Source organism: Pseudomonas frederiksbergensis, from assembly GCF_001874645.1.
Lineage (GTDB): Bacteria > Pseudomonadota > Gammaproteobacteria > Pseudomonadales > Pseudomonadaceae > Aquipseudomonas > Aquipseudomonas frederiksbergensis_B.
Genome location: NZ_CP017886.1, coordinates 4,617,077 through 4,732,419, shown reverse-complemented (window position 1 = coordinate 4,732,419; position 115,343 = coordinate 4,617,077). Strand labels below are relative to the sequence as shown.

Genomic DNA, 115,343 nt, shown 5'->3' with positions numbered 1-115,343 from the left:
GGAGGTACGCACCGGTTCTTCGAGCGCACTTACTTCCTTCATCAGCAAGGCAAGGTGAAGGAGCTGCCGATCGTTGAACAACTCTATCCAACGGCGATAGCCATAGGCGACCAAACGGTTATCTGACCAACCGTCGGCCTCAATCGGATCCTGCGGTAAGGCTAAAGTGCCGTCGGCTAACCCCTTGGCCAGCGCTACGGACGCGGCCTTGAACTGCTGGCGGTCTTCATCGGTAGCGCGACGAAACACCCGATGGCAAATGGGAACCACCCGCCGATCATCGGTCTTCGCGATGGTCTCAACAGCGAACAACCGCCACTCAGGCACGCCCTCGCGGCGTCCCCGCTCGATCAGCGACTCGCTGTGTCCGCAAGATGGACAAGCCGACCGCCCCCCTTTGCCCAAGCCGGCCCCACAGATGGTATGCCCACCACAACAGCTGCAGTCAAATTCGAGGGTTCCCGCAGGCAGGGCTACAACCTCATCACAATGGGCGCAAAACGCATAGCGCACCTTACCATCGTCGGCCAGTACGTAATTGGGGTGAGCATCGAAATTTGTTGCGCAGTGACTGCAATTGACATGCTGAACCCAAAAATGATGCAGAACGAACTCATCACCTGAACGATGGTATTCACCTATCTGAAGCCCCACCCGCTCCTTGAGCGCCTCGAATACCGGCTGCAGATCCGGCATTTCGGAAGCATCTAGCTCAAGCTGGCTGACCGCACACGCTACTGGATCAACATCGCAACCATGCACGCTTGCGCCGAGGCGTGAGGCTTCGAACACCGAGGTTCCTCCCCCAACAAAAGGGTCGAGCACGGTGAGACCTCGTAGGTCAGCATCACCGTAGTACAGTGACTCGAAATCTGCACCGGGTGCGCTCGTCACACCAATAAGCAAACTGCGGAAGACGGACGGCAGACGACGGGCAAACCATTTGTGGGCCGTGTAAATCGGTCTTGGCCGGCGGCCGTCACGCAGCGCGAAGCGCACTAGCGTCTCGACCGGAATCTCGTCCGCTTCAGCAAGCGTTAAAGAGGGTATGGAAAGGCGTTTTGGGGCGGGCTGGGGCGAAGCAAATGCTGCGTCTTGAGTGCTTACATCACGCACTAATAATTCTCGCTTTAAAAATGAGGCAACCAAGACTAGCCAATACAACTGCTGGATAGGGCGTCACCTGTCCCGCATGCCGCTCGCTGTCCAACAATAACCGTCGATTTTATCCTGAAGGTCGCGAAGGGTCACGGTTAGCTTCAGAATATCTTCCCCTCTCTCCCCGCACTATTGGCCAGCCACAGAAACTCAGGCCTTGACCTGCGTACGCTCTGCCCCGATCCGACAGCCGCCATCGCTGAGTAAGTTGACTATCTGTCTATAGCTGATCCGTGGCCGGTCGCGGGGCATCGGCTCCTAACATCAGTCTTGCCTGCGCCTTGCCCAGCTCGGCAACCTCGCCGCGCTCCGGCTTCAATTTTGGATTCCCCTGCGCAACATCCCGACGCATCGCCGGGCGAGATAATCGCTTCAATCTTCCTTTTCCAAGCTAACAAACTTATCCAGCCACTCACTGGTCCACAAGATCGAGAACGTCGCAGCCAACATGGAAAAAATCGCATAGATAAAGATTAGAAAACCGATGAACCAAGCTACCGGGGTAGCCCACGCCATTACCCAATAAAACCAATCAGGCATACCCGGCAACTCGAAGTACAAGGACTTGCACACTATGGCGTAGATCAAAGACAACACTTGAAGCACGACGAAATGGACGAACGTGGAGATCATCCGGACAAATGGCGACGGCCCACCATTGCTCCCTGGGCCGGAAATAAATTTGCTGAATTTAGAGTCCATGCCAAGCAACACGGCAAGGCCTGCCAAAGTGAAACCGAGCATGGTGGGCACCGATGCGATAACCGTATCCCACCACGCCGGCGCCCGCCACACATTAAAGCAGGCCAGCGCCACCAGCACAGATAGGCCAAAATAGAGTGAATTCACAACCGCCTTGATGCCACCGTAATATTTCCAGTAGCGCCCCCACAGGGTAAAAGTGTTGGCATAAGACTGCTTTATTTCTTCAAACATATCCTCACCTTGGCATTAGCTCCCGTGCGGCCTGAACCAGAGCATCCCGCTCAGCTTGAAGGTCAGGATTGAAGGTCACCGGCACTGCCATCGGCATGCTTTCTGTCGATAGTTTTATGACGGAGCCTTCTACATCTCGGCCCTTGGCGTAAACCTTGCCGTTAGACGCGGCAACATCCGCCAAGGCTTTGAGCTCATCATCAGGTTGCAAGCCTTCAGTATTAGCCTCGACCAGGATGACAATTTCCTTTTTTGCATTCAGCCTGCGCAAACGCTCTTGCATTTCCACGTCCAAGCCGGCCAAGTCATCAGGATTTGGCTTATTAATTTCCATCTCCAACCGAGAAATGCGAGGAATCGAGAAAATTTGCTCGGTAGAGTCTATCCGTGGCTCGACGGTCACGGTTAACGAACCAAATTCGGCAAGCGCCGCTGACTCTGCGGCGCCCTCGAAGAATTTTTTGAGCAATCCGGGAGACAACGCATCCGAGCCGCTGCGCGACACATAAAAGAGCCTGTGCTTGCTGGGAAAGAACGCATATTGAAACCTTTTGAAATGCGGCTTCAAATTCTCTGGAATGACAATCCCACTGACGTCATTCCGAGAAGCCACTTCCATGCTCAGGGTGTTGAACCAGTCCTCCGCCGCATTGAGTTTCAGAAACTTGAAGATCTCCCCGACATAGACATCGCCTTCCTCGCCCTTGAACACTGACCCCAACATGACCGCATCATCTCCACGAACTTTAATGTCTATCTTGTTCGCGTGAATTGTCTTCAACAGGGCGATGTAAAGCTCCTGCGAATGAGGGTGGAGCACCAAATTCAGGCAACTCACCTCCAGTTTGCGATCACGAGAGTAATTTTCACCAGCCGACTCACGAGTTTTGCTCATAACAGCCAACACCGTCCATGATTACGAGAAATTGCCAATGCGGCTCCACAGCATCCCAGAAATGATAGCAAAATGCATCCACCCAGCTGTGCAAGCTATTGGTCCCCACATACCTTGAAGCCGAGCAAAACCGGCACGCTACCGCCGCTCGACCCACTCAAAGGCTCACCCGGCGCGCCTGCAGCGGCCTGCCTCAGAGCTGCGGTGGCTGACGTCAGCGACACACGAGATGACTCCTGCGCGTTTCGCTGGTCGCCTCAGGGCAACCAAAACAAAAAAGGAAGCAGACAGAAATGAAGCTCCATCCATTTACCCGCCCTACCATTGTCGCAGCGATCGAATTCCTCGGGGAAATGTTGACGCAGGCAAAGTTCGATCAACTCGCGGTGCGGCTGGGGCTTGACGACGAAATTCCCCAAGGACCGACAAAGAGCGTTGCCGCCAAGTGTGCGCTGCTGGCGCGGGCCGTCAATCAACGCGCAACGCAGATCGTCAGCACCTTGGACGGGGCTGTGACTTTGGCCGAAGCGGCGGTACGCGAGGCGGTTGGAGTGATACTGCCGCAGTATGCGAATCCCGGGCAGGAACGATTGCTGCGAGGGTTAGCGCTTGACGGCTACGTTGTTTCCTGGAGCGATGACACCCGAAAGCCATTACTGCGTGCTGCGTTGCCTGGAGAAGTAGATCTTCCTGCGGCCGACGACGAGGTTCACCAACTGCTGAAGCAGTTCGGATTTCTCGTGCCGTTGGGACATCTAGACCAAGCAATCGACGCGCACGCACGCGGCGACTGGGCCGCCGCGAACAGTCAAATTCGTACCTTCTTAGAGGGCTTGCTCAGCGACATTGCTTCGCATATTGATCCACAAAAAACCGCCGAGCTGCCTACCAGCGAAAACCGTCGAGCCTGGCTCACGGAGCGTGGATTCCTGTCGATCAGCAGGAACGAATGGACTGGTGATGGAAAGAACTATTTGAACGGTTTGTTCAAGATGCTGCATACGGATGGATCGCATCCCGGTCTCTCGGATGAAGATCACAGTACATTTCGACTGCATCTTGGAATCATCACCGCGCGCACCTTTCTTCGTCGCCTTAGAAACGGCCGTTGAAGCGGCAAAACTAGAATACGTTCCCCGCGAGTTCGACGACGGCACGCCGGAACCTAATATGTAGAAGAATTACAGGGCTACTTGATGAATCACAACGATTATTCTCAGAAACTGCATCAGCTCGAAACCTGCAACTCCACCAACTTGATTAGTTTAAAGGATTGGGTTCGAAACGATGCCCTTCCATGGCTTTGGAATGAACTCGGCGGTGCAATTCTGACCCGAAAACACCATCCCAATGCACCGGTTGCGCCTCCACGACCAAAACTTACTCCTATGACTGATGCCGATGCAGTGCGTCAAGGGTTGATGGTTTCAGTCGCAGACAGAGTAAATAAATTAATTGAACCCTCTTACTACAGAGCGCAGCTCACCATGCTCGACAAGGAGGCGACCCGCTATTGCGACAGCATTGATGCCTTCTCACAGGCACCGTCAGTATTTGCGACAGATGCCGTAGTACACACCTTACACCGCGCACTGCATGAAATGATGGGATATGCGTTGATTCTATTGGAGGATGCCGCGCACAACGTAACGGAGGTTGAAGGGTACTTTTCAGCTTGGCGGCGCAAGCGCGAAACTCCTTTCGAGGTTTACAAGGGTACGGAGCAGATTATCTATGGAACATATTCTGGAATGACCCACGCTGATCGTGCGCCGTATACACCTGTAGCTGTACTACGCACTGCCATTGAGCTTCGTTTACGCGGTGCATTCTGCGTGTCTAGCTACGTTAACCCCGAAAAGCCTGATGAGCTCATTCCGATCGACCTAAGCAAGCTATTTGAGGCCGTACAGACCCATCAAAAGAATATTGAATTTAACGTTAACTTGCACGATGTGTGGAAAATTTATCGTTGGAGCAACTTCTACCTTCACGGCGGAGCGCGCGATTTCCCTTGGGTTCCAGGATTTTTGCTGCAATACCTGCGACCACTCTTTGCCGACCCGCGCACCAACCCCAACGGCTCCTGGAGCATCAACGGTGGAATTCGTATGAAACGAGAGACATGGCGCGCTGTTCGGGAAGCACTACTTACCCCTATAGAACGCCCCGGTCTCCTTCAGAGACTTTCCAACGCTTGGAGGGCGTTGAGAGCACGCAAGACGTCACCGCTAGGGCTCCCAACCGTTGAAGAACGAGCAGCGGAGTGTACGTTCTTGAACTAGCGGTAGCATGCTCAGGATGAAAACCTTTGAATCCCGCCAAAGCCCGTCGCAGCCTGAATTTCTGTACAGCTCTGGCGTTTATCAGCGCAGTACCCTGCTATGGCCAACGACTACGAAACGTGTTGGTCATATTCCAAACAATCGACGGTCATCTCGAATGCAAATGCTGGTCACGTCGCCCGCAAACAGGTAGTCAAGTGGATTGCAACTATGTATTCCCATAAGCAAGACAGAAAGAACGCCGGCTCAATCGACAGCTGTCTTAGTGATAAACGCACCGACACTTGAACAAACGAAAGCATCTTACGAAAAACGGCCGTACTGCGTCGTGATGAATTGACCCATATGGGATATCAGCGCCGGGACCTCTGGTAGGTATTACAGCCAGAATTGACTTGAAAAGATCGATTCAGCGGGTACGCGCTCATGATGATCTTATTTCAGTTGACTAAAGTCGGCCTGCTCGAAAGCGGTGTACAGCTCTAGCTTTGTAAAGACATCCAGGTAATAAATTTTAAGAGCGGAATAAATATTCATATCTGGCTCAAAGACGCGCCAATTGAGACTTATATTCAAGTCATAGCTAATAGTTAGTCCATCATCAGCTAATTCGTGATTTTTCTCCACTACACAGCCATGACCTTTACGTTCAATTACATTCAACACCCCTTCTAACAACTCCTGCTCACTTTCATCAAGGTGCAAATAAAACTCAATTTTATCAATTTCCAATGGCTTAAGAATGCCATTGGGGGTTGGAGAGTACAATACGATTTTCGCTATAACAGATCTGACTGGGCCAGGGAGATTACAAAGGCTCTCCAAAAAACCTTTAAGCTGCTCATGTACGGCGGACGGCACTTCTTCTTTGGACTCTAAATGCTCCCAAAGACCATGATAGTTAATGAAATCGTGATGAGGAGCAGGCGACAGTTTGTAGCTTGGAATTAGAACATCATCTTTTTTACCCAAAAACCAAGGCCCGAGCTTTTCTTTTATCTTTTTAACGGCCTTGAAAAAAAGTTCGTCTGGCAATGAGCAAACCTGCCGCAGAAGGTCATTCATCGTTATTACCTGCATACTATACCCCGCATACTCCCCAGAGTTACCATATCTATCTGTTGTTAGCGTTAAAAACCAAATAGCTTTGGAAGTTTTTATTTTGTTACGTATCACCGCATTAACGCTCTCCTTTCTCTTAGATGCGGTATCTGTAACACTCACCTGCAACCCAGTGCCATAGCGAGGCTCTCGCCAATCAATTCCTGGGTGATTTTTTTTGACCGCGTTTAAATTTTCAAAATTGCAACAATAGGCGATATTTACAATTTCAATCAACGCATCTTCAGCCGCCTTTGCGCTATCGGTGTAAGTCTCTTTTGCCAACAGTTGAACCTGAGCGGTATAACTTGCAAAGGCAAAAGATATTTCATTTGTACATCGATGTCGATCAGTCAGCATATCATTGACCACTAGCTTATTAGGTGTCGGCTGCCTCAATCCTACCATCGGTTCTAGTGTAAAGCTCGAGTAAAAAACCCAGTTATTGCGAAGGTTCTGGTTGCGACGAGAGCACACTTGATTGAAAGTCAACAGCGCACGTGCTCAGCCCTCCTATCCGTCATCATTCTCGTACTCAGTTTCTGCCTTGGGGTCAGCTTGTGCGGTGTTTTCTAGAAATTATGTCCGGATTCCTCTGTAGTCCCGTGCCGTCGTTTACAAAGGGCTTCATTTAAGGACGCTAAGTTATCGAGTAAAATTGCCCTGAGCCGCTGCCTTCAGGCAAAACCCGAGCCCTCCTTAAAAGTAACGACTGGGTCACGGCCAACGAGATCACGCAACTCGCTCAGGTCAACTCGAGCAATCCCAGCTCGCAGCCCAACAAATGGAAACACGCTGGGAGGATTTTTGCTTTACGCCATGGAAGCATGGATTTTTTCCCAATTTACGGACTCGACCCGACACAAGGTTTTCGACCGTTTTCCACATTGAGAAATGTTATTTCGACGTTGACCAGGATTAAGAACGGGTTGGCAATGGCATTCTAGTTTGCGTCTTCAAATACTTTCCTCGGCTGAACGCAGCCCAGGAAATGCTCTCGACCAATCCAATTTGCATGCGCTCAGCAGCACAAGCCATCCGAAAGACCAGGGAGTTCGCGTTCATCTTATCGGGTGCAATGCCGACAGCTGTCCATAGTCGACTCAATGCTGAATCTCCGCGCGCAACGTGTCCTCTTGACTCTGAGCCCTTGCAGTTGCGCCGAGCAAGCCTCATCGATCATCGTTAGCAGGCTGCCGCCGCCATGCACACCGGTTAACTCACTGATTTGCTGCTGACTGTAAAACTGAATCGGCAACTGTCGCAGATACACCGAAAAGTCGTGGGCTTCTCCTTTGAGCAAGCATGTCCCAAGGCGATGATGTGCACATGACGGAACAAACGCTCACACTCAGACGCTAACCCCGAGCCAACTGAGTGGCAGGATAGTAAGCGAAATGATCTGGTGGTTGGGCGCACCCAGGTTGCAGCGTGTCTCGACACTCGCGTCGGAGAAGCCCGCCGTGATGAACTCGTGGATGTCCTGCTCAGAAGCGTCACGGGGGGATACGAAGCCTCGTTTCCAGCTGGAAGCCGCTTCGTGCAGCACTTCAACCAGCCGAGCGCGCCCTCAACAGATGCTGAGCCTCGGCCTTGAACTGCTCAGCGAGTTGCCACCTGGTCGTTTTGACTTTCTTACCTTTCATCACGGTGCTCAAGGTGGGTTACGAATGTTGCCCCCTGAATGGTGCTGAACCGGCCTCATTGGTCTTAAAGAATGAGGCAATCACCAATCACTGTTTTTGCCTGCGCTCGAGAGAGCCCCCTTGGACTTACCCTCCCCACTTCGGCTACCTGATGCGCGCCGACGCTTCTTGCCTTCCATACGTATGATTTGTATCGGACTGGGCCTGACGTCTTCCATCAGCGAACTCAGGCGCTCCAACTCGCCGAGTGCGCGCAAAACCGCAATCAGGTTAATCAAGGTGCCTTTGCCCTGATTGAGCAAGAGGTGCAACGTCTGACGGCTGATCGCCGCATTCTCGGCCACCGATTCAAGGCTGATGTTCTTCTTCAACCGCAGCGTTTGCAGGCGTTCCCCGACGGTGCTGGCAAGAACTTGATCCGTTTGAATACGAAATCGCATAGCGTCTATTTTCCTAGACATAAATTAGCCAAAATGCACTTTACGTCAATAATACTAGACAGCATAGAAAGAATGAACGTCTGCTTTCTGCCCTGCCACGCAGCGCGCGGATCATTGGCTACGCTTCAATCGCTAGCGTTAAAAGACTGCAAATCGCCCCGCTTTTCCTTTGGCGTACCGCACATCACGCATTTCAGTCCGCAAACGTGGATCAGGTTTGAGAATCTTGTCTTCTCAAACCTGTTGAATCGCCAACCAAACCGATCAATGGTCATGCTGTACAGCTGTAATGGCATAGTGCGTATCTCAGTACGAAATCGATTGCCGCGCAGTCATTTTGACTCAGTTGAGGCACTACGCCGCCAGTCGCCAAACGGTGCGTCGGCGTCCACGTAACGCATGGCGGTGTGCACGTCGCGCCAGCCGACATAGTCCATCAAGGCTTTCGGGCTCCATTGGTTGCGGCTGGCCCAGGTGGCAAAGCCGCGGCGTAACGAATGGCCGCTATAGCGCTCGCCCACCACTCCAGCGCGAGTTAGCGCCCGTTGCAACACCCGCGACACGCTGTACGGGTGCATGGCGGTTGGGGCGAGGTGGCCCCAGCGGTCGATGCCACAAAACACCGGCCCCTGCTGCAACTGACTAAGGGTCAACCACTCCTCGTAGGCTTGCACCGGACACAGGCGCTGCAAGGCCGGCACGCTGACGGTGCCTCCCTGATGATCACGGTCGGATTTGCTGCTGGACAGAAACAAACTCAAGCCTTCGCCCGGCACCAGCTGATTGGTTTCAATCCGCAGGCGGCACAAATCGTCACTGCGAAAAGCCCGCCAGAAGCCCAGCAACAGCAAGGCCCGATCACGGCCGGCGCGGAGGCGCACGTTCATCTGCGATGACGCGGCCTCAAGCTGCAGAGCCGTCACGCACTGCTCCAATTCCCGTAACTGCAACGGCTCGGCCTGCCGGACTTGCCGGGGGTGCAAGGCTTGGATGCCGCGCAACACATCACGCACCTGCGGCGCCTTGGTTGGGTCGACAAAGCCGTGACTTTGATGCCAGCGCGCCAGGGCGGCCAGGTGGCCGCGCAAGGTGCTGATGGACAGGGACTCCGCGTGCTCGGCCAGGTAACGCACGATGCTTTCACTGGACGCCGGGAGAAAACCGCCCCAGCCGGCCTCGTAATGTGCCAAGGCTTGCCGGTAGCGTCGTATCGTGCTTTCCCGGCGCGCGGCTTGCAAATAACGCTCTGCCGCCGTGGTCATACGCTTGCTCTCCTGCACCGTGGGCCTGCACCTGACCAACCCTGGACGCCATCTCGATGACGGCTGGAGATCAGGCAAGTCAACCGGTATGCGCCATACTGCATATCAACCGGGAATCCTACAGGAGCTCCTGACATGGCCCGTGGCGGTATCAATAAAGCCCTGGTGCACGCTGCGCGTGACGCCCTGTTGGCCCGCGGTCTTCATCCCAGCATCGACCTGGTGCGGGTGGAGCTGGGCAACACGGGTTCGAAGAGCACAATTCAACGGTACCTGAAAGAACTCAATGGCACCGATGCTGCCAACCACGCGCCGCCTCCGACCGTCAATAAGGAACTGCTCACACTGGTAAACAGTCTAGCCGAGCGCCTGACTCAGCAGGCGCAGGAAGCCGTGGCCAAAGAGCAGGAACAAATCGACCGGCAGCAGGCCAGCTATACGCAAGAGCGCGCACAGCTACGCGAACGCCTTGAACAATCACTGGCAACGATCGCCCACCTGACGAACCAACTGGAGGAACAGCGTCAGTGCGAACGGCAACTGCGAGAGCAGTTACAAGACAGTGAGGGTGAACGCCAGCGACTGCGACAGTTAGTGGCAGGCCAGCAACAAATACTTGAAGAACGCGCCAATCAGGTGCAATCACTGGAGGACAAACATCAACATGCTCGGGAGGGACTCGAGCACTATCGACAGGAACAACTGACACAGCGCGGGCAGGAGCTACGTCGGCACGACGAGCAAACCGATCAGTTACGCAAGGAACTGCGGTCCCTGCAGAACGCGCAACTGGCCAAACAGGAAGAATTAGTCCATGTGTACCGCGAGCACGAACGGTTGCTCAACGAACACCGAACACAGCACATGGACTTGCGTGAACAAGCCAAGACCCTACACGACAGTCAGCACGCCCACGACAGGTTGAACGCGCAGCTGCAACAATTGATGACCGAGCATGTCGTCTTACGTGAGCGGGTCAAACCGTACCTGCTGCAGCACCGTGAGGATCGGCGGCAGTTGAGGGAACAGGCGCGTCAAATTGAGACGCTGCAAACGCTCCTGCGCCAGTTGACCCCCTCCGCCTAGGTGAGATGCTCAGCTGAGAACGGCTCACTCACGGTGTCGTTAGTGGAAAAATATGACTGCATGTCGATATCAAGATCACGAAAGCCAATCAGCGGCAGTGACTGGATACGTCGACAGGTTTCGTACAATGAAATGAAATCTCCCTGAGCCATTATCTCCAACGGGGTCCGACCATTGAAGAAATCGTTGTGGTTGTTAAGTGAAGGGAACTGATGAACGTTGAGAGGGTTGTTGAAGGTCATCTTCAGCGCGGCATGTATGTTCAGCACCATGCTCACGCGATACAACTGGTCTACGTTGAGTCGCACCGAGTCACCGTTACCGCTAAGCACTCGCCGATAGGTGTGGGAAGAGATGCGCACAATCCGACAAGCTTGGCTGGGAGTGGCTCGCCATTTCTGAATGATATGGAGGCAGGCTTTCAAGCCAACGAACGCTTTGCGCCTTGAGAGCATTGCTTGGGTGGATGTCATATTTTATCCAGAAGATCACTGCGCGAGTTTATAGCTTACCGGCTCGTGCTTTTGCGGTACCTGGTCGCCAACAGCCCGTTCGATGCCGAAAGATAGCAGAGACGTAGAGGCTTTCATCCTCGGCAATTCTTTGAGTGAGCCGGGCTGTCCATAGTGGATGGAGGACTCGGATCTTATAAAGGCTCGATAACATCTGGATGCAGACAGACCAAAGGCGACAGTCAGCAGTACAGATACTAGTGACTGCATCCGACTGTGGATTCAACCGGTCAGCACACAGCTTTGCGTAAGGCAGCTTGAAGATTAGATGACGCGTGCTGGCGAGGGTTCAGGATGTGGGAAATGCACTGCCCTTTGGCTTCAGGACTATCGCGCCATCAATCACCTCGATGGTCAGCTCGTCACCAAGGCCTAAGCCCAAACTTCACAAGTAGTTCTGGTGGCAAGTCGACTATGACGTCACCAGTTTCATCCGCGGTGTCTTGGCACGTGACTGTCCAGCTTTGGGTTTCGCTCATGATCCGACTCACGCTGCATCGTTGGAAACGCTTCATTATGCTCGTGATTTGTTATGCGTGGATGGATGATATTCACTGACGGCTTCTGGCCGAAAACCGTAGATTGCACAATCTGATTTCGGCTATAGGACGAGCTGTTCAGGGTCGCGGCTTACGTGCCCCCTGGTAGCGAATTTTTCCCTTACGAGCCAGCGATAGGATGTGAAAAGAAATGTGAAGGTTATGATTCGGCGTGAGGGTGGATGCTGGCTTGGATGCCGCATAAACACTGAGAAAGAGTCGAACAGATATGTGAAATTAAATGTGTAGTTTCAAGTCCCGGAGGACCGTATTTGGCCGAAAGCGACGGAGGCTTAGCCAGCCGGTCGCTGCCCCCCATTTAAACCTCAGTTTGTTCAGCCATCACAAGCGCGTCATCCACTTCGATGCCAAGGTATCTGACGATACTCTCGAGTTTGGTGTGGCCGAGCAGTATCTGGACCGCTCTGAGATTTTTCGTTCTTCGATAACTCAGGTGCCGGGTTACCGGTAGCCGATGGGTTGCTCGCGGTAGGCCATAAGGTCCCCGTGGATTGTGTTACCAGTAACAACATTCACCCGCGACACCATTAAAATGCCAACCCTTCTGCTACTTGAATCAGCATCTCTTCAACCAGACGAGTGCCCGGGCTGGTGGAAAGCAGCGCAATGGGGTTTTCACCCGAAAAGCGCGCCTTGGATTTACTGAGCCATCGCCTAGCTTTTTTGCCGTCCCCAAAGAGCACCTCGGCCATGGCCGTGATGTGTGCATGACGAAACAGGCGATCACTCTCGCTCACGCTCAGGTGCTGACCGCGAGCCAACCGGGTATTTAGGGTGTTGAGCGAAATGATGTGGCTGCACGCTACAGGGCTGAGTGCACCCAGGTCGCAGAGCGTCTTGACACTCGTGGCCGAGAAACCCGCCTCGATTAGCTCGTGGATGTCCTGATCTGAAGCGTCGACGGGGATATGCAGCAACGTTTCCAGCCGGACCCGGTAGGCGCGGTAAGCCTTATCGCACATCACTTCAGCAAACATGGGTCGCCTTTTGGCTTCGGCATTGTGTAGGAAGCATCCGACCATTTCCGTCCTGTGTGAAGGTAGGTTGGTCGGAAAACCCCGTCAGCCACGCCGCCAATGTGCACAACCACGCACGTCGCGCCTCTAAGCCGATCCCCGAGGCTCCGCGTCGGTTACGGGTCACCGGCGCTATTGAGATTGATCCGATGTCACGGGCCGGTTCCCCGCCAGTGATCCGACCGGCTCCAGGTCTCTACCCGCAGCCAGGGCGACGTCTAAGAATCGATTCGCGCGTGCCGAGCGCGCCCTTAACAGCCGATGAGCCTCGGCCTTGAAATGCTCAGCAATCTGCCACTTAGTCGTTTTGACTTTGCGCTTACCTTTCATCACGGTGCTCGAGGTGAGTCACGAACGTCTACTCCCTGACAGGTTGAGGAATGAGCGGACCGCGCGAGGCTCTTCCCGAACCCGCCCAGCCGGCCGGCGGTTCATCCCAAAAGTACCACGCACTTCGTTAAGCAGGGTGGGCGCCCAGCAACTGAAAGTCGCGCGACGAACCCGAGGGCAATTAGGCCCCTCTCCCCTGCAGCCAGCGCTTCGGTGTCTGATCGTCACCTGCCAAACGCTCCCAGTCCACTACGTTAGCGAAGCCAAAAGCGAACTACGCTGAACAGGAGGTGGCCGCGGTGGGCTGGCGCGCGTCCGTCAAAGTCGGGGGTGGCAAGTGTGGTGTCAGGCAAAAAACGGCGAATACGGGGAAAAATCCTACTGACACGGGGTAAGCCCGCCTTGCCCCGTGTCAAAAATTGCCGTTGCAAGCGCGACCAAGGAGGGTTTCATAACCTGTAATTACATGACGCATGTCACAGTATGAAATCGTCGGAGGTCCGCCATGGCCCGAGGTGGCATTAACCGGGTGTTGGTGCAAAACGCCTACACAGCGCTGCTTCAGCAGGGGCGCAAGCCCAGCATCGACGCCGTGCGCATCGAGCTCGGTAACACCGGCTCGAAAACCACCATTGCCCGCTACCTCAAGGAGCTGCAGTTGGCCCCGTCAGCGGCCACACTGACCCCGCAGGAGCGCTTGAGCGCGCCACTGCTCGCCTTGGTCAACAGCCTGGTCGAATTGCTGGCAGAAGAGGCCGAGGTCACGGTGACGCGCGTGCGTGAGCAATTTGATGAAGAACGCTCCGCGCTACGCGCGACCCTGTCCCGCATTGCGAGCGAGCGGGAACAGGCGCAGGCGCAGGTCACCGCGTTAACCCTCGAACTGAAGCAAGCCCAGGCGCAGGTGCACACCGCTCGCACACAATTAGAGGATGAACAGCGCCGCGCGGCGACGCTGCAGGCCAACGTGCAGGAACTGGTCACGCAGTTGGCGGAAAAGCACACCCAGCTGCAGACCTTGGCCGAGGCCAGCGCGCATGCCCGCGAATCCTTGATGTATTTTCGCGAAGCGGCCAAAGAGCAACGCGACGCCTTGCTGAACCAACATGAACAACGAGTCCAGCAAGTCCAGCAACAGCTCAGGGACCTAGCCCGGACACTTGACGCCAAGCAGGAAGCGGTGATTGGCCTCAATCGGGATAACGAACGCCTCACCGGTGAATTGGCCACTACCCGTAAGCAGGCCCAGACCTGGGAACGGCAAGGGGCCGCGGTCGCCCGGCAGCTCAGCGACTTGACAACCGAGCAAGATCAGTTGAAGGCCCAAGTGATCAGCCTGAGCCTGCAACTCGACCACGCGGCTGCGCAAACCGAACGATTGCAACAGGTTCACACCGCGACCCTGCAAGTCAATGCTCGCCTGCAGCAGCGCTTGTCCGACCTCACGCCGATGCAACCCTGAGGTTGCACTTGCGCATCGCTCGCCGTATGGCGACGTCGACACGGTGCAATTCACGGCAACTCGAGGGGCGCTCGTTCGCGCGCATTGCCGCCAGAATCTGCTTCCTTTCTTGCGGATGATAGTTTTGCAGGAGTCGGCAAAATACCGCCCGCTCGGGGCAGTACACCTCAGGAATCAAATGACTTTGGACGGCCAGAACGGACAAGTCATGCCAGGTCCTCATCAACTCATCGTTGGCCTCCGAGGTGCGAGGCCATGCTGCAAGCTCGGCGCTTAGAGACACGGCAAACTTGCTGGGCGGCTCAGCTGTAACTCCACTATCTAACTTCCAGCTATCAACTATCTGCCTGATCACCGACCACAGTTCATGGCGTACGAAGCACAGTGGTCTGTTGCAACATGCCAGTGCCATCAGCCTTGGCAGCATACGAATACACCGATGCTTAACCACAAAGTTTTCGCCCGCCGCGCGCGCCGCACCAATCGCCAAGGCAAGATCTATATCGTCCGATATGAGGGGGAGTGCATCAAGGATCGCACCAGGGTCACTGTAGGTCACATCGAACGACCGACACAGCGTCTCTATCCGATGGCCCCATATTTCAGCATTGGCCTTGTCAACGGCGGCCTTTTTAACGATGGCCTCCTTAGTGGTGATCTGGCCAGCGGTGGCTTGGTCACCGATGACCTCCTGATCAGCGGCCAACACGGTGTTTAGCGGATGGCTCACCCAATGCCCCAGCGCCGGAAAGGCTTGCAGCGGCACCCTTAAACGCTTTGCGCCCGGCACGCGTCCGCGCAGGTGCTCCCGCCATGTCTGCGCCTCTTTAGGGAAAACCGTGGTGAGCGGCGGCAGGACGGAATCGCGCCAGCGTGCCAAGCTTGCGCCGGTATGATCAACGTTAGCCACGTCCGCCAGGGCATGCGCAATCAGCATACCTTTGAACTGTCGGCTGCGTTTTGCCCACCCGCTTGCCATAGAGAAACCCTATCAGTTATCGCTGACGTCATCCCCCATGAGCACAAAACATAGCACCGTGATCATTACATGCCATGCGAAATACACAGATGCGAAAACTTTTCGGCCGGACTAAGCCTTGAACTACAGCCCCTTGTCGGCCATTGACCGATGACTCGATTGGGAGCCGCCAAGATGCCCGCGTGGCGAGACAATAAAAGCCGCGCCATAACGAAGGTATCTAAACGAAAAAAGTAGCCATGAGGTGGCACCTGAACGCAGTGGGAAACAGGACAGATAATGACCTCCTCGCTATGCGGCACCAATATCAACATCAACACGCCTAGGGTAAGTTGGGACGCCAATTGCACCGCGACTGAGTCAGGCAAAGCGCGACATTTCGAGTGGATTCGACGCTTTATTCTGAAGTACGCGTGGCACGGTCACTTCAGGCGAAACAACCCGCGACGATCCTGTATCCGGTGAGTCGCCTCGAGAGGGCCCCGTCATGTGGGACGAACGAGAATGGTTGAACGGTGAGCGGGCTCCGGCACGCTCCGTCCGTCGAAGCCACCCCGGCTATCACCGGATCTATTTTCCTTCGCAGAAAAATCATCACAACGTGCTCTGCGAGGGTGCGTTGGAGGCCGCCTATTGTGTGTGGCTGGAATGGGACGCCGACGTCAGGGCGTATTACGCCCAACCTCACACTTTTCGCTGGAGAGCCGAGGGTCGGGCAATGCGCTACACCCCTGACTTTTTTGTCCAGCATCGGGATTCGGCAAACCATTTCACCGAGGTGAAGTACGACTTCACGAGACTTACCGACCGACATCGGGAAAAACTCGCCAGTTTCTCTCAGCTATGCAGAACGATGGAGACGACTTTAAAGCTGGCGGATCGGCAACAGTTGGTGGAGCAGAGCAAGTTCAAAAATTTAAGGTACCTGTACTTTCGCAGCCTCGGTGTCACTCAGCGCGAGCAAGACTACCTGACCGATTATTTAAATCATTGTGAGGCTCGCACAACCATCAGAGCGATACTAAGCAATTCCTATCCGCCGACCGCCCGATCAATTTGCCATCGTTTATTCAGCGGCGAATCATTGGCGAATCTGGACGATCCCTTGACCTTGGACACTCAGATATCTCAGCGAGATCCGCTATGAACACTGAACCTCCACGACCGGTCTTGATAGGGGCGCGCTACCTCATGGATGGGCGATTTTATGAGGTCATCAATATCACCAAAGAGCTGCTCTCTTTCAAAGATACCGAAGGCAGACGCGCTGTATACATCTGCCCTGACGACTTCAATCAACTGCTTCATCACAAGGAAGTCATCCTGGCTGAATGCGCGCCTCTAGCCGTTTCCACATCAGTGCGCATGCTCAACTCGGAAGACCCACAGGTCAATGCCGCGAAACGAAAACATTTTTACGTCATGGGCATCAGAGAAAGCTTTCAGGGCATCCTGCCCAAAAAAGCGTGCTTGAGAGAATTGGAAGTGTTACGCAAACAGTTCGGAGATCCGCGCCCCCCCTCTTACGGCTCCCTGTGGAAATGGACGCAGGCTTGCAAACGCGCTAACTGGTCGCCTTGGTCACTGATCAAACCAACAAGCGTATTGCCTCGGGGTAAATTTACGCCCGACGAGACCTCTAAAATCATTGACCGCTATATCAATGAGGTCTACCTCAACGACCAACGACATAGCGTTGCTTATGTCTATTCGCTGATCAAAGGCGAGATCTACAACAACAATCGTCTACGCCGGGAAACAAACTCTCGAATCATCCATATGCCATCGGAAAGCACCGTACGCAGAAGAATTATCAAACTCTGTGGTTTACTGAGGGACACTCGACGACTCGGGGTACGCGCAGGGCAGAAAGCCAATAAATCCAGCTCACAATGGGTCGAACCGACTTATTTATTAGAAATGTGTGGGATTGATTGTAAAACCCCGATGGACATCATTCTGGTGGACACCGATGGCCAGCCGCTTGGGAAAATTGCCCATCTGCAAGCCATGATCGATATCAAAAGCCGCAAAATTATTGCGTATGACCTCTCCAAGACGCCTCCTTGCGCGGGAAAGACACTCCGGGTCCTGCGAATGGCGCTGCAGGCAGTCCCCGGTGAAGAATTACAACGCGGCAAAATGGTCCTCATCATCGGTGACAATGGATCTGAAAATTTCAACGATACGGTAATCGTGATACTGAACGCATTGGGCATCCAATACGTATTTATCCCAAAAAAACAATCCGATGCCAACGCGCACATTGAAAGCTTTTTTAAGACAGTCAACTCCTTTGTTCACAGTTTACCCGGTACCACCTTCTCCAATCCGGAACAACGCGGCGACTATGACTCGGTCGCAAAAGCCTGCCTGACCATTGAGGAACTGCAGGAAAAATTCTCCGATTGGCTGGAAAATGTCTACCATCAAACCAAGCACAGTGAATTAAACATGACGCCCAACGCCAAGTGGGACCGAGCGATGGCCAAACAACTGCCGCCGGAAAAAATATCGAAAGCAGATCTGGATGGTATTTTGCGCGCGGTTGAACATCGTTCAATCAACGGCGGTAGGGTAAACCTTTTGAACCTGCAGTGGAGCGGGCCGGGATTAGCTGAGTTAAAGCATAAGCTAAAACCCAAGCAAAAGGCCGTGATCTATTACGATATAAGTGATCTCGGAGAAGTCTGGGTTGCACATCCTGAACACCCGACTGAGTTAGTCCGCGCCGTTGCTGTCAATCCTGCCTATCAAAAAGGTTTAACGCTCTACGAGCACGAGTTGGTGTGTGAACAGCTCGCGTTAGAGGGCAAAGAGTATTCTGACGAAATCGCCTGCTGCTCGTTACTGCGCATCCATCAAGAAATAGCTGAAAAGAAAAAGCAACATAAAGCCAAGCAAAAGAAACCCACAACTTCCGCTGCAACTGAACACCAGGCGGTAACAGCGCCAACTGCCCACCCTTTTACCTCTGGCACTGATGACGATACCACCCCAGGACCGAGCGGTCCATTAAGAGGTTTTTACTTGGAGTAGTTAGACATGAACAAGATCGAGGTCATTCTCGACACCTTTAATAAATTCACTATTCCGCACTCCCAATACCAAGCGGCCATCGATTGCATCTTGACCAGCATCGAAACGACGCGGGAACGTGGTACGCCTTGCTGCGCATTGATGACCGGCGACTCGGGCACCGGAAAATCCAGCATTTGCAAACGTGTGGAACTGATGCTGGGACCACCGCATGATCAATTATCCGAAAAGGGGATGACGTCGGTATTACCGTGTCTAAACTGCTCGGTTCCGGCCCAACCTACCATTAAATCACTTGCAGAAGAAATATTGGTAAAACTTGGAACCCCAATGGCAGGGCACGTCGGCGCACTAGAACACCGTATTGTCCAAAGCTTGATTACACGCCAGGTGCAGCTGTGCTTTCTTGATGAATTCCACCACCTGGCGACCAGAGGCGCGGAAAAAACACAGCGAGTGACCTGCGATTGGATGAAATACTTGCTGAATGAAAGCGGTGTACCTATCTGCCTTGCGGGAGAAGTCGGCTACGACCTCATCATCGATGCGCACCCTCAATTGGCACGTCGCTATCCTTATCGCATCGCGTTGAAACCCCTTCCATTTAGTCGCACACCAGATGCAGAGTTTCGCAAGGTGCTCAGTGCGTTGACCGGAGAAATGATCAAACTTGGAAAATTGGAAGACTATATCTATTTAGCTGACGAACACTTTGCTGCGGCTATCTATATGGGTTGCGCGGGCAACATGGATGGTCTTCGTCTGGTGCTATACGCCGCGTTCAAAAGGTCATTGGCTCGAGGAAACCGGACACTACTGTCAGAAGATTTTGCTAGCACTATAAATATGTTGCACATCCCCACACGGATAAGACCAGATAAAAACCCTTTTTTAATCAGCACTGACGCTGTATACCAAGCAATTAGCAAATGAAAAAAATGATTTTTGTCCCGCGGCCATTCCCTCTGGAAAGTCCAACCAGTTTACTCATGCGTGCTGCACAAAAAAATGGTTACTTGAATGTCGAGGCCATGTGCCGGAGACTCGCTATCGAAGGGAACTTACATTGGGTTGCAATGCGAACACATCAGCACGCCATTTTTGCGCTACTGTGCCAAGAGGCCCCTCCCCTGGCCCAAGCACTCCGCCAGACATTCTACCGGCAACCCCAAAAAAAATTATCAATTGCTGCCAAGGTATATATAAACAGCAAAGCTGTTCCGGGAGATATTTTTCGTGTCGATTTTTGTCCTTGCCCGCAATGTCTTGCCGACGGCTATACACGTCCAGCACAAGACTTAAAAGTAGTAGACATCTGCCCCTACCACAACACCCCTCTGATGATGGTCTGTCCCCAGTGTGGTGTTCACAACAAGTGGTACAAACTCAAGGGATTTCAATGCGCCTGTGGTTTTGACTACAAAACAGCGTACATACTATCTTCACAGCCACGATGTCGGGTCATGATCAATACGAGCTTTGGTCATGAGAGCGCCCGACATATTTTGAATAAAATGTACAAAGAGGATCTTCTACGCACAGCCATTTTCCCTAAATTACCCGGCACTGAGGAGCAGAAAACTTCGATTACAGCACAGATCAAAGAAGTACTAACTCGAGAGCTACGCAATTATAGCAACCTGCCTTTGAGCGTCTTCGAGGCCCCTTGGCTTCAGGTAAAGGATCAATATTACAGAGAATTTTCGCTTAAATTCTTACGCCAAAACCATCATCAAGATAAAATATGCAAAAAAGGTAAAGCAGGAGACTGCTGCAGCCACATCGCATTGCGCTTCGATGAACTCGCCCATGCGATTGATAGCACCACAAAGGCGAGACAGCTCATTCATAACGAACAATTTCAAACCTTCAGAGATGCCCCATCGAACATTATTTTTTATCGGGCAAACAACCTATGCTCAATCATTAATGCAAAATTAGACAAACGGCAGAACCACACGAACAAAGCCGACCCAGGATCCTATTCCACGCTAAACCAGGCCGCAATTAAACTGCATACGAACACGACCGCACTGTATGAGGTGATTAAAAGAGGCCTAATACCAGAAATCATAGTCGGCGACAGAGCTTATTTTATCCCTAACGACGTGCTGAAAGTATTTTCTCAAACGTACGTATTTTCAACTGAACTAGCTCAAGTTTGCGATGTTAGTACACGAATGATAACTCCCCTTTCGAATAAACTTAATTTAATATTGGCCTTTCCTCGACTCACCCCCTTTTTTCCTTCAATTTACCTTAGAAGCAGCATACCAAAAAATCTGATGAAGGCTGTAGAATCTTTTCGAAGACACAGAATGCCACGAGTGCATCTTGGCTTAAAGACGCTTAGAGAGCTATCAATAAAAATCGAGCTAGATATTACAACCACAAGATTCATACTAAAACATCAGTATGGTTGTGTAAATCCCAACTGGTGGATTTCCGATTCAGTGGCGAAAGCCCTAACAATTTGGCGCCACAATAACTTAACGATAAAAGAAATCAGCACTCTGGCGGGAGTTAGCCACTTACTAATCGATACGCGCTTTATTCATACCGGACTAATAAAACCCACAAAAATATACAGAACCAATTTCATCAACCCAGAAGATACGACTTTTATAATTAATCATCTAGAAAAATATCTTTCAATCATACAAGCCGCCAGATTATTTTCAGTTTCTGAAAACAAAATAAGAGCGCTCGCAACATCCGGCACGCTCAAAACCTTAACACTAGAACATAAAAATGGCCATCGCCAAATTTTGATTGAGCGAACACAAGAAAATTCGCGAACACTTCGCGACCTTTGAAATTAAAGAGCCACCCCTCTGACGCCCAAGCATTTTTTAAATCCCAAGCATGATCTTATTAATGTTCCATGACGTGCAAATCAAGGTAATCAAAGTGGCTCTCCAGAAATATTTTTAATGTATTCACCAGCATTAGAATACTCCTCGAATATAGAGCCCCAACCAAATACCGACCTAAGAGCGATGACCTTTATTGACGGTGCACAGCAGATTTTACTGGACTGTTACCTTTGATGAAATCCAATCTTCGGGAGAAAGAGTGACAAATTGTCGGTTTATTTTCTGTAGACACTTGCAAATAACCTGAACAAGCTTACACCACACCAAATTCTTATATCACGCCAAACGGGCTTGACTGGCACCCTACCAAAAAACACCCAACCCAATTAGACCACCACACCCGTGAAAAAGCGACACGATCAGTATCCGTAAAAACTTTGAGCACCTATTCAATCTTGGGTTGAACAGGTGGATAGATCTATGCAACGAGATCGTCGCGGCTAATCTTAGATCATGGTCATCACCCAAATTATAGTTACGCATTGGAGTACCTGAGATGTGTGCTCCATTCAACAATTACCGATAGATTTTTAGGGGATTTCATCTTTTATCGAAAATTCTGGTTCAAGCTTTGATGAAGCCTGGGTAATTAATACTTATAAATCACACACGGAAATTTATTTTTTATTGACAGGGGCCGCTGGGGCATCAATCCATCACGGCCGACAATGGTGAGGCTGGTTTTCAGGCATGGAAAGCAGGCCATTTCGACCTGGTGATTGCGGACTGCAACATGCCACTGATGAATGGCTACGAACTCACCCGTGCCATCCGCCAGACCGAGCACGATGAGCAGCGCCCGCCCTGCACTGTGCTTGGCTTCACGGCCAATGCTCAACCGGAAGAAAAACAGCGATGCCTGCAAGCAGGCATGAACGATTGCCTGTTCAAACCCATCGGTCTGACGACACTGAGCCAGCGACTGGAAGCACTCAAGCCGATCATTGACGATCAAACCTTTAACGTGGACGGCTTGCAGTTACTCACCGGTGGCGATCCAAAACTGGTTCAGCGCTTGCTCGTCGAACTGCTCAACAGCAATCGCCTCGACCGCCAGGAACTCCTCGCACTGCCGCCTGCAAACGGGCCGCAAGCCTTCATCGATATGGCGCACAAAATCAAAGGGGCGGCCCGTATCGTTCAGGCCTCAAGGCTTATCGACGGCTGCGAAGCGCTTGAACGCCTATGCCATGAGGACTTCTGTCTGGATCAGCTCGAGGCCCGCAGCAAAGGCTTAGAGCACGCCATGCTTGAATTGGAACAGGCACTGCAACGACAAATTCGTCATCACTCCAACGTGTAAAAGCAGCCCTGAAACAGCCATTACCTGTCCGTTCCACTCTTGCGCAACTCGTAGCAGCCGCCTTCGGCAGCTGCTACGGGCTTGATCAGCACTCGCTCAAACGCAAGAAAATCGCTGCCAACTGCTCAATGCCGGCCTGATCATCTACGGTGAAACGCGCCAGCAAAGGACTGTCCAGGTCGAGCACGCCGATCAACCGACCGTCTTTGACCAACGGCACCACCAGTTCACTGTTCGAGGCACTGTCACAGGCAATATGTCCGGCAAACGCGTGCACATCTTCAACCCGTTGAGTGTGAAGGGTTGCCGCCGCTGCGCCACAAACACCACGGCCGAAGGGAATGCGCACACAGGCGATCTGCCCCTGGAACGGCCCGAGCACCAGCTCCTCGTTGCGATTGAGGTAAAACCCGGCCCAATTCAGGTCATCGAGCTGGTTGAACAAGAACGCCGAAAACTGCGCAGCGTTGGCGATAAAGTCGCGTTCATCCGCCAGCAACGCCTCCAACTGCGCGCAGAGCAGGCCATAGCCCTCAAGACCCGCGCCGCTCTTTTGCAAATCGATCATGCCTTGTGCTCCAACAACTTCAGTCCGACCCAATACCGGGCAAATTGATACGCGCAACGGCCGTTGCGATTACCGCGTCCGGTAGCCCATCGAACCGCGAGAATCTCGAGTTCTTCATCACGTTTCCACTCAAGGCCGGCCTTGCCTGCCAACTCTCCCACCCAATGCTCGACCACATTGAGGAAGTGCTCTTGGGTAAAAGGATAAAACGACAGCCACAGGCCAAATCGATCCGACAGTGCGATCTTGTCTTCGACCGCCTCATTAGGATGAAGCTCGCCGTCGACCATTTTCCAGTTTTCGTTATCGCTCTCTTTTTCCGGAACCAGATGGCGACGGTTGGAGGTGGCGTACAGCAGCACGTTATCCGGTGCCTGTTCCAGCGAGCCATCGAGCACGCTTTTGAGCACCCGGTAGTCACCCTCACCGGCCTCGAAGGACAGATCATCGCAAAACAGCACAAAGCGCTGAGGCAGCCTGGCGACTTGCTCGACAACGCGTGGCAGGTCCGCCAGGTGATCGCGCTCGATCTCGATCAGGCGCAAACCACCATTGGCGTGCTCAGCCAGCAAGGCCCGCACCAGCGACGATTTGCCGGTACCACGCGCGCCCCAGAGCAACGCGTGGTTGGCAGGCATGCCATCGAGAAACTGCCGGGTATTTCGCCCCAACTGCTCCAACTGCTTATCGACCCCGATCAGGTCGGACAGTCGCATGTCCAGGCTGACCTCAAGCGGCAACAGAAAACCGCTGCGCCCCTCACGCTGCCAGCGTGCCGCCAGACACTGCGTCCAGTCGATGGCAGTGCGTTGCGCGGGCAGTAACGGCTCGATACGAGCCAGAACCGCATCGGCGCGTTCAAGAAATGCATTCAATCGGGAATCCACGACTTCTCCTCAGGCACGTTCACAGTAATGATGGGGGACAGAAAACCAAACGCAGCGCGCAATCCCGGAAATAACGCAATAATGGCCCACCCGTCAGTCATGCCGAAACCCACTGATGATCGGCTATGCTTCGCCCAGAAGGGAAACGAAAGTGGTTCAGCACACCATGGATATCAAGTTCACCAACCGCCTGTCTTACAAGCAAGCCAGGCTCACTGTGCTGGTCGGTTTCATTCTGGGAACCCTGCTCAGCCTGGTGCAAATAGGCATCGATTATGCCAGCGAAGACGCCTCCATCAACCGGGAAATAATGTCGTTGCTGGAAATCAGCCATAACCCGGCTTCGCGGATCGCCTACAACATCGATGCCGAGTTGGCCCAGGAACTGACCCTCGGCTTGCTGCGCTCACCCGCCGTCATCAGCGCGCAACTGAGCGATAACAACAATACGATCCTCGCCAGCGTAAAACGCCCGGACCTGCAAAACGGCGGCTATCGGGTGATCAGCGACTTTCTGTTTGGCGCCAATCGACAGTTCAAGGATCGCCTGTTCCTCAACCACCTGCCCGATGAGTCCCTCGGCACCTTGCAACTGGATGTCGATACCTACACGTTTGGCAGCCGCTTTCTGCGCCGCGCCGAAATCACTCTGATCAACGGCTTTGCCCGCAGCCTGATACTGACCGGGATCCTGCTGGCGCTGTTCTATGTGATGCTCACCAAACCGCTGGTGCGGGTGATTCGCGAACTGAGCGCGCGTGACCCGCGCAGTTCAGAACAGCCACCGCTGGAATGTCCAGTAGCGCACGAAAACGATGAGATCGGCGTCCTGGTCACGGTGGCCAACCAACAATTCGAAAACATGACCACTGAAATCCAGCAACGCCGCAACGCCGAAAACCGCCTGACTGATTACCTCGGGCAACTGGAAAACATCGTCTCGGCGCGTACCGGTGAACTGAAAGCGATCAATAGTCGATTGACGGTGTCGAACGAAGAGTTGGAAGTTGCGCGCCAGACAGCTCTGGACATGGCCCAGGCACGTTCGGTGTTTCTGGCCAACATGAGCCATGAAATTCGTACGCCGCTCAATGGCTTGCTGGGTATGATCGCCCTCTCGCTGGACAGCCCGTTGAATGCCGAACAACGCCAGCAACTGTCGATTGCCCACGACTCCGGCAAAGTACTCGTGGAACTGCTCAACGACATTCTCGACCTGTCTAAGTTCGACGCTGGTCAGCTTGAGCTGGAGCGCATTCCATTCGACCTCGGCTCACTGATCGAAGACACCGCCAACCTGCTGTCACAGAACGCCGCGCCCAGCGTCGAACTGACGTGCCTGATTGATCCGCAATTCCCGGCTCTGGTACTTGGCGACCCGATGCGAGTTCGGCAGATTGTCAGCAACCTGCTCTCCAACGCCCTTAAATTTACCCGTTTTGGACGGGTGGACGTGCGCCTGAGCACCCACGAAGACGGTGTCAGAATCGAAGTGTGCGACACCGGTATCGGCATCGCGCAGGACGACCAGGTGAAAATCTTCCAACCGTTCACCCAAGCGGGTGCCGGTATTACCCGCCAGTTTGGTGGCACCGGATTGGGTCTGGCGTTGACCTTCAATCTCTGCGAAGCCATGCAGGGCCGTCTCAGCCTCAGTTCAGAGCCTGGTTTCGGCAGCCAGTTCTGCGCCGATCTGCCATTGCCCGGACACACGCCGGCAATCGTCCCCGCGTCCCTGCCAGGCAAGGTCCTGGCAATCACCGCTGCCAGCAGTGGTCTGGCCGAACTGTTAGGTAATCTGCTGCCAGGCTGGGGCATGGAGTATCAACAACGCACCGTCGACGACTCCTTGATCGGGTTGTCGCCCGATGTGCTGATCACCGACTGCCCCGAATGTCTGTTCGGTTTGCGTCCAGGCATGACCGCACCCATTCTGTTGGTGACCGCCTATGGCAGTTTCATGCCCAGTGAAGAGGCTGCAACCCTTGCCCCCCTGCAACAGCAGGCGCGACCACTGGCCCGCAACGCGCTCTACCAGACGCTGCGACGCACCTTGCAGGCCGAGGTGGCCGTCGTCGCCGATGCCCAACAACCAAGTCTCGTACTCCAGCAGCGAGCGCGAATCCTTCTGGTGGAAGACAACCCGGTCAATCAGTTGGTGGCCAAAGGCATGCTCAGCAAGCTGGGCTGTAACGTGAAAGTCGCCGCCCACGGCGCCGAAGCGCTCGATCAGCTGGAACATGGCCAGTTTGACCTGATGCTGATGGACTGCAACATGCCGGTCATGGACGGCTACGAGGCCAGCCGGCAGATCCGTCGCAGCGGGCGCTGGCCGGATCTGCCGATCGTTGCCCTGACCGCCAACGCCATGCCCGAGGAGCGCGAACGCTGCCGCGCGGCGGGCATGAGCGATTATCTGGCGAAACCGTTCCGTCGCGAGGAACTGGTCGCCCTGCTTGAGCAGTGGGTGCCGGCTACGATAGCGCCTTGATCTGTCCCAGCAGTTGATCAAGGCTGCCGCGCAATTCGCTCAAGCGCTCAAGATCGACACCGCTGTCGCACAACAGGCGTGCCTTGAGCGGTCCGACCTGTTCGCGCAGGGCAAGCCCGGCGGGTGCCAGGCTCAAGTGCACTTCTCGCTCATCGCGCGCCGAGCGTTGACGCTGGACCAGGTGTAACTGCTCAAGACGCTTGAGCAACGGCGTGAGCGTCCCGGAATCCAGCGACAACCGCTCGCCAAGGGCTTTGACCGTTGGCTGCTCGGGCGCACTCTGCTGCCACTCCCATAGCACCAGCATCACCAGATATTGCGGATAAGTCAGGCCCAACTGATCGAGCATCGGCTTATAACCGCGGATCACCGCTCGGGACGCAGCGTACAGCTTGAAGCAGAGCTGGCTGTCGAGCAGCAGCGAATCGGCTGACAAATCGTTCATTTGAGCAGGGCTTCAATCTCACGGGTCAGGTCCTTCGGCTTGGTCGCCGGTGCGAAACGCTTGACCAGCTTGCCATCCTGACCGATCAGGAACTTGGTGAAATTCCACTTGATGCCCTGGGAGCCCAGTACACCCGGCGCACGCTTTTTCAGCTGAACAAACAGCGGGTGGGCGTCACTGCCATTGACGTCGATCTTTTTGAACAGTGGAAAACTCACACCGAAGTTCAGTTCGCAGAACTCGGAGATCGCCCCTTCGTTGCCCGGCTCCTGTTTACCAAACTGGTTGCAGGGGAAACCGAGCACCACCAGGCCTCGATCCTTGTAGGTCCGCCACAGTTCTTCGAGCCCTTTGTACTGCGGGGTGAAACCGCATTTACTGGCGGTGTTGACCACCAAAACCGCTTTGCCGGCGTAATCGGCCAGGGTCTTTTGCTCACCTTTGATGGTGGTGCAGGGAATACTCAGCAGGTTCTCGGTCATCGCGCATGCTCCGGTGGAAGATGAGGAAAGCTTAAAATAGCGAGCAATTAGATTGTGTGCAATTTAATAAATCAAACACCAACCAACCGTAGGAGCTGCCGCAGGCTGCGATCTTTGTATTCGAACCAATTGAGTCCAAAGCGAAAGATCAAAAGATCGCAGCCTGCGGCAGCTCCTACATGGCTCGCATCACGAGCGCGGCACCAGGTCCAGGCACACCGAATTGATGCAATACCGCAGGCCGGTCGGCGGCGGGCCATCCGGGAATACATGCCCCAAGTGTGCGTCGCACTTGGCGCAGACCACCTCGGTACGAATCATGCCGTGGCTGATATCGCGAATCTCGATCATGGCGCTCTCGCCGATCGGCTCATAGAAGCTCGGCCAGCCACAGCCTGAATCGAACTTGGCTTTTGAATCGAACAGCGGTTCGTTGCAGCAGATGCAGTGATAGACACCCTCGGTTTTAGTGCCGTTGTACTGGCCCGAGAACGGCCGCTCGGTGCCCTTCAGACGACAAACGTTGTACTGCTCCGGGTCGAGCATCGCGCGCCATTCTTCCAGGGTTTTTTCCAACTTTTCCATCGTCATACCTCTGCATCGGAAAAAGCCTGATCTGTACCTTTTCCACGGATCAGGCGGCACGTATGATTGCGCCTCGTTAAATGCCAGTCTGGCAGCCGCGTTACACGCATTCAAACGGATTTTGGTGCGCTAACCCCAAGGCGCCGGGCCAGTGTGAAAACACAGGATTCCCAGTACGGTAGTTCATACAGCGTCTGGATCGTTCATTTTCGGGAACACATCGCCATGCAGGTCAGCAAATCGAACAAGCTCGCCAACGTCTGCTACGACATTCGCGGCCCAGTGCTCAAGCACGCCAAACGCCTGGAAGAGGAAGGCCATCGCATCCTCAAGCTGAACATTGGCAACCCGGCGCCTTTTGGTTTCGAAGCGCCCGATGAAATCCTCCAGGACGTGATCCGCAACCTGCCGACCGCCCAAGGCTACAGCGACTCCAAAGGCCTGTTCAGTGCGCGCAAGGCCGTCATGCAGTATTACCAGCAAAAACAGGTAGAAGGTGTCGGCATCGAAGACATCTACCTGGGCAACGGCGTTTCCGAGCTGATCGTGATGTCGATGCAGGCTCTGCTCAACAACGGCGACGAAGTGCTGGTTCCGGCCCCCGACTATCCGCTGTGGACCGCAGCGGTCAGCCTGGCTGGCGGTAATCCGGTGCACTACCTGTGCGACGAGCAAGCCAACTGGTGGCCAGACCTGGCCGACATCAAGGCCAAGATCACCCCGAACACCAAGGCGTTGGTCATCATCAACCCGAACAACCCTACCGGTGCGGTGTATTCCAAAGAAGTCCTGCTGGGCATGCTGGAACTGGCTCGCCAGCACAACCTGGTGGTGTTCTCCGACGAGATCTACGACAAGATTCTGTACGACGATGCCGTGCACATCTGCACCGCATCCCTGGCGCCGGACCTGCTGTGTCTGACCTTCAACGGTCTGTCCAAGTCCTATCGGGTTGCCGGTTTCCGCTCCGGCTGGATCGCCATTTCCGGCCCCAAGCATCATGCCCAAAGCTACATCGAAGGCATCGACATGCTGGCCAACATGCGCCTGTGCGCCAACGTGCCAAGCCAGCATGCGATCCAGACCGCACTGGGCGGTTATCAGAGCATCAATGATCTGGTACTGCCGCAAGGGCGCCTGCTTGAACAGCGCAACCGTACCTGGGAACTGCTCAACGACATCCCGGGCGTCAGCTGTGTCAAACCGATGGGCGCGCTCTACGCCTTCCCGCGGATCGACCCTAAAGTCTGCCCGATCCACAACGATGAAAAGTTCGTTCTCGACCTGCTGCTCTCGGAAAAACTGCTGGTGGTCCAGGGCACAGCCTTCAACTGGCCGTGGCCGGACCACTTCCGCGTCGTGACTCTGCCACGGGTGGACGACCTGGACATGGCTATCGGTCGGATCGGCAACTTCCTCAAGTCCTATCGCCAGTAAGCGCTATGACGCCAAGGGCCTCTAAAAGGCCCTCGGCGATTAATTCAGCAACATATCTCCACTCTTCGACTGCGACAGCGCCTTGAGTGCTGGCGGATTTACGCAACTGCCGGTTACGCCTAATAGCGGCGGGACTTGTGAAAGCAAAATCCAGCCAACTATCTCTTCAGGTGACGTCAGAAATGTCCTGCAAGCGTCTAGAATCCAGCTGTAGGACACAGTTTGAAATAGTCACCCGGTTGAATAGCCCGGCGCGGCACCTTATATACCCCGCAGTACGCTACATATTTAGCACGAGGAGATTTCTACAACCATGATGCGCATCCTGCTGTTTTTGGCCACTAACCTGGCGGTCGTGCTGATTGCCAGCATCACCCTGAGCCTATTCGGCTTCAACGGGTTCATGGCGGCCAATGGGGTTGATCTCAACCTCAATCAGCTGCTGATTTTCTGTGCGGTCTTTGGTTTCGCCGGCTCGCTGTTCTCGCTGTTCATCTCCAAGTGGATGGCGAAAATGAGCACCAGCACCCAAATCATCAGCCAGCCGCGCACTCGCCATGAACAATGGCTGCTGCAAACCGTCGAGCAGCTGTCCCGCGAAGCCGGAATCAAGATGCCTGAAGTCGGGATTTTCCCGGCGTACGAGGCTAACGCCTTCGCCACCGGCTGGAACAAGAACGATGCGCTGGTCGCGGTCAGCCAAGGCTTGCTCGAGCGTTTTTCGCCCGATGAAGTGAAAGCCGTTCTGGCCCACGAAATTGGTCACGTGGCCAATGGCGACATGGTGACGCTGGCACTGATTCAGGGCGTGGTGAACACCTTCGTAATGTTCTTCGCGCGGATCATCGGTAATTTCGTCGACAAGGTGATCTTCAAAAACGAAGAAGGCCAAGGCATTGCCTACTATGTCGCGACCATCTTCGCCGAACTGGTACTGGGCTTCCTGGCCAGTTCGATCGTCATGTGGTTCTCGCGTAAACGCGAATTCCGCGCAGACGAAGCTGGCGCCCGCCTGGCCGGCACCAGCGCCATGATCGGCGCCCTGCAGCGCTTGCGCTCGGAACAAGGCCTGCCGGTACACATGCCGGACACCCTGAATGCCTTCGGCATCAACGGTGGCATCAAGCAAGGGTTCGCTCGCATGTTCATGAGCCACCCGCCACTGGAAGAGCGTATCGACGCACTGCGTCGTCGCGGCTGACAGATCCTTCGGTAAAAAGGGGCGACTAGGTCGCTCCTTTTTATGCCTTGAAGATCAAAAGATCGCAGGCTTCGCCAGCTCCTACAGTGGAATGTTCTTCTGCAGGAGCTGGCGAAGCCTGCGATCTTTTGCTGTTTAGCGAGCCATCAATCTATAAACCCGCTCTTCAAGCCGCGTAACGCCGGCCTGGAGGAACTTCCAGCTCTCCCCCAGAATGTCCCGCACCTCACAGAAATCAAGCTGCCAGCGCCCCGCCAGCAACGCCTGCACATCGTCATCCCTCACAGAAAACGGTGGTCCAGCCATCTGCGCCTGATCGTAGTCCATCGTAATCAACAAGCCCTCACAGGCTGACGGCAAAATCCGGCTCAAGTGCGCTGCGTATTGCTCGCGCATGGGCGGCGGCAAGGCAATCAGCGCCGCCCGATCATAGACGGCCGCACAATCGGCCACATCGTCTGCGGTCAGGCCGAAAAAATCTCCGCACCACAACGCGAGGGACCCCGCCCGGTAAACCTTGAATGCACCTCGTTCGGTGATCTGCGGCGTCAGTTCCTGCTCACGGAAAAATTCCTCCACGGCCTTTTCCGATAACTCGACGCCCAACACCGGGTGTCCCTGCCCTGCCAGCCAGACGAGATCAAGACTTTTCCCACAGAGCGGCACCAGTACCTGCGAGCCCTCCGTCAGATTCAATTGCGGCCAGTATTGCTGCAAATAAGGATTAACCTCTGACTGATGGAAACCGATCTGATTGAGCTCCCAACGCTTTTGCCAAAACTCCGGCTGCATAAATCCCCCTGATAATTCGATCTATATGCCCTAAAACTTATATTAGATTTAGATCAATGATCTGACTGAAGATGTTCCCATCTTAACGCTCAGGACCTTACTCATGTTCCCCAGCCTGTTTATCTCTCACGGCTCACCCATGCTTGCACTGGAGCCTGGCGCCAGTGGCCCGGCGCTGGCCCACCTGGCCAGCGAGCTGCCGAAGCCCAAGGCCATCGTGATCGTTTCCGCACACTGGGAAAGCCAGGACCTGCACGTCGGCAGCGCTGAACAACCGGAAACCTGGCACGACTTCGGCGGATTCCCCGCCGCACTGTTCGCGGTGCAATACCCCGCACCCGGCCAGCCGGAACTCGCGGCGCAGGTCGCCGGATTACTCAAGGCGGATGGCTTGCCAGCACAGCTCGATAGCCAGCGCCCGTTCGATCATGGTGTTTGGGTGCCGCTGTCTCTGATGTATCCCCGGGCCGACATTCCCGTGGTGCAAGTGTCACTGCCAAGTCGCCTCGGTCCTGCCCTGCAAACCCGCGTCGGTCATGCCTTGTCCAGCCTGCGCGAGCAAGGCGTGCTGCTGATTGGTTCCGGCAGCATTACCCACAACCTGCGCGAACTGGACTGGCATGCCGGCCCGGAAAGCGTCGAACCCTGGGCCAAAGCCTTTCGTGACTGGATCATTGAAAAGCTCGCCGCAAACGACGAAGCCGCCCTGCACGATTATCGCCGGCAAGCCCCGAATGCCGTGCGCAGTCATCCCAGCGACGAACACTTGCTGCCGCTGTACTTCGCTCGCGGTGCTGGCGGTGAGTTCAGCATCGTCCATCAAGGCTTCACCATGGGTGCGCTGGGTATGGACATCTATCGTTTCGGATAACGCCAAGATCAAAAGATCGCAGCCTGCGGCAGCTCCTACATGAGAACGCATTCCTCTGTAGGAGCTGCCGCAGGCTGCGATCTTTTTTCACAGGCAAAAAAATCCCCGAACCAGTCGGGGATTTTTTATGTGCGATCAATCAGCCCGAGAGCGGATCAATCTTCGCGATAGCGACGCAGTTTCAGCTGCTTACCGGCAACACGAGTGTCCTTCAGTTTGGTCAGCAGACGCTCCAGACCATCTTCCGGCAACTCGACCAGGCTGAAGCTGTCACGCACCTGGATACGACCGATTGCTTCGCGAGCCAGACCACCTTCGTTGAGAATGGCGCCCAGCAGGTTTTTGGCAGCGATACCATCACGCGCACCCAGTGCGGTACGGCAACGAGCACGGCCTTCGGCCAGTGGGATCGGAGCGCGACGCTCGCGGTCACCACGGTCCGGACGATCACCGGTACGCTCTGGACGATCGCCACGCGGTGCGTTGTTCGGCACCAGTGGACGTTCTTTCTCGATGGCAGCCAGAGTCAGTGCTTGAGCGTTAGTAGCCTTGCGCAGCAGAGCAGCGGCCAGTGCACGCGGGGTGCAACCGATGTCGGCAGTCAGACGATCCAGCAGATCACCGTGAGTCGATTCGGCATCGGCCACCAGCGGCGACAGGCTGTTGGTCAGCTTCTTGATGCGCGCATCGAGAACGGCTTGAGCGTCCGGCAGGCGAACTTCAGCAACCTTCTGACCGGTTACACGCTCGATCACTTGCAGCATGCGGCGCTCACGTGGAGTCACCAGCAGCAGTGCACGACCTTCGCGACCGGCACGGCCAGTACGGCCGATACGGTGAACGTAGGATTCCGGGTCGTACGGCATATCAACGTTGAAAACGTGAGTGATACGCGGAACGTCCAGACCACGCGCAGCAACGTCGGTCGCCACAACGATGTCCAGACGACCATCCTTGAGGGATTCGATCACGCGCTCACGTTGGTTCTGAGCAATGTCACCGTTCAGCGCAGCGGCTTTGTAGCCTTTGGCTTCCAGGGCACTGGCCAGGTCCAGGGTGGCTTGTTTGGTACGCACGAACATGATCAGCGCGTCGAAATCTTCCACTTCCAGCAGGCTCAATACAGCCGAGGTCTTCTGGTCAGCGTGAACCAACAGGTGAGCCTGTTCGATCGCGGTAACGGTCTGAGTCTTGGTCTGGATCTTCACATGCTGCGGATCGCGCAGATGGCGCTCGGCAATGGCACGGATCGACTGCGGCAGGGTGGCCGAGAACAATACGGTCTGACGGGTTGCTGGCAAGGCCTTGAAGATAACTTCCAGGTCATCCATGAAACCCAGCTTGAGCATTTCGTCGGCTTCGTCGAGAACCAGGTGGTTCACGGTCGCCAGAACTTTTTCGTCACGACGCAGGTGGTCGCACAGACGGCCCGGAGTGGCGACAACGATCTGTGCGCCATTACGGATTGCTTTCAGTTGCGGGCCCATCGGCGCGCCGCCGTAAACGGCCACAACAGTAACGCCCGGCATTTGCTTGGCGTAGGTTTCGAAAGCGGTTGCTACTTGCAGCGCCAACTCACGGGTTGGCGCCAGGATCAGGGCTTGCGGTTCGCGCTTAGCAGGATCGATGCGATGCAGGATCGGCAGGGCGAACGCAGCGGTTTTACCCGTACCGGTTTGCGCCTGACCAATCATGTCGTGACCGGCCATAATGATCGGGATCGATTGCTGCTGAATAGCCGAAGGCTCTTCGTAGCCAGTCGCAATGACGGCTGCAAGAATATTCGGATTAAGATTAAAAGCGGCGAAGCCGCCGGTTTCCTGGGTCATGGGTCTGCCTCAAAGTGCATCCGCAAAGACCCATGCTCCAAAGCTGCGCATGCCGTGTAAGACTCAAGAGTCGCCCTGGCTGCTTTGTCGGCGGGGATTTGCGAAAACGAATGAATGAAAAAGATTCGTCAAGGAAGAGTCCGCTGTGCGGACGTGCAGCCGAAGCTGACTTCGGGGAATTGCGCTACCTGAACGCGGCCTGGCTAAAGACCGGCGCGCACTATACCGGAATTCGCCAAAAAAGGGAGCTTTATTTATCGGAAAAAGCCTGTAGACGCAGGAGTGTCACAGGCTTTGCGGATAATCGCGTGGCGGTCTATTTTTCAAAGGCCCGGCCCCGTTGGTCATGACACTGAAACGGTTCATCTTTCAGGCCATGACCTTTGGTCTGAGCCCCCCCTTCCCCGTCCGAGGAAATGCCCCATGAATCAGCCTGATTGCAGTCGTGTCACCCGAGAACGGCGCGGTCATGTCCTGTTGATCGGGCTGGACCGGGTGGCCAAGCGCAATGCGTTTGACCTCGATTTGCTCAACGCGCTGAGCCTGGCCTATGGCGAGTTCGAGGCCGACAGCGAGGCCCGCGTCGCGGTGGTGTTCGGTCATGGCGAGCACTTTACCGCCGGGCTCGACCTGGCGAACGTCAGCGCTGCGTTGGCCGAAGGCTGGCAAGCTCCGGCCGACGGTTGCGATCCGTGGGGCGTGTTCGTTGGCCCCAGGGTCAGCAAACCGGTGATTGTTGCGGCTCAGGGCTATTGCCTGACCATCGGCATCGAGCTGATGCTGGCTGCCGATATCAATCTCTGCGCCAGCAACACCCGTTTTGCACAAATGGAAGTGCAGCGCGGCATCTTCCCCTTTGGCGGTGCAACCCTGCGCCTGCATCAGATAGCCGGTTGGGGCAATGCCATGCGCTGGCTGCTGACCGGCGATGAGTTCGATGCCCATGAAGCCTTGCGCCTGGGGTTGGTGCAAGAAGTGATGGCCAGCGAAGACCTGTTACCTCGTGCGATCGAGTTGGCAGAACGCATCGCCCGGCAGGCACCGCTGGGCGTTCAGGCGACCTTGCAGTCCGCACGCCAGGCTCACCTGGAGGGCGAAACAGCGGCGGCATTGGGTTTGCCACCGCTGGTCAAGAAGTTGCTCAACAGCGAAGACGCCAAGGAGGGTGTGCGATCAATGATCGAAAAGCGCCCCGGAATCTTCAAAGGGCACTGAGGAGCTGTAGGAGCTGCCGCAGGCTGCGATCTTTTGCTCCTTCAAGTGCGCTGAAGATCAAGGTCAAAAGATCGCAGCCTGCGGCAGCTCCTACGGGAGGTTCCTTCCACCGAACTTGCGCGACCTTCAGGTGGCGGGGCGAATCGCCTTGATCAGCGACTGCAACGAGTAACCCAACCGAGGCGCCAGTGCTTCAGCTCGGGCGGTCAACCCTTGCATGTCCAGTTCCTGGTCAAGGTCGGATGGCACGATCAGGATCACATTTCCCTCCTTCACCGGCAGTTCCCAATAATGTCGGTGATAGAGCCCGCGCAGTAATGCCGCGCCCAGCGGCTTGCCGTCATCGGTCGCCCATTGATTGATCACCAGCCAGCCGCCTGGATTCAGGCGTTTCTGACAGTTTTCCAGAAACCCCCAGGCCAAATGACCGACACCCGGACCGACATCGGTATAAAGGTCGACGAAAATCAGATCCGCCGACTCCGCCGTCTCGAGCAACTCGAGGGCGTCGCCGATGCGAATATACAGACGAGGATCGTCGTCCAGCCCCAGGTACTCGATGGCCAGGCGTGGTACGTCCGGGCGCAACTCGATCGCTTCGACGTCTTCCAGCGGCAGGAACTTCAGGCACGCCTGAGTCAGGGTGCCCGCACCCAGACCAAGAAACAGCGCGCTTTCCGGTTGTTCATGGCACAGCGCGCCAATCAGCATCGCGCGGGTGTAGTCGTACTCGAGCCAGCTCGGGTCGGCGGTGAACACGCAGCTCTGCTCGATGGCGTCGCCAAATTCGAGAAAACGATAATCCGCCACTTCCAGCACCCGGATCATGCCGAATTCATCGTGCACCTCGGCGAGCAGATGCTCGACGCGCTCCTCAGTCATTTCGTCTCCTGGTCGTTGTGGGCTGATCCCCGGCAACGCAATCATTCGTTCCGCTTGGCGCGGCAAAGACGCGATTGTCCGCCAAGCTTCGGGAACAGGTCACGCACTAATTGCTGATAACATGAAGGTCCGATCGTAAAACACTAGAGTCCATGATGAGCCAACCCTGGAGCCCTGACAGCTGGCGCGCCCTGCCGATCCAGCAACAACCCCACTACCCTGATGCTGCGCATTTGCGACAGGTCGAGCAAAGCCTGGCCAGTTATCCGCCATTGGTGTTTGCCGGTGAGGCCCGGGAGTTGCGCCGTCAGTTTGCCGAGGTGACTCAGGGCCGGGCGTTTCTGCTGCAAGGCGGCGATTGCGCGGAAAGCTTCGCCGAGTTCTCGGCGGCGAAAATCCGCGACACCTTCAAAGTCCTGTTGCAAATGGCGATCGTCATGACCTTCGCCGCCGGCTGCCCGGTGGTAAAGGTCGGGCGTATGGCCGGGCAATTTGCCAAGCCGCGTTCGGCCAATGACGAAACCATCAACGGCGTGACGCTGCCGGCCTACCGAGGCGACATCGTCAACGGTATCGGCTTCGACGAAAAAAGCCGCGTGCCGGACCCGGATCGCCTGTTGCAGTCCTATCACCAGTCCACCGCGACCCTGAACCTGCTGCGGGCCTTTGCCCAGGGTGGGTTTGCCGACCTGCATCAAGTGCATAAATGGAACCTGGACTTCATCGCCAACTCGGCGCTGGCAGAAAAGTACAGCCACCTGGCCGACCGCATTGATGAAACCCTGGCGTTCATGCGCGCCTGCGGCATGGACAGCTCGCCGCAACTGCGCGAAACCAGTTTCTTCACCGCCCACGAGGCGCTGCTGTTGAACTACGAAGAGGCCTTCGTACGCCGCGACAGCCTGACCAACGATTACTACGATTGCTCGGCGCACATGCTATGGATCGGCGATCGCACGCGTCAACTCGACGGCGCTCATGTCGAGTTCCTGCGCGGGGTGAACAACCCGATCGGGGTCAAGGTCGGCCCGACCATGAACACCGAAGAACTGATTCGCCTGATCGATGCGCTGAACCCGGACAACGATCCAGGCCGCCTGAACCTGATCGCGCGCATGGGCGCAAACAAGGTTGGCGACCATCTGCCACAACTGATTCGTGCGGTCGAACGCGAAGGCAAGAAGGTGCTCTGGAGTTCCGACCCGATGCACGGCAACACCATCAAGGCCAGCAGCGGCTACAAGACCCGGGATTTTGCGCAGATCCTCGGCGAGGTGAAGCAGTTCTTCCAGGTCCACGAAGCTGAAGGCACGTATGCCGGTGGCATTCACATCGAGATGACCGGGCAGAACGTCACCGAATGCATCGGCGGCGCACGGCCGATTACCGAAGATGGTTTGTCGGACCGTTACCACACCCATTGCGACCCGAGGATGAATGCCGATCAGTCGCTGGAACTGGCGTTCTTGATTGCTGAGACCCTGAAGCAGGTTCGCCGCTGAGTGTAGGAGCTGCCGCAGGCTGCGATCTTTTGATCTTTATCTTGTTTTGATTCAAGACCGCCAAAAGATCGCAGCCTGCGGCAGCGCCTACAAGAGAGACGGTTTATCCGCGAAAAGACCCGCTCAATCACCCTCAATCTGCGCAAACGCCACCCGCAACCGCGCCGCACTCGCCCGCGGGCAACTCAACTGAATCTCGGCCAACCCCAACCAATCCGCCATCTGCCGCAGACTCGCCGCCAACGCCTGCATCCCCTCCTCATCCAACCCTTGTTCTTCTTCATGCACCGCATGTACCGCCAACCGACCCAACGCCCGCTCCGCTCGAAGATCAACCCGCGCGGCAATCCGTTCGTTGTGCAAAAACGGCAACACGTAATAGCCGTAAACCCGTTTGCCTGGCGGCGTATAAATTTCCAGCCGATATCGAAAATCGAACAGCCGCTCGGTTCGACTGCGCTCCCAGATCAACGAATCAAACGGTGAAAGCAACGCACTGGCCTCGACCTTACGCGGCAATTTTGGGTCCGGCAGGCAGTACGCCGGCTGCTTCCAGCCCTGCACTTCACACACCAGCAACTCGCCATTTTCAACCAGCTCGACCAGACCGTTGCGGCACTCAGTCAGACTCAAGCGAAAATAGTCGCGCAGATCCTTTTCCGTGCCGACACCCAGCGCATTGGCGGCATGCAGCAGCAAACCGCGTTGCGCCTCGGTTTCGCCGAGCAACGGTTGCTTGAGCAGCGATTCGGGGATCACCCGTTCCGGCAAGTCGTAAAGACGCTCAAAACCTCGACGCCCCGCTACCGTCACTTCGCCGGCAGCAAACAACCATTCCAGCGCATGCTTTTCAGCACTCCAGTCCCACCAGGGACCAGCCCGTTCCTGACGCGTTGACAAACTGCCGGCGCCGAGCGCACCCAGCTCCTGGACCGAGGCCAGGACGCGGCGAATGGTCTCTTGCTGTTCGCGACCGAAACGCGCCAACTGCTGATAAATCCCCTCGCCTTGCGCCGCACGCTGCATGCGCCAACGCATCAAGGGATACATCGACAGCGGCAACAGCGACGCTTCATGCCCCCAATATTCGAACAACGTGCGCCGTCGGCCCTGGCTCCAGGCGGCTTGGTCGAGCAAGTCGGCAGAGTAGTTGCCAAGACGGGAGAACAGCGGAAGATAGTGCGAGCGCACCAGTGCGTTGACCGAATCGATTTGCAGAATGCCCAAGCGTTCGATCAGGCGGTTGAGCTGAGCGGGCTTGACCAGCGCTGGCGGCTGGCGCCCCGAGAAACCCTGGGCAGCCAGCGCCAGACGCCGAGCCTGTTTGAGAGATAAAGACAGTTCTGCGGGCATGTGCATCTCCTTGTCTGCTCGCAAACTACCTCAGTGTGAAGCCGGCTGTGTAGTTGTTCGGTACTCATTTGCGCATCGGGTCATCCCAGAATGGCCGGAAGACTTCATGTTCGACATCCGCTCGACTGATACCGATATCCTTGAGCGCTTCGTCACTCATGCTGGCCAGCCATGTGCGCTCACGGTGGAGCTCATGCCAGCGGACGATTTTTTCCAGCCAATGGCTCAAAGAAAACCCATGAAACTTTCCAACCAGCACATAACCTTTTTGACCTTTCATCATCTTGCCCTCCGTTGTTGATGACTGAAGTCTCGCGCCGGCGCTAAGATCAATCCAACGAATGTTTCTTATGCAATACATCTCGGAGATTGATGAATTGAGCCACTACCCGAGTATCGATACGGAAGTCCTGCGCACCTTCGTCGCGATTGCCGACCAAGGTGGTTTCACCCGCGCTGGCGAGTTGGTGAATCGCACGCAATCGGCGGTGAGCATGCAGATGAAACGGCTGGAAGAGGACGTGCTGCAACGCCAGTTGTTTCAGCGCGACGGCCGCCAGGTGAAGCTGACCGCCGAGGGCCAGGTGCTACTCGGTTATGCCCGACGGATCCTGAAACTCCACAGCGAAGTCTTCAACACACTGCGTGAGCCGCACATGGTCGGCACAGTGCGCATCGGCACCCCGGATGACTATGTCATGCGCTTCTTGCCGGGAATTCTCTCGCGCTTTGCCCAGGCCTACCCGCTGATCCAGATCGAAGTCCATTGCGAGTCATCCAAGCAGCTACTGCTGCGTCAGGACCTGGACCTGTCGATCGTCACCCGCGAACCCGGCAGCGAGATCGGCCAGTTGCTGCGCAAGGAACGATTTGTCTGGGCGCAGGCGCAGTGCTTCAGCCCCAACGAGCAGACGCCGTTGCCCCTGGCGATGTTCAACAGTGATTGTTTTTGCAGGCTTTGGGCCTGCAATGCGCTGGACGCTTCCGGGCGTGAGTATCGGATCGCCTACAACAGTTCGAGCCTGTCGGCGATCATGGCGGTGGTCAGCGCCGGGTTGGCGGTCACCGCGCAACTGGAAAGCCTGATCACTGAAGACATGCGCATCCTCGGCGAGGCTGAAGGCCTGCCCCTGTTGCCCGAGGCCAGCATCATGCTGGTGCGCAACCTGAACAACCCTTCGCCCATCACCGAGTGCCTGGCGGAACACATTGTCGAAGGCTTCAAACTTTAAAAGCGAGCATCACCGCGCAGAGCACCAGAAAGCCGCAGAACAACCCGCGCAGTAACCGCTCCGGCATGGCGTGGGCGATCTTCACGCCCCAACTGATGCTCAGCAACCCGCCGGCCGCCATGGGCAGCGCGATGTTCCAGTTCACTTGATGATGGACCGCGTAAGTCACCAGCGTGACGCCGGTGCTGGGCAAGGCCAGCGCCAGTGACAATCCTTGGGCCACCACTTGTGTGGTGCCAAACAGGCTGGTGAGCACCGGCGTCGCCACCACCGCACCGCCAACGCCGAACAACCCGCCCATGGTGCCCGATGCTGCGCCCAGCACCCCCAGCCAGGGCCATGAGTAACGCATCTGCGACGCGACCGGCGCAGTGGCGATGAACATGCGCAGCAGGTTGTAGACCGACAAGGCGATCAGGAACGCCACGAAACCGATGCGCATCACCTGCGCATCAACGCCCACCGCCCAGATCGAGCCGATCCAGGCAAAGCAAAAGCCCATCGAAGCCAGCGGCAATGCGTGACGCAGTTCGATGCGATTGCGTTGGTGATAACGCCACAGCGCCAGCATCACGTTCGGCACCACCATCACCAGCGCCGTGCCTTGAGCAATTTGCTGGTCCAGACCGAACAACACGCCGAGCGCGGGAATCGCGATCAAACCACCGCCAATCCCGAACAGACCGCCCACGGTGCCCAAGGCAGCGCCGAGCACCAGATACATCATTAACTCAATCACAGGCGACTTCCCCTCACATCAGACCTCGCATCCTACGCAGTCGGCTCTGGCAGGGAAACGCACAGTAAAGAGACTTCGGCCGGCTGTAGGTGATAATTATCTGGTGCATTAAAGGCTCGCCCGCTAGATTCATGAAGATCAATGATCAAGGCTTGAACATGACCACCCAAAGCACCACCCAAGACAACTGCGACAACCTGCTGCTGAATAACCAGCTGTGCTTTGCCCTGCACTCCACTTCACTGCTGATGACCAAGGTTTACAAACCCTTGCTGCAAGCGCTCGGCCTGACCTATCCGCAATACCTGGCAATGATGGTGTTGTGGGAACGCGACGGGCTGACCGTCGGCGAAATCAGCACACGCCTGCTGACCGACCCTGGCTCACTGACGCCGCTGCTCAAACGCCTGGAAGTGGAAGGCCTGCTAAGCCGTACCCGCAGCCGCGAAGATGAACGCGTCGTCATTGTCGAGCTAACCGAACAAGGTCGCGCCCTGCGGGAAAAAGCCCGAGAGATTCCGCCGTGCATCCTCGGTGCCAGCGGCCAGACCCTGGAGCAGATGCGCAAGCTGCAAGCCGATCTGCAAAACCTGCGCAGTCATCTGCAAGACAGTTTGTAACCTCCCCGCCTAAAAGATCGCAGCCTGCGGCAGCTCCTACACATCCACCGTAGCTGCCGGAGGTTCGGGCCGCGTTCGGACGATCTTTTTTGTCTTTGCTAAAAAATTCAAAATTTATCTTGCGCGCAAAACATTAGAAAGCTACATTTATTTCGCACTTACTTAGCGCGCAAATCTTTAGCGCAAAATACTTAAACCCAGAATGAGGCTCACACCATGCAAACTCTCTATACCGCCGTTGCAACCGCTACCGGTGGCCGTGATGGTCGTGCCGTTTCCAGCGACAACATCCTCGACGTCAAACTCGCCACGCCAAAAGAACTCGGTGGTGCCGGCGGCGCAGCGACCAATCCTGAGCAACTGTTCGCGGCCGGTTACTCCGCGTGCTTCATCGGTGCACTGAAATTCGTCGCCAGCCAGTCCAAGCGCAAAATTCCTGATGACGCCTCGATCACCGCTCACGTCGGCATTGGCCAGATTCCGGGTGGCTTCGGTCTGGACATCGACCTGCACGTCAGCCTGCCGGGCCTGGAACACGCCGACGCCCAGACGCTGGTCGACGCCGCGCACCAGGTCTGCCCGTACTCCAACGCCACTCGCGGTAATGTAGACGTCCGCCTGCATGTCACTGTCTGAGTGCCCGCAACCAACAGACGCGCACAAAAAAGCCCGACTCAATGGTCGGGCTTTTTCTTTTCCTGCAAAAACTGCGCTTATTTAGCGCGGCCTTTGTAAGAACCGCCTTCGCGGGTATCGATCTCGATCATGTCGCCGATTTCGATGAAGTCAGCAACCGACAGCTCGGTACCGTTCTTCAGTTTGGCAGGCTTCATCACCTTACCGGAAGTGTCACCGCGAGCGGAACCTTCGGTGTAGTCAACCTGACGCACGATAGTGGTCGGCAGTTCTACGGAAACCAGACGCTCTTCGAAGAAGATCGCTTCGCAAACATCGGTCATGCCTTCTTCAACGAAAGGCAGAACAGCTTCGATGTCTTCAGCGTTCAGCTCGTACATGGTGTAGTCAGTGGTGTCCATGAACGTGTAGGTGTCGCCGCTGATGAAGGACAGGGTCGCTTCTTTGCGGTCGAGGATTACGTCGTCCAGTTTGTCGTCGGCGCTGTAAACGATCTCGGTCTTGTAACCGGTCAGCAGGTTTTTCAGCTTGGTCTTCATGATCGCGCTGTTACGACCGGACTTGGTGAATTCAGCTTTCTGAACCAGCCAAGGGTCGTTTTCGAGACGGATCACCGTACCGGGTTTCAGTTCTTTACCAGTTTTCATTGCGAATATCCGAATTTGGATGGGATTTACAAAAATCTAGGCCGCGTATCATATCCAATTTAGATAAAACTGTACCAGCGCCGAAGCAAGATCGGCCTGCGAAGCCTGTTCCAGACACCATGCCTGGGCGTGTTTTTGCAGTTCTGGCCAGTGTTCCTGCGTCGCAACCCATGCCTCGGCCATTCCGGCGCCCGTGTTCCAGGCTCGCCATAACCCGACGAGTGCCGCTTTTGCGGCAGGTGAAAGGCCTGCGGTGTATAGCGTCAGAAAGGCTTCGAGCTTGTCCAGGTGGACATCTTCTTCCTGTTGATAAATATGCCACAGCATTGGCCGAGCCGCCCATTGCGCGCGGACGAACGAGTCCTCCCCACGCACCGCGTTGAAATCACAACTCCATAGCAGCAGGTCGTATTGATCCTGTCGGACGAACGGCAACACCTGCACGGTCAACGCACCGCGCACCTGTAACGCGCCAACGGACAATCCGTCGACACCCAGCCAACGCTCGACGTCCCCCAGAATCCGCCCCTCGGGCACCAGCAGATGAGTGGCATGAGCATCGCCCGCCATGACGTCCAGCCAATCGGCCAATCCGACATTCTCGTAGGCAAATAACGAAATCAGCCGTGCTCCGTCAGTGCGATCGACGCCCAGCCCTTGCAAGAATTCGTGCTGAGCCTCAGTGCTGTGTTGAAACTGCTCGCGCCGTTCCAGCAACCCGCGCTCACGCAGCAAGCCGCCAGTGCCGACCTGAAAACCCGGGAAGAAGAAGTACTTCTGCACCTGTTTGTACTTCACCGACGGCAAGCCATGACAGCCGATGATCCAGTCTTCGGCACTCAAATAATCCAGATTCATCCACAGCGGAGCCTTTTCGCGAGCGGCCATTGCTTCCATGTAAGCACTCGGCAACTGACAGGCGAACGCAGCGATCACCACATCCGCGGCGTCTGCCGGTTGCCAGTCGGTCGGCCAATGGCAGACTTCGACACCGTGCTGCCACTGCCGGGCAGCGTTGATGTCGAGTTCCGGACACAAGCGTTCGAACGCCCGCAGGTCATCGACCCACAGTCGTATCGCGCAGTGATGCTCGGCCACCAACTGCCTGGCCAGGCGCCAGGTCACGCCGATGTCGCCGTAGTTGTCGACGACCTTGCAGAAAATATCCCAGTCGACTTTCATTCCAGGCTCCATGGGGCAAAGACCTTAATTGTCCGCATAAATCATTGCGTGCAGAAGAGCCGACGCCGATTAATCTTCATGCGACAATCGCGGCAGCCCACAACCCTCGCCAGGAGGCAGCCATGCCCTACCGTCCACACGCTCGCCGAACGCTATCCATCACACTCAGTCCGCTGCAACTGATTGCCAGCATCACCGTGGGATTGTGGCTGGGATTTTTGGCCATCGCGCTGACCTGCTGGCTGTTGTCGAAACTGCTGTTCAGCGAACAACTCGCCCCACTGGCCGAAGCGGCGCGCCAAATAACTCAGCCCAAGCCCGCGGCGGTTGAACCGGCACCCGAGAATCCGATGTTCGAACAGTACAAGGAAAATCTGCGCAAACAGGCTCAACAGCAAGCACTCGATCAGGCGCGCAGCAATACCCGCAACCTGTCCAGCCCAAAATGCCAGTTCTGGCTGCAGCAGGACCAAACCGCGCCCACCGAAAAAAGCCGCGCCAACGTCCTGCAATTCTGCGATTGAACATGAACAAACAGACCGTCCACCACCTGATTCTGGAAAAGCTTGCGGTCGATCTCGACATCGCCGAGCGCGCCGCGCAAACCGCGTACGAAACCGCGACCCACGAAGAAAACATCGCCGAGAACAAGTACGACACCCTGGGGCTGGAAGCGTCTTATCTCGCTGCCGGACAAGCCAAACGGGTGGAAGAAATCAGGCAGTCACTGACACTGTGCCAGAACCTGGCTCTGCGCCCTTATGACGATCAGCGCGGAATTGAAGTCGGTGTACTGCTGGGTCTGGAAGACGAAAAGGGACGCGAGCAGTGGCTGTTCCTGGCCCCTGACGCGGCCGGATTGAAGGTGGATCTGGTAGGGCAGTTGATTACCGTCATCACCCCACGCTCACCGCTGGGCAAAAGCCTGCTGGGCAAGTTCGAGGGTGACGAGGTGGAGATCGTCGTGGCGGGTACTCGGCAACAGTTTGTTGTCACCGAGGTAGTGTAGTGGCGTGTACGGTCAGTTCTGCGAACTAACCGTACACGCCACTATCGACTCAGTGAACCGGTAGTTCAACGCCGTCGAACAGTTCTTCCAATTCCTGCTTGTTGTGGCACTGAATGGCTTTGGCCATGACTTCGCGAGTCAGGTGCGGAGCGAATTTCTCGATGAAATCGCACATGAAGCCACGCAGGAACGTCCCACGACGGAAACCGATTTTGGTCACACTGGATTCGAACAGTTCGCTGGCGTCGAGCACCACCAGGTCGTTGTCGAGTTTGGTGTCGACCGCCATTTTCGCCACGATACCGACACCCAGACCCAAGCGAACGTAGGTTTTAATAACGTCAGCGTCGGCGGCGGTGAACACCACTTTCGGGGTCAGGCCACGATGGCTGAAGGCTTCGTCGAGTTTCGAGCGACCCGTGAAACCGAACACGTACGTCACGATCGGGTGTTCAGCCAAGGCCTCGAGGGTCAGCTTCGGCAGCTTGGTCAGCGGGTGACCATGTGGCACTACCACACAACGGTTCCAGCGGTAGCACGGCATCATCACCAGGTCACCGAACAGCTCCAGCGCTTCGGTGGCGATGGCAAAATCCACAGTGCCGTCAGCGGCCATTTCGGCGATCTGCATCGGCGAGCCCTGGTGCATGTGCAGGGCAACGTCCGGGTATTGCTTGATGAAATTGCTGATCACCGGCGGCAGCGCATAACGCGCCTGGGTGTGGGTGGTCGCAATCGACAGGGTGCCTTTCTTCTCGTTGGAGAACTCCTGAGCGATCTGCTTGATGCTTTCGACCTTGCGCAGAATTTCGCCAGCGGTGGTGATGATTCGCTCACCGGCCGGGGTCACTCGGGTCAGGTGTTTGCCGCTGCGCGCGAAAACCTCGACACCCAACTCGTCTTCCAGCAGACGGATCTGCTTGCTGATGCCCGGCTGCGAGGTGTACAGGCTTTGGGCAGTAGCGGAAACGTTGAGATCGTGGTGCGCCACTTCCCAGATGTAGCGCAATTGTTGAAGCTTCATATGAATCCCTCAAAGCAGATAGACGCCACGGGCATTAGCGACGGCATATAACTATATTAATGGTTTGAAGAATAAATCTAGAACTTTTTCATCAAAAGGCCAGCATTCGCGCCTTAAATATCTCCGTGACGCCGACGCTGCGACAATGGCACCAGGTAAACCGGCACCTGCGATAACTGCAGCACGCGCGCAGCGGTCCGTCCCAACGGTGTTTCTCCGCCGGCCCCATGGCTGTGACTTCCCAGGATCAACAAATCCACCGAGAGTTTCTGTGCCTGATCAAGAATGACCTGCGACGGATCGCCCTGAAACACTCTGACCGATTGAATCAGCGCCAGATCCTGCTGCCCCTCCCCCAATTCCTCACGGAAGCTGTCGAATACCCGCTGCTCGATATTGGCCATCACCGTGTTCAAACCCTGGCTGTGAAATTCATTCAAGGCTTGCTCGTCGAGATAGCTCTGCAACACCGATTCGGCAAAAAGCCCCATGGGTTCAACCGCGTGTACCACATACAGATCGGCTTGAAATGTTCGAGCCAATGCCAATGCATGCTGCATCACAAAGGGTGCGTACAGACCGAGGTCAGTGGCGTACAGCATCGAACGAATCATGTGACCTCCTCGAATGCCAGGATGGCGGAGATTGATTCAGCTTAGCAGTGCCACAGCGAGTACGACGTCCTGCGCCGCTGGGCTTAAACCTTCAGCTCATTGCTGATGCCATGAGGGACGTGACCGGTGGCGACCACCTCACGGGCCAACTCGCAGTGGCCCGCCTGGTCGTCGAAAAACACGTCGGCGGCGAAGGCTTCGAGAAATGCAGACTTGGCCAACCCGCCGAGAAACAGCGATTCGTCGAGTCGAATATCCCACTCGCGCAAGGTACGAATGACCCGCTCGTGAGCCGGCGCCGAACGCGCGGTCACCAGTGCTGTGCGGATCGGGCAACTGTCATCAGGAAACTCGCGCTGCAACAAATTGAGCGCTGCCAGAAAGCCCTTGAAAGGACCACCGCGCAACGGCTCGCGCGCGGCTTCACGTTCGCTGGCCTGAAAGGCTTCGAGACCGTCCGACTGATACACCCGCTCCGACTCATCGGAAAACAGCACGGCGTCACCATCGAAGGCAATGCGCAACTCTTCGCTGGCGGCACGGCTCGCGCCCCCCGACAGAATCGTCGCCGCGGCAAAACCGGCGTCGAGCGCACTGCGCACATCATCGGCGTGAGTGGAGAGAAACAGATCGCAGCCGAAGGCCTTCAGGTACGGATACGGACTGCGCCCGCCGACAAACGCCGCGCGGGAAATCGCCAGACCGTAATGGTGAATCGAGTTGAAGACGCGCAAGCCGGTGTCCGCGCTATTACGCGACACCAGCACCACCTCGACCCGCGCCCGGCCGAGGCGGGTATTGAGGTTCAACAGTTTTTGCACCAGAGGGAACGCATCACCCGGCTCGAGGATTTCCTCTTCGTGCTCGATCTGATATTGCCGATAAGCCTCGACGCCGCTCGCCAGATACACCTTGTGACTGTCGCTCAGGTCGAACAGCGCCCGCGAAGAAATCGCCAGCACCAGTTTGTCGCCTATCCCTTTTGCCATTTCACTCCCCCAGACAGGTGTTACGCCGATCGACAAAACTCAGGGCTTGATACAAGGCCTCGATTTTCGGCAACTCACAACCGGCGACCTTGGCTGCTGCCAATGGCCTGGCGTAAATCGCTGCCAGTTCCAGCGGCCGTTTATGCTGGTAGTCGTGGTACATGCTCGGCCAGTAGTCGGGCATTTTTTCGGTGACCTTGAACAGATGCTCGGCATACCCCGGCGGCATGCTGTGGCCACACGCCAGTGCGCCTTGCACCACTTCCGCCATCAATGCCTGAATCAGTTCGCGACTGCTGTCATCGGCCATCAGCGGCGTCGTGCTCGCGTCGAGCAAGACCGATAAACCGTTGTACGGAATATTCCAGACCAGTTTTTGCCAGCGCGCCTGCTGAAGGTTGGCCATCGCCTGAGAATCAAGACCGGCGGTACGAAACAGCCCCGCCCCTTGCTCGACAATCGCCTGACGCGCCGCCTCGTCATCGAGCGCCGGCCCACTGTGATAACCCACGTTCACTGCACCGAGCGCCTGATGCTCGATCACTCCGGGCCCCGCGCGATGCACACAGATAAAACACAACCCGCCCAGCAAGTGCAGTGAGTCAGGCAACAGATCACGCAGGCAATCTTCGACATCCAGACCATTTTGCAGCAGCAGAACCTTCGCCCCCGGCGCCGCAGCCTTGATGATTGCCGGTGCAAGCTTGGCGTTACTGGTGGTTTTCGCGCCGACCAGCAACCAGTCGCACAGCGGCATATCGTCGGCCGACGAATACGCCTGAACCGGATTCAAGGTCAACGCGCCATAGGGCGCGCTGTGGAGTTGCAGGCCGCGCTCGGCGACCGCTGAAAACTCGCTGCGCAACAGAAAGTGCACATCGAACCCGGCCCGCGCCAGCATCACGCCGTAAAAGCCACCGATCGCCCCGGTGCCGACAATGCCGACTCTCGGCTTTTTAACTGCTGTATCCGTCATGGCAACTCCTCTGGATGTCGACTCAGCGCCTGCCCCAGCGCAGCATTCAGTTCGGTGCGGGCCAGGCGCGACTGTAGCGCCCCATAAAACTCGCCATCGCGCACGACAAACAGCGCGGGCAAATGAAAGACCTGATAACGCTCTACCACGCCACCGTTGTTCCCTGCGTCGACCCAGCACAGCCGGTCGACATCAAGGTCCAGTTCCGGCAACTGCTGGCGCGCCCAGCGGCAACCGGAACAGCCGACACTGGTGAAAATCACCAGAGACACACCACTCATCGCCAATAACCGCTGGTCGGCATCGAAATCAGTCAGCTCGCATTCGACCACTATACTGGGTGAAACACTGTCGAGTGATCGACACTTGGAGTCTGTGTTCATGGGGCGTTTTATTCCTCATCCTGACGATGTGCCTGTCGAGTTAACGTTGCGCAAGCATCAGTGCATTTCTCGGCAAGAGCTGCACACTATCAGTCTCGGAGGCGTGGCTTGCAATTACCACCGCGCCTGGCGCAAAGGAACGGCACTGGAAGTGCGAATGCCAACCCTGAGCGAAAATGTCTGTTATCTGGGCTATGTGGCCTGGTGTCTGCGACGAAAGCACGGTTATCTGGTTGGCATCGCCTTCATCGACGAGCAGACCCTGTTTAAAGCGCGGATGGGCGAGCAGGTCTGCCAGATTGAACGTTATTGCCGCCAGCAAAAGCCCCAGGCCGAACAACAAGGTGTCGAGGCGCTGGCCCTGAAATGGCTCGACCAACATGCCACCGAGTACTCCCACGAGACCGTTCGACAGGCTTTCGCGCAGCCAGCGCTGGATTAAACCCGCGCCTGCCCATTGTCGAGCCACCGCGTAACGCGCTAAGGTTCGGCTCCCCGCTGCGCTTAAATCATGCTGTGCTCCGCCGCGCGGGGATCGCTGGCGGCCGGCACCCGTGACCTGACGAGTAACACGATGGCTGATTTACCGATCAATGACCTAAACGTCGCCTCCAACGAGACGCTGATCACTCCTGACCAGCTCAAGCGTGATATCCCTCTGAGCGATGCTGCCCTGCGCACCGTGACCAAGGGCCGCGAAGTGATTCGCAATATCCTGGATGGCACCGACCACCGCCTGTTCGTCGTTATCGGGCCTTGCTCGATCCACGACATCAAGGCTGCACACGAATATGCCGAGCGCCTCAAGGTACTCGCCGCTGAAGTGTCCGATACCCTGTATCTGGTCATGCGGGTCTATTTCGAGAAGCCACGTACCACCGTCGGCTGGAAAGGCCTGATCAACGACCCGTACCTGGATGACTCATTCAAGATTCAGGACGGCTTGCACATTGGTCGTCAGTTGCTGCTGGACCTGGCCGAGATGGGCCTGCCGACGGCAACCGAAGCCCTTGACCCGATCTCGCCACAGTACCTGCAAGACCTGATCAGCTGGTCGGCGATTGGCGCGCGCACCACCGAATCCCAGACGCACCGTGAAATGGCTTCGGGCCTTTCCTCGGCAGTCGGCTTCAAGAACGGCACCGACGGTGGCCTGACGGTTGCCATCAACGCGCTGCAATCGGTTTCCAGCCCACACCGCTTTCTGGGGATCAATCAGGAAGGTGGCGTGTCGATCGTCACCACCAAGGGCAATGCCTACGGTCACGTAGTTCTGCGCGGCGGTAACGGCAAACCGAACTACGATTCGGTCAGCGTCGCGCTCTGCGAGCAAGCGCTGAACAAGGCGAAGATCAAGCCGAACATCATGGTAGATTGCAGCCACGCCAACTCCAACAAGGACCCGGCGCTGCAACCTCTGGTGATGGAGAACGTGGCCAACCAGATCCTCGAAGGCAACCAATCGATCATCGGTCTGATGGTCGAAAGCCATTTGAACTGGGGTTGCCAGGCGATTCCGAAAGACCTCGCCGAGCTGCAATACGGCGTGTCGATCACCGATGCCTGCATCGATTGGTCAGCCACCGAAAACACCTTGCGCAGCATGCACGCCAAACTCAAGGATGTGCTGCCGAAACGTCAACGCACCTGATCGCGTTCAGCGCACACAAAAACGCCGGGCTTAGCCCGGCGTTTTTTTATTCGGTGATCCTGATCAAAGCTTGGCCGCATGCCGCTGGTGACGTTCCATGTAGCGCTCCACGTAGGAGCATGACGGAATGACTGTGTAGCCCATTTCCTCAGCGTACTGCAGCGCCTGTTCGGTCAACGCCGCCGCAATGCCGCGACCACGCAGCGCGTTGGGCACGAAAGTACGATAGATATCCAAGGTCTGTTTCCCCAGATCCATATAGGTCAGGTAGGCACGATGACCGTCCACATTGGTCTCGAACTGATGACCAGCCTGGTCATGGTGGATGGACAACGCCTCGCTCATCACTACTCCTCGCGGGTCTTGAACTGACCCCTACCTTACCGATGTTTTTCCGGCGAAGGAACCTCTACGCCACCCCGTGCCTGCTTGGACACCGAGAAAAACTGCACCGATCTCGCGCAACCGGACACGTATCAAATAGTAGGCACCAAAAGCAGAAATGCTCAAGGCGCACTTGTCATCACGTCGATTGCGCGGGTTCAGCGCAGGGCACGTAGCGGCGGCTCGACCGAACATCTCCCCTGGTCGATAGCCTGAACATTGCCGGATGTTGAGACTTAAGACGAGCCTGGCTTGTTAAAGTCACCTTTACATGCACAAAGAGGCGTGAGCTGCTCCGCAAATCCTGAACAAAAGTGTAGACGAATCAATATACAGCGACTTTAGCTCTAGAGTCCGAAACAGCCCCAAGCGTCAGCCAGCGTTACAAGCAGGTCGCTCAGGACGGGCTTCCCAGCTGCATACTTTTTATACAGCGCGATTAAAAGTTGCTCGAAAAAGATTCCGCGCCTACAATTTTTTTTGCTTCTTGCGCTACGTCAGTTTACTTACTACAAGTAATGGGTAGTATGTATGCCGGCTATTTCCTCACTCTGAGGAGACAGCTACTTAATAGAAAGTCCTTGAAGGGGAACACGATGAACAACGTTCTGAAATTCTCTGCTCTGGCTCTGGCCGCAGTTCTGGCTACCGGTTGCAGCAGCGTATCGAAAGAAACCGAAGCACGTCTGACCGCTACTGAAGACGCAGCAGCTCGCTCCCAGGCTCGTGCAGACGAAGCTTACCGTAAAGCTGATGAAGCTCTGGCTGCTGCTCAAAAAGCACAACAGACTGCTGACGAAGCTAACGAGCGTGCTCTGCGCATGCTGGACAAAGCTAGCCGCAAGTAATAGTCCTTCGGGATTGTTATCAAGCCGACCCATTTATGGGTCGGCTTTTTTATTGCCCGGATTTTGCTGAGGGCAATAAAAAACCGCCGAAGCTGCGAAGCCTCGGCGGTGCGTTTGAAGCGATTACTGCAGGTCGATCGGGGCGCTGGAGGCGATCGGCGCGGAGGTATTCGGTACGGCGATTTCCACCGGCAAGCCATCTTCAGCGGCGACCACGTCGCGCACTACATCCCAGTTCATGCGCAAGTTCTTGGCCAGATCGTCACGCTTGAGCAAAGCGTTGATCACCGCGGTGTGCTTGTCGACCACCGACGGGTTGCCGTTGTCGTCCAGCGGCGTATGCGCTTCCAGGTAAACCTTGCCACCACTCATGCCGATCTTGTACGGGTCGTTGAGGATCCGCACCGACGTTCCCACCGGTACCATGCCGGCCATTTCGAGCACGTTGTTGTTGAACATGCGGAAGCAGCCATGGCTGGTACGCATGCCGATGCCGAACTTCTTGTTCGAACCGTGAATCAGGTAGCCCGGGGTGCCCAACGTGAACTTGAACGGCCCCAGAGGGTTGTCCGGACCGGCGGGCACGACATTTGGCAGTGGATCGCCATCGGCTGCGTGCTCGGCCTTGATCGAGGCTGGAGGGGTCCAGGTCGGGTTCGGTGTTTTGGCAGTGATACTGGTGTGGGCGATTGGCGAGCCCCAGCCCTCACGACCGATACCCAGAGGGAAGGTGTACACCACGTTCCGGCCTTTCGGGTAATAGTAGAGGCGATACTCGGCCAGGTTGATCACAATGCCTTCACGCGGGCCAGGTGGCAGGATGAAACGCGTTGGCAGCACGACTTCGGTGCCAGCACCTGGCAACCACGGATCGACACCCGGGTTGGCGGCGACCATTTCCAGGTAGCCCAGATCATAGGTGGTACCCAGGTCAGCAAAGGTGTCTTCGTACTTGGCTTTGACTGTTTGCACCTGACCGACAATATCTTCGCCCGGTGGCGGTAAAGGCAACTCCAAAGCTGCAACAGGACCCGCCACACACAAGGCGGCAAGAGACAAGCAGCGGGTGACGGCAGGAAAGCGCGGCAACATCCGGAACATCCTTCGCATGATCAACTGAGGGTTTAGGAGCGAGATTGTACACCGACGCCCCTGGATTCGGGGAGCCGGGTCGATGGACTGTCCTGTAAGAGCTGCCGAAGGCTGCGATCTTTTGATTTTCTAGAGCTCGAAACGCAACTCTGGCCAGATGGGTGACGTACCGCGCTTCTGCGATTCGAGGATCGCCCGACACAGCGAGCACAGCCGCTGGTCCTGAAACACTGTCCGGTCGACGCTCGACCAGCGCGGTTGCGCAGGCAGCAACGTGCCGCACAAGGTACGGTCGGCCGAGCCGCCCAACTCCAGTTGACGCGTCACCAGATGCACCCGGACTTCCTGGCAGGCAAACAGATCCAGCTGTTCGTCAGGCTCGATCAGTTGGTAGGCAAACAGGGACCAGGCAGGACGCGGCATCGGGGGCTCCAAATCAGGGGGGCGCCACATTAGCCGAAAGACTGCCGCTAGAAAAGCGTCATAGCAGCGGTTTTAGTGTAGGCCAGACATTTTCCAGCAACTTGCCCTGGGCCACGACAGCCGGGTGAATGCCATCGGCTTGCATCAGCTCGGGATTCCCGCCGACTCCCTGAAGAAAAAACGGTACCCACGGGATTTTTTTCTCATCGGCCAGATCGCTGTAGACCTTCGCGAAAGCTTCGGTGTAACGCACCCCATAATTGGGTGGCAGTTGCATACCGAGCAGCAACACCTTGGCACCGCTGGCCTTGGCGTTGTCGATCATCGACGCAAGATTTTGTTGCAATTGCGTTGGCAGCAATCCACGCAGCCCGTCGTTGCCCCCCAACTCGAGAATCACCACCGCAGGCTTATGCTCTACAAGCAGCGCCGGCAGGCGTGCCTGGCCGCCGGCACTGGTGTCGCCACTGATGGACGCGTTAACCACCGTATCGGTGAAACCTTCGTGCTTGAGCCGCTGCTCGAGCAACGACACCCACCCTTGCCGGGTATCCAGGCCGAAAGCCGCGCTGATACTATCGCCAACGATCAGGACTGTACCCGCCGCTGCGTTCTGGGCCATGCATATCAAGGCCAGGCCAGCACTCAAAAACCACACACGCATCGGACTCTCCATGGGCGCAAGCATTCTCACTGCGCGGAACCTTAGCAAAGTGGTTCCCAGCGCGGAAGGTGAACTGACCATCCTGCACGAACTCAGCCTGGAACTGAACAAGGGCGACAGCCTGGCCATCGTCGGCAGTTCCGGCTCCGGCAAATCCACCCTGCTCGGCTTGCTGGCGGGTCTCGACTTGCCCAGCAGCGGCGAAGTCACCCTTGCCGGGCAGGCCCTGAGCAATCTGGATGAGGACCAACGCGCACGCATCCGTGCCGAGCATGTCGGCTTTGTGTTCCAGTCGTTCCAACTGCTCGACAGCCTCAACGCCCTGGAAAACGTCATGTTGCCGCTGGAACTGGACGGTCGCAAAGACGCCCGCGAACGCGCCACCGAACTGCTGCAACGCGTCGGTCTGGGCCAACGCCTGAGTCATTCGCCGCGCCAACTCTCCGGCGGCGAACAGCAGCGCGTGGCGATCGCCCGGGCATTTGCCGCCGAACCCGACGTGCTGTTTGCCGATGAGCCCACCGGCAACCTCGACACGCACACCGGTGAGCACATCAGCGACCTGCTCTTTGAACTCAATAAAGAAAGCGGCACGACCCTCGTCCTGGTGACCCATGACGAACGCCTGGCACACCGCTGCCACCGCCTGATCCGCCTTGAAGCCGGCCTGTTGGTCGTCGCCCCTCTGGAGCCTTGATGGCACGTTTGCCGCTGTTGCGCCTGTTCAGCCTCGCCATTCGCCAATTGCTGCGCGATACCCGTGCCGGAGAGCTGCGGGTGTTGTTCTTCGCCCTGCTGGTCGCCGTGGCGGCGAGTACCGCCATCGGCTACTTCGGCGCCCGCCTGAACGGCGCCATGCTGCTGCGCGCCACCGAGTTTCTGGGCGCTGATGTGCTGCTGGAAGGCAGCTCTCCCGCCCGCCCGGAACAAATACAATCCGGCAAGGAGCTGGGGCTGCAACACGCTCAAGTGGTGGAGTTTTCCAGTGTCATCGCCACCGACAACGGCATTCAGCTGTCGAGTATCAAAGCGGTGGACGGGGTGTATCCGTTGCGCGGCCAGCTTAAAAGCGCACCTGCCCCGTTCGCCCCCGAAGTGACTGGAGGAAGCCCTGAACCGGGCGAAGCCTGGGCCGAGGCACGCTTGCTGACGGCGCTGAACCTGAAGGTCGGTGACAGCATCGACGTCGGCATGAAAACCCTGCGCCTGACCCGCGTGCTGACCTATGAACCGGATCGTGCCGGCAATTTCTATAGCCTCACGCCCCGGGTGATGATCAATCTCGCCGACCTGACGGCCACCGGCGTGGTCCAGCCCGGCAGCCGGGTCAGTTACCGCGAACTCTGGCGCGGTAGCGCGTCGGCCCTGGAAACCTATCGACAACTGATCAAACCGGGGCTGGCCGCCAACCAGCGCCTACAGGACGCCCGCGACGGTAACCGGCAAATCGGCGGTGCCCTGGGCAAAGCCGAACGCTACTTGAACATGGCCAGTCTGGTCGCCGTGCTGTTGTCCGGCGTTGCCGTGGCGCTCTCGGCAACCCGTTTTGCCACCCGCCGTTTCGACGCCAGTGCGCTGCTGCGTTGCCTGGGTTTATCACGTCGGGAAACCCTGTTGTTGTTCAGCGTACAACTGACCGTGCTCGGCCTGCTGGCCAGCCTCAGCGGCGCCCTCCTCGGCTGGCTTGCGCAGTTGGGGTTGTTTGCCTTGCTGGGTGAATTGCTGCCCAGCGATGTACCGCCGGGCGGGTTGCTGCCGGCAGTCGCCGGGATCGGCACCGGACTGGTCGCGCTCGCCGGATTCGCCCTGCCACCATTGGCGGCGCTGGGTCGCGTACCACCCCTGCGGGTACTGCGCCGCGACATACTGCCGATCCCTTCAAGCACCTGGATGGTTTACGGCACCGCACTGGCAGCCTTGGCGCTGATCATGTGGCGCTTGAGCCTGGATCTGCTGCTGACCTTCGCGCTGCTCGGTGGCGGCGTCATCGCGGCGCTGGTCCTCGGCGGCCTGTTGCTGCTGGTCCTCAACAGCCTGCGTCGTCTACTGGCCCGTGCGCCCTTGCCATGGCGGCTGGGGCTGGGCCAATTGCTACGTCACCCGCTGGCGGCGGCGGGACAATCGCTGGCCTTTGGTTTGATTCTGTTGTCGATGGCGCTGATTGCCCTGCTGCGCGGTGAATTGCTGGACACCTGGCAAAACCAGTTGCCAAAAAATGCCCCCAACTACTTCGCACTGAATATTTTGCCCGCCGACAAACAAGCCTTCACTGATCACCTGATCGAACTCTCTGCGCAATCGGCGCCGCTGTACCCGGTGGTGCCGGGACGACTGATCAGCATCAACGGTAAACCGGTGCAGGGCATCGTCAGCAAGGACACCGAAGGTGATCGGGCCATCCAGCGTGATCTGAGCCTGACCTGGGCCGCCGAGCTGCCCGCGGGCAACAGCATCACGGCCGGTAGCTGGTGGTCTGCGCAGCCGACAGGCGAAGTACCCGGTGTTTCGGTAGAAGGCAAAGTAGCCGAGAGCCTGAAGCTCAAGCTCGGCGATCACCTGATCTTCACCGTTGGCGGGGTCAACCGCGAGGCGCAGGTCACCAGCCTGCGCAAGATCAACTGGGACAACTTCCAGCCGAACTTCTTCATGATCTTCCAGCCCGGCACCTTGAAAGACCTGCCGGCCACTTACCTGACCAGTTTTTACCTGGCGGCCGGCCACGACCAACAGATCATCGACCTGTCGCGAGCGTTCCCGGCGGTGACCATTCTGCAAGTCGAAGCCTTGCTGGCGCAGCTGCGCAGTATCCTTGAGCAAGTCACGCTGGCGGTTGAGTACGTGTTGTTGTTCGTGCTGGCGGCCGGCATGGCGGTGCTGTTTTCCGGCTTGCAGGCGACACTCGATGAGCGCATTCGCCAAGGTGCGCTGTTACGTGCGCTGGGCGCCGAACGGCAGTTGTTGGTGAAGGCCCGGCGGATCGAGTTCGGCTTGCTCGGTGCGGTCAGCGGTCTGCTCGCAGCGCTTGGCTCGGAACTGGTGAGCCTGGTGCTTTACCGCTATGCGTTTGATCTGGCCTGGCATCCGCATCCTTGGCTGCTGTGGCTGCCGGTGATTGGCGCGTTGCTGGTCGGCGGTGCGGGCGTTTTCGGTACTCGTCGGGCGCTGAATGCCAGCCCACTGACAGTCTTGCGCGAGGGTTGATAAACTTGATGCTTCCTGACCAAAAGAAACTGCAATGAGCCGCTATCGTCCTCCTCGCACCGCCGGCACCGCCCTCATCACGCCCGAGGGCGAAGCGCGGATGCGTGCCGAGTTCCATGAGCTCTGGCATGTACGCCGCCCCCAGGTGACCCAATCCGTCAGCGAGGCTGCTGCGCAAGGCGACCGCTCTGAAAACGCCGAATACACCTACGGCAAAAAGATGCTGCGCGAGATCGACAGCCGCGTGCGGTTTCTCACCAAGCGGCTGGAAGCGCTCAAGGTGGTCAGCGAAAAACCCAGTGACCCCAACAAGGTCTACTTTGGGGCCTGGGTGACCATTGAAGATGAACACGGCAAAGAATCGCGCTATCGCATCGTCGGCCCGGATGAGCTTGACCTCAAACAAGGCCTGATCAGCATCGACTCGCCGCTGGCACGGGCCTTGATCGGCAAAGCGCTGGATGCCGAAGTCCGGGTGCAGACGCCTACTGGCGAGCAGTTCGTGTACATCGTCGCAATCGACTATCCCTGAATCTCGGCTGGGCCTCAGCGGCGGGTAATCAGCCCTTGGCGCGCAACACGCGTCAGTTGCTTGATCACTTCGGCCGCGTCTTCGGCACTGGGCGACTGGATCACCGCCAGATCGAAGCTATCGCTGGCAAAACGCGCCAGCGATTCGCCATCCTCGACAAACTGGATCAGGAACGCTGCCGGGCCGCCGGTACGACGTGGCCAGCCATCCAGATAACGCAGCAGCGTCGGCTGATGATTACCGCCAAGGAGGATTTTTGGATTGCGCTGGGCAAGGTGGGCCGTGATCGGCGCGGGACGTACTGGGGGACGTAGTGCATTCATCGTGTCGTGTCTCTGCCTCAAAAGTCTGCATGGCAGGTGAGAGGCAACACCGAACCAGCGCTTTAGCGGTATTTCGAAGCCTGTTTCAAGCTTCTATCGGTAACTGAATGAGTTACCTGGCGCCCCGCAAGTAGCTGTTTAAATCGGCGCATGACAAGCATCCTAGAGAAGCTGACAGGACAGTGTCAAGAATCTCGCGCAACAAAAAAGGCCCGCATTGTGCGCAATGCGGGCCTTTTCGTTGAGCCTGAACAGTCAGTCGGTGATGGCGCGGTCTGCCGACAGTTTGCCAGCGCCTTCGATCAGTACGGCGATGCTACCGCCGAGCAAAGCCAGGGCGAATTCATAACCGTTGTTGGCCATGAACAGACCGTTGCCGATGTGCACCGAGAAAATGGCGACCAGCGAGAGGAAAGCCAGCCCCAGCGCTGCCGGGCGTACCAGCAGACCGATGATCAGCGCCAGACCGGCGAAGAACTCGGTACCACCGGCCAGTATCGCCATCAGGTGACCCGGTGCCAGGCCGATGCTTTCCATGTACTGCGCGGTGCCGGCAATGCCATAACCACCGAACATGCCGAAGAGTTTCTGTGAGCCGTGGGCAGCGAAGATGATGCCAACGAAGATCCGCAGAACGGTCAGACCGTAGCCAGCGCGTGTGGACAGTACCTTGTTGATCAGAGTGCTCATGCTGTGTCATCCATTGTGAGTGTGTGTGTTGGTTGACCGCTATATTAATCAATAAAATTTATGTTAAAAGCGTAAAAATCCCACCATAACAATCAGTTTAGTCGATCATTTGCGTGAGGCAACTTTCTGCCCTTGCGGCTCCAACGACTCCCGTTCCCGGTCATATGCCAAAAAGTATTTGTTCACACTATTAACATAGCTGACAGGCCCCATTCCCACCTGCTCCATGGCAATGCGCTCGACCTGGAAAAACCACTGATTGGGGTTAAAGCCGCGGCGCCGGGCCTCGGCACGCATCCCCTGAACACGTTCCGGCCCGAGGTTGTAGGCCGCCAGAACGAAAGCCATGCGCTCACGCTCATTGAGCGTGGGGCTGGCGAAAAACTTTCGACGGATCAGCGCCAGGTACTTGGCCCCGGCCTGCACATTGCTGTCCACGGACTGAATGTTATTGACCCCGACCCGTTGCGCCGCCGACGGGGTAATCTGCATCAGCCCGGTCGGACCACTGCCGCTTCGGGCGCTGGGCTCCAATGCTGACTCCTTGAACGCCAGCGCCGCCAGATTCAACCAGTCCATACCCTGCTCGCGGGCGTGCTTTTGCAGGACCGGGCGCAGCTTCTCCAGACGTTGGCGGTCGGCGCGAGCCAGCGGGTAGTGAACCTGGTACAAGCGTCGGTAAATACGCAGGAAAGCCACATCCAGATCGGACGGGGTCTTATAGGCTTGCAGGAAACGATCAATGCTCGCTCGCAACATCGATGCGTCACGACGTACGAACCAGTACTCCTTGCCCGGCTCGCTGATGACTACCTGCCGATCGAAACGCAGCTTGGGCAGGATTTTGGCCCAGCGCTCGGCGATCGGTTGCTCGATAATGGTCAGGTGAAAAATTCCGCCCTGCACCATTTCCAACACGTCTTCGACCGCCAGGCTCGGGTCGACCCATTCGACCTTGATCGGTGGCAGTTTGCGCAGCGCGAGCTTCTGATTGATCTGGTTGATCGCTTCACCGGCCGCGCTACCGCTGGGCAGCGCCAGGGTTTTGCCAGAGAGTTGTTCAAGACGGGTGTAACGGCGCTCGCCCTTGATCCCCACCAGCAGCAACGGCACGTTACTGACTATTGGCTCGCTGGTACTGACCGCTTGAGCGGACTGCGCATCGAGCAACTCTCCCGGCGCTACCAGGTCACCCTCCCCGCGCTGTAACGCGCCGAGCAATTGATCCTTGGCTTTGGGGATGATTTTGAGGGAGATTTCCTGGCCGTCACGGGCATGGCCATTGAGGTACTGCTCGAAGGCTCGCAGACGATGGTATTCGACGCCAATGGTCTGGCCCTGGACCTCACCGGAGCTGTTGCGGCTCTGATTGACCAGTACCCGCAGCACCCGGCTGCCGCGGATTTCCGCCAGATCGCGGACCTTGCCCGACTGAACGGTCTCCAAGGGACCCGCCAACCGCGCAACGGCCGGCATCGGCAGCAGCATCGACAAGCACAGCACTAACAAAACCTGGAGTCGTGTCATCCGTTCTCCGGAAAGAATACTGTCCAACGTCTCGCTATTTCGAGCCGTGGGTCGACAGAAACAGAGCGCCTGGAGCGCTGGCATAGTGCGAAAGAGTGCAGCAGCGACGGCCAACTGGCCTGTCGAAGCTCTCTTCCGGCATCAAAAGACAGCTTTAACTCATTGTAGTTCTTCGTTTTTTTTATATTTCTACAGCTCTGGTATGCTTTCCGGCCGCAGGCCTAGGGTCACACCATGCAACTCATCGATATCGGCGTCAACCTGACCAACCCCAGTTTCGCCGACAAACACCCGGCGGTACTCGACCGCGCCTATGCCGCTGGCGTCTGCCAATTGGTGCTCACTGGCACCAGTGTCGAAGGCAGTGAACAGGCCCTGGAGCTGTGCCGGAAACTGGACGAAACCGGGCAGCGGTTGTTCTCCACCGCCGGTATCCACCCGCATTCGGCCAGTGACTGGAATGCCGACAGCACTCAACGCTTGCGCAGTTTGCTCAAAGAACCAAACGTGCGGGCGGTCGGCGAATGCGGACTGGATTTCAATCGTGACTTCTCGCCACGTCCGCAACAGGAAAAAGTCCTCGAAGAGCAGCTGGCAATGGCCGTCGAGTTGCAACTGCCCGTGTTCCTCCATGAACGCGACGCCAGTCAGCGCCTGCTGGAAATCCTGCGTGAGTTCCGTGACCAATTGCCGGCCGCCGTGGTGCATTGCTTCACCGGCGAGCAGCGGGCGCTGTTCAGCTATCTGGACCTCGACCTGCATATCGGCATCACCGGCTGGATCTGTGACGAACGCCGCGGCACTCACCTGCACCCGCTGGTCCGCGAGATCCCGCGCGGGCGCTTGATGCTCGAAAGCGACGCGCCGTACCTGTTACCCCGCAGCCTGCGCCCCAAGCCCAAAAACGGTCGCAATGAACCGGCGTATCTGACTGAAGTGTTGCGTGAAGTGGCGTTACATCGCGGCGAAAGCCTGGAAGACGTAGCGGCTCACAGCACCGCGTGTGCGCGAGCATTTTTTGCGTTGCCGTCGGTTGATTGAACCCGCGACACCAGGCGCCTCATTGATCCACATCAAAAAGCCCTTCGCTGAGTAACGGCACAATGCTGGCACCTTGCCAATACTGTTTCCGCTATCAGAGAAGACCTCCATGGGTGCCTGGATCAGCAACATTTCGCTGAAATACAAATTCTGGGCGGTCAACGCGGTCGCCTTCGTCACCACCCTGCTGCTGGTGCTGTATGCCGTGCAACTCGAGCAACAAGCGCGCAGCCAGGCTTCACAGCAGTCGGCCGTCGCTCAAGCGCGGCTGCTCAGTGGCTGGCCGGTCGGCCAAGCCTTGCCTGAAGCCGAGCATTTTCTGAGCTTCAGCAACGGCCAGATTCCCACGCTGAACCAACATCCGCTGCCCGAGTTGAGCGACGCCAACGGCTGGGTCGAAATCAATGATATGCCGCTGTTTGGGGAGAACCCGTTGATGGGTGCCGAGGTGCTATCGCGCGCCAACGGCGAGCACATTGCCGTTCTGGCCTATGGCCCGAGTTTGAGCCAGGTGTTCGGCGAACGTTTTGCCAACTACGCAGCGGCCGTGTGCATCCTGATGCTGGCGATGCTCGGCGCCTCGCAACTGCTGATCCGCTTCCTGCTCAGCCAGCTCAACACACTCAAGGACGTGATGCTCCATGTCGAGAAAACCGGCGACTTGGCGGCTCGCGTGCCGCTGTCTGGCACCGATGAGGTTGGCCAGATGGCCAGCGCGTTCAATGCCATGCAGGCCGGCTACCAGCGCGTGGTCAACACTGTGGCCAGTACTGCCCGCCAACTGGATGTCGGCGCGGCGCGTCTGGCCGCCAGCATGAACGACGTACGCCACGGCATGCTCGGTCAACAAAGCGAAACCGATCAGGCCGCCACTGCCATCAATGAGATGTCGGCCACGGTCTACCACATCGCTCAACATGCCGGCGCCACTCGCGACCTCTCACAAACCGCCGACACCCTCGCCGGCAGTGGTCAGGAAGTCGTCAGTCGAGTACAAAAATCCATCGCCGGGCTTTCCAACGGGGTGCAGCAAACCGCCGAGATGATTCAGCGTCTCGCCGAAGACAGCCAGAAAATCAACGGCGTGGTCAGCGTGATCCACAGCATTGCCGAGCAAACCAACCTGCTGGCCCTGAACGCCGCCATCGAAGCCGCGCGCGCCGGGGAAATGGGCCGAGGCTTTGCGGTGGTCGCCGATGAAGTGCGCAATCTGGCCAAGCGTGTCCAGACCTCTACTGACGAAATCACCAGTATGATTTCGGCGCTACAAGCCGGTACACGGGATGCGGTGGACTTCATGCAGGAAAGCTCGTTCAAGGCCGATGACTGCGTGCAACAGGCTCAAGAAGCTGGCGCCGCGCTGGCCGAGATCACCGGTGCAGTGGCGCAGATGCGTGAAAGCAACACGCAGATTGCCGTGGCGGCGGAACAGCAGAGCCAAGTGGCAGAGGAGATGAACCGCGCGGTGGTGAGCATTCGTGACGTCACCGTGAATACCGTGCAGCAGACCGTGGACTCCGCCACCACCAGTAATGAACTGGCGACGCTGGCCGGTGAACTGAGCAAAGCGATCGGACAGCTCAAGCTCTAACGTCAAAAGATCGCAGCCTTCGGCAGCTCCTAGGCGGTATTTGCATTAACCTGTGGAGCTGCCGCACGCTGCGATCTTTTTGCCCATCACACCTATCGCGCCGATAGCCAACCTTGATTCGCCGCCTGCATTTGCCCCACCTATTCTTCAATCATGTGTTCAACACGGATCGAGGATTACCAACATGGGCAAACGTCACCCCAACCTTCCCGCCTGGCAATGGCGGGTATACCCGCAAAACCACCAGCACCCGACCAATCTGGTCGTGCACCTGATTGCCGTGCCGCTGTTCATCGTGGCGTTTCTGCTGATCGTTTCCGGGGTGTTCAGCGTGAGTGTTCTGAACGTGGCCATCGGGGTCGTCGGTCTGCTCGCCGCGCTTGGTTTGCAACGCCACGGTCACAGCCTGGAAGCGCAAGCCGCCGAGACGTTCAGTGATCGCAAAGATGCCGTGTCGCGCTTGCTGGTCTAGCAGTTCCTGACGGTCCCGCGCTTTTTCCTCAGCGGTGGCTGGTGGCGCGCCTGGCGCAAACGCCACCACCGCTAAAGGCCTTACGCGAAAACGGTCACGGTCTGCCGGCTCAACGCAATCAACTGCCCTTCAGCGCTCCACAGCGCGGCGGCTGCATGACCATAACCGTCACGGGCATGTTCGATTTCCACGAGATATTTGCACCAGTCCAACGTGCTCAATGCCTGTAGCGGCTGCACGAATTCGATGGTCCAGGTCAGGGTGCTGCCGGCCGCCGGTTTCTTCAGATGTGGCAACAATGCCGGAGGCCAGGCATCCACCAACGCCAGAATGTGCGCCTCGGTGACCGGCTCTTCTTTGACGTCGCCACGCAAGCGTACCCAGCCGCCCATGTCCCGGGATTTATTACCGGTGAACGGCAAACCGCCGACACTCCAACGCATCGCCAGGTGGCGCATGAACTCGGGCGTCACGCCTTTGATATAAGGCAGTTCCTGGCAGTCATCCCAGTGCTTCATCTCGGGTGCCGGCTCGGCTACCACCTCGACTTCGGAAGGACGCGAAGCGCCAAAGCTGCCCTGTACCAGCGTCACCACCTGGCCATTCTGCAGGGCTCGCCCCAGTACCTGGCTGACCGCTTTGCCTTCGCGCAGCACGTCCACTTCAAAACGGGTGGGTACACCAGGCTCGACCGGGCCGACAAACGTGATCGCCAACGAACGCACCGGGCGATCCGCCGGGACCCTCGCGCGCATGGCTTCATACTGTAAAGCGGCGACCAGACCGCCGAAACTGGCGCGGCCCTGGGCCCATTCCGCCGGAATAGACAGCTCATGCGGCGAACGGCGCACAGCGTCGAGCAAATCGGAAAAGCGCATGGAAACCTCAAGGCAGGGAAAGGACTGAAGGATGTTAACCAGCCAGCAGCGCCTGCACAGCGCCTATTCCGGCCAAAGAGACTGACAGATAGGCCGACTCCTGCGACGAATATCGATCCGTAGCAGCTGTCGAGCCCGCGAGGCTGCGTTAGAGGCGGGCCACGTTCGGACGCAGTCCTCGCCAATCCTGCACACGCGGTTTTCCTGAAAGAACACATTGCCTGATTTTACGACCGCTGCGCGCTCGAACGCAGGCTTCGCCAGCTGCTACGAAAGGCAATTCGCGTCAGGGTTTGAAACAGGCGGAGCTGAGTTTGTCGAGAACGCGATCGGCGCGACCTTCAGCCTGGGACATGGTGGCCTGCCAGACCGCCACGCAAGACAGCAAATCGGACTCGTGCTCGGCACGGGCCAGCCATTGCCAGCAATCGTGCCAATCGCCGAGGGCTTCTTGTGCCGACTTGAGGCGTGGCATCGCGGCTTCGGGCAGACGATCCAGTTCGGGATAGGCCTCGATCGCATAGCGCACGCGCTTGATCAACAGCCGCAGGCGATGACGGTCATGCGCGGGATCGTGCAAAGCCACATCCAGCGCTTTCCATTGCTTGGCCAGACGTTTCTCGATGCGCGCACGCAAGCCCTTGAGCAAGCCCTGATACTGGGAAGCGCGCAGAAAGCGCGGAAAAGCATCGAGGATCATCAACAGCTGTGCCAGTTCCGGGCTGCCAGCCACGGCCGGATAGGCCTGTGCCATTTGCACCCGCCGACGCTTGGCTGCGTCCGTTTGACCGTGCGCCAGCAAGTGTGCCGCCAATACCTCACGGTCGCGTAACGGCGTGGTCAGGCTGCCGACGCCCGCCGCTGCCGCTTCGAGCTGCTCGACACCGGGCAAACCGCGCAATGGCCGCAGCAGGCTGCGCAGACGGCGAACCGTCGTGCGCAAGTCATGCAGCGCTTCGGAGTCGGTGCTGGCGTGCAGGCGCGCCTGACAAGCCAGCAAACGCACTTCCAGCCCCAACACCTGAGCCACCAACCGATCCACCAACGCAGACATTGCTTTCTCCCAAGTCGATTACCAACATCAGATCGCAAGCTTAGCTGGTGGTAAAACCGGGTGCCTGCATTGCTCTATATCATTGTCGGTTCAACGCCCCGCGCGGGATTCGCGAATATAGAAGCGCGCCTTCTCGGCCTTGCTGGCACAGCCCTCATAGGCTTCGAACTGCTGCTGGGTTTTGGCCCCGGTCAACAACGACAATGCCTTGGAATAACTCACGGTGCCGGCGAAACCTTCAGCCTTGGCAATGTCCAGCTCATGCCAGGCAGCGTCCAGCTGACTACCGCAACTGTCGCGGTAGGCGGTTTTACCTGCGCAACCGGCCAGTACTAACGCGATCAATGGCAGACAGATCCAGGCTTTCATCAATGACTCCTCAAGGGTTAAAAACAATCGTATTGGGTAAGACGGCCAACACCACAAAAAGTGCCTCAGCCCATCCATGGAAACTATAGCGTCCGCGAGAATACCCATCTGCCGTCATTGAGTGTCGAAAAAACAACGCTCACAACTTCGCGCTGAGTCAGCATGATTGAAGCTCGCCCCTCATTGGGTGCATTGTTGATGCCTGTTTGATGAAGGGGCGAGTCATGAAAAAGCGTGTCGCATTGGTGCTGGGCTCAGGTGGAGCCCGGGGCTACGCCCATATCGGGGTCATCGAAGAAATCGAACGGCGCGGTTATGACATCGCCTGTATCGCCGGTTGCTCCATGGGCGCCGTGGTCGGCGGCATCTACGCCGCCGGCAAACTCAACGATTACCGCGACTGGATCGAGAGCCTGGACTATCTCGATGTACTGCGTCTGGTGGACGTGAGTTTTCGTCTCGGGGCGATACGCGGCGAGAAAGTCTTCGGGCAGATCCGCAAGATCGTTGGCGAGATCAACATCGAAGACCTGCGCATCCCCTACACTGCCGTCGCCACCGACCTGACCAACCAGCAGGAAATCTGGTTCCAGGAAGGCTGCCTGCATCAGGCGATGCGCGCCTCGGCGGCAATTCCAAGTTTGTTCACCCCGGTGATGCAAGGCAATCGCATGCTGGTCGACGGCGGCCTGCTCAATCCTTTGCCGATTGTCCCGGTGGTATCGAGCCATTGCGACCTGATCATCGCGGTCAACCTCAACTCGACCAACCAGCGGCACTATCAGTTGCCAGTGATCCAGCGCCCTGCCGCATTCAAAAGCCGCTTCGACAGCCTGATCAACTCCCTCGGCTCGCGCCTGCCGTTCCGCCGTAAACAGGCCGAACAATTACTGCTCCTGGAGCAGGAAGCGCTGCGCAATGGAGCCGCTGAAATCAACCCCTGGATCGAACCCGCAGAGCCTCAAGCGCAACAGCCCGCTGCGGCCCCGGAAGGTGACGGCGCACCGAAATCCGCCACTGGCTCATTCATTATCGACAACGTTGGCCCGGCCTCTTTGCTGGATTTGATCAACCAGAGTTTCGAGGTGATGCAGACGTCATTGGCGCAGTACAAGATCGCCGGTTACCCACCGGACATTCTGATCAACGTACCAAAACGGGTTTGCCGGTTTTTCGAGTTCTACAAGGCGCCGGAGCTGATCGCGCTGGGACGGGAGATTGCCCGGGATACGCTGGATCGGTATGAAAATGAGCGCGACTGAAAAGCAAAAGATCGCAGTCTTCGGCAGCTCCTACGCAGAGGTGCACCCGCGATATTGCGGGTGTACCTCGACCTCGTAGGAGCTGGCGAAGGTTCGGGCCGCGTTCGGACGATCTTTAGCGGAACGACACCTAACCCAAAGATTCAAGCAACCGATACCCCACCCCCGCCTCGGTCAGGATAAATCTCGGCCGGGTCGGGTCATCCGCCAGTTTCTGACGCAGATGCCCGACCACAATCCGCAGGTAATGGCTGTCTTCGGTGTGGGTAGGGCCCCAGATATCCTTGAGCAGTTGCTGTTGGGTGATGACCCGTCCGGCGTGGCGCGCCAATTGCGCCAGCACCGAGTACTCCTTGCGGGTCAGCGACACTTCGGCACCGTCCAGCAAGACCCGCCGGTACGCCAGATCGACCGTCAACGGACCGAACTTGAGCGCCGCTTCCTGGACTTCACCCGCTGGAGCCTGCCGCAACAAGGCGCGGATCCGCGCCAGAAACTCCTGAATGCCGAACGGCTTGGTCACGTAGTCGTTGGCACCGCCATCCAGCGCTTCGACTTTCTGCCCTTCGCTGGCGCGCACTGACAGGACCAGCACCGGCACTGTCGACCATTCACGGAATTCGCGCAGCACCTGCTGGCCATCCATGTCGGGTAGGCCAAGGTCGAGAACCAGCAAATCCGGTTTGTTCAGCGCGGCCTGGGCCAGGCCTTCGGTGCCGGTACCGGCTTCAAGCACTTTGTAACCCTGGGAGGCCAGGCTGATGCGCAGGAATTTGCGGATCTGCGGCTCATCGTCAATGACCAAAATGGTCGCGGTCTGGCTCATGGTTTCAAATCAACAAAAAGAGGTGGCAAGAGAGTAGCGCACGCAGCCTCAGGCTTCACTTTCAAACCCCGGTTGTTCCTGCAATGGCAAATGAATGGTGATGCAGGTGCCGCGCCCTCCGATACCGTCAGCGACACTGATCCGCCCGCCATGGGCGCCGACCATACCCTGGCAGATCGCCAGCCCCAGCCCGGTGCCCTGCCCGCCCCGATCACCACGGGCGGCGGTGTAGAACATGTCGAAGATCTTCGCGCGTTCCTCTTCGGGAATGCCCGGGCCCTCGTCACTCACGGAAAAAAACAGCTCGCTGTCAGTCACCCCAGCACCCAGTTGCAAACGGCCATGAACTGGCGAAAAGCGTGCAGCGTTTTCCAGCACATTCACCAGCGCCTGCTCGATCAATGCTGCGTGCACATAGAGTAACGGCAACTCGCTCGGCACATCGGTGCTGACCTGCAACGGTGCCAGCACTGCGCGCAAACGGTTGAGCGAACTGCCGACGATATCCGCCGGCGACACCCAATCGCGCGCCAGCTTCAGCGCGCCGTGGCCCAGGCGTGTCATGTCCAGCAGGTTCTGAATATAGCGGTCGAGCCGTTCGGCCTCATCACGAGTACCTTCAAGCAACTCACGGCGATCCTCCAGCGGGATCGCCTCGCCCAGCGCCAGCAAGCTGTCGATGCTGCCGCGCATGGACGTCAGCGGTGTGCGCAAATCATGGGACACCGAAGCCAGTAAAGCACTGCGCAATTGTTCGGTTTCACCGTGCAGGCGCGCGGCCTCAAGGTCGTCGGCCAACTGCGCACGGGCCAGCGCTTGAGCCAGTGGCTGACTTAATGCGGTCAGCAATCGCCGACGCTGGCCACTGAGCTGCTCGCCCTCTTTCGGGCAAACGCCCAGCAAGCCCAACGGCCCGTCGTCAACCGATAACGGCCACCACCACCAGCGGCCGAACGGTAATGTGCCGGTGCCCATGCCGGCCGGTTGATCGTGCTGCCAGGCCCAATCGGCGGCAGCGCGCTCGGCTTCGGAAAACTGCAGCGAGCCACCGGTTTCGACCTTCCAGCCGCCCTGCCCGTCACGGTTAACCAGACACAATTGCAGGTCGTTCCAGCCGACCAGATGTGTCGCCGCCGCGCTGATCACCGCTTGCCGGTCGGTGGCGGCGGTGAGTTTACGCGACAGGTCGAGCAGTTCGCTGGTCTCTTGCTGAGTGTCGCGCAAGGCTTCCAACTGTCGCCGCTGACGCGCTGCGAGATTGCCGGTGAGCGCAGCCATCAGCAGGAAGAACAACAGCGTCAACACGTCTTCTTCACGCTGAATCGCAAAGGAGAAGGTCGGCGGGATGAACAGGAAATCGTAGGTCAGAAACGACAACGCCGCACACGCCAGCGCCGGCCCGAGGCTGCTGCGCACCGCCACCAGCAACACCGCCGCGAGGAACACCAGCGAGATATTCGGCAGCGGTAAAACACTCGACACCGCCCAGGCCAACGCGCTGGCCAGCACCGTTGCCAACAGCGCCAGCGCATAGTCGAACCAGACCAACGCCTGCACTGAACGCTGACGCGGTTGATGCTGTTGTTCATCGCTGTCGAGAACGTTGATTTCCAGGCCTCGGGCATTGCGCAACAAGCGTGACGCCAACCCACCGCCGAACAGCCGACGGCGCAAACGCTGACGCGACTGACCGACCAGCACCAGGCTGGCACGACGTTCGGTAGCGTGTTGAATCAGGGTTTTCGCCACTTCGCCAGCGCGCAGCAGCACCACTTCGCCGCCCAGCCGTTCAGCCAATTGCTGAGCGCTTTGCAGACGCAAACGCGATTGCTCGTCGCACGCACTGCCGTTGTCCACATGCACCAGACTCCACGGCAAATGCCGACGCTGCGCGACCCGACTGGCATGACGTACCAGACGCTCGGCCTGGGCATCGCCATCGACTCCCACCAGCAAGCGGCCGCGCACGGCTGGCGCCGCTTGGCCCAACTGTCGATAGCCGCGACTCAGGTCATCATCGACCTGCGCCGCCGCGGTTTGCATCGCCAGCTCGCGCAGTGCAGTGAGGTTGGTTTGGGTGAAAAACGCATCGATCGCCGCTCGCGCCTGCTCCGGCACATAAACCTTACCGTCACGCAGCCGCTCGAGCAGCTCGCGCGGTGGCAGGTCGATCAACAGCAGTTCGTAGGCTTCTTGCAGCACCCAGTCGGGCAGGGTTTCGCGCACTTGCACGCCAGTGATGCCGCGCACCTGATCGTTGAGACTTTCCAGATGCTGGACATTGACCGTGGTGAAGACGTCGATGCCCGCTGACAACAACTCCTGAATGTCCTGCCAGCGCTTCGCGTGGCGGCTGCCGGGCGCATTGCTGTGAGCCAGCTCATCGACCAGCACCAGTTTTGGCTTGGCCTTGAGCAAACCGTCGAGGTCCATTTCCTCGAGCATCACGCCACGGTATTCCGAGCGCACCAGCGGTAACTGCGGTAAACCGCCGAGCAATGCTTCGGTTTCCGCCCGACCGTGGGTTTCCACCACCCCGGCGATGACTTTCACGCCTTGGCGCAGCTGGGTGTGGGCAGCTTGCAACATGGCGTAGGTCTTGCCGACGCCAGGAGCGGCGCCGAGAAAAACCTTGAGCCGGCCACGACCATCGCGGGGTAAATCAGCTAACAATGCGTCGGCGCGGCCGGAGTCGCTCATTGATTTCTCGCCTTTCAGATTCGGTTTCTTTGTTGCGGAAAAGATCGCAGCCTGCGCCAGCGCCTACGGTATTCAAGATCCCTCGTAGGAGCTGGCGAAGCCTGCGATCTTTTGATCTACAGCTTTTCCAGCGCGATGTTCAATTCCAGCACATTCACCACCGGCGGGCCCACCAACGGTTGCTCGATGTGCGCGTCCAGCAACTGCTGCAGGGCAGACACCGGCACGTCACGCGCCGCCGCAACCCGCGCCAGTTGATAGGTAATTGCCGCCGGTGGCAAGTGTGGATCGAGGCCGCTGGCAGAGGTGGTCAGCAAGGCCAAGGGAACTGGCCCCTGGCCTGGCACCAGCAGCTTGTTGGCATCGTCGATTACCCGAGTCGCCAGTGCCGGATTGCTCGGTGCCAGGTTACTCGCACTGCTCGAAACAGTCGCAAACGCACCCGCCGAAGGCCGTGGATGGAACCACGCATCACCGACAAAATCCTGGGCAATCAGGGACGAGCCGCGCACCTTGCCATCGGCGTCACGCACCAGACTGCCATTGGCCTGATCGGGGAACGCGACTTGGGCAACACCGGTCACCACCAGTGGATAAGCGACGCCGGTGATCAGGGTCATCAGAACGAGCAGGCTCAGGGCCGGACGGATCATAGTGGACATCATCGAATCCTCAATTCAGGTTGAACGCCGCACCCGCAGGCGCGGCGTGCAGCAGTTACACCAAGTGCAGCGCAGTCAGCAGCATGTCGATCAGCTTGATACCCACGAACGGCACTACGATGCCCCCCACGCCGTAGATCAGCAGGTTGCGGCGCAGCAAGTGCGCAGCGCTCGCGGCCTGGACTCGCACGCCGCGCAGGGCCAACGGGATCAGCGCGACGATGATCAAGGCGTTGAAGACGATGGCCGAGAGAATCGCGCTCTGCGGACTGGTCAGGTGCATGATGTTCAGCACACCCAGTTGCGGGTAGATCGCGGCAAACAGCGCCGGCAGGATCGCGAAGTACTTGGCCACGTCGTTGGCGATGGAAAACGTCGTCAACGCGCCACGGGTCACCAGCAACTCTTTACCGATCTGCACCACGTCCAGCAGCTTGGTCGGGTCGCTGTCGAGGTCGACCATGTTCGCCGCTTCGCGCGCGGCCTGCGTCCCGTCGTTCATTGCCATGCCAACGTCAGCCTGAGCCAGCGCTGGCGCGTCGTTTGCGCCGTCACCGCACATCGCGACCAGACGACCGTCGTTCTGCTCGTGACGAATGCGCGCGAGTTTCTTCTCCGGCGTCGCTTCAGCCAAGACGTCATCGACACCGGCTTCAGCGGCAATCGCCGCAGCGGTCAGCGGGTTGTCGCCGGTCACCATGACGGTGCGAATCCCCAGCTTGCGCAGCTCGGCAAAACGCTCACGAATGCCTGGCTTGACCACGTCCTTAAGGTGGATCGCACCGAGCAACTTGCCCTCGGCACACACCAGCAACGGCGTCCCACCGCTCTGGGCGATCTTGTCGACTTCCCGGGACATCGCCGGCAGCATATCGGCGCGTGTCTGACCGACGAAAGCCAACACCGAATCCACCGCACCTTTGCGATAGACGCGCCCCTGATAGTCAACGCCGGACAAGCGAGTTTCGGCACTGAACGGCACAACGGTCAGTGCCTGCGCAGACGGCTCAGCCTGTGGATAAAGTCCGCGCAGATACTCGACGATCGACTTGCCTTCAGCCGTGTCATCGGCCAGCGAGGCAAACAACGCACCTTCGGCCAGTTCCTTGGCGCTGACGCCAGGTGTTGCGTAGATCGCGGTGCAACGACGGTTACCGAAGGTGATGGTGCCGGTCTTGTCCAGCAGCAACACATGCACGTCGCCCGCCGCTTCCACCGCACGGCCGGATTTGGCGATCACGTTCAGCCGCACCAGACGGTCCATGCCGGCAATACCGATGGCCGACAACAAGCCGCCGATGGTGGTAGGAATCAGCGTCACCAGCAGCGCCACCAGGAACACCAGCGGCAGGTTGCCGTTGGCGAAGTGGGCGAATGGCTGCAAGGTCACGACCACCACCAGGAAGATCATGGTCAGGCCGATCAGCAGAATATCCAGCGCCACTTCGTTCGGGGTTTTCTGGCGCTTGGCGCCTTCAACCAGCGCGATCATGCGGTCCAGTGTCGACTCGCCGGGGTTGGCGGTGATGCGCACCAGCAACCAGTCGGACACCAGTCGAGTGTTGCCGGTGACCGCCGAACGGTCACCGCCGGACTCGCGAATCACCGGTGCGGACTCACCGGTAATCGCCGCTTCGTTGACTGCGGCAATACCTTCGATCACCTCACCGTCACCGGGAATCATCTCCCCGGCTTCGACGCGAACCACATCGCCTTTGCGCAGGCTGACCGCTGGCACTACCTGAAAGCTGCCATCGGCTTTTTTACGCCGAGCGCTCAAGCCTTCGCTACCAGCCTTGAGGCTGTCGGCGCGGGCCTTGCCGCGACCTTCGGCCAGGGCTTCCGCAAAGTTCGCGAACAACACGGTGAACCACAGCCAAAGGGCGATTTGCGCCGCCACAAAAGTGGGTACCGCCGGGTCAGGTATCACGCACAACACGGTGGTGAGAATCGCGGTCAGTTCGACCACCAGCATCACCGGCGAGCGCTTCAGTTGCCGTGGGTCGAGCTTGACGAAGGCTTGCACCAGCGCCGGCCGCCACAGGGCCGAGATCGCGGTTTTCGGTTGCTCGACAGGTTGGGCCGGCACAGCGTGTGGTGCAGTTTTTTTCGATACACGAACGGGCATATTCATCATCAAATCCCTCAGAAGCCCATGCTCAGGTGTTCAGCGATAGGACCCAGCGCCAGGGTCGGCAGGAAAGTCAGGCCACCCACCAGCAAAATGGTCACGGTCAACAAAGTGACAAACAGCGGGCCATGGGTCGGGAAGCTGTTCTGGCCAATCGGTGCGGTTTTCTTCATTGCCAGGCTGCCGGCCAGGGCCAGTACCGGGAGGATGTAACCGAAGCGCCCGATCAACATGCCCAGGCCCAGCATCAGGTTATGAAATGGGGTGTTCGCGTTTAAGCCGCCGAATGCCGAACCGTTGTTGGCGCTGGCGGAGGTGTAGGCGTACAGCAGTTGACTGAAACCGTGGGGGCCGGGGTTGCTGATAGTGCCCGCAGGGCCAGGCAGGCTCGCCGCAATGGCACCCAGCACCAGCACGCCGATCGGCATCACCAGCAAGGTCACCACCAGCAACTGGACTTCCTTGGCTTGCAGTTTCTTGCCGAGGTATTCCGGTGTACGCCCGATCATCAGACCGGCGAGGAACACCGCAATCAGCACGTTGAGCAACATGCCGTAGAGGCCGGCGCCAACGCCGCCGAAGATCACTTCGCCGACCATCATGTTGATGAGCGCGACCATGCCCGTGAGCGGATTGAGACTGTCGTGCATGGCGTTGACCGAGCCGTTGGAGGCCGCGGTGGTGGTCACCGACCAGAGCACGGTCGCGGTGGTGCCGAAGCGTGCTTCCTTGCCTTCCAGCGGGGCCGTCTGTTCGACCGCGATGTTGTTCAGGGTCGGGTTTGGCTGGTACTCAGCCCACAGCGACACCGCACCACCGATCAGGAACAGCGCGAGCATGCAGCCGATGATCGCCCGACTCTGACGCAGGTCCTTGACGTAATGGCCGAAGGTAAACACCAGCGCCACCGGGATCAGAATGATCGACGCCATTTCAAACAGGTTGCTCCAGGCCGTCGGGTTCTCGAACGGGTGCGCCGAGTTGACGCCGAAGAAGCCGCCGCCGTTGGTGCCCAGTTGCTTGATCGCAATCTGGCTGGCCGCAGGACCCAGTGGAATCACTTGATCCACGCCCTGCATCGTCAGCGCATTCACATAGTGCGCGAAGGTTTGCGGCACGCCTTGCCAGACCAGGAACAGTGCCAGCAGCAGGCACAGCGGCAACAGGCCATAGAGGGTGGCGCGGGTCATATCGACCCAGAAGTTGCCCAGGGTTTGTGCCGATTTGCGGCCGATACCGCGACACAAGGCAACCAGAACAGCCAAGCCGGTAGCGGCGCTGACAAAGTTCTGCACGGTGAGGCCGATCATCTGGCTCAGGTAGCTGAGGGACGCTTCACCACTGTAGGACTGCCAGTTGGTATTGGTCATGAAGCTGACGGCGGTGTTGAATGCCTGCGTCCACTCCTGCCCCGGCAGGTTTTGCGGGTTGAGTGGCAAGTAGTCCTGGAACAACAAAATCGCGAACAACAGCAAAAAGCCCGCGAGGTTAAACGCGAGCAACGCCAGGGTGTATTTCTGCCAACTCTGTTCGCCCTGTGGGTCGACCCCGGCCACGCGATAACAGCCGCGTTCCACTGGCCCGAGGATCGGCGTCAGCCAGGTGCGCTGGCCTTCCATCACCTTGTAGTAGAACCTTCCCAGGGCCGGTGCCGGAATCAGCACCATGGCGAAGAACGCGAGGATCAGCAAATAGTCATAACTGTGCATAGCCGCTCCTAGTGCTGATCCGCGCGCAACAGCGCAACCAGTAGATAAATGAACAGTCCCACCGCCAACAGCAGGGACACCCCGTCCAGAACGCTCATGGAATTTCTCCGTCGTACGGCGATTGCCGCGTGTGGCGCAATTGTCTACAGGAAGGCTGTAAAGGAACGAGACCGAGGGATTGGGCGCGGCATAAAGAAAGCGTAAAGAGTGGCTTTACGCGGGGGTTACAGGCCGGATTTCAGTGGCGTCAGGAACGGCCCCATCGCGGGCAAGAGCTAGCCCCCCCGCGCCTACGGATTTGAGCCCCCCGCCCCGCGACCGACGCAAAACCTGTGGGAGCAAGGCTTGCCCGCGATGGCGTCATCTCAATCACCGATGCTCTCAACTGGCGCACAAAAAGCGCGCATCCAGCAGCTAACATCCTCGATACGACAGCTTTCTGCGATTTACGACGCACAAAGCCGATATGGCACGCCCACTGCAAATGCCTTCCCCGAGCTTTTCCACACCTCTGCGGGAGAAACGCATGAATACACAACTCAAACCCTCGTTGGGCACCCTGCATTTATGGGGTATCGCGGTCGGGCTGGTGATTTCCGGCGAGTACTTTGGCTGGAGCTACGGCTGGGGCGTGGCCGGGACTCTCGGCTTTCTGGTGACCTCGTTGATGGTCGCGACCATGTACACCTGCTTCATTTTCAGCTTCACCGAACTGACCACGGCCATCCCGCACGCGGGCGGCCCTTTCGCCTACAGTCGCCGCGCCTTCGGTGAAAAAGGTGGGCTGATCGCCGGCCTGGCGACGCTGATCGAGTTCGTCTTCGCTCCGCCGGCCATTGCCTTGGCTATCGGCGCCTACCTGAACGTGCAGTTCCCTGCCCTCGATCCGAAACACGCGGCGGTCGGCGCCTATATCGTGTTCATGGGCCTGAACATCCTCGGCGTGAAACTGGCGGCGACCTTCGAGTTGGTGGTTTGTGTGCTGGCCGTCGTAGAGTTGCTGGTGTTCATGGGCGTGGTCGCCCCGGCGTTCAGCTTCAGCAACTTCGCCCTCAATGGCTGGGCCGGTTCCGATGTGTTCAGCGCACCGGCAATCGCCGGGATGTTCGCGGCGATTCCCTTTGCGATCTGGTTCTTCCTCGCCATCGAAGGCGCGGCCATGGCCGCCGAAGAAGCCAAGGACCCGAAACGGACGATCCCCAAAGCCTACATCAGCGGCATTCTGACCCTGGTGTTGCTGGCCATGGGTGTGATGTTCTTTGCCGGTGGCGTGGGTGACTGGCGGACCCTGGCGAACATCAACGACCCGTTGCCGCAAGCGATGAAAGCCGTGGTCGGTGAAAGCTCCGGCTGGCTGCACATGCTGGTGTGGATTGGCCTGTTCGGGCTGGTGGCGAGCTTCCACGGAATCATCCTTGGTTACTCGCGACAGTTCTTCGCCCTCGCCCGTGCAGGCTACCTGCCGACATACCTGGCCAAACTGTCACGCTTTCAGACACCGCACCGGGCAATCATCGTCGGCGGCCTGATCGGTATCGCGGCAATCTACAGCGACGGCTTGATCAACCTCGGCGGCATGACCCTGACCGCGGCGATGATCACCATGGCGGTATTCGGCGCCATCGTGATGTACATCATGAGCATGCTCAGCCTGTTCAAACTGCGTAAAACCGAACCGAACCTGGAACGTACCTTCCGCGCCCCGGGTTATCCGTTGGTGCCGGCTATTGCCCTGGCATTGGCGGTGGTCTGCCTGGTGGCGATGGCCTGGTTCAACGCACTGATCGGGGCAATCTTCCTCGGTTTCATGGCCGTAGGCTTTGTCTACTTCCTGCTGACTGCCCAGCTGCGGGCCGACGCCCCGGCCGATGCGATGCTGACCGGTCTTTGATAAGGTGCCCCAGGCAGAACAGGCCTAGAATGGAACCACTGCGAAACGCTGTGACTCAAAGTGGATAGGCACGGCGTTGACGCGAAACCATTCGCGTCGAAACCTGCCCTTAAGGAGAGCGCTATGCCCTGGTATGCCTGGTTGATTCTGGTGGTTGCTATCGGATCGATCGTCGGTGGTTTGATGATGCTGCGCGACACCGCAAACAAGGTGGAGCTAACCGATGAGCAACGCAAACGCGTCGCTGAGCGCAACGCGGAGATGGACGCCAAGGACGCTCAGGATCGCTGACGAATCCTTTTGAACGGACATGAGCTGCGATCTTTTGCGCCATCAGGGCGCTGAAAATCAAAAGATCGCAGGCTCCGCCAGCTCACACTTCCCAATCCGCCTTGGCGATGTGCAAGCCGTGCAACCCCTTGTACGCCGCGCGTTCTGGCTGGCTCCAGCCTTCGAGTAGTTCATCTCCCAAACGATAGATTTCTACCCCCAACGGCCGACAGACACTTAACGGGTCCTGCGCATCCGGCCCCCACATCGGCAGCGACAAATCGCCCCCCGGGCAGGTCGACAATGCACACAGCAGATCAATCTCGGCGAAGAACTCCAGGTAGTCGCCCTTCTGCGCCGGGCAGGCCTTCATGAAGTACATATCGTCGTGGTTGAGCCCCGTGCACTGAAAGATGTTCAACACGTCATGCACGTCGAACTCGGTCAAACCGTGCGGTAAAACGGCTCGAGTCAGGTTCGAATGACAGTGGTGATGGAAGTCCTCGCCGGTGAGCATCTTGTTCACATAGGGATCGCAGCGCGTGCCCAGCAGATCGTGCAAACGTCCGCCATGTTCATCGATACCGTAATGGGCCAGGCTGTCGTCGGTGATGGTCACCAGCGGCCGCAGAAAGGGCAAGTTCGACCAGAGTCGGTCATGGGTGCTGACATGAGCGCCCTGCAATTGCCGGGTCCTTGCAGCCCACAGTCGCTCGCGTGGGTCGTTGGCATTCCAGACGTTGAAATCCCCCACTTGCGGGCCCACCGGTGTGGTCACGCGGAACACATGCCCCGCCGGCACATGCCAGGCGCGTCCGGTGCGGATCGGCACTTCGAATTGTTCGATCAACGTGCGGCCGGCCGGTGTATCGCGGATCCGCTCGTAGAAAGCTTTATCGACCAGCAACGCCGAGCCCTTACTGACCTGATAAGCCGCGGGATAGTCTTTGTACATGGCATGAGTCCTCGATCAGTGACGGGATGGATGGTTGAACAACTCGAGCAGTTGCTCGAGATAATCGCTCAACGCTTCGTACGCGCCGGGCTTGTCGCCGTCTACCAGCAAGTCATGAATGAGCCGGTCGCGCTCAAGCCAGGGCGCCTGGAAGCGGGATTCGTCAGGTGCCGCACTGAACACCAGACGCAGTTGCGCAACGACACTGGTAAAGAACTCATCGAACAGCGGGCTGCGTAACAAACCGACAATGTGTTGATGAAAACGCAGACTGTGGGTGCCGACAGCCCGCCAGTCTTCACGCTCGCGGGCCAGTTGCGAAGCTTCGATGGCTTCGATGGCTTCGATGGCTTCGATGGCTTCGATGGCTTCGATGGCTTCGATCATGTCGTCGGATTGATATTCGCGCAACGGTCGGCTGGCGCTGATGGCCTGTAACTCCAGCGTGCGTCGGACCTGAAACAGGTCGCGCACCTGATCGGCGCCAAGCTGGCGAACCATCACGCCTTTATTTCGGACATAAAGGGTCAGGCCTTCCTGCCCCAAGCGGTGCAGCGCTTCGCGGATGGTATTGCGCGAGGCGTTGTAGGCGATCACCAGATCGCCTTCCACCAACGCCCGGCCCGGCAGCAAACGACCGCCAATGATGTCGGCGCGCAACTCCAGTGTGATGTGGTCAGCCAGAGACAGTCCGCTACTCATACTCATCGCCTCAAGATTGTTCAACAATCGTCAGTCAATGAGTAATCACTATTCATGCCAGTTGTCAGGTGAAGAACGCCCCTACTTGTAGCGCGAAGCCGCAGCACCTTTCGACAGGTTTGGCCCTTCATCAATGAAAAGACTACTACGGCCTCTGCTGACTTCTCGCTCCGACTCGCGCCGTCGCCCTTTCAGGCACAAGGCGAGATCTCCCCAGGTAAGAACGCAATCCTTCACCGCACAGCCGCCGGATTTACGCTGCCTGCCCCTTGACCACAAGAGCTTCGCGGTTTTATGCCCGCTCGCCCTGGTCGGCTTCGCCTTGTATCCGATTTTTGTACATCGGCTCGCGGTTTCGATTCACGCGTCCTCCCCACACTCGGTCACCCTCATGCAGTTGCGCTTCACTTCGTTCGCTGTGGTCAGCTTACGGCGGGACTTTCACCCACAAGATTGCGCCCATGCTGGGCGCACATAAAAAAGGCCGGTCAATGACCGGCCTCTGCCGCAAGCGTCTACGAATCAGTTCACCTCAAGCTTGTCGCGATTCTTGTCCAGAATCGCCTTGCCGATGCCCTTGACCTCCAATAACTCATCCACCGACGCAAAGGGTCCATTGCTCTCACGATACGCAACAATCGCCTTGGCCTTGGCCTCACCTACCCCGGTGAGTTCTCGCTGCAGTGTCGTTGCATCCGCTGCATTGAGATCGACTTTTGCAACCTCCCCGGACGGTGCAACCTGTACTGCCAATGGCGCGGTTACGGCCTCGACTTTGGTCGCCGGCGCAGCAATAGCGGCAATAGACGCGCTGGTCAGAAGGGCAAAAGCCAGAGAGTAGAAATAGCCTGTACGCATAAGTGACGCTCCATGACATCGATAAGTAAGAAGCAGCTTTTCCAAAGCCACCTCCCAAACCTAGGTCATCCTGTGAGACTGTCAAAAATGTATCAGTTACAGGGTGTGTAACAATCAGGGTTCGAGGCGGCGTTGCTGGTAGATCCAGTCGACAATCTCGCCATCCGGAGTGTAACCACTGACGGTATCACGCAGGAGTTGGCGAACCCGCGAATAATCATCCCGCTCAATCGCAGACAGCAACTCCGTCAGCTTGCCCTCGAGCACTTCCCAGGGCAACAAGTCTTCATTGGCCGTCATGATCATCGGGTGCTGGGTGGCTGCTACGTTGTCACCGATCAGCAACTCTTCGTAGAGCTTTTCACCGGGGCGCAGCCCAGTAAATTCGATCGCGATGTCACCGTGAGGATTTTTGTCCGAACGGACACTCAAACCCGACAGGTGAATCATCTTCTCGGCCAGCTCGACAATCTTCACCGGCTCGCCCATGTCCAGCACAAACACATCACCGCCCTGCCCCATCGAGCCGGCCTGAATGACCAACTGCGCGGCCTCGGGGATGGTCATGAAGTAACGGGTGATCTTCGGATGCGTGACCGTTAGCGGGCCGCCCGACTTGATCTGCTTATGGAACAGCGGAATCACCGAACCGGAAGACCCAAGCACATTGCCGAATCGCACCATGGTGAATCGGGTTTTATTGACCCGGGACACGTTGGTCTTGTCGCCAAACATCACCGGCGCCAGCTCCCGGCTCAACGCCTGCAACGTCATTTCAGCCAGTCGTTTGGTACTGCCCATGACATTCGCGGGGCGAACAGCCTTGTCGGTCGAAATCAGCACAAAGTTTGCCACACCGGCCTGCAGGGCGGCCTGCGCGGTATTCAGCGTGCCAATCACATTGTTCAGTACACCTTCGGCAATATTGTGCTCGACCATCGGCACGTGCTTGTAAGCCGCTGCGTGATAGACCGTATCCACATGCCAGGTTTTCATCACATCCAGCAGCTTGTCCTGGTTGCGCACCGAACCGAGGATCGGCAACAGGCGAACCGATAGCGACTCACGGGCAATACGCTGCTCAAGTTCCGACAGAATGCTGTAAAGATTGAACTCACTGTGCTCGAACAACAACAGCGTAGTCGGCTGCAACGCCAGGATCTGGCGACAAAGCTCAGAACCGATGGAACCGCCCGCCCCCGTGACCAGAACCGACTGATCCTTAATGCAATGCTCGAGCAAATCGCCCTGCGCCGGCACCGCATCGCGGCCAAGCAGGTCCGCGATGTCGACTTCCTGAATGTCATCCACCTTGACCCGGCCACTGGCCAGGTCCATGAAACCGGGCACACTGCGAACGTGCAGTGGAAAACCTTCCAGGAAGCCCAGAATCTCACGGCGACGCCCGCGATTGGCCGAAGGAATCGCCAGCAGGATTTCCTGAGCGCCGGTGGCCTCGATCATGCGTTGAATGTGCTTGGACTTGTACACCTGCAAACCGGAAATCACCCGATCGACAATGCTCTTGTCATCATCAATAAATGCTACCGGGCGCATGACCCGGCCCATGCGCAAGGCGGCAACCAGCTGGTTACCGGCGGCACCCGCCCCATAGATGGCAACGCGGGGCAACCCATTATCACGATTGGTGAAAGGAACGTGCTGCGCGGCGGTAAACCAGTCGCCCAGAAAATACTGGCGCATGGCCAGGCGCAGCCCGCCCACCATGATCAGGCTTAACCACCAGTAGTTAAAAATGATCGAGCGAGGCACGACGTTCTGATGATTGCTGTACCAGTACACCACCACCCCGAGAATCAGCGCCGAAAGGCTGACAGCCTTGACAATCGCAATCAGGGCATCGTTGCCGAAGTAGCGCATCACCGCCCGGTACATACCAAAGCGGATAAAAAGAGGGATAGCGATAACCGGAGCAGCTATAAATAACCAAAAGTGTTGAGTAAATGGATTTCTCATTTCGTCGATGCCCAGGCGGACGACGAATGCCATCCACAAGGCTAGCCAAACCAGCAAGAAGTCTGTGATGACTTGCAGAATACGCTTGCGTCGACGTGGCAGGCTTAACAAATATGCTCGTATCTGATCCATAATCCCGTCGCTCACCTTTTGTCATCTACAGAACAAAACCGCCTTGATAAAAATTAAATTCGTGCGTGACTCTCCAGCTCTCCAGCACGAAACTTCACCGCTAAAATCACCAAGGGAACATACGCTATAACCAAACCGATCAAACCATCCAGACCCAGCAACTCAACATACAAAGCAACCGGTAATAACCAAAAGACATTAATCACCAACACTGCCAATGTAACGATCGAATGCGTACCCAATTGACGTGATGCGCACTGGTACGCATGACTGCGGTGCGCTTCATAGATCCTCGCACCCTGCAAAAATCGCCTTATCAACGTAAACGTCGCATCCACGACGAAAACCCCGATCAGAATCAACCACACCCATAACAGACTCGTGCTGTGCCAAGCCGCCTGAAGCGAAAATACGCCTAATACCATGCCTAGAAAACCACTTCCTGCATCGCCCATGAAAATCCGCGCAGGCGGAAAATTCCAGTACAGAAAGCCCAAAACTGACATTGCCAGCAGCAGCGGAGCCCATATTAGAGACTCGTTTCCGGAAATCCAGTAAACCAGGCAGGCGCCAAGGCAAACCGACACAGCTTCGATACCGGCAATCCCATCGATGCCGTCCATGAAGTTGTACAAGTTCAGCATCCATACCAGGTACATCGCTGCTAATACGTTCCCCAACCACCCCAGATTCAGTGAAATACCGAATATATTCAGCGGCGGCATTCCATTGAACCAGCAGAGAACCCAGACAGCGCCTGCAAAATGCCCAAGCAAGCGCCAGCGAACAGCTATATGACTATGGTCATCGACAAAACCTATTATCGCGATACCGCCACCCGCCCCCAGCAAAGTCCAGACAAGCTCCCAGCTCACAACACCAAACCAGCCAAGAACGGGCAGTACCGCAAGAAAACTCAAAACAATGGCTACGCCACCACTGCGAGGTGTAGGCCTCGAATGCGAGCTACGAGCATTCGGGATGTCCATCAGACTGCCGCGCAGCGCATAACGACGCAGGGCGCCGGTCAAGACCAGGGAAACACCCACTACAACTGGCAACGACAACCAGAGACTCATCGAGCAAAGGCATCCATTAACGATAAACGAGGATAGAAAGCCTCAGTCATCTGTGACTTAAGCGTTTGAACTCTATAAGCCTTTACCAGCAATACAGTTTTCCGGCAATCAAAGGATGAATCGTCGTATTCAAAATAACGAAAAAAGGCCGAAATGCACGCTCATCCAACGACAAGACTACATTCTCGGCCTCATTTATCACCCCCACTGCGTAACCTGGCGTAGCGCCTCAGTACAGCAGCTTTCGCGCCATCACGATTCCAGTCGACGCTGACGGTAGATCAAATCGACAATCTCACCATCCGGGGCGTAACCACTGACAGTGTCACGCAGGAGTTGGCGGACCCGTGAATAATCATCCCGCTCAACGGCTGACAGCAACTCCGTCAGCTTGCCCTTGAGCGCTTCCCAGGGCAGGTGGTCTTCATTGGCGCTCATGATCATCGGGTGCTGGGTGGCTGCTACGTTGTCACCGATCAGCAACTCTTCGTAGAGCTTTTCACCGGGGCGCAGCCCGGTAAATTCGATCGCGATGTCACCGTGAGGATTTTTGTCCGAACGGACACTCAAACCCGACAGGTGAATCATCTTCTCGGCCAGCTCGACAATCTTCACCGGCTCACCCATGTCCAGCACGAACACATCACCGCCCTGCCCCATCGAACCGGCCTGAATGACCAACTGGGCGGCCTCGGGGATGGTCATGAAGTAACGGGTGATCTTCGGATGCGTGACCGTTAGCGGGCCGCCCGACTTGATCTGCTTATGGAACAGCGGAATCACCGAACCGGAAGACCCAAGCACATTGCCGAATCGCACCATGGTGAATCGGGTTTTATTGACCCGGGACACGCTGGTCTTGTCGCCAAACATCACCGGCGCCAGCTCCCGGCTCAACGCCTGCAACGTCAGCTCCGCCAGCCGCTTGGTACTGCCCATGACATTGGTGGGGCGAACAGCCTTGTCGGTCGAAATCAGCACAAAGTTTGCCACACCGGCCTGCAGGGCGGCCTGCGCGGTATTCAGCGTGCCAATCACATTGTTCAGTACACCTTCGGCAATATTGTGCTCGACCATCGGCACGTGCTTGTAAGCCGCTGCGTGATAGACCGTATCCACATGCCAGGTTTTCATCACATCCAGCAGCTTGTCCTGGTTGCGCACTGAACCGAGGATCGGCAACAGGCGAACCGATAGCGACTCACGGGCAATACGCTGCTCAAGTTCCGACAGAATGCTGTAAAGATTGAACTCACTGTGCTCGAACAACAACAGCGTAGTCGGCTGCAACGCCAGGATCTGGCGACAAAGCTCAGAACCGATGGAACCGCCCGCCCCCGTGACCAGAACCGACTGATCCTTAATGCAATGCTCGAGCAAATCGCCCTGCGCCGGCACCGCATCGCGGCCAAGCAGGTCCGCGATGTCGACTTCCTGAATGTCATCCACCTTGACCCGGCCACTGGCCAGGTCCATGAAACCGGGCACACTGCGAACGTGCAGTGGAAAACCTTCCAGGAAGCCCAGAATCTCACGGCGACGCCCGCGATTGGCCGAAGGAATCGCCAGCAGGATTTCCTGAGCGCCGGTGGCCTCGATCATGCGTTGAATGTGCTTGGACTTGTACACCTGCAAACCGGAAATCACCCGATCGACAATGCTCTTGTCATCATCAATAAATGCTACCGGGCGCATGACCCGGCCCATGCGCAAGGCGGCAACCAGCTGGTTACCGGCGGCACCCGCCCCATAGATGGCAACGCGGGGCAACCCATTATCACGATTGGTGAAAGGAACGTGCTGCGCGGCGGTAAACCAGTCGCCCAGAAAATACTGGCGCATGGCCAGGCGCAGCCCGCCCACCATGATCAGGCTTAACCACCAGTAGTTAAAAATAATCGAGCGAGGCACGACGTTCTGATGGTTGCTGTACCAGTACACCACCACCCCGAGAATCAGCGCCGAAAGGCTGACAGCCTTGACAATCGCAATCAGGGCATCGTTGCCGAAGTAACGCAGCACTGCTCGGTACATGCCGAAACGAATGAATAGAGGAACGGAAATTACGGGGGTCGCCAAAAAAAGCCATAGATGATCTGTAAGGGGATTGACCACCTCATCGAGACCCAGGCGTACGACAAACGCCAACCACAGCGCGCCCCAAACCAACATGACGTCCGCAAGAATCTGAATCAGCCTTTTATGACGGCGCGGCAGCCCCAACAACAAGGTTCGCAACTTATTCATAAACCCTTCGAACACCTCACAGCTCCTGCACTCAAAATCGCCAACTTCACTGCAGCAAACAGAACATCTGACTATTGACATACATTCCGGGCAAATTGATCGCCAGGAATGTACGCCAAGTAGCCTTTTGGCCGCAGGATGCCCCGTCAGATCAAGCGTGTGCTTGATATGCCAATTGCATTACTTCGCCAAGAACCGCACAGGTCTTGTCCATTTCTGACTGTGTCAGCGTCGGATGCACAAGGAACATCAAGCTTGTTTCCCCGAGTTCTTGTGCCACAGAGAAGCGAACGTCGGGCCTCCAACCGGTATCGTCAAAGGCCTTCTCAAGGTAGACCTCGGAGCAAGAACCGGAGTAGCACGGAACACCGCGGGCAGTAATTTCCGAAATAATGCGATCACGATTCCATTCAGCCTTCAGCCGCTGTGGCTCAACAAAGACATAACACTTGTAGGCCGCGTGAGTGCAGTATTCCGGAATGACTGGAACACGCAGCCCACCCAGTTGGCGAGCACATGACCAAATGCGTTCCGCGTGCTCAAGCCGACTTGCTTGCCACTGAGGCATTCGACGCAATTGGATACGCCCAATGACCGCCTGCACTTCCAGCATTCGCCAGTTAGTACCAAAACTTTCATGCAACCAGCGAAAGCCTGGCGCATGTTCACGTTCATAGATCGCTTCCCAGCTCTTGCCATGGTCCTTGATAGACCACATCTTCAACCAGAGGTCTCGGTCATTCGTGGTGACCATGCCGCCTTCGCCGCCGGTGGTCATAATCTTGTCCTGGCAGAATGACCAAGCCCCGACATGACCAATGGAACCTACCGGGCGTCCTTTATAGAGCGCGCCATGTGCCTGGGCGCAATCTTCAATGACCTTCAGATCGTGCTCGGCCGCCAGCGACATAATCGGGTCCATGTCGCAAGGCCATCCCGCGAGATGCACGCAAATCAACGCCCGAGTACGCTCAGTCAGCACCGCACGGATGGTCTCGGCAGTGAAATTCTGGGAGTCTGGATCAACTTCGGCAAATACGGGAATAGCACCTGCATTGACAATACTCGATACAGAGGCCAGGAAGGTACGTGGAGTCACAATGACCTCATCACCAGCGCCAATTCCCAGCGCCTGCAATGCGAGGTCCAGAGCGACCGTTCCGTTGGCCAGGGCAATTGCATGCTTTGTATCTGCCCAGACAGCAAATTCCTTTTCAAACTCCCGACACTCTTGCCCAGTCCAATAGTTGACTTTATTGGAGAGAACCACATCGCGAACCGCATCGGCCTCATCAACAGTGAAAGAGGGCCAAGGAGAAAATGGTGTATTCAACACAGCCAGTACCCATAGATTAAAAATAAAGGATCTCGCGAAGCATCCATTCAAATACGCCGTATCAAGCGCAATGATCGCCTTGTACGACGCAGGTCAAGTCCTGAAAAACACCTTTGCCGGAACACCAAGCACCGTCACCGAGTCTTCTACATCACTTACCGCAACGGCCCCCGCGCCGACGGTTACGCCCGCGCCGATCCGAATCAATTGCCTGACACTAGCGCCAATGCCAATCCAACTCAGATTGCCGACCCGAACACCGCCCGCCAGTCTAGCACCGGGGCTGACATGGACGCACTCACCCAACACACAATCGTGATCGACGCTGCACCCGGTATTCAGGATCGCCCCAGGACCTATCACCGCGTCAGCATTCACCACTACACCTGCGAATACTACCGACCCAAGGCCAATAGATGCTCGTCGACTGACAGTGGCTGCCGGATGAACCAACGAAACCAGAGGAGCCCCTACCCGCGCAAGCTCATCAAGCTTGGCTTTGCGAATTGAATTATGCCCTATTGCAACGACTACCCCGTCATAGTGCGAAAGCTGCTCTATCAACAACGAAGTGTCTCCAACGACACTCCAACTGCCATTCGTCGTCTGCGCAGGCCAGCCGTCTGCAAAAAAATCTACATGCTCCCATCCACAGCATTCAGCAGTATCGGCGACCACCTTGCCGTGCCCACCCGCCCCGAGAATGGCCAACCGTTTCATGGCTTGTTACCGGTGAATTTCGACATAGTGACCTCCCCGTCGGCGCTGATTCCTTCACGAACTACAACCTTCTTGAGGGTCAATAGAATGATTTTTATATCCAGTTTTAGAGACTGATTATCAACGTACCAGACATCCAGCTTGAATTTTTCATTCCAACTCAATGCATTACGCCCATTGATTTGCGCCCACCCTGTCACTCCTGGGCGTGCTTCATGGCGTCGAAATTGCTCTGGACTGTAAAGAGGGAGATATTCCATCAACAGCGGGCGCGGCCCTACAAGGCTCATCTCTCCCTTCAGAACATTCCACAACTCAGGCAGCTCATCCAAACTACTGGAGCGCAAAAAAGCCCCAAATGGCGTCATACGCTCAGCATCTGGAAGAGGTACGCCTTTTGCGTCATAAGCATCCTTCATCGTGCGAAATTTAACCATTTCAAAAGGCTTGCCGTTAAGGCCTGGCCGCACCTGACGAAATAAAACGGGCCCTCCGAGTTTGCGGCGTATTTGAAAAGCCACAATCAAAATAATGGGAGACAACAACAGCAGGCCAAAAAAAGAAGCCAGAACATCAAAAAGCCGTTTCAACATCTTATGTTCCTAAATTGCATATCAAGGCGAGCGTCAATTTCGACTTGAAACATAATGTTATTTGCGTTTTGAAAGCCGTTTGAAAATATCGGCAAATCGTCGTACACCTTCGCTTAACGAGAGATTATCACGATAATAAACCCGACCCTTTTCAGCCATCTCATTTCGACTCTGATCGCCAGCCAGATGCAGAGATTGGACAGCAGCAGCCAGCGACTCTGGACTTTCCGACTCAGCGACGAGTCCGCAGCCACTCAGCCGCACCAAGTCAGCTGCATCCCCATCGACTGCCATTAATAACGGCTTACCAACAGCCATGTATGCCTGCGTTTTAGAAGGGATGGTCACCGTAAACAATGGATCTTTTTTCAGATGAACCAGCAACGCGTCGGCATTCGCAAGATAGCTACCCACATCACTCATAGGGACGGGAGGTAAAAACACAACATTACGCAGACCGTGCGCTTCAGCCTTCTGCTTCAAACACTCAACTTCAACTCCCCCGCCCAAAAAGATGAATACCAATTCGATATTCCGCTCTTGAAGAAGATTGGCGGCTTCGAGCACTGAGTCCAGCGCTTGAGCTTTCCCCATATTCCCGGCAAACAAAACACGAAACCTTGAGGCGCCTGGAAAGTTACTTGGTAACTTATTATCAGAGGATGCCAAAAGATCCTCCGCACACCAGTTATAAATGATCTCGATTTTGTTTTCCGGTACGCCACGCTCAACCAGCAGGCGCTTGAAACCGGGTGAAAGCACTACAAGTTGATCGACGTTTCTATAGACGTAATCACAGACCTTCGATACCAGATTTAGCGCCTTTTCATTAGCGAACATACCTGTTGCTCGCAACGTATCAGGCCATAGATCCTGAATATCATACACAACCGGTACGCGCCGAAAAAAACGAATAATCGTCGCTACAATACCTACAGTCAAAGGAGGGTGATAGGCATATATCACATCTGCACGTTTGCTGAAGAACAACCCATAGAAAAGGCTTGTTGCTGCAAAACTGACATAATTGATTATGCGCCCAACCCCACTCTGACCGTGGCTTGGGTAAAGAGGCAGCCGCGTTACGCTTACGCCGTCGATCAATTCGCGCTGAATCAATCGCATTTTAAAGCCAGGATAAATCTTGCCACCGGGATAGTTGGGAAATCCCGTAATCACCTCGACTTCAAATCCTTGCCTAACAAGCTCCCGCGCAAAAACCAGACCTTTGAAAGTCGGCTCAGGATCAAACCATTGGGTAAGCAATAATACGCGAACTGCCATTTTACTTAGAACCTTTTCCAAACAACGCGCATAACATAATCACGGTAGCTATGAATAATCCTGACTACCTTTTCCGCGACGTTTGGCATGCTGTAATCCTGCACCAGTCGCAGCGTCCTTTCATCACCACGACTTTGTGTCTCCAAGAGTTGCAGACCTTGCATCACTCGCTCGACTTCAAGGCCGACCATCATGACAGCTGCCTCTTCCATTCCCTCTGGACGTTCATGAGCTTCCCGAATATTCAACGCGGGGAAGTTGAGAATCGAGGACTCTTCGTTGATCGTGCCGCTGTCGGAAAGAACCGCTTTGGACTCGAGCTGAAGTTTATTGTAGTCCTTGAAGCCCAGCGGCTTAAGCAAGCGCACATTCTCATGAAACTGCACACCCATTGCATCTACACGCTTCTGCGTACGAGGGTGCGTAGAAACAATAACCGGCAACCCATAGCTCTCGGCTGTTTTATTAAGAACATCTACCAACTTTAGAAAGTTTTTATCAGAGTCGATATTCTCTTCGCGGTGCGCGCTGACGACAAAAAACTTACCTGACTCAAGGCCCAATCGCTCGAGAACATCAGAAGCCTCAATACCTTCACGATAATAGTTGAGGACTTCAAACATAGGGCTTCCGGTTTTGATCACCATGTCTGGTGACAAACCTTCACGCAGCAGATAATCCCGAGCGATAGTGCTATAGGTCAGATTAATGTCTGCGGTGTGATCGACAATTCGACGATTGATCTCTTCCGGCACTCGCATATCGAAACAACGATTACCAGCCTCCATATGGAAGGTCGGAATCTTGCGACGCTTGGCAGGAATAACCGCCATACAACTATTGGTGTCGCCGAGCACCAGCAAGGCCTCTGGCTGAACCTCCGCCAGTACACGATCTACGCTAATGATCACGTTACCGATGGTTTCCGCACCCGTAGCACCGGCCGCGTTCAGAAAATGGTCAGGCTTGCGAATACCTAGATCCTGAAAGAAAATTTCGTTCAGTTCGTAGTCGTAATTTTGCCCGGTATGAACAAGTACATGATCACAATACTGATCCAGAGCAGCCATTACGCGCGACAGACGAATAATTTCCGGGCGGGTTCCCACCACGGTTACGACTTTTAGTTTTTTCATTTTTTAAGCGTCACATTTCAAAAAGTGATAGACAAACAATCAGTAATACTCGCCTGCTGCTTCAAACAAACCGAAGCGGCAACTCGATCGTCGCCAAGCTGCTGTCGGTTTTGGCGCAGCGCGCAAAGCCTGCTTATCGCTGCCGAGCAAGCGACGAATGTCGCGCTACATAATGACACATTGAGTCGTTTTTTTTGCGCCTCAGTTTAGCCAGCACCCGTTTTTTCGCTTCTGGCGACTTGCCAGCATCCAGCACCCCTGACAACAATGACAGCACGCCAAGCCAATGCAGCCTTGAAGTCACCAGCAGATGGCATCGGGAATCAGGATTCTGGCGGATCAACGCAGCATCATCCGAATGAGACACCTGATGAGGAGCCGCATAGCCCAGGGCTGGTCACAACGGATTTGATATTCGAATTGGTGAAGCTCACACAGACATCGGTAGTCTTTCGGGTCGCGGTAGGAATGGCAGTCACCTGCCACCCCCCACACAGATCCGTACGTGCGGAATTACCGAATACGGCTCCTGCCTTGGGTTTTAACGCCGAAGCGGGTTATGGGATGAGGATGCATAGGTAGCTCGCGCGGATAGGGAATGAACAATTTGGCTAGCGCAATCATTCGTTCCCAGTTCAGTCGGTGTCGCTGACTCCGCCGTTTAAGGGCATGCCTCCACGCTCCGATAATCTCCCGGCGAAAAGCATCTAGCCGCCGTGTATTACCGGCCACTGCGCACTTTGTCATGCAAGGTTTTCAGCTTCTCATGAAGATCTTGCTCGTACTCTCGCCACGATACTCCACCCACACCACAAGCGGCGTCTCGCTTCAGATTATAGAAACTCTCCCGGAGAAGTTCGACCGTAACCACTCCATGAATCTATGGTCACCCCCGACACCCTGCGAGGGCTACGCTTTCGCAGGGTGTTTTATTTTCGGAGGCCATCTTCATGAGCGAATCAGCGCTGGTCGGTATCGATCTCGGCAAACACAGTTTTCACCTGCACGGCCAGGACAAATCGGGTCGAGAGGTGTTTCGCAAGAAGTGCTCGCGTCAACAGATGATGACACTCTTTGGCAATCTACCGGCCTGTACCGTGGTTATGGAGGCCTGTGCTGGTGCACATTTCGTCGCTCGCGAACTGATGAACATGGGGCATCAAGCCAAGCTGATTTCACCACAGTTCGTTCGGCCCTTCGTCAAAAGCAACAAAAACGATTTCGTCGATGCGGAGGCGATTTGTGAAGCCGCGTCGCGCCCGTCGATGCGTTTTGTCTCGCCCAAAACCGAGGCCCAGCAGACGCTTTCCGTATTGCATCGTCTGCGTGAGTCGCTGGTGCGCAACCGCACCAAAACAGCCAACCAGATGCACGGCTTCTTGCTGGAGTTTGGCATCAGTCTTCCAAGAGGGCTGGCCATCATGAAACGCCTGTCCATTGTCCTGGCCGAACATGAACTCCCTGTTCGATTGACAGTGCTGTTGCAACGGCTGCATGACCACTTCGTCTATTTGGATGGACAGATCAAAGAGCTGGATAAAGAACTGGCAGGCCAACTGGCCAGCGATGATCTGGGTAGTCGTTTATTGAGCTTGCCGTGTGTCGGGCCGATCACCGCCAGCCTACTGGCTGTGGAAATAGGTGACGGTCAGCAGTATGGATGCAGTCGCGACTTCGCCGCGTCTATTGGCCTGGTGCCCAGACAGTACAGCACGGGCGGCAAGGCGAATTTGTTGGGGATCAGTAAGCGCGGTGACAAGAATCTCAGACGACTGTTGGTTCAGTGCACCAGGGTTTACATGCAGCGGCTGGAGCACCAGAAAGGGGCTCTGGCCGATTGGGTGCGCTCGCTACTGATGCGACGGCATTCCAATGTGGTGGCCTGCGCCCTGGCGAACAAACTGGCGCGGATCGCCTGGGCGATAGCGGCCCACCATACGCAGTATGAAGCAGGGCCAGACACCTTGAGTGCCTGACCCAGCGGTTGTTGCAGTACCACGATTTACCTTTCAGGTTTTGCGATAGCTGAATAACGAATGACGTGAACGGCCCTCCGGCCTGGCGAAGAACCTGATCCATGAACCGGCTATATGAAGCCGCTGGGGTTTTTAGGATCGTCAGGCGCGACTCTCATCATGGCGCGGGGCCTGCCCCAGATAGACGCCGGATAGATTTAAGCAAGCCAACCACTTCACCCGCTAATCAGTATTGCAAAAACGGGGGTGACCATAGATTTATGGAGCGCTTACTTTCGAGACATCAGGCGCTTTAACTGAAGATTGCTGTTTACCCTTAGAGACGAAGGGCACCTGAATGACCCGCTCCACAAACGGAAGAAAAATGTCAGATTCAAGTCAGCCACTTGAATCTGACATTCTTTGCTTGCGCACTAACAGGTAGGCTCTCTGCACTTCTCACTCGAAGCGTGCAAACAGAGCAGAGAGCACCTTATGCCTTATACCGGAGTCGCCAATGGCCGTGCATAGGTATCCGGGAGTTCGCGATTAAAAATCTCGTTAGCCCAGAGCATGACGATCATTTCATCATCTCCCGCATTAGTGATGTCATGCGTCCACCCCGGCACAGTCTCGACAATTTCCGGTTGCTCACCTGTTGTGAACAGCTCGTAAAATTCCCCAGAGACTATATGACGGAAACGAAAACATGCCTTACCTTTAATCACCAGAAACTTTTCAGTTTTCGAGTGATGGTAATGACCACCACGCGTTACTCCTGGATGAGCGGTAAAGTAGGAAAACTGCCCGCTGTCCCCCGTCTTCAACATTTCAACGAATACACCTCGTGGATCCCCATACTTAGGGACCTCGTAAGTGAAGCGATCCGGTGGCAGATAGCTGACGTAAGTAGAATATAGCGCTCGCACCAACCCTGTACCGACTGGCTCCGTGATCAATGTAGCGCGGCTATCACGAAACGCCTCTAATTGCTTCGCCAACGCCCCAACACTAATAGTGTATTGAGGTTCAACCGCAACAAATCGCTCAATCGGCAATTGACCATCAAGTGCGGCGATGAAGTACTTAATGACATCATCGATATACACTAGATTGATATTGGCCTGCGGATCATTAATCTGAATAGGCAAACCATGGACAATATTATGGCAGAAGGTTGCGACCGCAGAGTTGTAGTTTGGACGAGCCCATTTGCCAAAAACATTCGGCAACCTGAACACGTAAACTGTCGCGCCGTGCTGATCAGCCAGTTCGGTCAACGCTTCTTCAGCACCGCGTTTACTGCTGCCGTAAGGATTATCAAGCTCTGCCTGACTGGAGGAAGTATAAAGAACAGGCACAGACCTGCCACACGCCGCAACTGCATCGCAAAGCGCGCGGGTCAGGTCAGTGTTACCCGTCTTGAATTCCTCTGGATCCTGCGGGCGATTGACCCCCGCCAAGTGAAACACAAAGTCCACTTCAGCCATCAAGACAGGCAGTTGAGCGGTATCATCTTCACGAGTAAAGCGCAGCACTTCAACGTCGCTGCGCTCGCTCAAGTGCGCTATCAGGTTCTTGCCAACAAAACCGTTGGAACCGGTGATCAGCACTTTCATTCTGTCACTCCTCAGGCGTTGCGTATTCGCCACGCTGAATAGCGCGCATAAAATCAAGCTTGAGCAACAGCTGCTTCATACCGTCCACGTCCAATCTCACCGTATTGTGCGAGTTGTAATCTTCAGTACGGGAAATCTTCTCTTCGCCTTGCTCTACGAATTTTGCGTAGTTCAAGTCACGCAAATCAGGCGGCACACGGAAGTACTCACCGCGGTCTTCGGCACAAGCCATTTCTTCACGGCTGAGCAATGCCTCATACAACTTCTCACCATGACGTGTGCCGATCACTTGTATCGGGTGCTCAGGCAAATTGAGCATTTGCGTCAATGCTTTGGCAAGCACTTCTACTGTGGCTGCCGGTGCTTTTTGCACAAACAAATCACCGTTATTACCGTGCTCGAATGCATACAGCACCAGATCCACAGCATCGGCCAGGGTCATCATGAAACGCGTCATGTTCGGGTCGGTCAGCGTTAAAGGCTTACCATCACGAATCTGTTGAATAAATAGCGGAATGACCGAACCACGCGACGCCATCACGTTGCCGTAGCGAGTACCACAAATGACAGTTTTGTCGTCATCAGCACCGCGCGACTTGGCGACCATCACCTTTTCCATCATCGCCTTGGAGATACCCATGGCATTGATCGGGTAAACAGCTTTGTCGGTACTGAGGCAAACTACACGCTTAACGCCATTTTGAATGGAGGCCTCAAGTACGTTTTCGGTGCCCATGACGTTAGTCTTGACCGCTTCCATGGGGTGAAATTCGCAGGAAGGTACTTGCTTGAGCGCGGCAGCATGGAAAATATAGTCAACACCGCGAGTAGCATTTAGAACGCTCTGATAATCGCGAACATCGCCAATATAAAACTTAAGCTTGGAGTTTGCGTAGTGTTTACGCATGTCATCCTGCTTCTTTTCATCACGGCTGAATATACGAATCTCAGCGATATCAGTATCCAGAAAACGCTTAAGTACGGCATTCCCAAAAGAACCAGTCCCGCCGGTGATCAACAGTTTCTTACCGCTAAAAATAGTCAATTACGTTTCTCCATAAAATCTACGATTTTTCGTCCGACGGCAAAGCTAGACTTATTTTCCGAAACCCAAATCTTACCACAAGCTGCCTTCTTCAACAAAAATTGTTGATCAGCTGCACAAAACGCCTTCAAGGCGACACTGATGCCATCAGAGGAAGAGTCCTCTATCACATTCAAAAATTCATAGTACTCATCAGGAATCCCCCCGAGCCGCGTCGTCAGTACAGGGACGCCGCTAACCATATATTCAAGCAATTTAGAAGGAAATGAATAACGCGTGTAGAGCTGCTCTGGACTCCTGCTTAAAATCAAGCACGAAGCGCTAGCTTGTATTCTCTCAACTTCCAAAGCACTCAAAAACCCCAAATACCTCACCGACGAGTGCCGAGCTGAGACTTCCGAAAGGTACGACTCCAATTCACCGCGACCACATAACCAGAGCTCATAGTCAATGTCGGCCTTTATAAAGCCTTCAACCAACTCGACTATTCCATAAGCTTTGTTTAACCCACCCGCATAAAAAATAATTTTCTTATGCGAACTCAAAGATACATCCTCGCTTACAGCGACCTCTGCAGAATTAGAAATACCCTCAAGTACCAAGTATTCCTTGTCCGACCACCTGGCACTGTCTTTCACCATGTACTGGCTGGTTACAAAAACACCAGATGACGCAGAAATAAGAAAATCGATAATGCGAGCATCAAGCCTTTTCAAGAGCCGCATAAAAAAAGACCGATTCATCCCCATATCCATATAGGAGGGTAGATCAGGTATATAAACGAAAAAAGGTATGCCGTGGAGCTTTCGCACAATATAGGCAGCCAGCAGATTTGGCGTATGAGCCGCATAGACGCACACCACGTCAAGCCCTACTTTCCGCAAGCGAAGCAAACTAAACAACGAACCCAGCATACGACTCAGGACTTTAAATAGCGGCAGATTTATTAACGGAGTGATATCACATCGCCCCCCTTCCGTCCCCACGTACGAACCGCCTGGAAAATACAGCTTTTTATTATTGGGGTATGTCGACGCAGCAATACTTGCGACCGTATTAACCACGCCACCACCAAAACGCAGCGCATCAAGGAATCGCCCCTCTAGCTTATAAGCTGCTACCTGAGGGAACGCATCGCCCTTCGAATATTTATTAAAATAGCTGTCACCCACATAAAAACCCAACAAACCAATTTTCTTACTCATTTTCGCCTTCTCAATAACCAATACGACGAATAACAAAACCTGAAGACTTTATAACAGAAAAGTGCAGCCTATCTGCCGGCCGTCCGCGTGGGTCAGCAAGCATTTAGACTGCACCTCATACGGGTAGCGTCACGGCCATCAGCAAGCATGAACCTGCGCAGGCACGATCACTGAATATCCAGATTGCGCTTACCCCGCCCAACACGATTTCGAATCAACCGCCAACCACCAAACAAGAACAACACCAACAGCGTCCAGAAAACCCCGTGATCATAAAAAATCGGCCCCTCGCCAGGCAACTGCGAAAAATGATAGCCCACAATGCCCCCGGTGATAGCGAGAGAACCAATACTTGCACTCACATTCAGCGGAAGAGATGCAAACAGCCCCAAAATAATCGAAGCAAAAATCAACCCCATCAAGGCAACAGACCACCCGCCTAACGCATAAGCCGATATATGAACAGCGGCTGGAGCAGTGCCCCGCCCTTTGAAATTGTCGTTAAAAATCCGACTGTATATATATGTACTAGGACGGCACTCTTTGCCAACTTTCACCTGTGCGAAAACACCACCACACACCGCCCCTTCAGTCGTAAATACCTGGTAATAATACGGATAAATAATAGCCATCCGATTGACTACGTTAAAGAGCAGCATTGGCGCATTTTCAGCGGCCGCCTCCCCAACATTCATTACATTATCAACGACACTAGAATGCTGCTTATCTTCATGACCTGCCACCGCTTCGGAAGCCTTGTCACTGCGCTCTTCAATAACACCTAACCCATCCTCCAGCAGCATCGTCGTCTGCGCCTGCTTAATTCGTTCAGAGGGAATAGAATCGATATTTTCTGCTGGCGCGAGAACAACACTCTCTACTACCGGAACCACCGCAACCACCGCAACCGGCGGTACAAGCCTGAATACAAAAGCAGAAACCAGGAAATACATAACAACAAGCAGCACCCCCCCCATAACAGTTTTCAAATATGCATATCGCTTAGCATATACAAAAACAGCCAACACCAACCCTGCATAAAAAATCAGAATAGGCCACTTCATATTTAGCAACGTCAGGAAAACCGACATAACAAGAGCGTTGGCAACAGTCACAACAAGCCAGAATTTACCCTTCTCAAGCATCCATCTAACCAAAGAATAAATGGACAAGTAATGAAGCACTGACATGAGCACGGCTATCGGGGCAAAGCCAAGTTGGTTCCTGATCTGAAATCGAGCCTCTACAGACGAAACCGAATCGGTCCCCGCCAGAAACAATGAAAATGCATCAGCCTTTACCAACGAATACAGCACGAAAGCATAACTAAGAGTAATAACAAAGCAGTATTCAGATTTTGAAAAATCAAAAAACTGCCTAGCCCGCTTCTCTAAAACCGCACCAAGTGTCTTACGAACCAGGACGACGACTAGCGGAGTAACCAAAAAAGGCAAAAGTAATAAAAACCAATACCCCGCACTGAACAAGGTCTCAAAACCGAGAATATTAGCTGTATAGGCATCCCGCTCTAAAAGGGCTTTCCCGAAGGGAAGCCAATATATTATATTCCCAAGAACCACCGTAACAAAATACGCGGCAAGGAATACAACCGGCGCCAAATTCCTGGAAATCCAGAGCCTTAGTTTATCAAGAGAAATCATTTCCAATGCATCCTACTTAGGAACACTCAGTGAACATCATCCATACAACACAGAAGTACCAGTACTACGATCTGTCTCTGCGACAAGGCAGTCCATGCCTCAGCCCGACAATAGATCGGGCGATTTGAGTAAATTACACAATGTGACAACATGTTACGCCATCATACAGTGGCCTTCATGAATTCGCTCCATCTCACACCTTTCCAAAGAGAAAAAAGCGAGACAACCGCAAACCCAACCAGCCAAAAAACTGATTTTTCCCACCAGAGCAAGGAGCTCCCAACGCTCTCCAGCCCTATATAAAAAACATAACCGATAAAAAAGGCGAAAGACGACATCAATGCTGGCAACGTAAAGCTACGATACAGATCGAGGCGCTTAAACATACTAGTGGTAACCAAAACAAAGTAGAGCGCTTGAGCCAACAAAACACCAAGCGATACGCCGTAAAGCCCCCAGTACCGCCCACCGATCCAGGCAAATAACACCGAGACAAGCGCGGAAACTATTGAAAGATAGGCCAACAGCTTCATTCTGCGATGCACTTCAAGGCGCTTTTGAAAATACACAGAGGTACTATTCAAAAAAACACCAGAAAATGAAAAAAGAATAACCACCTTGGACGCCTCTATGGTTTTCCCCGTTATTTTTTCAAAAAAATCAAACCCAACAAAGTACAACGCACACCAGAGAAGTGAAAACGCAACAATCAAAAAACTCGAAGAGCTTTCAATTATTCTGACAGCAAAAACACCCTCTCTAAATCTTTTAATTACAAATGGGTGAACCATCATTAACAAAGGCATGCTTAACAACCCAGCGCCGCCCACAAACAAATCCTTCAAGGACAGGTACGAATCACCATGCTCAATACCATAATAACCTATTGCGAACCGGTCAGAACCAGCCACCACCAGCATGCCAAGGATCCATGGCGACAACGCAGCACCATACTGATAAATCAATCTCAAATTATCTTTAAACACATCGACATTTGAAAAAGGATTACAAACACCAAATTTTTTCAGAATAACAAACAGCAAGAAGAACGCAGCAATGAAGTAACCCACCGACAGAGCCAGAAGTGCATATCTGAAATCAACACCAACAAACTGAAAAAAGGCGACGATCAACAAAATCTGAGCAAGAGCCTGCAACAACACTGCCACCAGCTGTTGCTTAACCAAGAAGCCTGCCTGACATGCAGACGAGAGAAAGAAAAATAATATCTGACCAAAGCACAACAGCCAAACACAAATAAAAACATAGCGCTCAAAAACAAAAAAAACGGAAACCACCGCCGCCAAAAGCGAAGCGACAGGAGCAATAAGGAGAATGACGGAAACGCAGTTAGAGACAAATACTCTCTTATCTTCCACCCCAGTGTAATAATATATAAACGAGTTACCCACCCACCCAGCACTTAACTGCGCGGCAATTAACGAACAAAACAAACTCACCGAATAACTTACATACTGCCCAGCAGGAAAGTACTTATACAGAAAAAATATCAGGAAAATCCCTGACAATGCAGGCACCATTTTTACCGGTACATACAGAAGAAGCTTTCGAATAAAAACATTCATATTCATCTAGTATCGATCAACTCATCTTCCGCTAGGCCACTCCGACCCATGCACACCAAAAACTAAAGTCGCAATATCAGGCACCTCCGCACAACCACCCGATGCAAGCATCACTGGATAGCGCTCACATGCGTAGACTTGTGTGGACTCCTGATGAACGCGCTTTCAATAGATAAAAACTATCGAAAAGCACTAAAATAGACCGATTCATAATTTCATCAATCTATATATCAGTGCTGGGCACTTAAGAATATCGCGAGGAGGATCGCATGTTTGCGATTTGTAGGCAAGGCGCTATCCCCCCTCAAGAAGGTGTGGATAGGCGGGCAAAGCAAAAAAACACTGGCATACTATTTGACCAAAAATTGCATTACTCACCTTTGATGGCAGAAAAAACGCTGGAATAGCAGCGCCAAACACATCAATTGCGAGTCGACTCAGCAACCTCGGCGTCGCAACAGGGACCTCAAAGCTCTAGGCTTTCGGCAGCGCAGCATCAAGAATAAACAGCACCCCGCCCTGACTATCGAGCAACTACCAACAAAGCGCCTCTACCGGCGGCGGTATAAGAGTCAAGCCAAGCGCTTGCGGCGAACCCGTGCGATGCGGCCAAACATCCAGGCAATACAGGGACCGATCAGCATCCCAACCAACAATGCTATTACCACGACAACAGACACAGGCAGTTGTGGACCAGCCCAACCGAAGAACAACAAAGAAACAGCCTGCTGATTCTCAAGAACGAATCCCAGGATCGCCAAGATAAGCAGAAGAACAAAAACCACGAAGACAACGCGCCTGAGATTACGCACGAACTACCCCTTGAATCAACACTGTCAAACCCCGTCCTCCTCGTCTTCGTTCACTCGATCTCGCAGCTCTTTGCCCGGCTTGAAATGAGGAACAAACTTTCCATCGAGACTTACAGACTGACCGGTCTTCGGATTACGGCCGACACGTGGTGCACGATAGTGCAATGAGAAGCTGCCAAAGCCGCGGATCTCGATTCGATCACCGGTGGCCAAGCACTGGGACATTTGTTCAAGCATAGTCTTGATGGCCAGCTCGACATCCTTGGATGAGAGCAACCCCTGATGGGTGACAATTCGTTCGATCAACTCCGACTTCGTCATATTTTTCCCTTCTTTTTCAAGCAGCTAGATCAGCGCTCCAAAGGTTTTAGCATGCCCGAAGGATTTTGAACAGCCTATATATTGACTTATCTGCACTACCTCGCAGACGCCGCGAACCTCTCCCTCCCGGAGAGCCCCCCCCTTCCACACCCAGAGATGTACCGAGCCGTTACCTGCAGATGATCAGCATCGTGCGAGTGAGATAACCGGCCGGATTCCAGCCAAAAGGATAATCCTCACCCTCTTCTTTGGCATCACTGGACTTGCTTATGACCTTGTACCCCTCAGCCTTACACTCCTTCGCAGCACGCTTGTAGCACTTATCCCAACCTGATCCGAGCCCCGAGCAATCGATCTCTATACCGCTTACGCCACGTACCACATGAGTTTTGGCGCTGGTGGTACAACCCACCAGGACCAGCACTGCCAACACGACAATGAGCTTGTTCATTCCCTTCCTTATGTCAGGCATCACACCCAACTAATACTCAGTTCAAGCTAAAGCCTAGCTCTGAATAGGCGATTGATACGCCTGAACAACAGATGACCTTACACAAGCATTGCCCCCCATTGAACAGCCCCCTCAAATCGCAGGCACAAAAAAGGGCGACCGAAGTCGCCCTTTTTCTATGGTCCGACAGAACTTAGTTCTGTTTTTCCATTTGTGCACGCAACAGGTCGCCCAGAGTGGTAGGACCAGCAGCGATGCTGTCCGAGGCTGGCTTGTCGCGCAGGCTCTGGATAGCTTCTTTCTCGTCTTCAACGTCTTTCGACTTGATCGAGAGCTGGATTACACGGCTCTTGCGGTCAACGCTGATGATCTTGGCTTCAACTTCTTCGCCTTCTTTCAGAACGTTGCGCGCATCTTCGATGCGGTCACGGCTGATTTCGGAGGCTTTCAGAGTAGCTTCGATATCGGTAGCCAACGTGATGATGGCGCCTTTAGCGTCAACTTCTTTCACGATGCCTTTAACGATTGCGCCTTTGTCGTTCTCTTGAACGTACTCGGAGAACGGATCGCTTTCCAGTTGCTTGATACCCAGGGAGATACGCTCGCGCTCTGGGTCAACCGACAGGATAACGGTGTCCAGTTCGTCGCCCTTCTTGAAGCGACGTACGGCTTCTTCGCCCACTTCGTTCCAGGAGATGTCGGACAGGTGAACCAGACCGTCGATGCCGCCGTCCAGACCAATGAAGATACCGAAATCGGTGATCGACTTGATGGTGCCGGAGATTTTATCGCCCTTGTTGAACTGGCCAGAGAAATCTTCCCATGGGTTAGATTTGCACTGCTTGATGCCCAGGGAGATACGACGACGCTCTTCGTCGATGTCCAGAACCATAACTTCCACTTCGTCGCCGACTTGTACGACTTTCGAAGGGTGGATGTTCTTGTTGGTCCAGTCCATTTCGGAAACGTGTACCAGACCTTCAACGCCTTCTTCCAGCTCAGCGAAGCAGCCGTAGTCGGTCAGGTTGGTTACACGTGCGGTAACGCGAGTGCTTTCTGGGTAACGGGCTTTGATAGCAACCCATGGATCTTCGCCCAGTTGCTTGAGGCCCAGGGAAACACGATTGCGCTCGCGATCGTACTTCAGAACCTTGACATCGATCTCGTCGCCAACGTTGACGATTTCGGAAGGATGCTTGATACGCTTCCAAGCCATGTCGGTAATGTGCAGCAGGCCATCGACGCCACCCAGATCGACGAATGCGCCGTAATCGGTGAGGTTTTTGACGATACCTTTGACTTGTTGACCTTCCTGCAGGGATTCCAGCAGAGCTTCACGCTCAGCGGAGTTCTCGGCTTCGAGGACGCTACGACGGGAAACGACAACGTTGTTGCGTTTCTGGTCGAGTTTGATGACCTTGAATTCCAGCTCTTTGCCTTCCAGGTGCGTAGTATCGCGCACTGGACGAACGTCAACCAGAGAACCAGGCAGGAACGCACGGATGCCGTTAACGTCGACAGTGAAGCCGCCTTTAACCTTACCGTTGATAACGCCCTTGACCACTTCTTCGGCTGCGAAGGCTGCTTCCAGAACGATCCAGCATTCAGCGCGCTTGGCTTTTTCACGGGACAGCTTGGTTTCACCAAAGCCGTCTTCAACCGAATCCAGCGCAACGTGAACTTCGTCACCGACGTTGATATTCAGTTCGCCAGCGTCGTTGTAGAACTGCTCAAGCGGGATGAGTGCTTCAGACTTCAGGCCAGCGTGAACGGTTACCCAGCGAGCTTGGTAATCGATATCAACGATAACACCGGTGATGATGGAGCCTGCCTGAAGGTTCAGGGTTTTTAGGCTTTCTTCAAAGAGTTCCGCAAAGCTTTCGCTCATTTTAATTCCTGTTGATAAGGGCGAAGAATACGCCCATCTGCCACATCCCAGACAATGTGGGTTACGTTTATATAAAAGAAACGCCGCAGGACTATGACTGGTCCCCTGCAGTGCTTCTTGGTCACCCGGCGATATCGCGAATGGCGATCTCGCTCATGATGCGTTCCAGCACCTGATCGATGGACAACTCCGTGGAATCCAGCTGTATGGCGTCGACCGCCGGCTTGAGCGGGGCTACCGCTCGCTGGGTGTCGCGCTCATCGCGCACACGGATCTCATCTAGCAGACTCGACAGACTAACACCCTCGACTTTGCCCTTCAACTGCAAATAACGACGCCGCGCCCGTTCCTCGGCGCTGGCGGTCAGAAAAATCTTCAGGGGCGCGTCGGGAAACACGACTGTGCCCATGTCGCGTCCATCGGCCACCAACCCCGGCGCTTCCTGAAATGCACGCTGGCGCTGCAGCAAAGCGTCACGCACCGCAGGCAGTGCCGCCACTTGCGAGGCCCAGGCACCGACCTGCTCATTACGCAGATCGTCAGTGACATCATCACCTTCAAGGATGATTCGCTGCGGATGACCTTCGGTCGCCCCGATGAACTGCACATCGAGATGAGCGGCCAACAGCTTCAGCGATTCTTCATTGGTCAGGTCGACACCATGATTGCGCGCAGCAAATGCCAGCAAACGGTACAACGCCCCGGAGTCCAGCAAGCACCAGCCCAGGCGCTTGGCGAGGATCCCGGCGATGGTGCCCTTGCCCGAGCCGCTCGGCCCATCGATGGTGATTACCGGAGCATGGCTGGTCACGACTGAGCCTCTTGAGCAACACGAATACCGACTTGCGCACACAACGCGAGGAAGTTCGGGAAGGAGGTCGCAACGTTGGCGCAGTCATGGATACGGATCGGCGCACTGGCGCGCAACGACGCAACGCTGAACGCCATGGCAATCCGGTGATCGCCGTGACCATGCACTTCGCCGCCGCCAATCTGGCCGCCGTCGATGATGATGCCGTCCGGGGTTGGTTCACACTTGACGCCCAGCGCCAGCAAACCATCCGCCATCACCTGGATACGATCCGACTCCTTGACCCGCAACTCTTCCGCGCCACGCAGAATAGTCCGACCCTCTGCGCAGGCCGCAGCCACGAACAGTACCGGGAACTCGTCGATGGCCAGCGGAACCAGCGCTTCAGGAATTTCGATACCTTTAAGCTTAGCCGCTCGCACACGCAAGTCAGCCACCGGCTCGCCACCCACTTCACGCTGGTTTTCCAGGGAAATATCGGCGCCCATCAGACGCAGAATATCGATCACACCGGTACGGGTCGGGTTTATACCCACGTGTTCCAGCACCAACTCCGAACCTTCGGCAATCGACGCCGCCACCAGGAAGAACGCCGACGAGGAAATATCGCCCGGCACTTCAATGTGCGTCGCGCTCAGCTTATGGCCGGATTCGACCGACGCTGTAGCACCTTCAACCGTTACCGGGTAGCCAAAACCACGCAACATGCGCTCGGTATGGTCACGCGTCGGAGCAGGCTCGGTCACGGTGGTTTTGCCATCGGCGTACAGGCCAGCCAACAGCAGGCAGGATTTAACCTGAGCACTGGCCATCGGCATGGTGTAGGTCAGGCCTTTGAGCTTGTTACCACCACGAATGGTCATCGGCGGCCGACCTTCTGCAGCCGTCTCGATCACCGCACCCATTTCGCGCAGCGGGTTGGCCACACGATTCATCGGACGCTTGGACAGCGACGCATCGCCCGTCAAGGTGCTGTCGAAGTCCTGCGCGGCCAGCAAGCCGGACAGCAGACGCATCGAAGTACCCGAGTTGCCCAGATAAATCGGGCCCGGAGCCGGTTTCAAGCCATGCAGGCCGACACCGTGAATGGTCACGCGACCATGGTGCGGACCTTCGATCACGACGCCCATGTCACGGAAGGCCTGCAAGGTCGCCAGGGCATCTTCGCCCTCAAGAAAGCCTTCAACTTCGGTAACGCCTTCCGCGAGGGAGCCGAGCATGATCGAACGGTGGGAAATCGATTTGTCGCCTGGTACACGAATCCGCCCACTCAGGCGGCCACCAGGATTTGCCAGGAAAATCAGATCATTGGAGTTCATAGCGTCCACATAGGCCCGACGGGCCAGGATTTTACTGAAATGCTCGCGGGCAACCCGGGCGCGCGTAAAGACGCCCAACAGTTGGTGCCCGTCCCCTGCATCGACCGCGTCGCGCAAGGCGTCGAGATCACTGCGAAATGTATCGAGTGTGCGCAGAACAGCTTCGCGATTGGCGAGGAAGATGTCGTGCCACATGACCGGGTCACTGCCGGCGATTCTCGTGAAATCGCGGAAACCGCCCGCAGCGTAACGGAAGATGTCCAGATTTTCACTGCGCTTGGCCAACGAATCGACCAACCCGAATGCCAGCAAGTGCGGTAAATGGCTGGTCGCCGCCAACACTTCGTCGTGACGCTCGACCTGCATGTGCTCGACATCGGCACCCAATTCACGCCAGAGTCGATCAACCACCGCCAAGGCAGCCGGATCGGTTTGCTCAAGCGGCGTCAGAATCACTTTGTGTCGACGGAACAGCTGAGCATTGGAAGCCTCGACCCCGCTCTGCTCGGAACCGGCAATCGGATGCCCCGGAACGAAGCGCGCCGGTATGCCGCCGAAGGCCTCGGTCGCTGCGCGCACTACGTTGCCTTTAGCACTGCCGACATCGGTCAGAATCGCCGCACCCAAGTCCATGCCAGCCAACAGCGACAGCAATTTCTCCATCGCCAGGATCGGCACCGCCAGCTGAATCACGTCGGCACCGCGACACGCGGCAGCGAGGTCGTCTTCGCAACGATCCACCACGCCCAGCTCAACGGCCAGTTTCCGCGATTGCGGATCGAGATCGACGCCGACCACCTCACGACACAACCCGCTTTCACGCAGGCCCTTGGCAAACGAACCGCCAATCAGCCCCAGACCGACCACCACCAGGCGACCGATCATAGGCACAGCAGGTTGCACGGCGATGACATCAACCACGAGCCAGAACCTTGGTCAGCGCCTCGAGAAAACGGCTGTTTTCAGCCGGCAGACCGACGGTGATGCGCAAGTGATTCGGCATGCCGTAATTGGCCACCGGACGCACGATCACACCCTCATGCAGCAAGCCCTGGAATACCGGAGCCGCAACACGCCCCAGATCCACGCAAATGAAATTGCCCCTGGAAGGAATCCAGCTCAGCCCCAACTCACGGAAACCCGCTTCGAGTTGCTGCATCCCGGACTCGTTCAGGCGACGGCTTTCAGCCAGGTACTCAGCGTCCCGCAACGCCGCACAGGCCGCAGCCAAGGCCAGGCTGTTGACGTTGAACGGTTGACGAACCCGGTTCAACACATCGGCAACCACCGCGGTCGACAAGCCATAACCCACGCGCAACGCAGCCAGACCATAAGCCTTGGAGAAGGTCCGGGAAACCAGCAGGTTCGGGTACGCCGCGAGGAAATCCAGGCCATCCGGCAGATCGCTGCCTTCGGCGTATTCGATGTACGCCTCATCCAGCACCACCAGCACGTGCGCAGGCACGTCCTGCAGAAACCCGTCCAGCGTCTCGGCATCGAACCAGGTTCCGGTCGGGTTGTTCGGGTTGGCGATGAACACCACGCGCGTGTTGCTATCGATGGCGTCGAGCATGGCCGACAGGTCATGCCCCCAATCTTTGGCCGGAATCACTCGCGCCTGGGCACCGACAGCCTGAGTGACGATTGGGTAGACCGCGAACGCATGCTCACTGAACACCGCATTCAGACCCGGCGCCAGATAGGCACGCGCGACCAGCTCAAGAATATCGTTGGAGCCGTTACCCAACGTCACCTGATTGAGCTCGACTCGGCACTGCTCAGCCAGCAGGGTTTTAAGCGCAAAACCGTTGCCGTCCGGATAGCGGGTCAGCTCGGCCAGCTCTTCGCGAATCGCCGCCAGCGCCTTGGGGCTCGCGCCCAGCGGGTTTTCGTTACTCGCCAGCTTGACGATTTTTGCCGGATCGATGTCCAGCTCGCGGGCCAGTTCGTCCACGGGCTTGCCCGGAACGTAAGGCGAAAGTTGTTGCACGCCCGGCTGTGCCAGAGCGAGGAAGTCGCCACTCATTGTTAACGCCTTTAGAGAACTGCTTTCGGGTAGGAACCCAATACTTTAAGTGCCACCGCTTCCTGACTGATTTTCTCCAGCACACCTTTTACCAGCGGGTCGCGGTGGTGGCCGACGAAGTCGATGAAGAACACGTAGGTCCACTTGCCGCTGCGCGACGGACGAGTTTCGATCCGCGTCAGGTCGATGCCATTGTCATGGAAAGGCACCAGCAACTCGTGAAGTGCACCGGGCTTGTTGCTCATCGAGACGATGATCGATGTCTTGTCGTCGCCGGTCGGTGGCACTTCCTGGCTGCCGATCATCAGGAATCGCGTGGAGTTGTCCGGGCGATCCTCGATTTTCTCGGCCAGACGGGTCAACCCGTACAAGCCTGCCGCCATGTCGCCGGCAATCGCCGCCGAGTTCCACTCACCCTTGACCCGCTTGGCCGCTTCGGCGTTGCTCGATACTGCCACGCGCTCGACGTTCGGGTAATGAGCGTCCAGCCACTTGCGGCACTGCGCCAGAGACTGGGCGTGAGAGTAAATGCGGCTGATGCTGTCGGTCTTGGTGTTTTCACCGACCAGCAAGTGGTGGTGAATACGCAGCTCGACTTCGCCACAGATGACCATGTCGTGTTCAAGGAAGCTGTCGAGGGTGTGGTTGACCGCGCCTTCGGTGGAGTTTTCCACAGGCACCACGCCAAAGTTCACCGCACCGGCAGCCACTTCACGGAACACTTCGTCGATCGCCGCCATTGGCTTGCTGATCACCGCGTGACCGAAGTGCTTCATGGCCGCCGCTTGAGTGAAGGTGCCCTCAGGGCCGAGGTAAGCCACTTTCAGCGGTTGCTCGAGCGCCAGGCACGACGACATGATTTCACGGAACAGCCGCGCCATCTCTTCGTTACCCAGCGGACCCTGGTTACGCTCCATCACGCGCTTGAGCACCTGAGCCTCACGCTCAGGACGATAGAACACCGGCACTTCGCCTTCGGCCAGCGAGGCCATCTTTACTCGCGCGACTTCCTGGGCGCAGCGCGCACGCTCACTGATCAGCTCCAGGACTTTTTCGTCCAGAGCATCAATGCGCAGGCGCAGTGCCTTGAGTTCTTGCTCAGACATTAGCCGTGTTCCTTCTCGAACTCTGCCATGTACGAAACCAGCGCATTGACTGCGGTGATGTCGACGGCGTTGTAGATAGAGGCACGCATGCCGCCTACCGAACGGTGACCCTTGAGGTTCAGCAGACCGCGCGCCTCGGCACCGACCAGGAACGGCTTGTCGAGGCGATCGTCAGCCAGACGGAACGGCACGTTCATCCACGAGCGGTCAGCCTTGTTGATCGGGTTGCTGTACAAGCCGCTAGCATCGATGAAGTCATACAACGTGCGCTGTTTGACTTCATTGAGCTTGCCAATGGCCTCAACACCACCCTGCTCTTTCAGCCATTCGAACACAAGACCGGACAAGTACCAGGCCAGGGTCGGCGGAGTGTTGTACATCGAGCCGTTGTCGGCCGCGACCTTGTAGTCAAGCATCGTCGGGCAGAACGAACGGGCACGACCCAACAAGTCTTCACGCACGATGTTGACGACGATGCCACTCGGGCCGATGTTTTTCTGGGCGCCGGCGTAGATCATGCCGAAACGCGAGATATCCACAGGGCGCGAAAGAATGTCCGAAGACATGTCTGCAACCAACGGCACATCACCGACTTCCGGGATCCAGCTGAATTCCAGGCCGCCGATGGTTTCGTTCGGCGCGTAGTGCACGTAGGCCGCGTCTTGCGACAGCTTCCATTCGTTCTGGCCGGGGATTGCGAAATAGTCGTAAGGCTTGGCGGTAGCGGCAACGTTGACGTGGCCGTAGCGCTGCGCTTCTTCAATGGCTTTCTGCGACCAGATACCGGTGTCGATATAGTCGGCTTTGCCGTTTTCCGGCAACAGGTTCAGAGGAATCTGAGCAAATTGCTGGCTGGCGCCGCCTTGCAGAAACAGCACTTTATAGTTCGAGGGGATATTCAGCAGATCACGCAGATCCTGCTCGGCCTTGGTCGCAATGGACACGAACTCATCGCTGCGATGGCTCATTTCCATGACCGAGAGACCCTTGCCATGCCAGTCGAGCAACTCCGACTGGGCACGCAACAGGACAGCTTCAGGCAGCGCAGCAGGACCTGCGCAGAAGTTATAGGCTCGTTTGCTCACATCCACTCTCGCTATGCATTCACGGTAGCGGACAGAGCAAACACTCTGCCCTGCTACGATTTGGTTAGTCTTGCGGCTCTTCTTCGTCAGTTGCGTCAGCCTGCTGGCTTTCGACAGCATCGTCCGGCTCGGTACCGGCCTCGAGCACGACGCCCTCGAGCTCAGCACCCTCTTCGCCTTCCAGCTCTTCGCCTTCGACTTCCGATGGCTCCTGAACCCGCTCCAGACCGACCAGTGTTTCATCGCTGGCCAGTTTGATCAGGGTCACGCCCTGGGTGTTACGACCCAGACTGGAGACTTCGTCAACGCGAGTACGCACCAGAGTACCCTGGTCGGAAATCAGCATGATTTCCTCGCCGTCGAGCACCTGAACTGCACCGACCAGGCGGCCGTTACGCTCGTTGCTGACCATGGCGATAACGCCTTGACCGCCACGCTTGTACTCAGGGAACTCGGTGATGGCGGTACGCTTGCCGAAACCGCGCGCCGAAGCGGTGAGAATCTGGCTGCCTTCTTCCGGAATCAGCATGGAAATCAGCTTCTGACCTTCCGGCAGACGCATGCCGCGGACACCGCGAGCGGTACGGCCCATGGCGCGAACGTCGGATTCTTTGAAGCGAGTCACCTTGCCACCATCGGAGAACAGCATGACTTCACGTTCGCCATCGGTGATGGCGGCACTGATCAGTACGTCGCCTTCGTCCAGCTCCAGCGCGATCAAGCCAACGCTGCGCTGACGGCTGAAGGATTCCAGCGGGGTCTTCTTCACGGTGCCGTTGGCGGTGGCCATGAAGATGTAGTGACCTTCGGTGTATTCCTCGACCGGCAGCATGGTGGTGATGTATTCACCATCGTCCAGCGGCAGCAGGTTGACCAGCGGACGGCCACGGGCGGCGCGGGATGCTTCAGGAATTTCGTAGGTTTTCAGCCAGTAAACCTTGCCCTTGCTGGAGAACAGCAACAGCGTGGTGTGACTGTTGGCGACCAGCAGGTGAGCAATGTAGTCCTCATCCTTGACGCCGGTAGCCGATTTGCCTTTACCGCCACGACGCTGAGCCTGGTACGCAGCCAATGGCTGGGTCTTGGCGTAGCCACCGTGGGAAATGGTCACGACGCGCTCTTCTTCCGGGATCATGTCACCCAGGGTCAGGTCCAGACGCGCATCGAGAATTTCGGTGCGACGCACATCGCCGTACTCGGCACGAATGACTTCCAGCTCTTCGCGGATCACTTCCATCAGGCGCGTGGCACTGTTGAGGATGCGGATCAGCTCGCCGATCTGGTTGAGGATCTCTTGATACTCGGCCAGCAGTTTTTCGTGTTCCAGGCCGGTCAGACGGTGCAGACGCAGCTCCAGAATGGCTTGCGCCTGTTCTGGCGACAGGAAGTACTTGCCTTCACGCAGACCGTATTGCGGATCCAGGGTCTCTGGACGGCAAGAGTCAGCACCGGCTCGCTCTACCATCGCGACCACGGCAGAGGATTCCCACGGAGTGCTGATCAGCGCTTCCTTGGCTTCCGACGGCGTTGGCGAGGCTTTGATCAGGGCGATGACCGGGTCGATGTTCGACAGTGCAACCGCCTGACCTTCGAGGATGTGACCCCGCTCGCGAGCTTTACGCAGTTCGAACACGGTACGACGGGTCACCACCTCGCGACGGTGACGCACGAAGGCTTCCAGCAGGTCCTTGAGGTTCAGGATCCGCGGACGGCCGTCGATCAACGCGACGATGTTGATGCCGAACACCGCTTGCAGTTGGGTCTGGGCGTAGAGGTTGTTGAGGATGACCTCAGGCACTTCGCCGCGACGCAGCTCGATCACCACGCGCATACCGTCTTTGTCGGACTCGTCGCGCAGCTCGGTGATGCCTTCCAGCTTCTTCTCTTTGACCAGCTCGGCGATCTTCTCGATCAGACGCGCCTTGTTCAGTTGGTAAGGCAGTTCGGTGATGACGATCTGCTGACGGCCACCGACCTTGTCGATGTCTTCGATCATCGAACGGGCACGCATGTAAATGCGGCCGCGACCGGTGCGGTAGGCCTCGATGATGCCGGCGCGACCGTTGATGATCGCGGCGGTCGGGAAATCCGGACCCGGGATGTACTGCATCAGCTCATCGATGGTCAACTCAGGGTTGTCGATGAGTGCCAGGCAACCGTCGATGACTTCACCGAGGTTGTGCGGCGGAATGTTGGTCGCCATGCCCACGGCGATACCGCTGGAGCCGTTGACCAGCAGGTTGGGAATACGGGTCGGCATGACCGCCGGGATCATTTCGGTGCCGTCGTAGTTCGGCACCCAGTCCACGGTTTCTTTGTGCAGGTCAGCCAGCAGTTCGTGCGCCAACTTGGTCATGCGCACTTCGGTGTATCGCATTGCCGCGGCGTTGTCGCCGTCGACCGAACCGAAGTTGCCCTGACCGTCTACCAGCAGGTAACGCAGCGAGAATGGCTGCGCCATACGAACGATGGTGTCGTACACCGCGGTATCACCGTGCGGGTGATACTTACCGATCACGTCACCGACAACACGGGCAGATTTCTTGTACGGCTTGTTGAAGTCGTTACCCAGCTCGCTCATCGCGAACAGCACACGCCGATGCACGGGCTTCAAGCCATCGCGCGCATCAGGCAGTGCCCGACCGACAATTACGCTCATCGCGTAGTCGAGGTAGGACTGTTTCAGCTCGTCTTCGATATTGACCGGGAGGATTTCTTTGGCCAGTTCGCCCATGAGAAGCCTGATTCCTTTTTCTGGTGAAACTTCGTCACATCCATATGGGACGAACGAAGCTCGCCGCTGCAGGCTGAGTGCCAGCACCGACTTACGACAAATCAACGAGTTATGCCATGGATCTGCGCAGTAAAGGCAGCCACATCGGGCCACCTTGGAAACCGCCGAATGTTATCACAAGAGCCGCCACGCACCTATCCCCCAGATGCGCATGGAGCATAGTTAGTTGACCGGTGACAGCCTGATAGGGGACGAGAGAGGCTTAGAGCTGAGATCAGCAGGCAACCACTGATCTTTTATTGAGCTGAACACGATCTGTAGGAGCTGCCGCAGGCTGCGATCTTTCCGGGCCCACCACCGACTGACGCCAGGAAGATCAAAAGATCGCAGCCTTCGGCAGCTCCTTGGGGGTATTTCACCGGATCGCCAAACGAATCAATGCAGGCGCTTGCGGCACATCAACTGCGCCATCTTCGCGGCGTCCGGGCGCTCGACGATGCCTTTTTCGGTGACGATGGCGTCAATCAGGTCAGCCGGCGTGACGTCGAACACCGGGTTAAAGGCATCGACATCAGCCCCCACCCGCTTGCCGCCAACTTCCAGCAACTCGCTGCCATCACGCTCTTCGATCGGGATGTCGTCGCCACTGGCCAGATTCATGTCGATGGTCGAGCTCGGCGCCACCACCATGAAACGCACACCGTGGTGCATGGCGTTGACCGCCAACTGGTAAGTGCCGATCTTGTTCGCCACGTCACCGTTGGCGGTAATTCGGTCAGCGCCGACGATCACCCAGGTCACGCCCTTGGTTTTCATGATGTGCGCAGCGGCCGAGTCAGCGTTCAGGGTGACCGGAATGCCTTCGTTGGCCAGTTCCCAGGCGGTCAAACGCGAGCCTTGCAGCCAAGGCCGGGTTTCATCGGCGTAAACCCGCTCGACCATACCTTCCAGGAACGCTCCGCGAATCACCCCGAGCGCAGTACCGAAACCGCCAGTCGCCAGCGCGCCGGTATTGCAGTGAGTCAAAATTGCCTGGGCATTGCCCTGATGTTTGCGGATCAGGTCGACACCGAGCTGCGCCATGGTCAGATTGGCTTCGCGATCGCTTTCATGGATTGCCAAGGCCTCTGCCTCAAGCGCGTCCAATGGATTGGGGTGATCCTTGAGCCGCTCCAGGCGTTCGCGCATGCGACCCAGCGCCCAGAACAGGTTGACGGCGGTCGGCCGTGAATCCGCGAGCAGGGCAAAGTCTTCTTCCAGCGCCGCCTGCCAGTCACCACCCGCCGCAAACCGCGCACGCGCCGCCAGCACCACACCATAGGCTGCGCTGATGCCGATTGCCGGAGCACCGCGCACCACCATCGAGCGAATTGCCTCAGCCACACCCGCTGCACCGGTATAGGCAATCCAGGTTTCTTCGAATGGCAGAATGCGCTGATCCAGCAGGTACAGGGCGCCGTCCCGCCAATCGATGGCCTTCACCTTCTCCGCAGCCAACAGTCGATCGCGCATCCCTCACCCCGCACTCATGAACAAAAGCCGCCGATTATAGCGATCCCCCCGCGAAGACGCTCGGGTATACTTCGCCATCCTTTATAAAAGCACTGGACCGAACCCTCGATGCCGAACCCTGCCGCTGCGCTCGACTTACTCTTGCTGCCGACCTGGTTAGTACCTGTCGAACCCGCTGGTGTGGTCCTCAAAGAGCATGGCCTGGGCATCCGCGATGGGCGTATTGCCTTTATCGGCCCGCGCAGCGAGGCCTTGAAGCTCAAGGCCAGCGAGGTCCGCGAGCTGCCGGGCATGCTGCTCAGCCCTGGCCTGATCAATGCCCACGGACATGCAGCGATGACGCTGTTCCGTGGCCTGGCCGATGATTTGCCACTGATGACCTGGCTCGAACAGCACATCTGGCCAGCCGAGGCCAAGTGGGTCGACGAGGCCTTCGTCCGCGATGGTACCGACCTGGCCATTGCCGAGCAGATCAAAGGTGGCATCACCTGCTTCTCGGACATGTACTTTTTCCCGAAAGTTGCCAGCGAACGCGTGCACAACAGCGGTATTCGCGCGCAAATTGCCATCCCGATCCTCGATTTCCCGATTCCCGGCGCCAGCGATGCGGATGAAGCCATCCGTCAGGGCGTCGAACTGTTCAGCGACCTCAAGCATCACCCACGCATCAAAATCACCTTCGGCCCTCATGCACCCTACACCGTCGGTGACGAAAACCTCGAGAAAATCCGGGTGATCGCCGAGGAACTGGACGCAGCGATTCACATGCACGTCCATGAAACAGCCTTTGAAGTCCAACAATCGATCGAACAGCGCGGCGAGCGGCCATTGGCCCGCCTGGGTCGCCTGGGCTTGCTCGGACCGCGCTTCCAGGCCGTTCACATGACACAAATCAGCGATGACGACCTCGCATTGCTGGTAGAAAGCAACACCAGCGTGATTCATTGCCCGGAATCGAACCTGAAACTGGCCAGCGGCTTCTGCCCGGTAGAGCGCCTGTGGCAGGCTGGAGTCAATGTCGCGGTCGGCACTGATGGCGCGGCCAGCAACAACGACCTCGACCTGCTGGGTGAAACCCGCACCGCCGCCCTGCTGGCCAAAGCCGTTGCAGGCTCTGCCACAGCCCTGGACGCTCATCGTGCCTTGCGCATGGCGACTCTCAACGGTGCCCGGGCGCTGGGGCTGGAAGCAGAAGTGGGCTCGCTGGAAGTCGGCAAGGCCGCAGACCTGGTGGCCTTCGACCTGTCTGGCCTGGCCCAGCAACCGATTTACGACCCGGTGTCGCAGCTTATCTATGCCACCGGTCGGGACTGTGTGAAACACCTTTGGGTCGCCGGCAAGCAATTGCTCGATGACCGGCGCCTCACGCGCTTCGATGAACAACAGCTATGCGCCACGGCCACCGCTTGGGGGCGGCGCATCAGCGGACACGCCGAATAGAACGCACCCTTGAGCTGAACCTCAGGCTGACAGCAGAATTTTTTAGATTTAGAGGATTACCCATGAGCAACGTCGACCAC

104 protein-coding genes and 3 pseudogenes (2 of these 107 running past the window's edge) are annotated in these 115,343 nt (G+C 56.4%); 35 read left to right on the top strand and 72 right to left on the bottom strand.

What is annotated here, in order from left to right; all coding sequences use genetic code 11:
- From BLL42_RS29790 to BLL42_RS22745, 3 genes are all read right to left on the bottom strand, one after another.
- On the bottom strand, positions 1 to 1,149 hold the 5' portion of the coding sequence (locus tag BLL42_RS29790) for a hypothetical protein (protein ID WP_129586973.1). The gene continues 966 nt to the left of window position 1, outside the view; 1,149 of the gene's 2,115 nt are visible here — the first part of the coding sequence; its start codon is at positions 1,147 to 1,149; its stop codon lies off the left edge, out of view.
- 381 nt (positions 1,150 to 1,530) lie between these two features.
- Positions 1,531 to 2,094, bottom strand: a complete 564-nt coding sequence (locus tag BLL42_RS22750; protein WP_071554382.1) for a hypothetical protein — start codon at positions 2,092 to 2,094, stop codon at positions 1,531 to 1,533.
- A gap of 4 nt (positions 2,095 to 2,098) precedes the next feature.
- On the bottom strand, positions 2,099 to 2,989 hold the full coding sequence (locus tag BLL42_RS22745; protein WP_071554380.1) for a DUF4747 family protein: 891 nt from the start codon (positions 2,987 to 2,989) through the stop codon (positions 2,099 to 2,101).
- A gap of 293 nt (positions 2,990 to 3,282) precedes the next feature.
- On the opposite strand from BLL42_RS22745, the gene BLL42_RS22740 reads away from it, so the two are divergent.
- Positions 3,283 to 4,101, top strand: coding sequence for a hypothetical protein (locus tag BLL42_RS22740; RefSeq protein WP_071554378.1), 819 nt, complete (start codon positions 3,283 to 3,285; stop codon positions 4,099 to 4,101).
- A gap of 84 nt (positions 4,102 to 4,185) precedes the next feature.
- Positions 4,186 to 5,274, top strand: a complete 1,089-nt coding sequence (locus BLL42_RS22735; protein WP_129586972.1) for a hypothetical protein — start codon at positions 4,186 to 4,188, stop codon at positions 5,272 to 5,274.
- Positions 5,275 to 5,709: 435 nt separating this feature from the next.
- Here the strand turns inward: BLL42_RS22735 and BLL42_RS22730 are convergent, their stop codons facing one another.
- The 4 genes and pseudogenes from BLL42_RS22730 to BLL42_RS22715 form a co-directional block, all read right to left on the bottom strand.
- A complete protein-coding gene (locus tag BLL42_RS22730) occupies positions 5,710 to 6,735 on the bottom strand; it encodes an SMEK domain-containing protein (RefSeq protein WP_071554375.1) in 1,026 nt (341 codons plus the stop codon).
- Between the two features lie 752 nt (positions 6,736 to 7,487).
- A pseudogene (locus BLL42_RS31135) lies at positions 7,488 to 7,678 on the bottom strand (hypothetical protein); the annotation flags it as partial.
- 423 nt (positions 7,679 to 8,101) lie between these two features.
- Complete coding sequence (locus BLL42_RS22720) at positions 8,102 to 8,461, bottom strand: helix-turn-helix domain-containing protein (RefSeq protein ID WP_071554372.1); 360 nt, start codon at positions 8,459 to 8,461, stop codon at positions 8,102 to 8,104.
- Positions 8,462 to 8,793: 332 nt separating this feature from the next.
- Positions 8,794 to 9,723 carry a site-specific integrase gene (locus BLL42_RS22715; RefSeq protein WP_071554370.1) on the bottom strand — a complete coding sequence of 310 codons (930 nt, stop codon included), beginning with the start codon at positions 9,721 to 9,723 and terminating at the stop codon, positions 8,794 to 8,796.
- A gap of 135 nt (positions 9,724 to 9,858) precedes the next feature.
- On the opposite strand from BLL42_RS22715, the gene BLL42_RS22710 reads away from it, so the two are divergent.
- Positions 9,859 to 10,809, top strand: a complete 951-nt coding sequence (locus tag BLL42_RS22710) for a DNA-binding protein (RefSeq protein WP_071554368.1) — start codon at positions 9,859 to 9,861, stop codon at positions 10,807 to 10,809.
- Here the strand turns inward: BLL42_RS22710 and BLL42_RS22705 are convergent.
- From BLL42_RS22705 to BLL42_RS22690, 3 genes are all read right to left on the bottom strand, one after another.
- Entirely contained in the window at positions 10,806 to 11,282 is a 477-nt protein-coding gene (locus BLL42_RS22705) for a hypothetical protein (protein WP_071554366.1), read from the bottom strand. The genes BLL42_RS22710 and BLL42_RS22705 overlap by 4 nt on opposite strands.
- A 328-nt stretch (positions 11,283 to 11,610) precedes the next feature.
- The gene (locus BLL42_RS31130) at positions 11,611 to 11,703 is read right to left on the bottom strand and encodes a hypothetical protein (RefSeq protein WP_408004006.1); all 93 of its coding nucleotides are present in this window, start codon (positions 11,701 to 11,703) and stop codon (positions 11,611 to 11,613) included.
- 705 nt (positions 11,704 to 12,408) lie between these two features.
- Complete coding sequence (locus tag BLL42_RS22690; RefSeq protein ID WP_071554364.1) at positions 12,409 to 12,858, bottom strand: Xre family toxin-antitoxin system antitoxin; 450 nt, start codon at positions 12,856 to 12,858, stop codon at positions 12,409 to 12,411.
- An 874-nt stretch (positions 12,859 to 13,732) separates the two neighbouring features.
- On the opposite strand from BLL42_RS22690, the gene BLL42_RS22680 reads away from it, so the two are divergent.
- Positions 13,733 to 14,689, top strand: a complete 957-nt coding sequence (locus BLL42_RS22680; protein WP_071554360.1) for a DNA-binding protein — start codon at positions 13,733 to 13,735, stop codon at positions 14,687 to 14,689.
- Here the strand turns inward: BLL42_RS22680 and BLL42_RS22675 are convergent.
- Positions 14,670 to 15,668 (bottom strand): hypothetical protein, encoded by a 999-nt coding sequence (locus BLL42_RS22675; RefSeq protein WP_071554358.1) that lies wholly within the window; start codon positions 15,666 to 15,668, stop codon positions 14,670 to 14,672. The two genes, BLL42_RS22680 and BLL42_RS22675, sit on opposite strands and share 20 nt — an antisense overlap.
- Before the next feature lie 487 nt (positions 15,669 to 16,155).
- Between BLL42_RS22675 and BLL42_RS22670 the strand changes: the two genes are divergently transcribed.
- The 5 genes and pseudogenes from BLL42_RS22670 to BLL42_RS22650 form a co-directional block, all read left to right on the top strand.
- Positions 16,156 to 16,815 (top strand): TnsA endonuclease N-terminal domain-containing protein, encoded by a 660-nt coding sequence (locus BLL42_RS22670; RefSeq protein WP_071554356.1) that lies wholly within the window; start codon positions 16,156 to 16,158, stop codon positions 16,813 to 16,815.
- Positions 16,812 to 18,707, top strand: coding sequence for a TnsB C-terminal domain-containing protein (locus BLL42_RS22665; protein ID WP_071554354.1), 1,896 nt, complete (start codon positions 16,812 to 16,814; stop codon positions 18,705 to 18,707). The genes BLL42_RS22670 and BLL42_RS22665 overlap by 4 nt, the downstream gene beginning before the upstream one ends.
- A gap of 6 nt (positions 18,708 to 18,713) precedes the next feature.
- Positions 18,714 to 19,640, top strand: a complete 927-nt coding sequence (locus BLL42_RS22660) for a TniB family NTP-binding protein (RefSeq protein ID WP_071554352.1) — start codon at positions 18,714 to 18,716, stop codon at positions 19,638 to 19,640.
- Positions 19,637 to 21,523, top strand: a complete 1,887-nt coding sequence (locus tag BLL42_RS22655) for a TniQ family protein (protein WP_071554350.1) — start codon at positions 19,637 to 19,639, stop codon at positions 21,521 to 21,523. Before BLL42_RS22660 ends, BLL42_RS22655 begins: the two co-directional genes overlap by 4 nt.
- A 700-nt stretch (positions 21,524 to 22,223) precedes the next feature.
- Positions 22,224 to 22,886 (top strand): annotated as a pseudogene (locus BLL42_RS22650) (response regulator); the annotation flags it as partial.
- 85 nt (positions 22,887 to 22,971) lie between these two features.
- Here BLL42_RS22650 and msrC read toward each other — a convergent pair.
- Both msrC and BLL42_RS22640 read right to left on the bottom strand, forming a co-directional pair.
- Complete coding sequence (msrC, locus tag BLL42_RS22645; RefSeq protein WP_071554346.1) at positions 22,972 to 23,454, bottom strand: free L-methionine (R)-S-oxide reductase MsrC; 483 nt, start codon at positions 23,452 to 23,454, stop codon at positions 22,972 to 22,974.
- Positions 23,451 to 24,341, bottom strand: a complete 891-nt coding sequence (locus tag BLL42_RS22640) for an ATP-binding protein (RefSeq protein WP_071554344.1) — start codon at positions 24,339 to 24,341, stop codon at positions 23,451 to 23,453. The genes msrC and BLL42_RS22640 overlap by 4 nt, the downstream gene beginning before the upstream one ends.
- Positions 24,342 to 24,507: 166 nt before the next feature.
- Here BLL42_RS22640 and BLL42_RS22635 point away from each other — a divergent pair, with 166 nt between their 5' ends.
- Positions 24,508 to 26,832 carry a hybrid sensor histidine kinase/response regulator gene (locus BLL42_RS22635; protein WP_071555832.1) on the top strand — a complete coding sequence of 775 codons (2,325 nt, stop codon included), beginning with the start codon at positions 24,508 to 24,510 and terminating at the stop codon, positions 26,830 to 26,832.
- On the opposite strand, the gene BLL42_RS22630 is transcribed toward BLL42_RS22635, so the two are convergent.
- The 3 genes from BLL42_RS22630 to msrB all read right to left on the bottom strand — a co-directional run bounded on the left by BLL42_RS22630 (position 26,816) and on the right by msrB (position 28,344).
- Positions 26,816 to 27,277 (bottom strand): MarR family winged helix-turn-helix transcriptional regulator, encoded by a 462-nt coding sequence (locus BLL42_RS22630; RefSeq protein WP_071554342.1) that lies wholly within the window; start codon positions 27,275 to 27,277, stop codon positions 26,816 to 26,818. The genes BLL42_RS22635 and BLL42_RS22630 overlap by 17 nt on opposite strands.
- Positions 27,274 to 27,759: a glutathione peroxidase gene (locus tag BLL42_RS22625; protein WP_071554340.1), complete on the bottom strand. Its 486-nt coding sequence runs from the start codon at positions 27,757 to 27,759 to the stop codon at positions 27,274 to 27,276. The genes BLL42_RS22630 and BLL42_RS22625 overlap by 4 nt, the downstream gene beginning before the upstream one ends.
- Positions 27,760 to 27,948: 189 nt before the next feature.
- Entirely contained in the window at positions 27,949 to 28,344 is a 396-nt protein-coding gene (gene msrB, locus BLL42_RS22620; protein ID WP_071555831.1) for a peptide-methionine (R)-S-oxide reductase MsrB, read from the bottom strand.
- Between the two features lie 225 nt (positions 28,345 to 28,569).
- Between msrB and BLL42_RS22615 the strand changes: the two genes are divergently transcribed.
- Both BLL42_RS22615 and htpX read left to right on the top strand, forming a co-directional pair.
- Complete coding sequence (locus BLL42_RS22615; protein WP_054596362.1) at positions 28,570 to 29,781, top strand: pyridoxal phosphate-dependent aminotransferase; 1,212 nt, start codon at positions 28,570 to 28,572, stop codon at positions 29,779 to 29,781.
- Positions 29,782 to 30,094: 313 nt separating this feature from the next.
- A complete protein-coding gene (gene htpX / locus BLL42_RS22610) occupies positions 30,095 to 30,982 on the top strand; it encodes a protease HtpX (protein ID WP_071554338.1) in 888 nt (295 codons plus the stop codon).
- 135 nt (positions 30,983 to 31,117) lie between these two features.
- Here the strand turns inward: htpX and BLL42_RS22605 are convergent, their stop codons facing one another.
- Entirely contained in the window at positions 31,118 to 31,774 is a 657-nt protein-coding gene (locus BLL42_RS22605; protein WP_071554336.1) for a thiopurine S-methyltransferase, read from the bottom strand.
- A gap of 103 nt (positions 31,775 to 31,877) precedes the next feature.
- On the opposite strand from BLL42_RS22605, the gene BLL42_RS22600 reads away from it, so the two are divergent.
- Positions 31,878 to 32,645, top strand: coding sequence for a DODA-type extradiol aromatic ring-opening family dioxygenase (locus tag BLL42_RS22600; protein WP_071554334.1), 768 nt, complete (start codon positions 31,878 to 31,880; stop codon positions 32,643 to 32,645).
- A 155-nt stretch (positions 32,646 to 32,800) separates the two neighbouring features.
- Here BLL42_RS22600 and BLL42_RS22595 read toward each other — a convergent pair whose 3' ends face one another.
- Positions 32,801 to 34,474 (bottom strand): DEAD/DEAH box helicase, encoded by a 1,674-nt coding sequence (locus BLL42_RS22595; protein ID WP_054596358.1) that lies wholly within the window; start codon positions 34,472 to 34,474, stop codon positions 32,801 to 32,803.
- A 423-nt stretch (positions 34,475 to 34,897) separates the two neighbouring features.
- Here BLL42_RS22595 and BLL42_RS22590 point away from each other — a divergent pair, with 423 nt between their 5' ends.
- Positions 34,898 to 35,689, top strand: coding sequence for a crotonase/enoyl-CoA hydratase family protein (locus BLL42_RS22590; RefSeq protein ID WP_071554332.1), 792 nt, complete (start codon positions 34,898 to 34,900; stop codon positions 35,687 to 35,689).
- Between the two features lie 126 nt (positions 35,690 to 35,815).
- Here the strand turns inward: BLL42_RS22590 and BLL42_RS22585 are convergent, their stop codons facing one another.
- Positions 35,816 to 36,571, bottom strand: coding sequence for a spermidine synthase (locus BLL42_RS22585; RefSeq protein WP_071554330.1), 756 nt, complete (start codon positions 36,569 to 36,571; stop codon positions 35,816 to 35,818).
- A gap of 155 nt (positions 36,572 to 36,726) precedes the next feature.
- Between BLL42_RS22585 and BLL42_RS22580 the strand changes: the two genes are divergently transcribed.
- Complete coding sequence (locus BLL42_RS22580) at positions 36,727 to 38,073, top strand: class II 3-deoxy-7-phosphoheptulonate synthase (RefSeq protein WP_071554328.1); 1,347 nt, start codon at positions 36,727 to 36,729, stop codon at positions 38,071 to 38,073.
- Between the two features lie 123 nt (positions 38,074 to 38,196).
- Here the strand turns inward: BLL42_RS22580 and BLL42_RS22575 are convergent, their stop codons facing one another.
- Positions 38,197 to 39,426, bottom strand: a complete 1,230-nt coding sequence (locus tag BLL42_RS22575; protein WP_071554326.1) for a winged helix-turn-helix domain-containing protein — start codon at positions 39,424 to 39,426, stop codon at positions 38,197 to 38,199.
- Positions 39,427 to 39,490: 64 nt separating this feature from the next.
- Positions 39,491 to 39,706, bottom strand: a complete 216-nt coding sequence (locus BLL42_RS22570) for a DUF1127 domain-containing protein (RefSeq protein WP_071555830.1) — start codon at positions 39,704 to 39,706, stop codon at positions 39,491 to 39,493.
- A 97-nt stretch (positions 39,707 to 39,803) separates the two neighbouring features.
- Between BLL42_RS22570 and BLL42_RS22565 the strand changes: the two genes are divergently transcribed.
- Positions 39,804 to 40,658, top strand: a complete 855-nt coding sequence (locus tag BLL42_RS22565) for a LysR substrate-binding domain-containing protein (protein WP_167368573.1) — start codon at positions 39,804 to 39,806, stop codon at positions 40,656 to 40,658.
- On the opposite strand, the gene BLL42_RS22560 is transcribed toward BLL42_RS22565, so the two are convergent.
- Positions 40,648 to 41,382 carry a sulfite exporter TauE/SafE family protein gene (locus BLL42_RS22560; protein ID WP_174553373.1) on the bottom strand — a complete coding sequence of 245 codons (735 nt, stop codon included), beginning with the start codon at positions 41,380 to 41,382 and terminating at the stop codon, positions 40,648 to 40,650. The genes BLL42_RS22565 and BLL42_RS22560 overlap by 11 nt on opposite strands.
- Before the next feature lie 173 nt (positions 41,383 to 41,555).
- Between BLL42_RS22560 and BLL42_RS22555 the strand changes: the two genes are divergently transcribed.
- Together BLL42_RS22555 and BLL42_RS22550 are read left to right on the top strand one after the other, a co-directional pair.
- Positions 41,556 to 42,017, top strand: coding sequence for a MarR family winged helix-turn-helix transcriptional regulator (locus BLL42_RS22555; protein WP_071555829.1), 462 nt, complete (start codon positions 41,556 to 41,558; stop codon positions 42,015 to 42,017).
- A gap of 216 nt (positions 42,018 to 42,233) precedes the next feature.
- Positions 42,234 to 42,653 carry an organic hydroperoxide resistance protein gene (locus BLL42_RS22550; protein WP_071554320.1) on the top strand — a complete coding sequence of 140 codons (420 nt, stop codon included), beginning with the start codon at positions 42,234 to 42,236 and terminating at the stop codon, positions 42,651 to 42,653.
- Between the two features lie 77 nt (positions 42,654 to 42,730).
- Here the strand turns inward: BLL42_RS22550 and BLL42_RS22545 are convergent, their stop codons facing one another.
- Positions 42,731 to 43,300, bottom strand: a complete 570-nt coding sequence (locus tag BLL42_RS22545) for an elongation factor P (protein ID WP_007943632.1) — start codon at positions 43,298 to 43,300, stop codon at positions 42,731 to 42,733.
- A gap of 48 nt (positions 43,301 to 43,348) precedes the next feature.
- On the bottom strand, positions 43,349 to 44,482 hold the full coding sequence (earP, locus tag BLL42_RS22540; RefSeq protein WP_071554318.1) for an elongation factor P maturation arginine rhamnosyltransferase EarP: 1,134 nt from the start codon (positions 44,480 to 44,482) through the stop codon (positions 43,349 to 43,351).
- A gap of 122 nt (positions 44,483 to 44,604) precedes the next feature.
- On the opposite strand from earP, the gene BLL42_RS22535 reads away from it, so the two are divergent.
- The gene (locus BLL42_RS22535; protein WP_071554316.1) at positions 44,605 to 45,006 is read left to right on the top strand and encodes a hypothetical protein; all 402 of its coding nucleotides are present in this window, start codon (positions 44,605 to 44,607) and stop codon (positions 45,004 to 45,006) included.
- 2 nt (positions 45,007 to 45,008) lie between these two features.
- The gene (locus BLL42_RS22530; protein ID WP_071554315.1) at positions 45,009 to 45,491 is read left to right on the top strand and encodes a GreA/GreB family elongation factor; all 483 of its coding nucleotides are present in this window, start codon (positions 45,009 to 45,011) and stop codon (positions 45,489 to 45,491) included.
- 49 nt (positions 45,492 to 45,540) lie between these two features.
- Here BLL42_RS22530 and cysB read toward each other — a convergent pair whose 3' ends face one another.
- From cysB to BLL42_RS22505, 5 genes are all read right to left on the bottom strand, one after another.
- Positions 45,541 to 46,515: an HTH-type transcriptional regulator CysB gene (gene cysB / locus BLL42_RS22525; protein ID WP_071554314.1), complete on the bottom strand. Its 975-nt coding sequence runs from the start codon at positions 46,513 to 46,515 to the stop codon at positions 45,541 to 45,543.
- Positions 46,516 to 46,628: 113 nt separating this feature from the next.
- Positions 46,629 to 47,129, bottom strand: a complete 501-nt coding sequence (locus tag BLL42_RS22520) for a universal stress protein (RefSeq protein WP_071554312.1) — start codon at positions 47,127 to 47,129, stop codon at positions 46,629 to 46,631.
- 83 nt (positions 47,130 to 47,212) lie between these two features.
- The gene (locus BLL42_RS22515) at positions 47,213 to 48,118 is read right to left on the bottom strand and encodes a 5'-nucleotidase (RefSeq protein ID WP_071554310.1); all 906 of its coding nucleotides are present in this window, start codon (positions 48,116 to 48,118) and stop codon (positions 47,213 to 47,215) included.
- A 1-nt stretch (position 48,119) separates the two neighbouring features.
- Positions 48,120 to 49,094 (bottom strand): putative 2-dehydropantoate 2-reductase, encoded by a 975-nt coding sequence (locus tag BLL42_RS22510; protein ID WP_071554308.1) that lies wholly within the window; start codon positions 49,092 to 49,094, stop codon positions 48,120 to 48,122.
- Positions 49,091 to 49,477, bottom strand: a complete 387-nt coding sequence (locus BLL42_RS22505) for a thioredoxin family protein (RefSeq protein ID WP_071554306.1) — start codon at positions 49,475 to 49,477, stop codon at positions 49,091 to 49,093. The genes BLL42_RS22510 and BLL42_RS22505 overlap by 4 nt, the downstream gene beginning before the upstream one ends.
- On the opposite strand from BLL42_RS22505, the gene BLL42_RS22500 reads away from it, so the two are divergent.
- Complete coding sequence (locus tag BLL42_RS22500; protein WP_071554304.1) at positions 49,476 to 49,919, top strand: PilZ domain-containing protein; 444 nt, start codon at positions 49,476 to 49,478, stop codon at positions 49,917 to 49,919. The two genes, BLL42_RS22505 and BLL42_RS22500, sit on opposite strands and share 2 nt — an antisense overlap.
- Before the next feature lie 132 nt (positions 49,920 to 50,051).
- Positions 50,052 to 51,128, top strand: a complete 1,077-nt coding sequence (locus BLL42_RS22495; protein WP_071554302.1) for a 3-deoxy-7-phosphoheptulonate synthase — start codon at positions 50,052 to 50,054, stop codon at positions 51,126 to 51,128.
- 63 nt (positions 51,129 to 51,191) lie between these two features.
- Here BLL42_RS22495 and BLL42_RS22490 read toward each other — a convergent pair whose 3' ends face one another.
- Positions 51,192 to 51,473 carry a GNAT family N-acetyltransferase gene (locus BLL42_RS22490; protein ID WP_019692933.1) on the bottom strand — a complete coding sequence of 94 codons (282 nt, stop codon included), beginning with the start codon at positions 51,471 to 51,473 and terminating at the stop codon, positions 51,192 to 51,194.
- Positions 51,474 to 52,108: 635 nt separating this feature from the next.
- On the opposite strand from BLL42_RS22490, the gene oprI reads away from it, so the two are divergent.
- The gene (gene oprI, locus BLL42_RS22485) at positions 52,109 to 52,360 is read left to right on the top strand and encodes an outer membrane lipoprotei OprI (RefSeq protein ID WP_002553018.1); all 252 of its coding nucleotides are present in this window, start codon (positions 52,109 to 52,111) and stop codon (positions 52,358 to 52,360) included.
- Positions 52,361 to 52,483: 123 nt separating this feature from the next.
- Here the strand turns inward: oprI and BLL42_RS22480 are convergent, their stop codons facing one another.
- The 3 genes from BLL42_RS22480 to BLL42_RS22470 form a co-directional block, all read right to left on the bottom strand.
- Positions 52,484 to 53,452, bottom strand: coding sequence for a L,D-transpeptidase family protein (locus tag BLL42_RS22480; RefSeq protein WP_071554300.1), 969 nt, complete (start codon positions 53,450 to 53,452; stop codon positions 52,484 to 52,486).
- Positions 53,453 to 53,581: 129 nt separating this feature from the next.
- Positions 53,582 to 53,875, bottom strand: a complete 294-nt coding sequence (locus tag BLL42_RS22475; protein WP_019692935.1) for a hypothetical protein — start codon at positions 53,873 to 53,875, stop codon at positions 53,582 to 53,584.
- Between the two features lie 58 nt (positions 53,876 to 53,933).
- Entirely contained in the window at positions 53,934 to 54,539 is a 606-nt protein-coding gene (locus BLL42_RS22470) for an arylesterase (RefSeq protein WP_071554298.1), read from the bottom strand.
- A 10-nt stretch (positions 54,540 to 54,549) separates the two neighbouring features.
- Here BLL42_RS22470 and BLL42_RS22465 point away from each other — a divergent pair, with 10 nt between their 5' ends.
- Genes BLL42_RS22465 through greB form a run of 3 tightly spaced genes read left to right on the top strand, consistent with a single transcriptional unit; the run spans position 54,550 to position 58,272 of the window.
- Positions 54,550 to 55,236 (top strand): ABC transporter ATP-binding protein, encoded by a 687-nt coding sequence (locus tag BLL42_RS22465; RefSeq protein WP_071554296.1) that lies wholly within the window; start codon positions 54,550 to 54,552, stop codon positions 55,234 to 55,236.
- The gene (locus BLL42_RS22460; protein WP_071554295.1) at positions 55,236 to 57,740 is read left to right on the top strand and encodes an ABC transporter permease; all 2,505 of its coding nucleotides are present in this window, start codon (positions 55,236 to 55,238) and stop codon (positions 57,738 to 57,740) included. Before BLL42_RS22465 ends, BLL42_RS22460 begins: the two co-directional genes overlap by 1 nt.
- A 34-nt stretch (positions 57,741 to 57,774) precedes the next feature.
- On the top strand, positions 57,775 to 58,272 hold the full coding sequence (greB, locus tag BLL42_RS22455; RefSeq protein WP_071554293.1) for a transcription elongation factor GreB: 498 nt from the start codon (positions 57,775 to 57,777) through the stop codon (positions 58,270 to 58,272).
- Between the two features lie 14 nt (positions 58,273 to 58,286).
- Here the strand turns inward: greB and BLL42_RS22450 are convergent, their stop codons facing one another.
- The 3 genes from BLL42_RS22450 to BLL42_RS22440 all read right to left on the bottom strand — a co-directional run bounded on the left by BLL42_RS22450 (position 58,287) and on the right by BLL42_RS22440 (position 60,812).
- A complete protein-coding gene (locus tag BLL42_RS22450) occupies positions 58,287 to 58,595 on the bottom strand; it encodes a hypothetical protein (protein ID WP_071554291.1) in 309 nt (102 codons plus the stop codon).
- Between the two features lie 255 nt (positions 58,596 to 58,850).
- The gene (locus tag BLL42_RS22445; protein WP_071554289.1) at positions 58,851 to 59,285 is read right to left on the bottom strand and encodes a DoxX family protein; all 435 of its coding nucleotides are present in this window, start codon (positions 59,283 to 59,285) and stop codon (positions 58,851 to 58,853) included.
- 105 nt (positions 59,286 to 59,390) lie between these two features.
- Complete coding sequence (locus BLL42_RS22440; protein WP_071554287.1) at positions 59,391 to 60,812, bottom strand: MltF family protein; 1,422 nt, start codon at positions 60,810 to 60,812, stop codon at positions 59,391 to 59,393.
- Positions 60,813 to 61,046: 234 nt separating this feature from the next.
- Here BLL42_RS22440 and BLL42_RS22435 point away from each other — a divergent pair, with 234 nt between their 5' ends.
- The 3 genes and pseudogenes from BLL42_RS22435 (at position 61,047) to BLL42_RS22425 (ending at position 63,991) form a co-directional block, all read left to right on the top strand.
- Positions 61,047 to 61,853: a TatD family hydrolase gene (locus tag BLL42_RS22435; protein WP_071554285.1), complete on the top strand. Its 807-nt coding sequence runs from the start codon at positions 61,047 to 61,049 to the stop codon at positions 61,851 to 61,853.
- Between the two features lie 109 nt (positions 61,854 to 61,962).
- Positions 61,963 to 63,444, top strand: coding sequence for a methyl-accepting chemotaxis protein (locus BLL42_RS22430; RefSeq protein ID WP_071554283.1), 1,482 nt, complete (start codon positions 61,963 to 61,965; stop codon positions 63,442 to 63,444).
- A 184-nt stretch (positions 63,445 to 63,628) separates the two neighbouring features.
- Positions 63,629 to 63,991, top strand: a pseudogene (locus BLL42_RS22425) (terminase).
- A gap of 5 nt (positions 63,992 to 63,996) precedes the next feature.
- Here the strand turns inward: BLL42_RS22425 and BLL42_RS22420 are convergent.
- The 3 genes from BLL42_RS22420 to BLL42_RS22410 form a co-directional block, all read right to left on the bottom strand.
- On the bottom strand, positions 63,997 to 64,794 hold the full coding sequence (locus BLL42_RS22420; RefSeq protein WP_071554281.1) for an acyl-CoA thioesterase: 798 nt from the start codon (positions 64,792 to 64,794) through the stop codon (positions 63,997 to 63,999).
- A gap of 286 nt (positions 64,795 to 65,080) precedes the next feature.
- Positions 65,081 to 65,848 carry a CHAD domain-containing protein gene (locus tag BLL42_RS22415; protein ID WP_071554279.1) on the bottom strand — a complete coding sequence of 256 codons (768 nt, stop codon included), beginning with the start codon at positions 65,846 to 65,848 and terminating at the stop codon, positions 65,081 to 65,083.
- A 90-nt stretch (positions 65,849 to 65,938) separates the two neighbouring features.
- A complete protein-coding gene (locus BLL42_RS22410; RefSeq protein ID WP_071554277.1) occupies positions 65,939 to 66,217 on the bottom strand; it encodes a hypothetical protein in 279 nt (92 codons plus the stop codon).
- 224 nt (positions 66,218 to 66,441) lie between these two features.
- On the opposite strand from BLL42_RS22410, the gene BLL42_RS22405 reads away from it, so the two are divergent.
- Positions 66,442 to 67,479, top strand: coding sequence for a patatin-like phospholipase family protein (locus BLL42_RS22405; protein WP_071554275.1), 1,038 nt, complete (start codon positions 66,442 to 66,444; stop codon positions 67,477 to 67,479).
- Between the two features lie 130 nt (positions 67,480 to 67,609).
- Here the strand turns inward: BLL42_RS22405 and BLL42_RS22400 are convergent, their stop codons facing one another.
- From BLL42_RS22400 to kdpF, 6 genes are all read right to left on the bottom strand, one after another.
- The gene (locus BLL42_RS22400; RefSeq protein ID WP_071554273.1) at positions 67,610 to 68,305 is read right to left on the bottom strand and encodes a response regulator; all 696 of its coding nucleotides are present in this window, start codon (positions 68,303 to 68,305) and stop codon (positions 67,610 to 67,612) included.
- A 48-nt stretch (positions 68,306 to 68,353) separates the two neighbouring features.
- Positions 68,354 to 71,005 carry a DUF4118 domain-containing protein gene (locus BLL42_RS22395; protein ID WP_071554271.1) on the bottom strand — a complete coding sequence of 884 codons (2,652 nt, stop codon included), beginning with the start codon at positions 71,003 to 71,005 and terminating at the stop codon, positions 68,354 to 68,356.
- 116 nt (positions 71,006 to 71,121) lie between these two features.
- A complete protein-coding gene (gene kdpC / locus BLL42_RS22390) occupies positions 71,122 to 71,667 on the bottom strand; it encodes a potassium-transporting ATPase subunit KdpC (protein ID WP_071555828.1) in 546 nt (181 codons plus the stop codon).
- Positions 71,668 to 71,722: 55 nt separating this feature from the next.
- A complete protein-coding gene (gene kdpB / locus BLL42_RS22385; protein WP_071554269.1) occupies positions 71,723 to 73,801 on the bottom strand; it encodes a potassium-transporting ATPase subunit KdpB in 2,079 nt (692 codons plus the stop codon).
- An 11-nt stretch (positions 73,802 to 73,812) separates the two neighbouring features.
- Positions 73,813 to 75,507, bottom strand: a complete 1,695-nt coding sequence (gene kdpA / locus BLL42_RS22380) for a potassium-transporting ATPase subunit KdpA (RefSeq protein WP_071554267.1) — start codon at positions 75,505 to 75,507, stop codon at positions 73,813 to 73,815.
- A gap of 8 nt (positions 75,508 to 75,515) precedes the next feature.
- On the bottom strand, positions 75,516 to 75,605 hold the full coding sequence (kdpF, locus tag BLL42_RS22375) for a K(+)-transporting ATPase subunit F (RefSeq protein ID WP_019692955.1): 90 nt from the start codon (positions 75,603 to 75,605) through the stop codon (positions 75,516 to 75,518).
- Between the two features lie 428 nt (positions 75,606 to 76,033).
- On the opposite strand from kdpF, the gene eat reads away from it, so the two are divergent.
- Entirely contained in the window at positions 76,034 to 77,398 is a 1,365-nt protein-coding gene (gene eat / locus BLL42_RS22370; protein ID WP_071554262.1) for an ethanolamine permease, read from the top strand.
- A gap of 123 nt (positions 77,399 to 77,521) precedes the next feature.
- Complete coding sequence (locus tag BLL42_RS22365; RefSeq protein ID WP_071554261.1) at positions 77,522 to 77,689, top strand: DUF2897 family protein; 168 nt, start codon at positions 77,522 to 77,524, stop codon at positions 77,687 to 77,689.
- Positions 77,690 to 77,771: 82 nt separating this feature from the next.
- On the opposite strand, the gene BLL42_RS22360 is transcribed toward BLL42_RS22365, so the two are convergent.
- The 11 genes from BLL42_RS22360 to wecB all read right to left on the bottom strand — a co-directional run bounded on the left by BLL42_RS22360 (position 77,772) and on the right by wecB (position 90,687).
- Positions 77,772 to 78,623: an urea carboxylase-associated family protein gene (locus tag BLL42_RS22360; RefSeq protein ID WP_071554260.1), complete on the bottom strand. Its 852-nt coding sequence runs from the start codon at positions 78,621 to 78,623 to the stop codon at positions 77,772 to 77,774.
- 15 nt (positions 78,624 to 78,638) lie between these two features.
- On the bottom strand, positions 78,639 to 79,325 hold the full coding sequence (locus BLL42_RS22355; protein WP_071554258.1) for a GntR family transcriptional regulator: 687 nt from the start codon (positions 79,323 to 79,325) through the stop codon (positions 78,639 to 78,641).
- Between the two features lie 522 nt (positions 79,326 to 79,847).
- On the bottom strand, positions 79,848 to 80,183 hold the full coding sequence (locus tag BLL42_RS22345) for a ComEA family DNA-binding protein (protein ID WP_071554256.1): 336 nt from the start codon (positions 80,181 to 80,183) through the stop codon (positions 79,848 to 79,850).
- A 114-nt stretch (positions 80,184 to 80,297) separates the two neighbouring features.
- Positions 80,298 to 82,292 (bottom strand): polysaccharide biosynthesis protein, encoded by a 1,995-nt coding sequence (locus tag BLL42_RS22340; RefSeq protein ID WP_071554254.1) that lies wholly within the window; start codon positions 82,290 to 82,292, stop codon positions 80,298 to 80,300.
- Positions 82,293 to 82,345: 53 nt separating this feature from the next.
- On the bottom strand, positions 82,346 to 83,371 hold the full coding sequence (locus BLL42_RS22335; protein ID WP_071554252.1) for an MraY family glycosyltransferase: 1,026 nt from the start codon (positions 83,369 to 83,371) through the stop codon (positions 82,346 to 82,348).
- 252 nt (positions 83,372 to 83,623) lie between these two features.
- The gene (locus BLL42_RS22330; protein ID WP_071555827.1) at positions 83,624 to 85,618 is read right to left on the bottom strand and encodes a polysaccharide biosynthesis protein; all 1,995 of its coding nucleotides are present in this window, start codon (positions 85,616 to 85,618) and stop codon (positions 83,624 to 83,626) included.
- Between the two features lie 151 nt (positions 85,619 to 85,769).
- Positions 85,770 to 86,954, bottom strand: a complete 1,185-nt coding sequence (locus BLL42_RS22325; RefSeq protein ID WP_071555826.1) for a DegT/DnrJ/EryC1/StrS family aminotransferase — start codon at positions 86,952 to 86,954, stop codon at positions 85,770 to 85,772.
- 93 nt (positions 86,955 to 87,047) lie between these two features.
- A complete protein-coding gene (locus BLL42_RS22320; RefSeq protein WP_071554250.1) occupies positions 87,048 to 87,674 on the bottom strand; it encodes an acetyltransferase in 627 nt (208 codons plus the stop codon).
- Positions 87,671 to 88,267, bottom strand: coding sequence for a sugar transferase (locus tag BLL42_RS22315; protein WP_071554248.1), 597 nt, complete (start codon positions 88,265 to 88,267; stop codon positions 87,671 to 87,673). The genes BLL42_RS22320 and BLL42_RS22315 overlap by 4 nt, the downstream gene beginning before the upstream one ends.
- A 57-nt stretch (positions 88,268 to 88,324) precedes the next feature.
- Positions 88,325 to 89,551 carry a glycosyltransferase family 4 protein gene (locus tag BLL42_RS22310; RefSeq protein ID WP_071554246.1) on the bottom strand — a complete coding sequence of 409 codons (1,227 nt, stop codon included), beginning with the start codon at positions 89,549 to 89,551 and terminating at the stop codon, positions 88,325 to 88,327.
- A 5-nt stretch (positions 89,552 to 89,556) separates the two neighbouring features.
- Positions 89,557 to 90,687 carry a non-hydrolyzing UDP-N-acetylglucosamine 2-epimerase gene (gene wecB, locus BLL42_RS22305; protein ID WP_071554244.1) on the bottom strand — a complete coding sequence of 377 codons (1,131 nt, stop codon included), beginning with the start codon at positions 90,685 to 90,687 and terminating at the stop codon, positions 89,557 to 89,559.
- Positions 90,688 to 91,637: 950 nt separating this feature from the next.
- Between wecB and BLL42_RS22295 the strand changes: the two genes are divergently transcribed.
- The gene (locus BLL42_RS22295) at positions 91,638 to 92,663 is read left to right on the top strand and encodes an IS110 family RNA-guided transposase (protein WP_071554242.1); all 1,026 of its coding nucleotides are present in this window, start codon (positions 91,638 to 91,640) and stop codon (positions 92,661 to 92,663) included.
- A gap of 479 nt (positions 92,664 to 93,142) precedes the next feature.
- Here the strand turns inward: BLL42_RS22295 and wbjC are convergent, their stop codons facing one another.
- The 16 genes from wbjC to mtnA form a co-directional block, all read right to left on the bottom strand.
- Positions 93,143 to 94,261 carry a UDP-2-acetamido-2,6-beta-L-arabino-hexul-4-ose reductase gene (wbjC, locus tag BLL42_RS22290; RefSeq protein ID WP_071554240.1) on the bottom strand — a complete coding sequence of 373 codons (1,119 nt, stop codon included), beginning with the start codon at positions 94,259 to 94,261 and terminating at the stop codon, positions 93,143 to 93,145.
- A 4-nt stretch (positions 94,262 to 94,265) separates the two neighbouring features.
- On the bottom strand, positions 94,266 to 95,300 hold the full coding sequence (locus tag BLL42_RS22285) for a polysaccharide biosynthesis protein (protein WP_071555825.1): 1,035 nt from the start codon (positions 95,298 to 95,300) through the stop codon (positions 94,266 to 94,268).
- 2 nt (positions 95,301 to 95,302) lie between these two features.
- Positions 95,303 to 96,511 carry a glycosyltransferase gene (locus BLL42_RS22280; protein WP_071554238.1) on the bottom strand — a complete coding sequence of 403 codons (1,209 nt, stop codon included), beginning with the start codon at positions 96,509 to 96,511 and terminating at the stop codon, positions 95,303 to 95,305.
- Positions 96,512 to 96,678: 167 nt separating this feature from the next.
- On the bottom strand, positions 96,679 to 98,172 hold the full coding sequence (locus tag BLL42_RS22275; protein WP_071554236.1) for a hypothetical protein: 1,494 nt from the start codon (positions 98,170 to 98,172) through the stop codon (positions 96,679 to 96,681).
- 161 nt (positions 98,173 to 98,333) lie between these two features.
- The gene (locus tag BLL42_RS22270) at positions 98,334 to 99,764 is read right to left on the bottom strand and encodes a lipopolysaccharide biosynthesis protein (protein ID WP_071554234.1); all 1,431 of its coding nucleotides are present in this window, start codon (positions 99,762 to 99,764) and stop codon (positions 98,334 to 98,336) included.
- 566 nt (positions 99,765 to 100,330) lie between these two features.
- Positions 100,331 to 100,570 (bottom strand): LapA family protein, encoded by a 240-nt coding sequence (locus BLL42_RS22265; RefSeq protein ID WP_071554232.1) that lies wholly within the window; start codon positions 100,568 to 100,570, stop codon positions 100,331 to 100,333.
- Between the two features lie 24 nt (positions 100,571 to 100,594).
- Positions 100,595 to 100,891, bottom strand: coding sequence for an integration host factor subunit beta (ihfB, locus tag BLL42_RS22260; RefSeq protein ID WP_032888918.1), 297 nt, complete (start codon positions 100,889 to 100,891; stop codon positions 100,595 to 100,597).
- 169 nt (positions 100,892 to 101,060) lie between these two features.
- Positions 101,061 to 101,342: a hypothetical protein gene (locus BLL42_RS22255; RefSeq protein ID WP_071554230.1), complete on the bottom strand. Its 282-nt coding sequence runs from the start codon at positions 101,340 to 101,342 to the stop codon at positions 101,061 to 101,063.
- A gap of 193 nt (positions 101,343 to 101,535) precedes the next feature.
- Positions 101,536 to 103,230, bottom strand: a complete 1,695-nt coding sequence (gene rpsA, locus BLL42_RS22250) for a 30S ribosomal protein S1 (protein ID WP_071554228.1) — start codon at positions 103,228 to 103,230, stop codon at positions 101,536 to 101,538.
- Positions 103,231 to 103,351: 121 nt separating this feature from the next.
- On the bottom strand, positions 103,352 to 104,041 hold the full coding sequence (gene cmk, locus BLL42_RS22245; RefSeq protein WP_071554226.1) for a (d)CMP kinase: 690 nt from the start codon (positions 104,039 to 104,041) through the stop codon (positions 103,352 to 103,354).
- Entirely contained in the window at positions 104,038 to 106,245 is a 2,208-nt protein-coding gene (locus BLL42_RS22240) for a bifunctional prephenate dehydrogenase/3-phosphoshikimate 1-carboxyvinyltransferase (protein ID WP_071555824.1), read from the bottom strand. The genes cmk and BLL42_RS22240 overlap by 4 nt, the downstream gene beginning before the upstream one ends.
- Before the next feature lie 28 nt (positions 106,246 to 106,273).
- Positions 106,274 to 107,386, bottom strand: a complete 1,113-nt coding sequence (hisC, locus tag BLL42_RS22235; RefSeq protein ID WP_071554224.1) for a histidinol-phosphate transaminase — start codon at positions 107,384 to 107,386, stop codon at positions 106,274 to 106,276.
- An 11-nt stretch (positions 107,387 to 107,397) separates the two neighbouring features.
- The gene (pheA, locus tag BLL42_RS22230; RefSeq protein WP_007899727.1) at positions 107,398 to 108,492 is read right to left on the bottom strand and encodes a prephenate dehydratase; all 1,095 of its coding nucleotides are present in this window, start codon (positions 108,490 to 108,492) and stop codon (positions 107,398 to 107,400) included.
- Positions 108,492 to 109,577 (bottom strand): 3-phosphoserine/phosphohydroxythreonine transaminase, encoded by a 1,086-nt coding sequence (gene serC, locus BLL42_RS22225; RefSeq protein ID WP_071555823.1) that lies wholly within the window; start codon positions 109,575 to 109,577, stop codon positions 108,492 to 108,494. The genes pheA and serC overlap by 1 nt, the downstream gene beginning before the upstream one ends.
- Before the next feature lie 64 nt (positions 109,578 to 109,641).
- On the bottom strand, positions 109,642 to 112,311 hold the full coding sequence (gyrA, locus tag BLL42_RS22220) for a DNA gyrase subunit A (protein ID WP_071554222.1): 2,670 nt from the start codon (positions 112,309 to 112,311) through the stop codon (positions 109,642 to 109,644).
- Between the two features lie 435 nt (positions 112,312 to 112,746).
- Positions 112,747 to 113,823 carry an S-methyl-5-thioribose-1-phosphate isomerase gene (mtnA, locus tag BLL42_RS22215; protein ID WP_071554220.1) on the bottom strand — a complete coding sequence of 359 codons (1,077 nt, stop codon included), beginning with the start codon at positions 113,821 to 113,823 and terminating at the stop codon, positions 112,747 to 112,749.
- Between the two features lie 108 nt (positions 113,824 to 113,931).
- Between mtnA and BLL42_RS22210 the strand changes: the two genes are divergently transcribed.
- Both BLL42_RS22210 and ubiG read left to right on the top strand, forming a co-directional pair.
- On the top strand, positions 113,932 to 115,263 hold the full coding sequence (locus tag BLL42_RS22210) for a TRZ/ATZ family hydrolase (RefSeq protein ID WP_071554218.1): 1,332 nt from the start codon (positions 113,932 to 113,934) through the stop codon (positions 115,261 to 115,263).
- A gap of 62 nt (positions 115,264 to 115,325) precedes the next feature.
- A protein-coding gene (ubiG, locus tag BLL42_RS22205; RefSeq protein WP_019692990.1) for a bifunctional 2-polyprenyl-6-hydroxyphenol methylase/3-demethylubiquinol 3-O-methyltransferase UbiG crosses the window boundary here: on the top strand, positions 115,326 to 115,343 show its 5' end (the start). The gene runs 681 nt beyond the window's last position; the window shows 18 of its 699 coding nt (coding positions 1-18); it begins with the start codon at positions 115,326 to 115,328; the stop codon falls past the right edge of the window.

Coding starts and splice junctions, on each gene's coding strand:
- BLL42_RS22750 (WP_071554382.1), bottom strand. CDS start 2,094: ATGTTTGAAGAAATAAAGCAGTCTTATGCCAACACTTTTACCCTGTGG.
- BLL42_RS22745 (WP_071554380.1), bottom strand. CDS start 2,989: ATGAGCAAAACTCGTGAGTCGGCTGGTGAAAATTACTCTCGTGATCGC.
- BLL42_RS22740 (WP_071554378.1), top strand. CDS start 3,283: ATGAAGCTCCATCCATTTACCCGCCCTACCATTGTCGCAGCGATCGAA.
- BLL42_RS22735 (WP_129586972.1), top strand. CDS start 4,186: ATGAATCACAACGATTATTCTCAGAAACTGCATCAGCTCGAAACCTGC.
- BLL42_RS22730 (WP_071554375.1), bottom strand. CDS start 6,735: ATGCTGACTGATCGACATCGATGTACAAATGAAATATCTTTTGCCTTT.
- BLL42_RS22720 (WP_071554372.1), bottom strand. CDS start 8,461: ATGCGATTTCGTATTCAAACGGATCAAGTTCTTGCCAGCACCGTCGGG.
- BLL42_RS22715 (WP_071554370.1), bottom strand. CDS start 9,723: ATGACCACGGCGGCAGAGCGTTATTTGCAAGCCGCGCGCCGGGAAAGC.
- BLL42_RS22710 (WP_071554368.1), top strand. CDS start 9,859: ATGGCCCGTGGCGGTATCAATAAAGCCCTGGTGCACGCTGCGCGTGAC.
- BLL42_RS22705 (WP_071554366.1), bottom strand. CDS start 11,282: ATGACATCCACCCAAGCAATGCTCTCAAGGCGCAAAGCGTTCGTTGGC.
- BLL42_RS22690 (WP_071554364.1), bottom strand. CDS start 12,858: ATGTTTGCTGAAGTGATGTGCGATAAGGCTTACCGCGCCTACCGGGTC.
- BLL42_RS22680 (WP_071554360.1), top strand. CDS start 13,733: ATGGCCCGAGGTGGCATTAACCGGGTGTTGGTGCAAAACGCCTACACA.
- BLL42_RS22675 (WP_071554358.1), bottom strand. CDS start 15,668: ATGGCAAGCGGGTGGGCAAAACGCAGCCGACAGTTCAAAGGTATGCTG.
- BLL42_RS22670 (WP_071554356.1), top strand. CDS start 16,156: ATGTGGGACGAACGAGAATGGTTGAACGGTGAGCGGGCTCCGGCACGC.
- BLL42_RS22665 (WP_071554354.1), top strand. CDS start 16,812: ATGAACACTGAACCTCCACGACCGGTCTTGATAGGGGCGCGCTACCTC.
- BLL42_RS22660 (WP_071554352.1), top strand. CDS start 18,714: ATGAACAAGATCGAGGTCATTCTCGACACCTTTAATAAATTCACTATT.
- BLL42_RS22655 (WP_071554350.1), top strand. CDS start 19,637: ATGAAAAAAATGATTTTTGTCCCGCGGCCATTCCCTCTGGAAAGTCCA.
- msrC (WP_071554346.1), bottom strand. CDS start 23,454: ATGATCGATTTGCAAAAGAGCGGCGCGGGTCTTGAGGGCTATGGCCTG.
- BLL42_RS22635 (WP_071555832.1), top strand. CDS start 24,508: ATGGATATCAAGTTCACCAACCGCCTGTCTTACAAGCAAGCCAGGCTC.
- BLL42_RS22630 (WP_071554342.1), bottom strand. CDS start 27,277: ATGAACGATTTGTCAGCCGATTCGCTGCTGCTCGACAGCCAGCTCTGC.
- BLL42_RS22625 (WP_071554340.1), bottom strand. CDS start 27,759: ATGACCGAGAACCTGCTGAGTATTCCCTGCACCACCATCAAAGGTGAG.
- msrB (WP_071555831.1), bottom strand. CDS start 28,344: ATGGAAAAGTTGGAAAAAACCCTGGAAGAATGGCGCGCGATGCTCGAC.
- BLL42_RS22615 (WP_054596362.1), top strand. CDS start 28,570: ATGCAGGTCAGCAAATCGAACAAGCTCGCCAACGTCTGCTACGACATT.
- htpX (WP_071554338.1), top strand. CDS start 30,095: ATGATGCGCATCCTGCTGTTTTTGGCCACTAACCTGGCGGTCGTGCTG.
- BLL42_RS22605 (WP_071554336.1), bottom strand. CDS start 31,774: ATGCAGCCGGAGTTTTGGCAAAAGCGTTGGGAGCTCAATCAGATCGGT.
- BLL42_RS22600 (WP_071554334.1), top strand. CDS start 31,878: ATGTTCCCCAGCCTGTTTATCTCTCACGGCTCACCCATGCTTGCACTG.
- BLL42_RS22595 (WP_054596358.1), bottom strand. CDS start 34,474: ATGACCCAGGAAACCGGCGGCTTCGCCGCTTTTAATCTTAATCCGAAT.
- BLL42_RS22590 (WP_071554332.1), top strand. CDS start 34,898: ATGAATCAGCCTGATTGCAGTCGTGTCACCCGAGAACGGCGCGGTCAT.
- BLL42_RS22585 (WP_071554330.1), bottom strand. CDS start 36,571: ATGACTGAGGAGCGCGTCGAGCATCTGCTCGCCGAGGTGCACGATGAA.
- BLL42_RS22580 (WP_071554328.1), top strand. CDS start 36,727: ATGAGCCAACCCTGGAGCCCTGACAGCTGGCGCGCCCTGCCGATCCAG.
- BLL42_RS22575 (WP_071554326.1), bottom strand. CDS start 39,426: ATGCCCGCAGAACTGTCTTTATCTCTCAAACAGGCTCGGCGTCTGGCG.
- BLL42_RS22570 (WP_071555830.1), bottom strand. CDS start 39,706: ATGAAAGGTCAAAAAGGTTATGTGCTGGTTGGAAAGTTTCATGGGTTT.
- BLL42_RS22560 (WP_174553373.1), bottom strand. CDS start 41,382: ATGTATCTGGTGCTCGGCGCTGCCTTGGGCACCGTGGGCGGTCTGTTC.
- BLL42_RS22555 (WP_071555829.1), top strand. CDS start 41,556: ATGACCACCCAAAGCACCACCCAAGACAACTGCGACAACCTGCTGCTG.
- BLL42_RS22550 (WP_071554320.1), top strand. CDS start 42,234: ATGCAAACTCTCTATACCGCCGTTGCAACCGCTACCGGTGGCCGTGAT.
- BLL42_RS22545 (WP_007943632.1), bottom strand. CDS start 43,300: ATGAAAACTGGTAAAGAACTGAAACCCGGTACGGTGATCCGTCTCGAA.
- earP (WP_071554318.1), bottom strand. CDS start 44,482: ATGAAAGTCGACTGGGATATTTTCTGCAAGGTCGTCGACAACTACGGC.
- BLL42_RS22535 (WP_071554316.1), top strand. CDS start 44,605: ATGCCCTACCGTCCACACGCTCGCCGAACGCTATCCATCACACTCAGT.
- BLL42_RS22530 (WP_071554315.1), top strand. CDS start 45,009: ATGAACAAACAGACCGTCCACCACCTGATTCTGGAAAAGCTTGCGGTC.
- cysB (WP_071554314.1), bottom strand. CDS start 46,515: ATGAAGCTTCAACAATTGCGCTACATCTGGGAAGTGGCGCACCACGAT.
- BLL42_RS22520 (WP_071554312.1), bottom strand. CDS start 47,129: ATGATTCGTTCGATGCTGTACGCCACTGACCTCGGTCTGTACGCACCC.
- BLL42_RS22515 (WP_071554310.1), bottom strand. CDS start 48,118: ATGGCAAAAGGGATAGGCGACAAACTGGTGCTGGCGATTTCTTCGCGG.
- BLL42_RS22510 (WP_071554308.1), bottom strand. CDS start 49,094: ATGACGGATACAGCAGTTAAAAAGCCGAGAGTCGGCATTGTCGGCACC.
- BLL42_RS22500 (WP_071554304.1), top strand. CDS start 49,476: ATGGGGCGTTTTATTCCTCATCCTGACGATGTGCCTGTCGAGTTAACG.
- BLL42_RS22505 (WP_071554306.1), bottom strand. CDS start 49,477: ATGAACACAGACTCCAAGTGTCGATCACTCGACAGTGTTTCACCCAGT.
- BLL42_RS22495 (WP_071554302.1), top strand. CDS start 50,052: ATGGCTGATTTACCGATCAATGACCTAAACGTCGCCTCCAACGAGACG.
- BLL42_RS22490 (WP_019692933.1), bottom strand. CDS start 51,473: ATGAGCGAGGCGTTGTCCATCCACCATGACCAGGCTGGTCATCAGTTC.
- oprI (WP_002553018.1), top strand. CDS start 52,109: ATGAACAACGTTCTGAAATTCTCTGCTCTGGCTCTGGCCGCAGTTCTG.
- BLL42_RS22480 (WP_071554300.1), bottom strand. CDS start 53,452: ATGTTGCCGCGCTTTCCTGCCGTCACCCGCTGCTTGTCTCTTGCCGCC.
- BLL42_RS22475 (WP_019692935.1), bottom strand. CDS start 53,875: ATGCCGCGTCCTGCCTGGTCCCTGTTTGCCTACCAACTGATCGAGCCT.
- BLL42_RS22470 (WP_071554298.1), bottom strand. CDS start 54,539: ATGCGTGTGTGGTTTTTGAGTGCTGGCCTGGCCTTGATATGCATGGCC.
- BLL42_RS22465 (WP_071554296.1), top strand. CDS start 54,550: ATGGGCGCAAGCATTCTCACTGCGCGGAACCTTAGCAAAGTGGTTCCC.
- BLL42_RS22460 (WP_071554295.1), top strand. CDS start 55,236: ATGGCACGTTTGCCGCTGTTGCGCCTGTTCAGCCTCGCCATTCGCCAA.
- greB (WP_071554293.1), top strand. CDS start 57,775: ATGAGCCGCTATCGTCCTCCTCGCACCGCCGGCACCGCCCTCATCACG.
- BLL42_RS22450 (WP_071554291.1), bottom strand. CDS start 58,595: ATGAATGCACTACGTCCCCCAGTACGTCCCGCGCCGATCACGGCCCAC.
- BLL42_RS22445 (WP_071554289.1), bottom strand. CDS start 59,285: ATGAGCACTCTGATCAACAAGGTACTGTCCACACGCGCTGGCTACGGT.
- BLL42_RS22440 (WP_071554287.1), bottom strand. CDS start 60,812: ATGACACGACTCCAGGTTTTGTTAGTGCTGTGCTTGTCGATGCTGCTG.
- BLL42_RS22435 (WP_071554285.1), top strand. CDS start 61,047: ATGCAACTCATCGATATCGGCGTCAACCTGACCAACCCCAGTTTCGCC.
- BLL42_RS22430 (WP_071554283.1), top strand. CDS start 61,963: ATGGGTGCCTGGATCAGCAACATTTCGCTGAAATACAAATTCTGGGCG.
- BLL42_RS22420 (WP_071554281.1), bottom strand. CDS start 64,794: ATGCGCTTTTCCGATTTGCTCGACGCTGTGCGCCGTTCGCCGCATGAG.
- BLL42_RS22415 (WP_071554279.1), bottom strand. CDS start 65,848: ATGTCTGCGTTGGTGGATCGGTTGGTGGCTCAGGTGTTGGGGCTGGAA.
- BLL42_RS22410 (WP_071554277.1), bottom strand. CDS start 66,217: ATGAAAGCCTGGATCTGTCTGCCATTGATCGCGTTAGTACTGGCCGGT.
- BLL42_RS22405 (WP_071554275.1), top strand. CDS start 66,442: ATGAAAAAGCGTGTCGCATTGGTGCTGGGCTCAGGTGGAGCCCGGGGC.
- BLL42_RS22400 (WP_071554273.1), bottom strand. CDS start 68,305: ATGAGCCAGACCGCGACCATTTTGGTCATTGACGATGAGCCGCAGATC.
- BLL42_RS22395 (WP_071554271.1), bottom strand. CDS start 71,005: ATGAGCGACTCCGGCCGCGCCGACGCATTGTTAGCTGATTTACCCCGC.
- kdpC (WP_071555828.1), bottom strand. CDS start 71,667: ATGTCCACTATGATCCGTCCGGCCCTGAGCCTGCTCGTTCTGATGACC.
- kdpB (WP_071554269.1), bottom strand. CDS start 73,801: ATGAATATGCCCGTTCGTGTATCGAAAAAAACTGCACCACACGCTGTG.
- kdpA (WP_071554267.1), bottom strand. CDS start 75,507: ATGCACAGTTATGACTATTTGCTGATCCTCGCGTTCTTCGCCATGGTG.
- kdpF (WP_019692955.1), bottom strand. CDS start 75,605: ATGAGCGTTCTGGACGGGGTGTCCCTGCTGTTGGCGGTGGGACTGTTC.
- eat (WP_071554262.1), top strand. CDS start 76,034: ATGAATACACAACTCAAACCCTCGTTGGGCACCCTGCATTTATGGGGT.
- BLL42_RS22365 (WP_071554261.1), top strand. CDS start 77,522: ATGCCCTGGTATGCCTGGTTGATTCTGGTGGTTGCTATCGGATCGATC.
- BLL42_RS22360 (WP_071554260.1), bottom strand. CDS start 78,623: ATGTACAAAGACTATCCCGCGGCTTATCAGGTCAGTAAGGGCTCGGCG.
- BLL42_RS22355 (WP_071554258.1), bottom strand. CDS start 79,325: ATGAGTAGCGGACTGTCTCTGGCTGACCACATCACACTGGAGTTGCGC.
- BLL42_RS22345 (WP_071554256.1), bottom strand. CDS start 80,183: ATGCGTACAGGCTATTTCTACTCTCTGGCTTTTGCCCTTCTGACCAGC.
- BLL42_RS22340 (WP_071554254.1), bottom strand. CDS start 82,292: ATGGATCAGATACGAGCATATTTGTTAAGCCTGCCACGTCGACGCAAG.
- BLL42_RS22335 (WP_071554252.1), bottom strand. CDS start 83,371: ATGAGTCTCTGGTTGTCGTTGCCAGTTGTAGTGGGTGTTTCCCTGGTC.
- BLL42_RS22330 (WP_071555827.1), bottom strand. CDS start 85,618: ATGAATAAGTTGCGAACCTTGTTGTTGGGGCTGCCGCGCCGTCATAAA.
- BLL42_RS22320 (WP_071554250.1), bottom strand. CDS start 87,674: ATGAAACGGTTGGCCATTCTCGGGGCGGGTGGGCACGGCAAGGTGGTC.
- BLL42_RS22315 (WP_071554248.1), bottom strand. CDS start 88,267: ATGTTGAAACGGCTTTTTGATGTTCTGGCTTCTTTTTTTGGCCTGCTG.
- BLL42_RS22310 (WP_071554246.1), bottom strand. CDS start 89,551: ATGGCAGTTCGCGTATTATTGCTTACCCAATGGTTTGATCCTGAGCCG.
- wecB (WP_071554244.1), bottom strand. CDS start 90,687: ATGAAAAAACTAAAAGTCGTAACCGTGGTGGGAACCCGCCCGGAAATT.
- BLL42_RS22295 (WP_071554242.1), top strand. CDS start 91,638: ATGAGCGAATCAGCGCTGGTCGGTATCGATCTCGGCAAACACAGTTTT.
- wbjC (WP_071554240.1), bottom strand. CDS start 94,261: ATGAAAGTGCTGATCACCGGTTCCAACGGTTTTGTTGGCAAGAACCTG.
- BLL42_RS22280 (WP_071554238.1), bottom strand. CDS start 96,511: ATGAGTAAGAAAATTGGTTTGTTGGGTTTTTATGTGGGTGACAGCTAT.
- BLL42_RS22275 (WP_071554236.1), bottom strand. CDS start 98,172: ATGATTTCTCTTGATAAACTAAGGCTCTGGATTTCCAGGAATTTGGCG.
- BLL42_RS22270 (WP_071554234.1), bottom strand. CDS start 99,764: ATGAATATGAATGTTTTTATTCGAAAGCTTCTTCTGTATGTACCGGTA.
- ihfB (WP_032888918.1), bottom strand. CDS start 100,891: ATGACGAAGTCGGAGTTGATCGAACGAATTGTCACCCATCAGGGGTTG.
- BLL42_RS22255 (WP_071554230.1), bottom strand. CDS start 101,342: ATGAACAAGCTCATTGTCGTGTTGGCAGTGCTGGTCCTGGTGGGTTGT.
- rpsA (WP_071554228.1), bottom strand. CDS start 103,230: ATGAGCGAAAGCTTTGCGGAACTCTTTGAAGAAAGCCTAAAAACCCTG.
- BLL42_RS22240 (WP_071555824.1), bottom strand. CDS start 106,245: ATGATCGGTCGCCTGGTGGTGGTCGGTCTGGGGCTGATTGGCGGTTCG.
- hisC (WP_071554224.1), bottom strand. CDS start 107,386: ATGAGTGGCGACTTCCTCGCTCTGGCACAGCCGGGCGTGCAACAACTT.
- pheA (WP_007899727.1), bottom strand. CDS start 108,492: ATGTCTGAGCAAGAACTCAAGGCACTGCGCCTGCGCATTGATGCTCTG.
- gyrA (WP_071554222.1), bottom strand. CDS start 112,311: ATGGGCGAACTGGCCAAAGAAATCCTCCCGGTCAATATCGAAGACGAG.
- mtnA (WP_071554220.1), bottom strand. CDS start 113,823: ATGCGCGATCGACTGTTGGCTGCGGAGAAGGTGAAGGCCATCGATTGG.
- BLL42_RS22210 (WP_071554218.1), top strand. CDS start 113,932: ATGCCGAACCCTGCCGCTGCGCTCGACTTACTCTTGCTGCCGACCTGG.